We start from the raw sequence: 88,508 nt of genomic DNA on the forward strand, positions 1-88,508 counted from the left end.
CGTTGCCCTCGCTTGGCTGCTGCTCATTACGGCCGGTGCGCTGATCATCCGTGAGATGAATGCTCAACGGCTTTCGCGGGCGCTCCTTACCAAGGTCGTCGTCGACCTACTTGTGTCGATTACGATTGCTGTCACGCTTACTCTCCATCCAAGCGTCACGGGGTACTTTGGAGCGTTCATGGGTTCCCAGGGGGCGACGTTGGCCGTCTCTGGATATTCACTCGGCTCGCGAAGTCTCGGGGTGTTAGGCGCCCTCGTGGTAGCGGCTTCAGTGCTGCTGGGCCTTTCGGGATGGTAGATGGCCGGGTTATTGCGCTTCAAGAATTGTCGAGCGCCTGCACGGAGTACAAGTGCATGAGGCGGGAAGGGTGACATGAAGAAGGTAGAGCCTTCACCGCTCCCTCGCCCGGCCTCATCTGCGTTCGAGCCTGTGTCGCCCATTCAGCACTTGGCCGCCTCGCCCCGCGTCCGCACTCAAACCTGGATCGGCTATTTTGTCCTATTGGCGGTAGTCGCGGTCCCTTATCCGATTGGTCAGTTACTCCCGCTACCCGTGGCGATAGCGCTGGCGACCTTCATCTACCTCATCGGTATCTCGTTCAGTGCTGTCGGAGGCGCCTTCTCGAGGCCTCTTCTGCTATCGCTCCTTGGAGGACCGGCGTTGTGGGCGGTCGCGTTGCTGATGCAGCAGGTCCTCGGACTGAGCGCCTTCGGGGGAGCTTTCCTATACTTCTTCGTGGTTCCCCTGGGCATACTTGCGGGAATCGAAACCGCTCGCAACGGCCTCGTTCCTTCATTTCTGTCGGCATTCCGAATTACAGCGGCGATTCTCGCTCTGCTCGCGACCATCGAATTCGCAATGAGACGAAGCGCCTTCGGTTACGAGACTTTCTTGCAGAACGACGTCATCAGGGCCACAGCCGGCCAATTCCACCCAATCATCTTGGGAGTCATCCTCACGGCCGCCATTGGCGCTTCCGCTGAACTCGTGTCCAGACGGCTTAAGGTTGCCCTGATTGCGCTGTTATTCATCGGGATTGTGACCACAGGGTCGCTAGGGCCGATCGTGGTCGGTGCTGTCATTGCCGTTTTCGCGATCTTCCCCGGCATTCGGAAGACCAGTCGGTGGACGACACTCGCTGTAGCGGCGTTCGCGCTCGCTGGAGGGTTCCTATCCACGACCGTCTGGTCGACCGACATCAGCGGAGGGACGGTCGATGAGTACAGCTCCGGTTATCGAACCGCGGTGTACGCGCTTCTTCCGAACATCTTGCGTTCAGCGCCGTTCGGGTACGGTCCGTCGGGACTGCCACCCGGCTCATGGCTGATTTACTCCCAGTACCTCGGCATTCGCGATGTAAGTGTCACGGTCGATGCTGAGCCCGTGCTCCTTGCCGCTGAATGGGGGTTTCTAGGGTTGATTGCGTTCTCGATCGTCCTATGGGTATCCGGTAGGGCGCTGTACCGAGGCTTTGCAGCGCTCAGCCTGACCCTCGTCGGTCTCACCCTGAATGGACTGACCGTTGCGCTTCACGCCTGGCTCAACCTTTCGATCTTCTGGATGATCCTGATTGGCATGGCGGTTTGGGCGGTCTTCCAGGCCCGCCATTCAGAGCCGGTTAGTGCTTCTCCTTCTACCGTTCTCGATCGGTCATAGATATGTATTCCATCCGCGTGGGGGCTCAATCGAAGGCCGAAGCGGCCCATCGAACCGCTTATTTCCGAGACGTCGTGCTCTGGTGAACGCCGCTCGCATCGTCAGGGGAGCTCTACAACTGGCTCGAGGATTTCTCCGTACCGGCGTTTGGGGCGTGCGTATCGAATGGGGGGCCCGCTTGACCGGTGGGGGGGAATATGACCTTCGCGCTGGATCGGTGATCCGCAACCGGAGCCGCATATACGTGCATGAGGGGGCCAAGTTCACCCTTATGCCAGGTGCCTCCGTCGGTAGTAGAACGGTTGTCAATGTCATGACCGGTCTGTATATCGGGGAGGGTACTCGGGTTTCGTGGCAGTGCCAGATACTCGACTCGGATTTCCACGCCATACGTCGCCCGAACGGCACGGTGCGGTCGATGACCGCCCCGGTCAGGATCGAGTCACGAGTGCTCGTCGGTACCGGCTCCATAATCCTGAAGGGGGTCTCAATCGGTGCTGACTCCGTAGTCGGCGCTGGTGCCGTGATCTCGCCATACTCTCGTTTTCCCGAGCGGAGCAGCGTCGGTGGCAATCCCGCCGTCTTCATCGCGGAGATCGGTGGTTGGATCCCTTAGTTTCCTGCGTGCGACTGCCCAGAGATCGAGTCGCCCACTGGCCGATCGTCCGCGACAGCCGGTGAATCGGGGACTCGATGAACTTGTAAAAAAGCCACGCCACACTGAAAGCAACGGGCACGGACACGCAAAGAGCAAGCCACGGGCTTGCTGATTGCATAAGCAACCGAACTCCAATGACGATCGGTTCGTGAACCAAGTAAAGGCTGAAGGAGATGGCGCCGAGCCAAAGAACCCCTCTGGTGCTGAGCGTGCGCCTGGCACCGTCCCAAAAGCATGCACTGACAACAAAACCGAGTGCGCCCGCGATGGCGACCCACCGGAAGGCACGCGCGACGTTCGCGTCTACACCGGCCGCAAGAAGTAGCCACCTCGTGCTCCCCAACAGCACTGACGACACGATGATCGGTATCCACAGGCGCAGGGCGTCTGAACGCGGCCGAAGGTAGGCGCTGAGCCAGTCCCAATTCGAGCTGATCAGCACTCCGAGACCGAAGGTGCACAGGTATACGACCGCTTCCATATCTAAGACGGCCGCGACGGCAAGTAGAAGGATCAGCAGCCAGACCTCAAGGTGAAAACGCATACGGATGCGCGCGAGCGTGATGTAGACAGGCAAGAGGATCGAGAACAAGATTTCCCAGCGCAATGTCCAGAGTGGGCTGATGACATCGGAATTGCCGAATACGAGCGAGACGTCAAGTAGCAGTCCATGGGCGTCGTACGACAGGGGTCGGGCGTTAATCCACGGGCCGAGACCCTGCGAATGAAATCGGGGGATGGCGAGGATTGTCAGACCTCCAAGAGCCACCGCGGCCCAGATCGGACCATACAGGCGCAAAAGCCTCCGTGGATAGTAAGAGATCCAATACGACATGTTTGGCGTCTTTACTGAACGCGTGAGTACCACCCCACTGAGGATGAAGAAGACGTAGACGGCAGTTCCTCCTTCCCAGAGGAGGTGCAGTGGCGTATACGCAGCAATAGTGGTGATGGGGCCTATCTGTCCGAGGGCAGCGGAAAAGTACACGCGAGCGAACGCGGGCACCGTCAGCAATGCGTGATGGAGCACGACAACGACGGAGGCGAGCCCCCGAAGCCCATCGAGACTAGGCAGCCTCGAGCCTTCTCTTGCGGCCTGCGCAATCACGGATGCTCCCTTGGCAGGTCGAACATTCCCTGAGCCTAACTGCAGAAGTGGTTTCGGCAATTACCTGCCCGATGCGATCCGAGTGAGGTGGCGCGTTCCTAAGAGGTCGACTCGCCAGGCGATCAGCTTTGCTCTGGTGTAATTGACGAATGGCCTCTCGCTCCGACACCGCTGGTGAGCGCGCGTCGCGACGACACCAACGGCGGCGAACGGCCAATCGCCGCCGCATCGTGCTCTATTCCGTGCTTGGCATTCTTGTCGTCGTGGTGGGTTTGGCTGCGTGGGTCGGCGTGCGAGGGTGGCTCGCGAAGGGTGAGCTCGAAGCGGCAGTGCCACTCGCGTCGCACATGAAAGCTGATGTGCTCGCGGGCAAGGGCAATGCTGCCGCTGCCGACGGTGCCGAGTTGCAGCAGCGCGCTGCCTGGGCGGCATCCCTCACGAGTGATCCCGTGTGGCTCGGGGCGGAATCGCTTCCTTTGGTCGGTCCCAACCTCACCGTGGTTCGGGAACTCGCGGCATCGGTCGACGGCGTAGCGAAGGGCGCGGTTCAGCCGCTGGGCGAACTTGCGGGAACCATCGCCCTGAGCGACTTCAAGCCGGTGAACGGCCGGGTGAACCTGCAGCCGCTGGTTGCTGCGCAGCCGAGTCTGGCGAAGGCCTCGGCCACGCTGACGGCAGCTCAGCAGCGACTGTCAGCCATTGACTCCCTGCCTGTCGTCGGGCCGCTGGCGGAAGCCCGCGCTACCTACGCCAAGCAACTCACCGACGCCACTGACGGCATCAGCGCGCTCAACCGGGCGGTGCAGCTGATTCCGCCGATGCTCGGTGCCGGCGGCCCGCGGAACTATCTCGTGCTGTTCCAGAACAATGCGGAACTGAGGTCGAACGGAGGCATCCCGGGTGCGCTGGCTCTTCTGCACGCCGATGATGGAACTTTCAACCTGACGCAGCAGGCCAGCTCAGCGGACTTTCCGAAGTTCGTCCCACCCGTGATGAAGCTGCCATTCGACACTCGCGCGTTGTGGGGCGACAATACGGCGTCGTACATGCAGGACATCACATTCACGCCCCAGTTCCCGCTGACCGGGCAGATCGCCCGCGAAATGTGGAGGCAGAAGTTCGGCGTCGAGGTTGATGGCGTGCTCTCGGCGGATCCGGTGGTGCTCAGCCATCTGCTTGTGGCGACTGGTCCCATCACGCTCCCGAGCGGTGATGTGCTGACCAGCGAAAACGCCGTGCAGCTGCTCCTGAGCGACGTCTACGCGCGCTACCCGAATCCGAAGCAGCAGGATGCGTTCTTCGCGAGCGCCGCCGCATCCGTGTTCTCAGCCGTCGCGTCGGGCAATGTCGATCCGATCAAGCTCATCGATGCGCTCGCGCAGAGCGGCGAAGAACGGCGGGTGTTCGTGTGGAGCGCGCATGCTGAAGACCAGAAGGTTCTGACGGGTACCACGCTGGCGGGGGACCTCCCGGCCACCCGGGGACCGAAAGAGACCTTCGGCATCTACCTCGACGACGAGACCGGCTCGAAGATGGACACCTACCTTGACGTCTCGGTCAAGGCGGCCCATCAAGTGTGTCGCAACGACCGGCTGCCCTACTACGAGATGTGGGTGACGCTGAAGAACACGGCGCCGGCGGATGCCGCGACGTCGCTGCCCGAATACGTCACCGGCGGCGGCGACAACAGCGACGTGCCGGTCGGCGGCATCCGTACGACTATCGCCGTCTACGGGCCCCCCGGCTCGTACAACCAGGGCGTCATGAAAGAGAGTCAGCCCACCGGCTACCACCCCACGGTCGAAAAGGGGTACACGCTGAGCAAGGTGTCGAGCCAACTGATGCCCGGCGAAAGCGCAACTTTCCAGTTCGGATTCATTGGTGGAGACCCCCAAAAGACGGGGATCGGCCTCGAAATCACGCCTTTATTGCGTGCGATGAGACCTTCCTCATTGGCGCTCACCTGCGAAAGTGCCCTATTCTGAAAAAGTCATGTATCGACGCGAGTGCGTTGGGAACGACAGCGACGCTTGAGGGGCACACACACTTATGAAGAAGAAGATCATTGCAATCGCGATCGCTGCAGCAGCGCTCGTCGGAATTCCGGCCGCTGGCGCCCTGGCCGCCACGTACGCCAGCCAGGGCCCGAGCGTCACGGTTAAGGCAGGCGAAGTCGGCACCCTGAACTTCATCAACCTCGACGCCAACGCATCCGTCACCATCACCGGAGGCGGCGCGGATGTCGCTGTCTTCAAGGCGGCTCCCTCGGTGACGAAGACGACCGATGCCAGCGGCGCGGTCAGCGTCGGCGCATCGTCGAACACTCCGGGCACCTTCACGATCACCGCGACCACGACCAACGTCGTCTCGGTCGGTACCCTCACGGTCACGCCGGCTGACACCACGGTCGGCAGCGGCAGCACCGGTGGAACCGGGACCGCCGGCGGAGCAGGTGGCACCGGAGCGGGCTCTTCCAACAGCTCCGGCTACGGACTCTCCAGCACGGGCTACAACGCCCCGATGCTGCTCATCTGGGGCGCCGGTGGGGCCGTCGTACTGGGCATCGCCCTGGTCGTCGTGCTGAGCATCGTGCGTCGCAACCGCGCACACGCGTAGTCGCTGATTCAAAGGCGGCCCCGGTTTCGGCCGGGGCCGCTCTTTCATGCCCGCGATCGATGCCCGTTACGGAATGTAGCCGCGGGCGGCCTTCGCGTCGTAGATCACGATCACGCCCGTCCAATCGCTGCGGCCGCCGAATTTCGTGGCGTTCGCCAGGCGAACGTACTCCTTTATCCGTTCCAAGCCGGCGCGAATGGACGACGCCGTGTTCGGCTTGATCTCGTAGATCTTCGTTCCGACCCGGTCGACGCGGGCGGTCACGCCAAGCTCCGCTTCGTGTGTCAGGCCATCGGGCAGCTTGTCGGCAGTGATGATCTCGCCCGACTGCAACTGCGGCTGAAACTCCTTCGGCACGGAATTCGTGTAGAGCTCCTTGCGCAGCACCTCGAGGTTCTCGTGCGCGAAGTTGCCGGATGCGGTCGAGGCCGGTTCCGAGCGCCCGGCGGTCGGGCGGTCGGAGAGGCCGGGTTCGAGTTCACCCCCGGCAAGCGGGCCTTCCTCCGCGATGGAGAGGTCGCGCTCGAGCGCCTCGAGCTTGCGGGCGGCATCCGGAGCGTCGAGGTCGACGCGCTGCAGCCGGTCCATGAGGCCTTCGTCTGAGATCGCCTCGATGCGCTGCTCGAGTTCGCCCGCCCGCTTGATGGCATCGGCGCGGGCGTTCACCCCCGACGAGACCTCGCCGCTCGTGCCCATCGCCATAGAGGTGCCCGCAGGTCCGAAGGGGCTCGGCGGTCCGATGGCGACACCCGTGACAGGGGTTGCGCCGCCTGTCGCCGCGCCGCCGCTCACGGCGAAGGCGGGCAGACCCATGGGCGGCAGCGACTCCGCGATGGTGAGCGCCTTGCCGTAGTTGCCCTTCACGCCAAGGTAGGCCAGCGCGGCCATCGCGATGCTCACGAGCATCTTGATGAACTCGCGACTGGCGGATGCGATCTGGTTCGCCTTTCCGTCGGCGGTCCACGCGAGCGTCAGCCACTGTTCCGCGTGCCCGAGAGCATCGACGACCGCTGTCACCATGCCGGCCGCGCCGAAGGCGGCCAGCCCGAGTTGAATGACGATGGCGGCGATCTGGCCGACGCCGGTGGGCGTTGCCGCGAGGAACGCCGAGAGGGCTTCCGCGGCGACGAAGGCCGCGACGATGCCGACGATCTCGACCATGTGGTCGCGGATGGCCTGGGCATATTCGCCGGCGACCTCGCCGAGGTGGCTCGGGGCATCCGTCACGCTGAGCATGATGTCTTCGATATGACCGGCGATGCGCTTCACTTCGCCATACAGGCCGTTCGTGAGCGATCCGCCGGGCACTGTGCCCTCGAGGGCGATCACGTGCGCGGCGCTCGGCAACCAGATGCGCTCGCCGGCCACGAGCTGCACGTTGTTCGCGCCGCCGCCGAAGATTCCGGGATCCTGATAGCTGCCGCGCACTCCGTTTCGGCCGAGACTGCTGTTGACATAGAGCAGCACGTTCTCGTAGTAGCGCAGGTCGTGGCCACCCGTGACCTCGCTCTTGAACATCCGCACAGCCAGGCGCTCGGCGGTGTCGCCCGGCTGGATGGCATAGAGCTGGGCGGTCGCGTTCGGAACGTCCACCGTGATGCGGCGGGCCTCGATGTACCCCCGCACCATGCCGCCTGGTGTGAACGCGGTGGCGTACCACCACGTCGCTGCCTGCGGTTCCATCGTCGAGGCGTTCACGGGGTAGGTGCCGCTGACGAAGACCCGGGTTGCCGGCGGGAGGGGATTGTCGGTGAGGGCCGCGCCTCCGGCGTCGATGGGACCGCTGCGGATGTTGGCTCCGTCACTCGTGTCGATGAATCCCACCTTATTGATGCCGGCATCCGGTTGCGGAATCTCGATGCTCATGGGCAGGGGAGTGGCCGGCTCGCGTTGGAGCGCCGTGCTCTCGCCGGTGCGCTGCGTTGCCGTCTGCGCGGCGGAGACCGCACGATTGCCGGCGGTGCGCTGCAGAAAGTGCAGATCGTCGGCGGCGGCTGCGGTGCCGGCGGTGCTGGCAGCGGTGCTCGACGGCGCGCGAAGGCCCGCCGCCGTCGGCCGCTCATTCTCGCGGGGACGGATGCGACCGAAGGCCGACTGCGGGCCGGCGTCTGATCGTGCGGCGGGCTGTCTGGCCGTCTCGTGCCGGGACTCTCGCGCGGACCGCAGCAGCTCCGCCCGCGATTCTCCTGGTCCTGGCGACGCCCGCCCCATTGTCACAGGGTGACAGTACGTCGGGTGCCGGCCGCGGGTTCAGCGGCGTGGCGCAGGTCGCAGGGCAGAAGGTGTTGCCCGATCGGGCGGGTTCGTGTGCAAACCGGCCGTCTCGACGCCAACGTTGCCCACCGGACGTTGGGAAGACCGCACGCTCGCCGCCGGTGCGTTTCCGAAAGTGCAGCTGGCCAGCACTGGTGGGGCGTACTTCTCCTCCACAGGCGTGGATGCGGTGGGCGCGCCTGTGGATAAGAAATTCCCTGATCAAAGTGGCTTCTCTGCCGTTTCAGTGTCGGTGGGGGGTGGGATTGTTGAGTTATGCAGAACCCGGCCCTGGATGCTCTCGCGGAGGAGCTCGCGACGCTCGACGCGATCTGGTCGGGTGCGCTGCCCGCTTTCGGTGCCGTTGCGCAGCTGGGTGCCGGGGAGCAGGTGGAGTGCATGAGCGATACCGGGTTGGTGGAGGTCACCGACGCGATCGCCAGCTTCGTGCGGCACGGGATGGCGCTGCTGACGGCTCCCGCCGCGGAGATCGCGAAACGCTCCGCCCGGGAACGCGGCACGCAGGGGCTGGCGAGGAAGCTGGGGTTCGCCAACGCGACCCAACTGATCGCCGCCTCCATGCGCGGCCGGGCAGCGGATGCGGCGAAGGTCCTCGCGGTGGGCAAAGCCTGCGCTGCCGGGCAAACCATCAGTGGGGAGTGGCTGCCGCCCACGCACCCGCATGTGGCCCGCAGCATCGCGTCCGGTGCGATCTCCCTGGATGCCGCCTCCGCGATCACCGGCATGCTGGACCGGGTGGGTGTGCGCGGCAACCCGGTCAAGGCTGAGAAGACCGAGCGGGTGCTGGCCACGCTGGCGCTCACCCTGCCCTATGACCTGCTGTTGAAGGCCATCGCCCGCGCCGAAGCCCGGCTCGACCCCGACGGGGTGCTGATCAACGAGGCCGAAGCCCGCGCCCGCCGGGCCTGCACGATCCGCAACGACAGCTACGGCATGACCCACCTGCGGGCGGTACTGGACCCCGAGTCCGCCGCCGCCGTGAAAGCCGCCATCGAAGGCATCGTCACCCACTGGATCCGCACCAACACCGCTGAATGCACCAACGCGGCCGATGCGCCGGAAGGCGGCGGCCCCGCCGTGGCCGGTACGGGGCCGGGTGTGATCGGTGATGGCCGGACGATTCCGCAGATGCAGGCCGATGCGCTGGCCCTGATCGCCCGGCACGCCCTGGGCTGCCGCCGGATGCCCGAAGCGCCGGCGATGAGCATCGTGGCCCGCGTCGAGATGCACACGCTGGTGGATGGACTCGGGGTGGCGACCATCGACGGGCTGGCCCAACCGGTCTCCGCCGGCACCATCCGGCGCATGGCCGCCACCGCCGAACTCATCCCCGCCGTCTTCGGCGGAGCAAGCCTCCCCCTGGACCTCGGCCGCGATAAACGCCTCTTCAGCCGCGCCCAACGCCTGGCTTTGGCCGAACGCGACGGCGGCTGCGCCTCCTGCGGGCTCGATGTCGCCTACTGCGAAGCGCACCACATCCTCTGGTCCAAACGCGACCACGGACGCACCGACCTCAGCAACGGGGTCATGCTCTGCCCACCCTGCCACACCCGCATCCACCACGACGGCTGGATCATCAAGATCATCAACTCCCAAGTCTGGTTCCAGCCACCACCCCACGTGGACCCGCAACAAACCTGGCGACTCGGCGGCCGCGCCCGATTCGACCCCGCCGCCGCGTGAATCGAAAGTGACCGATAGGCTGGCGGGTCGAAGCGGCGCGCTTCACTAGGGTGGAGCGGTGACCGACAGCGACCGAGCCGAGCAATGGGCTGCGGTCGAGGCGCGACCGTCGGCGAGCCGCATCCGTCGTCTGCTCACGTCGCCGTGGCTGCAGCTCGTTGCCGTGATCGTGCTGATCGGTCTGGTGCAGGCGTTGTGGGTGAAGGTCTATCAGGTGCCCTCCGCCTCCATGGAGCAGACGCTGCAGGAGGGCGACCGCGTGCTGGTGAATCGGCTCGCCTACGCCGGCGGTGCAGCTCGTGGCCCCGCCATCGGCGACGTCGTGGTCTTCAACGCTTCGGACGCCTGGGACGAGGCGCCAGTGCCGCGGAGTGTGCTGCGTACGATCGTCGGCTGGTTCGGCGACATCTTCGGCGTCGTTCCCGGCAATGCCCACACCCTCGTGAAGCGCGTGATCGCCGGGCCGGGCGACACCATCTCGTGCTGCGACTTCACCGGCCGGGTGCAGGTGAACGGTGAACCGCTGCACGAGCACTACCTGTACGAAGACCTGCTCTTCGAGCACGGTCAACTCGACTGCCAGACGCCGCAGATCTCACAGCGATGCTTCGGCACGTACACGGTGCCTGCCGACAGCTACGTCGTGCTGGGGGATCACCGTTCCGACTCGGATGACTCCGTCGCGCGTTGCCGAGGCACAACGCGCACAGAAGTGGGCTGCCTACGACTCGTGCGGCGAGCGGATGTCGTGGGCCAGGTCTTCCTCGTGTTGTGGCCACCGACTCGCTGGACCCAACCGCTCAGCGAAGATCCGCGCTGAGACTCAGGCTCCCTCGACGGCACCGGCCCGAACAGCTGCCCGACCTCGGGAGCGCATCCGGAGCACGACATAGGCGAGGGCCGCGCCGATCAGGCCGCCGAGGCTGTTGGCGAGCACATCGCGGTAGCTCGGAGTGCGTCCTTCAAGAAAGAGCGCCTGACCGAGCTCGATCACCCCGCTCGCCGCAATACCGATGAGCACAGCGAGCCACCACCGCCGTGCGCCGAGCAGTACGGTGAGCAGCACGCCGAACGGCACGAACAGCACTACATTCGCGCTCGCCTCGATGAGTCCGTAGGTCACCCAGCTCAGGCCCAGAAGGTGGAACCAGTGCAGGGCGCGGTCGATGGGTCCGGTCAGTCCCTGGTCGACGTGGGTGGGCCAGAACGCGATGAGAGCGAGGGTCACGAGATAGACCACGAAGGCCGCGAGCGCGATGAGGGTGGCGCGGGCCGGCAGCTTCATCGTTCGAGACTAGCGGCTCGGCATCCGCGCTCTTCACAGGTGGCGCGCGGTGGCAGCTGATTGCGCCGATGTCGCTTACAATTCATGTGGGGGAGCCTTCATTGCCCTCGTCCGTATGAGGCTCGAGGAGGAGTCGTGAACGTGCAGATCGTGCTGCTCGTCGGCGGCATCTGGCTGGCCGTGGCCGTCGTGCTCGGCCTCATCATCGGCGCGGTCATCAGCACGAGCATGCGGCGGGATGCCGCGGCGCGTCGTGCGACGCGCGTTCCGGTTCCCCAGCAGTTCGAGCACCACTGAGCCGAGCGGGCTGAGTCCGCGGGTCTGTCGCGACGCTTCGACAGGCTCAGCGAACAGCGGTGTGGGCCGCGCGTGAGGGTGCGGTCCCTGAGCTTGTCGCGACGCTTCGACAGGCTCAGCGAACAGCGGTGTGGGTCGCGCTTGAACGTGCGGTCCCTGAGTTTGCCGAAGGGCCGCGACCATGCGCGCGCTGCGGTTAAACGAAACCGGCCCCCGCTTGCGCGGAGGCCGGTTTCACGTGGTCGGGGTGGCGGGATTCGAACCCACGACCTCCTCGTCCCGAACGAGGCGCGCTACCAAGCTGCGCCACACCCCGAAGGTCTTGAGACCTGGCCCGAAGGCCTCAATAAGGATAGCCGATAAAAGCCGCCAGCCTTGACCAAGCCCAAGACGGCCAGCGGATGCCGGTCGGCCAACTCCGGGAAAGCGAACTCAGCGCTCGTCTTCGGGAACGAGCGTGAGCAACGTCGCCTCGGGCGGGCAGGCGAACCGCACCGGCGCGTAGATGGAGGTTCCCAGGCCGGCCGACACGTTGAGGTACGCGCTGCGCACCCCGTGCCACCACGTCGAGAGTCCCTTGACCTGCTTGCGCGGAATGTCGCAGTTGGTCACCAGTGCACCGAAGCCGGGCACGCACACCTGACCGCCATGCGTGTGACCGGCGAAGATCACCTGAGCTCCGTGCGTGACGAACGAGTTCAGCACGCGCTGGTAGGGCGCATGCGTCACGCCCACGGTCACGGTGGCGCGCGCATCCGTCGTCGTTGTCGACGCTGCCTTCTTCGACGTCGCCTTCTTCGGGCGGCCGTGGTCGGGCCAGGTCTCGTCGCCGAGCGGGTCGTTCGAGCGCAGCTCGTCGATGGCGCTCGTGATGAGCTCGGCACGGTCGAGATGCTTGTGCGGGTCGTCGACGCCGAAGAACTCGAAGTGCGTGCCACGGATGTCGAGGGTGCCGGCCGCGTTGTTCAGGTCGATCCAGCCGAGCTCGGCGAACTGGTCGAGCAACGCCTGGGTGTCGAGGCGAGCCGCGCGGTGCGAGTGCTTCGACGGACCGCCGAAGTAGCGCAGCGGGTTCTTCGCGGTCGGACCGTAGTAGTCGTTCGATCCGTTCACGAAGACGCCCGGGATGCCGCGGAAGCGCTCGAAGGCATACGCGACACCGCGTACCCCGTCTTCATGACCGAGGTTGTCGCCCGTGTCGACGATGAGGTCGGGGTTCAGGTCGGCGAGCGAGCGGATCCACTCCTGCTTGTCGCGCTGCCACGGCGCCATGTGCAGGTCGCTGAGATGCAGAACGCGGATGGGCGTGGATCCCACGGGGAGAACTGGCACCCGCACCTCGCGCAGCGTGAACATGGTGCGCTCGACGAGGGTTCCCCACACGAGGGCGGCAAGAGCCGCCGCGGCCGTCACGGTGACGGCCACGGCGGCTCCACTGGAAGTGCGGGGCTGCGGCACTATCCGCCGTTCCCGTTTCCGCCGCCCTTGCCGACCGTGACGGTGACGGCAGATCCGGGCTTGAGCCAGGTTCCCGCTGCCGGGTCGCTGCTGATCACCTTGCCGAACTTCGAGGGATCGGCGGTGTCGACGGGCGTGAAGTTGCCCTGCAGGCCGACCGCGCCGAGCTGCTGCTTGGCTTTGTTCGGGTCGGGATCGAGGGCGGGAACCTGCGACGTGAGGGCGCCGTTGGAGGTGTACACCGTCACGAGCGATCCGCGGGCCGCGTTACCGGAGGGGTTGGTACCCGACACCACGCCGGCGGGCAGCTCGGAGTCTTGCGCGCCGCCGTCGGCGTAACTGAAGCCGGCCGACTCGATGAGCTGCTGAGCCTCCTGCGGCGACTTGCCCCGCACATCCGGAATCGTGGCCGAGACGCTCTTGAGCGACGACGCATCGACCGTGGGGAAGGCGTCTCCGCCGTACTTGGCGTTCGCAACCGACATGATGCGCGGCCAGATCGCGTGACGCAGCACGGCCGCCTGGGTGCCCTTGAAGTAGGTCTTGCGCATGTCGACGTGGCCGCTGGCGTTGTAGACGCCGACGACGGTGGCGACCTTGGTGCTCGCGCCGCTCATCCAGGTGGCCTCGTTGTTGTCGGAGGTACCCGTCTTACCGATCATCGGCACCTTGGGGCTCGTGCGCGAGTACGACGAGGTGGCGGTACCCGCGGTCATCACGCGCTGCATGGCGTACGCCATTCCCGCGGTGATCTTCGGGTCGACCTGCTGGCCGCACTCGGCCGACGGGGGAGTGATCTCCGAGCCGTCCTGCTTCACGATCTTGTCGATCACGATGGGCTTGCAGACCATGCCGCTCGCGGCGATGCCGGCGAAGGCCTCCGCCATGGTGACGGGCGCGATCTCGTTGGTGCCGAGGATGGTCGCCGGGCTCTGCAGCAGCGTGGTTCCGTCGGCGCGGTGCACGTTGAACGTCTGCGCGGTCTGACGGATGCCGCACAGGTCGAGCTGCTTGGCCATGGCGATGAATCCGGTGTTCTCGGAGTTCTGGGTGTTGTAGAGCGCCGTCCACATGCCACCGTTGCCGCCCTCGTCGTTCTTGGGGCTCCAGGTGGGGTCGTGCTGCGGGCCGTTGCAGCTGTCGCGGAAGGTTCCCCAGTCAGCGCGACGGCGGGCATCCACCGTCTCGTTGAGCGAGTGGCCCTCTTTCAGCCACTCGGCGAGGGTGAACACCTTGTACGTCGAACCGGGCTGGAATCCGCTCGATCCGCCGTAGTCGAAGTCGGTGTTGTAGTTGACCGCGCTGTACTGCGGGCCCTGGTTCAGAACCTCGGGGTCGTTGCTGAAGTACTTGTTCTGCGCCATCGCGAGCACGCGGCCGGTGCCGGGCTGCACCGAGACGGCGCTGGAGCCCACGTCGACGCGGGGGTCGGTGTAGGGCACATTGTCGTCGATCGCCGACTGGGCCGCGTTCTGCAGGTCGAGGTCGATGGTCGTGTAGATGTCGAGGCCGCCGCGCTTCAGCGTGGTGAGGCGGTCATCCTCGTTGGCGCCGAAGGCGGGGTCGTTCACGATCGTCCAGTAGACGTAGTCGCAGAAGTACGCAGAGTTGCCTGCGGTGGAGCATCCGGTGCTCGGAGGCGTGATCACCGGCGCGACGGGAGCGGCCACGGCCGCATCGTGCTGCTCTTTGGTGATCTTCTTGTACTCGAGCATCTTGTCGAGGATGTAGTCGCGGCGTTCCTTGGTCTGCGCGTAGGGAACGGGCTGGCCCTTGACGACGGTGTTCGCGCCGTTCGCCTCGCTGTCTGGGCGGTCGAGGCGGAACTTCTCGGGGTTGTTCACGATCGCCATGAGCGATGCGGCCTGCTCGACGGTGAGGTCTTTGGCGTGCGCTCCACCGAAGTAGTACTGGCTCGCTGCCTCGATGCCGTAGACACGGCCGCCGAAGCCGGCGATGTTGAGGTAGCTCTGAAGGATCTGGTCCTTCGAGTACTCCTTCTCGAGGCCGATGGCCAGGCGCATCTCCTTGAGCTTGCGGTCGGCGCTCACCTCGGTGGCCTTGTCGTAGGCCTTCTGCAGCTCTGCCTCGGTCTTGGCGCTCATCTCCGCCTTCTGCACCAGCACGTTCTTCACGTACTGCTGCGTGATGGAGGAACCACCCTGCACGTCGCGGCCTGCCGCGTTGAAGACGAGGGCGCGCATGGTGCCCTGGAGGTCGACGCCGCCGTGCTCGTAGAAGCGGGGGTCTTCACCGGCGACCGCGGCATCCTTCGCGAACTGCGAGATGGCATCCCAGCCGACCTCTTCGCGGTCCTGGTCGAAGAACGAGGCCAGCAGCGCGGTGCTTCCGTCGGAGCGGGTGGCGTAGATGTTGGTCTTCTCGGCGAGCGCGTCGATCTTGAGGTAGCTCGGCAGGTTCTCGAACATGTTGATACCGCTCGTGGCGGCCATGCCGCTGACGGCGATCGCAGGGGTCACGGCTGCCGTGACGAGCACTCCAGCGACCGCGCTCATGCCGAGGAGGGCGAGGAAGCCTCCGAGCACACCGCTGGTCGTACGTTTTTGGGCAGACATATAGTGGAGCCTAAAGGAACAAACTGATAAACCGCTTGGGCGGTGCGCTTGTCGCGCCTTTCTCATCTTTTCACAGCTGTTGCAGGGCGGGTCGCGCTCCTGCGGCCTCGTTCAAGGAGCACGCAATGCCCGCCTGGGAGTACGTCACCACCCCGCTCATGGTGCACAGCACCGCCGCCATCCTCAACAACTGGGGAGCCGACGGCTGGGAGCTCGTGCAGGTCGTCACCGGGCCCGAGGGCGGGCTCGTCGCCTACCTGAAGCGCCCGGTGGGCGCCGAGGAGTCGCACGCAGCATCCGCCGGTGCCCGCGCGGCGGCATCCGCAGCCACTGCCTTCGAGGGCGGCTACTGATGGGTGCGGTGAGCGATCGTCTGGCCGAACTCGGCATCACCCTGCCCGCCGTTGCGACGCCCGCCGGCGCCTACGTGCCCGCGGTCGTGAGCGGCAACTTCGTCTACACGGCGGGGCAGCTGCCGTACGTGGACGGCGCGCTGCCGGCTTTGGGGAAGGTGGGCGACGGCGACGGGCTCGTTCCGGCATCGGATGCGAAGGGCTACGCGCGTCAGTCGGTGCTCAATGCGCTCGCCGCGGTCGAGGATGCGATCGGGTCGCTCGATCGTGTGACGCAGGTCGTGAAGGTGACGGGGTTCGTCGCATCCGACCCCTCGTTCAGCGGTCAGCCGGGCGTGATCAACGGAGCCTCGGAGGTGCTCGGCGAGATCTTCGGCGACGCCGGCCGCCACGCGCGTTCGGCCGTGGGTGTCGCGGTGCTGCCGCTCGACGCACCGGTCGAGGTGGAGCTCATCGTCGCGTTCGCGTAGGGGGGCGCGGCCCCCGCCGCCCGGCCTTCGCTTCGCAGGAGATCGGCGGGTGTGCAGGATGCTGCGCGGCGAGTCGGTCCTGCAAAGCGCACGATCTCCTCTCCTCCAGAAGGCCGCAAACGTCGCGTCCTATCCACAGGGCACCATGAGGCGACCGAAGGGTCGAGCGGCTGAGGGACGATCATGCCCATGGATGCTGCGCTGGTCGTGACCTCTCTCGGCAAGATCGCACACCGCACTCGCCTCTGGGAGGCAGGTCTCACCAGCTACCAGGTCAAGAAGGCGGTCTCGGAGGGGCGCCTCCGGCGCGTGCGCCGTGACTGGTTCTCGGTTCCCGAGTGCCCGCCCGCGCTCATCCGGGCAGTCCTCGCCGGTGGTCGCCTGACCTGCCTAAGTGCAGCACGACACTGGGAACTGTGGATGATCGATGACGGCCACTTCCACGTTGCGGTTCCGCCGACGGCGGGGCGCACGCGGCAGGGCGAGACTGACGGCACGATGACGTTGCACTGGGCCAGACCGATCGTCGCCACGACTGCTCGGGTGGCGATCGACTCCATCGAGACGGTGCTCATCCGGGTCTCGGAATGCCAGCCTCACGAGAACGCGGTTGCGGTCGTGGATTCGGCTCTGAACAAGAAGCTCGTGCGACGCGGGCAGCTGCTGCAGTTGGCGTCGGTCGTCGGCGGCCGGTTCGCCGAGGTGGTGGCCGACAGTGACGGCCGGGCGGATAGTGGCCTCGAGACGCTACCGCGGGTACGGCTCCGTCGCCGAGGCATCGAGATGGTGCCGCAAGTACGCATCGACGGTCACGATGTCGATGGCCTGATCGGCGAGTGCTTGGCGCTCCAGTTCGACGGCGACGCGTTCCACTCCACCCCGGCCCAGCGTCACCGGGATCGCGAGGAGGACGCACGACTCGAGCTGCAGGGCTACCACGTTCTGCGCTACGGCACCCGTGACGTACTCGATCGCTGGCCGAGGGCCGAGGCGCAGATTTTGTCGGCTATGGCGCAGCGGCTACACCTGTGGCCGGCCGATCGACCGGCACCATTGCGGCCCGCTTTGCAGGAGATCGTGCGGATCACAGGACGTCATAGGCAGAGCTGATCCTCCGCATCCGTCGATCTCCTGCAAAGCGGGGCCTCGCTGCGGCCGCGGCCGCGGCCCCAGCCCCCTACCGCACCTGCTCCATGATCGAGGTCATCACCGAGGTCTCGGCCAGGGTCGTCGTGTCGCCCACCTCGCGTCCCTCGGCGAGGTCGCGAAGCAGGCGCCGCATGATCTTGCCAGACCGGGTCTTCGGCAGCTCGTTCACGATGAACACCTGGCGGGGCCGCGCGATCGCGCCGATCTGCTGCGCCACGTGCAGTCGCAGCACCTCGGATGCCTCTGCCGGGGTCAGATCGCGGGCGTGACGCTCCTTGAGGATCACGAACGCCACCACGGCCTGCCCGGTCGTCTCGTCGGAGGCTCCGACCACGGCGGCCTCGGCCGTCATGTCGTGCGCCACGAGCGAGGACTCGATCTCGGCCGTCGAGAGGCGGTGACCCGACACGTTCATCACGTCGTCGACGCGGCCGAGCAGCCAGATGTCGCCGTCCGCATCCCGTCGAGCGCCGTCGCCGGCGAAGTACTTGTCGCCGAACTTCTCCCAGTAGGTCTCCTTGAACCGCTCCGGGTCGCCCCAGATGCCGCGCAGCATCGAGGGCCACGGCTCGGTGATCACGAGCAGGCCGCCATCCGTTCCCTCGACGGGCGTGCCATCATCCGAGAGGATGTCGATCGAGATTCCGGGAATCGCCACCTGCGCCGAGCCCGGCTTCAGGTCGGTCACGCCGGGCAGCGCCGAGATCATGATGGCGCCGGTCTCGGTCTGCCACCAGGTGTCGACCACTGGAATGGAGCCGCCGCCGATCACGTGGCGGTACCAGATCCATGCCTCGGGGTTGATGGGCTCGCCGACCGAACCGAGCAGGCGCAGGCTGCGCAGGCTGAACCGCTGCGGAATGTGCCGCCCTTGCTTCATGAACGAACGGATGGCGGTGGGCGCCGAGTAGAAGATCGACACCTGGTACTTGTCGATGATCTCCCACCACCGGCCGGGGTAGGGCGTCTCGGGCGTTCCCTCGTAGATCACCTGCGTGGCGCCGTTGGCGAGGGGACCGTAGACCACATAGCTGTGGCCGGTGACCCAACCCACGTCTGCGGTGCACCAGTAGACATCCGTCTCGGGGTGCAGGTCGAAGACGACCTTGTGGGTGAAGGCGGTCTGCGTGAGGTAGCCGCCGCTCGTGTGCAGGATGCCCTTGGGCTTGCCGGTCGTTCCGCTCGTGTAGAGGATGAACAGCGGGTTCTCTGCGGGGAAGGGCTTCGCCTCGTGGTCGGCGTCGACCTGGGCGAGCTCGTCGCTCCACCAGAGGTCTCGGCCCCCGGTCCAAGCCACGTCCTGGCCGGTGCGCTTCACGACGAGCACGTTCTCGACGGTCGTCTCGCTCTTCTCGAGCGCGGCATCCACCGCCTCTTTCAGGGCGAACGGACGGCCCTTGCGGTAGCCGCCGTCGGCCGTGATCACGAGCTTCGCCTCGGCGTCGAGGATGCGCGAGTGCAGGCTGTCGGGGCTGAATCCGCCGAAGACGACCGAGTGGATGGCGCCGATGCGGGCCACGGCGAGCATCGACACGACCGCCTCGGGAATCATCGGCAGGTAGATCGCGACCCGGTCGCCCTGCCGGATGCCGAGGCTCGTCAGCAGGTTCGCCGCCTTCTTCACCTCCGCGGTCAGTTCGGCGTAGCTGATCGAGCGGCTGTCGCCGGGCTCGCCCTCCCAATGCAGCGCGATGCGGTCGCCGTTGCCGGCGAGCACGTGCCGGTCGAGGCAGTTGTAGGCCACGTTCAGTTCGCCGTCGTCGAACCAGGTCGCGAACGGCGGGTTCGACCAGTCCAGCGACCGGGTGAACGGGGTGTGCCAGTGGAGCAGCTCACGGGCCTGACGCGACCAGAACTCCAGTCGATCCGTCTTCGCCTCCTCGTAGAGTTCGGCCCCCGCCACGGCGTTCGCCGCGAACTCCGGGCTCGGCCGGAACCGACGGATTTCCTCGAGGTTGTGATCGATCTGCACGTTCATGCTCTCGTAGCGCTCCCTTGCGTCTGGCTGTGGGCGATGCACGCGCCCGAATGCGACGATACCTCTTTCATAGCAACGTGCTCTCGCGTTGCGACGAGCGATGTCATATCGTCGGAGGGCGGGGATGCGGATGCGTCGTCGCGCCGAGCGCGCAGGATTCGTGCGTGTCCACAAAAATGAGGACATTGAGGGTTGCGCTGCGACGATCGTGTCGTAAACTTCTGATGCGCCTGAATGAACTTCGGGCAAGTGGCGTGATGTGATTCCCCCCAATCCTCACGACACCGAGGCGGCACCTGTTCCCCCCAATAGGTGCCGCCCCTTCTATTTCCGGGGTCGTTTGCGACAATTCCGCTCGGTTCGTCGCATCGTTCGGCTAGGGCTGGCTTGGCGTGCGACTCCTTCCCCGGCGGAAGAACCGGTGCCCTCTCTGCACAGCTTCGCCGTGTACCCCGATCAGCTGCTTCAGAGCTCCTAGCGTTGTCGCCATGACGGATGCCGAGGGTCGATTCGTGGCGCAGCCCGTGCTCGGTTGGGCTCGAGCGCGGCAGCAGGAGGCCAGCCCGATGGAGGATGCGCGTCTGCCGGCCTCCGAGGAATCGGCTTCGATGCCCGCACCGATGGCATTGCCGCGAGCGGAAGTCGCCCCGGCTGATCGTGGTGCGCCCGGTGTCACGGATGCGCCGGTTGCCGCGGATGCGCCCGGTGCCGCGGATGCTCCGGGTGCCGCGGGAGCGCCGGGTGCAGCGGGAGCGCCGGGTGCCACAGGAGTGCCGGGTGCCCCGGGTGCGCTCGGTGCGGCGCACGCTGCGGCTGCCGCTCATCCCGAGGCGTCCGCGGATACGGCGGATGCGCCGCACGGCGCCGGCCGACACCGGCTGCCCGCGCGCGATCGAGCGTCGCCGCCCCGCGCCGCGCCCGTCGACGTGGCCGCGCTTGGGGCGCTCGCCGCCTTCGCCATCCCGGGAACGACCGACCTGCTCGTCAACGGCTCCGACGGACTGTGGATCGACACGGGCGGCGGCCTGCAGCGCGCCGTCGGGTGGAACGCCGATGCTGACGAGGTGCGCGCGCTCGCCACGGGGCTCGTCGCGAGTGGCGGTCGCCACGTCGATGAGGCGCATCCGTGCGTGGATGTGCGGCTCGGCAGTGGCATCCGGGTCCACGTGGTGTTGAGCCCCATCTCGACGGCCGGCACGCTGATCTCCGTGCGCATCCCGAGTGCAGATGCCGCGCGCCTCGCCTCGCTGCGCGAGTGCGGCATGCTCACGTCGTCGCAGGTGCAGCTGCTCAGCGATGCGGTGTCGCGACGGTCCAACCTGCTCATCACCGGAGCGGCAGGATGCGGCAAGACGACCCTGCTCGCCGCTCTGCTCGCCGAGGCGCCACCACATGAGCGCATCGTGACGGTCGAAGACGTCGCCGAACTGCGCATCGATCACCCGCACGTCGTGGGCCTCGAGACCCGACAGGCGAACCTCGAGGGCGCGGGAAGCATCGGCCTCGACGTGCTCGTTCGGGAGGCACTGCGCATGCGGCCGGATCGGCTCGTCGTGGGGGAGTGCCGCGGTGCGGAACTGCGCGAGCTTCTGACGGCCCTCAACACCGGACACGACGGGGGAGCGGGCACTCTGCACGCGAACTCGCTCGGCGGTGTTCCGGCGCGGCTGGATGCGCTCGGCGCGCTCGCCGGAATGACCGAGAGCGCCGTGGCGCGCCAGACGGTGAGCGCGATCGGGCTCGTGCTGCACCTGGAGCGGGTGGATGGGGTGCGGCGTCTCGCGCAGCTGGGCCGGTTCCGGCTGGATGACGCCGGTCGATTGGGAATCGAGGCGCTATGACCCGAGCGAGGGCATCACGCCAGGGTGGGATGCGACGGCGGGTGCAGAGGTGGCGTGCGGGAGCGCCCCCACCGGTGGTCGAGGAGGTGGCGGCGATCGCCCAGCGACTGGCGGTTCTGCTGGGGGCGGGCGTGCCACCGCCGTCGGCGTGGGGATACGTCGCCGACGGCAGCCGGAATCCCGTGGTCCTGGCAGCAGCGCGAGCAGCCAAGCTGGGTGGCGACGTCGGCGGAGCCATGATCGACGCGGTTTCGGGCGGGGAGGCGGCATCCGCGTGGACGGCGCTCGCCGCAGCATGGAGGGTGGCGTCGCAGGTCGGGGCTCCGCTCGCCGGGACCTTACGGAGTCTCGCGGCGTCGTTGCGTGCCGTCGGCCGGCTGCAGCGCGAGCTCCGGGTGGCGCTGGCCGGCCCGCGGGCGACGGCTCGCATGGTGGGGTTTCTTCCTGCGGTCGCCGTCATCTTCGGCGCCGTGCTCGGATTCGACACGCTGCACGCGCTCTTCGCAACAACGCCCGGCCTGGTCTGCCTCATCGCCGGCGTGGGAATCATGGTGCTCGGCCACCGCTGGAGCTCCCGCCTCGTGCGTCGAGCAGGGGAGCAACCGGCGATGCCCGGCCTGGAACTCGAGCTCGCGGCCGTCGCACTCTCGGGCGGAGTCTCACTCGAACGGGCGGTGGCCATCGGGGAGGCGGCGATGCCTGCACCGCCGACGGTGCGGGCGCGCATCTCGGGGGTGCTCGGGCTCGCGAGCCGCGCCGGTGTGCCCGCCGCGGAGTTGCTGCGGGCCGAGGCCGAGCAGATGCGCCTCGAGGCCCAGTCTGCCGGCCAGGAGCGCGCGGCGCGGCTCGGGGTCACCCTCATGATCCCGCTCGGCGTGTGCGTGCTTCCTGCGTTCCTGCTTCTCGGCGTGGCCCCGCTGATCATCGCGCTGATCTCCTCCACAGGGCTCGGTTTCACCTGAGCCGTGTACCGATCTGCGGCGCCCGCTCGGAGGCGGTCGCAGACGGCGCATCGTGGAGAGAGTTCCGGCGCACCGCGTTGGACCGGGGGCAGTGGGTCGGGAACGGGATCTGCGCTCGACGGGAACGAGCTCGAGAGAGCAAAAAGAAAGGAGACAACTTCATGAGGCGAATCACGGCCTTCCTGCACGACAGTCTCGGCGGGGTGCGTGCGGAGCGTGGATCGGTGACCGCTGAGTACGCGGTCGCTACCATGGCGGCAGTCGGCTTCGCCGGACTGCTGGTGGTCATCCTGAGAGGCGATGAGGTGCGCGGCATCCTCACCGACCTCGTGCGGCATGCGCTCACGGTGGGCTGAGAGCCGAGGCAGCGTGACCGCAGAGCTCGCGGTCGCGCTGCCCACGGTCGTGCTCGTGCTCGCGGCGTGCCTCGCAGCCGTGCAGATCGTCTCGGTTCAGGTGCGGGTGACGGATGCTGCGGCCCAGGTCGCTCGGGCGTTGTCGCGCGGAGACGCGGCGGCAGCGGCTTCCGCCCTCGCTGCCGGAGCCGTCGCCGGCGCGACGGTAACGGTCGACCACGGCGGCGGTCTCGTCTGTGCGCGCGTGCAGGCTCCCGCGGCGCGGGGCTCACCGCTCGCCGGCGTGCAGGTGGCCGCACGGTCGTGTGCCCTCGACGGCGGACGCTGAAACCCCGGCGAGGCACGAGGAACTCGGAGTTGGGCAAATGGCGCAGAGACAGAGCAGAGAGGAGAAGACAGTGAGAGTACTCGCAGACGAGCGTGGTGCCGGCACGGTGCTGGCGGTGGCGGTCATCGGCACCGTCGCCACGGTTGCGATCTCGATGGCTGCCGTGCTCGGCGTCTTCGTGGTGCGTCAGCGGGTCGCCGGGGCTGCGGATGCGGCGGCGCTCGCGGCCGCCGACGTGGCATCTGGAGCCCTGCCCGGGGCGTCGGTCTGCGAAGCCGCCGCGCAGGTGCTGGCGGCCAACGGCGCGAGTCTCGCGGAGTGCGATGTGGAGGGGGAGACCGTCAGCGTCGGTGCTGCGATCCCGTGGACGACGTTTCTGGTCGCGGCGCGATCGCGAGCCGGGCCACCGGCCGGGCCGCCGAGCGACCCATCAACCGATACCGCGCCCGATCAGCCGACGAGCGACTCCAGGTAGCGGTAGTCCACGGCACTCGGACGGTCCTCGCCCTCGGTCGAGAACTCGCGACCCGCCGTGCGTACGTAGAGGTAGCGCTTCTGGCCGGTGCCCGCGGGAATCTCCAGGCGAGGCTGGGGATCGCCCGAGTCCAGGAAGTCGGTCGTGATCGTGCGTCCTTCGAGGGGCCCGTCGGTGAGCTTCGCGGTATAGGTGCTCATGAGGCCATTGTCCTCCCGCGCCGCACAGATTCAAGGGCATTGCGGCCCGTTCCGGATGCCGCTCGCGGCACGTCCCCTAGACCATTCATCGGCATACATCAAGCAATCAGTGTCTGCATATGTGTATGGTGTGCCGTTGAGGGTGCGGGGGGCAGAAGCATCCATTCCCCCACGAAAGTGCGCTGATCGAGCGTGCATCCAGAGATAAGGAGTCTCGTGCCTGGCAAGAAGCTGGTAATCGTCGAGTCGCCGACAAAGATGAAGTCCATCGCCGGCTACCTCGGCGACGGATATGAAGTGCTCTCGAGCGTCGGGCACATCCGCGACCTCATCGAGCCCAAGAACCTGCCTCCGGAGTTGAAGAAGGGCTCTATCGGCAAGTTCTCCGTCGACGTCGACAACGGCTTCGAGCCCTATTACACGGTCTCCGCGTCGAAGAAGAAGACCGTGGCCGACCTGAAGCGCGCCCTCAAAGACGCCGACGAGCTCCTGCTCGCCACTGATGAGGACCGCGAGGGCGAGGCCATCGCGTGGCACCTGCTGCAGGAGCTGAAGCCCAAGGTTCCGGTGCGGCGCATGGTCTTCCACGAGATCACCAAAGACGCCATCCTGGCCGCCAAGGAGAACACCCGCGAACTCGACACCGCCCTCGTCGACGCGCAGGAGACGCGACGCATCCTCGACCGCCTCTATGGCTACGAGGTCTCGCCGGTGCTGTGGCGCAAGGTGGGCCCGGGCCTCTCGGCCGGCCGGGTGCAGTCCGCGGCGACGCGACTGGTCGTCGACCGCGAGCGCGAGCGCCTCGCCTTCGTTCCGGCCTCCTACTGGGACCTCGCAGCGCACCTCTCGACCGCCCTCGGGACGGATGCTTCCGCCGCCGACTCCTTCGAAGCCCGGCTCGTCCGCGTGGCCGGCCAGCGCATCGCCTCTGGCCGTGATTTCGATGACCGCGGAAACCTGACCTCGAAGGCGACCGTGCTCGACACCGCCGCCGCGACGGCTCTGGCCGACGCGCTGCGCGCCGGCGTGGACATCACCGTGTCGAAGGTCGAGTCGCGCCCCTACTCCCGTCGCCCGGCCGCGCCGTTCACCACGTCGACGCTGCAGCAGGAGGCCGCCCGCAAGCTGCGGTTCTCGGCCCGGCAGACGATGAGCGTCGCCCAGTCGCTCTACGAGAACGGCTACATCACCTATATGCGCACCGACTCGGTGTCGCTCTCGCAGCAGGCCATCACCGCCGCACGCAAGCAGGCCGCGAGCCTCTACGGTGCCGACAGCATCCCCGAGAAGCCCCGCGTCTACACCGGCAAGTCCAAGAACGCGCAGGAGGCGCACGAGGCCATCCGTCCCTCGGGCGACACCTTCCGCACTCCGGCACAGGTCTCCTCGTCGCTGCACGGCAACGACCTGAAGCTCTACGAGCTCATCTGGAAGCGCACCGTCGCCTCGCAGATGGCCGACGCGAAGGGTGTCACCGCATCCGTCACCATCACAGCCGGACCCACCGGCCAGGCCGCGCACGAGCTCGCCTCCAACACGACCGCAGAATTCGCAGCGAGCGGTACGGTCATCACCTTCCGCGGCTTCCTGAACGCCTACGAGGAGAGCCGCGACGAGGAGCGGCACGCGCCGAGCGAGCCCTCGGAGAGCAAGCTGCCGCCGCTCGAAGAGGGCCAGAAGCTCGCCCTGGTCGACGTGGAGCCCACCGGTCACGAGACCAGCCCGCCCCCGCGCTACACCGAGGCGAGCCTCGTCAAGGAGCTCGAGGCGAAGGGCATCGGCCGGCCCTCGACGTTCGCGTCGATCATCGACACCATCTCGAACCGCGGCTACGTCGAGCACCGCGGGCAGGCTCTCGTTCCCGGATGGATCGCCTTCCCGGTCGTGCAGCTGCTCGAGGAGCACTTCGGCGACCTCGTCGAGTACGACTTCACCGCCGAGATGGAGAACGACCTCGACGAGATCGCCAACGGCCAGGCCGATCGCGTCGGCTGGCTCACGCAGTTCTACTTCGGCGACGAGCGCCACAAGGGCCTGCGCCAGGTCATCGACAACCTCGGCGAGATCGACGCCCGCGGGGTGAACAGCCGTCCCATCAGCGATGGAATCACGCTGCGGTTCGGCAAGTACGGTCCCTACCTCGAGGTCACCGACCCCGATGCGCCGGCCGACGCCAAGCCGCGCATCGTCAACATCCCGCCGCAACTCGCCCCCGACGAGCTCACGCCCGACAAGGCGCGCGAACTCATCGACGCACCCGTCGTCACCGACCGCGTCATCGGCGTCAACCCCGCGAACGGCAAGCAGGTGCTCGCGAAAGACGGCCGGTTCGGCCCGTACATCACCGAGGCCGACCCGCCCGCCGAGCCCGAGACCTCCGTCGACACCGCCACGGGCGAGGTGACGGATGCGCCGGCGCCCGCGAAGCGCACCAAGAAGGCGCCCGTCGAGAAGCCGCGCACGGCGTCGCTGTTCAAGACCATGGACCTCGCCACGATCGACCTCGACACCGCCCTGCGGCTGCTCGACCTGCCGCGCGTCGTGGGCGCCGACCCCGAGAGCGGCGCCGAGATCACGGCGCAGAACGGCAAGTTCGGCCCGTACCTGAAGAAGGGCACCGACTCGCGCTCGCTCACCAGCGAGGACGAGATCTTCACGGTCGACCTGCCGGCCGCGCTCGAGCTGTTCGCACAGCCGAAGTACGGCGCCCGGCGCGCCTCGAGTGCTCTCAAGGAGTTCGAGGCCGACCCGGTGAGTGGCAAGCCGATCAAGCTCAAGGACGGCCGCTTTGGTCCCTACGTCACCGACGGCGAGACCAACGCGACCATTCCGCGCGGCGAGTCCGTCGACGACATCGAGTTCGAGCGTGCCGTGCAGTTGCTGGCCGACAAGCGTGCCAAGGCTCCGGCTCCCAAGCGCGCACCGGCCCGTAAGCCCGCCGCGCGCAAGACGCCCGCCAAGAAGAAGTGAGCGACAGCGCGCCTCCGTCGAGCATGACCGCTCGGGGACTCTTCATCACCCTCGAGGGCGGTGACGGCTCGGGCAAGTCCACCCAGGCCGCCCTGCTCGAAGGCTGGCTGTCGGATGCGGGGCGCACCGTCGTGCGCACCCGCGAGCCCGGCGGAACAGACGTGGGACACGAGATCCGCGAGATCGTGCTGCACCACACCGGCGACATCGCGCCCCGTGCCGAGGCGCTGCTCTACGCGGCCGATCGCGCCCACCACATCGCGACGAAGGTGCGGCCGGCGCTCGAGCGCGGCGAGATCGTCATCCAGGACCGCTACATCGACTCCTCGGTCGCCTACCAGGGTGCCGGCCGGGTTCTCGGCGGCGACGAGGTGCGCGAGCTCTCCCTCTGGGCGACGGACTCCCTGCTGCCGGACGTCACCGTGCTGCTCGACCTCGACGAGGGCGTTGCGCGCGGGCGGCTGGATGCCACGCGCACGCGCTACGACCGCCTCGAGGCGGAGAAGGGCGAGTTCCACGCACGCGTACGCGCCGCCTACCTCGAGCTCGCGGCCGCGGAACCGGAGCGCTTCCTCGTGGTCGACGCGACCCTGCCGGTGGAGCGCATCGCCGCCCTCATCCGCGACCGCGTCGCCCCGCTGCTTGGCTGAGCCGCTGACGCGAAACCCGGTGCCGCCCGCGACCGTGTGCAGAGGGGCGAAGAGGGGCCCCGACCGGCCTGCGGAGTCGGCGGCCGAAGGTAGCCTTGAGCCATGAGCGTGTGGGACGAGCTGACCGGCCAGGCTGAGGCCATCGCGCTCTTCCGCGCGGCGGCGACCGCTGCATCCGCTCCCCGCAGCACCCCGGCGACGGATGCGCCCGCCGGCGAGCTCGCGCCCTCCCAGGCGGGCGACTCCGCCATGTCGCACGCCTGGCTCATCACCGGTCCGCCCGGCTCCGGACGCTCCAATCTGGCCTATGCCTTCGCGACGGCGCTCATCTCGGGCGACCCCGACGGCGACGCGGTCACGGCGAAGCAGGTCGAGGCCCGCAGCCATCCCGATCTCACGGTGCTCTCGACGGAGGGCGTCTCGATCAAGGTCGACGACGTGCGCTCCATCGTGCGTTCCTCCTCGTACTCCCCGTCGGTCGGACGACACCGGGTGATGGTGATCGAAGACGCCGACCGCATGCCCGAGCGCACCTCGAACGTGCTGCTGAAGGCCCTGGAGGAACCGCCGGAGCGCACCGTGTGGATTCTCTGCGCTCCGAGTGAGGCCGATCTCATCCCCACCATCCGTTCCCGCGTGCGCAGTGTGCGCCTGCGGGTGCCGAACGTCGACGACGTCGCCGATCTGCTGGTGCGCCGAGAGGGAGTCGACGCCGACGTGGCCGAGCGTGCAGCGCGCCACGCGCAGAGCCACATCGGCATGGCGCGACGGCTCGCCACGAGCGCGGAGGCCCGAGAACGCCGCAACGAGACCCTGGTCGCGGCCCTCGGCATCCGTTCGGTGCGCCAAGCCGTCGCCGCCGCCGCGCGCATGATGGAGATCGCCGGCGACGACGCCAAGGCCATCACCGCGGAGCGCGACGCCGAGGAACGCGAGAAGACCCTGCACTCCCTCGGCATCGAGGCCGGCCAGGCGGTCCCGGCGGGCCTGCGCGGTCAGGTGAAGGCGCTCGAAGACGACCAGAAGCGCCGCGCGACGCGCAGCCTCCGCGATGGGCTGGACCGCATCCTCGTGGATCTCTCGACGCTGTACCGCGACCTGCTCATGCTGCAGCTAGGTCGCACGGACTCGCTCATCAACCTCGAGCTCGAGGAGTCGCTGCGGCGGGCGGCCACTGCCAGCACCCCCGCTCAGACACTGGCGTCGCTCGACGCCATCACGATCGCCCGCCAGCGCATCGACGGCAACGTGGCACCCCTGCTGTGCCTCGAGGCCATGCTCATTTCGTTCCGACGCACGGAGGCGATCGCCGCATGAGAACCACCCCTCGCCGTCGAGTCGGCCTGGCGGCCGCCGTCGCGGCACTCGTCGCCCTCTCCCTCAGCGGATGCTTCGGCACGGCCAAGGCGCCGGTCTCCAACACCTCCACGCCCACGGGGGAGGCCACGAGCGCCGAACTCGCCCCGTTCTACACGCAGAAGCTCGTCTGGACCGACTGCGAGGACGACATGCAGTGCACGACGGCGAAGGCGCCCCTCGACTACCGCGACCCCGCGGCGGCCGACGTCGAGCTGGCCCTCATCCGGCATCCGGCGACAGGGCAGAAGATCGGCTCCCTGCTGGTCAATCCGGGCGGTCCCGGCGGATCGGGCTATGACTTCGTGCGCGACTCCCTCGACTACGCGGTCGACAAGAAGCTGCAGGAGCACTTCGACGTCGTCGGCTTCGACCCTCGTGGCGTGAACAAGTCGACGCCCGTCGCGTGCTACCAGCCGGCTCAGATGGACCAGTACCTGTACTCGATCGCCCCCGGAGACATCGGCAGCGACCCATGGATCGCGGCGCAGCAGGCCTCAGCGCAGTCGTTCGCCCAGGCCTGCAACGCGAACACCGGCGTTCTGCTCGACAACATCGACACGGTCAGCGCCGCCCGCGACATGGACCTGCTGCGGGCCGTGCTCGGCGACAAGAAGCTGAGCTACCTGGGCTACTCCTACGGCACCGCGCTCGGCGCGAACTACGCCGGGCTGTTCCCCGAGAAGGTGGGCCGCATGGTGCTCGACGGTGCGCTGGACCCCACCTCCGACAACTTCGAGGTCACCAAGGAGCAGGCCAAGGGCTTCGAGAGCGCTCTGCGCGCCTATCTCACCGACTGCCTCGGCGACAGCAAGACCTGCCCGTTCACGGGATCCGTCGACGATTCCATGGGCACCGTTCGTGCGCTGCTCGACTCGGTGCAGGCCCAGCCCATCAGGGCGACAGACGGCCGCGAGCTCGGTAGCTCGGCGCTGCTGACGGCCATCATCTACCCCCTGTACTCCCAGGAGGGCTGGCCGGCGCTCAGCCAGATGTTCGACTCCGTGATGGCGGGCGAGGCCGACACCGCGTTCTACTTCGCGGACGAGTACAACGGGCGTAACAAGGACGGCAGCTACCGCGACAACTCGACCGAGGCGTTCCTCGGGGTCAACTGCATGGACTACAGCTACAACGCCGATCCGGCCACCATGCGGGCGCAGGCCGACGAACTCGAGAAGGCCGCTCCCACGATCGGCCTGTACATGTCGTACGGCGACATCACCTGCGCCAACTGGCCGTACACGACCCGGGCAGACCGCGAACCGATCCACGCGAAGGGATCTCCGCCTATCGTCGTCGTCGGTACCACGAACGACCCCGCGACCCCGTACGTGTGGGCGAAGGCACTTGCCGACCAGCTCGACAAGGGCGTTCTCGTGACCTATCACGGCGAGGGTCACACGGCCTACAACAAGTCCAACTCGTGCGTGAACGACGCGGTCGACACCTACCTGCTCACCGGAAAGGCGCCGTCCTCCGACCCGAAGTGCTGAGCTCGCGCCTGCGGGCATGGCGCTAAGTCCGAGCCTGTCGGGGCCGAGATGCGGACCCTGCCGCCGCGTTCGAGGCAGCGCCTCAGACACGGTATGCTTTCTTACCGTGCCCATGGGCACCGCCTCATCCGGCGAACGGATGCCGCCTTAGCTCAGTCGGCAGAGCGATTCACTCGTAATGAATAGGTCGTGGGTTCGATTCCCACAGGCGGCCCCATACCTGTCATCGGTCGCGGCTTCTCCGCCCGATCACTCCTCGCGATTCTCCCGCTCCGTCCGTGCACCCGGGTGCCGGCCCGGGCATCCCACTGGCGCGCCGGCGTGCGGCGGCGAGGCATCCTCGAGACAGCCGGGGCCCAGGGAGTGCTCCCGGTCGCGACCGGCGCATCCGTTGCGTCGTGCGAACATCGAGCGAAGGAGTCACCGAATGTCCATCCAGGAGAGCGTCACCGGAATCACGACGAACCACGTCGACGTCGAGGGCGACCGCATCGTCTTCGACGTGCGTGGGGAGGGCGAACCCCTCGTCCTTCTGCCCGGAACGCCGGGCGACGCGAGCGCCTACGGCCTCGTGGCCGACCCGATGGCCCAGGACCACACCGTCATCACCTACGACCCGCGCGGCTTCGGCCGCAGCAGCGGCAACGAGCCGCGGAGGTACGAGATCGGGCAGCAGGCCCGCGACGTCGTCGCGGTGCTGCAGGCCGCGGGCATCGAGCGGGCGCTCGTGGTCGGCAGCAGCGCCGGCGCCGAGGTCGGGCTCGAGCTGGCGAAGAACCACCCCGAGGTGGTCGCCGGTCTCGTCGCCCACGAGCCGCCGGTCGTGCGCGTGCTGCCCGATGCGGACGACATCCAGGCCCGGATCGCCGAGATCTACCGCGCCGCGTGGACCGATGGCGCGAAGGCCGCCTTCTTCGACTTCCTCCTGCTGACCCAGCTGCCCTTCAATGACGGCAAGCCGTTCACGACGGAAGAGGTCGCGGCGATCCGTCCCGGCGCCGACCAGGTGCCCGGCCTGGACTTCGCCGAGTTCTACGTGAAGCACCAGATGCTGCCCCTCACCGACTACAAGCCCGACCTCGACGCCATCCGCCGGAACGGCGTGAGCGTCGTCGCCGGAGCCGGCCGCCTCAGCCTCGACCTGCCGTTCGGCCGCACGGCTCGACGGGTCGCCGATGGACTGGATGCGCCCTTCGTCGTCTTCCCCGGCCACCACGGTTCGCTTTCCGACCCGTCTGTCGCCGACGCCTGGATCGCGACGCTCCGCGAGGCGCTGGCCGCACTGTGACGGATGCGGCGAGCGGCCCGGTCAGTCGCGCCGCTCGCCGCCCCGCCTGATGCGCCCCGCAGCATCGAGTTCGATGACGGTGTCGATGCCCAGGCGGTCCAGGAACGACTGGTCGTGGCTTACGACGAGCAGGGCGCCCCGATAGGCCTCGAGGGCTTCGGCGAGGTGCTCGACGCTCTCGACGTCGAGGTTGTTCGTCGGCTCATCGAGGATGAGCAGTTGCGCCGGCGGATCGACGAGCAGCAGCCTGGCGAGCGCCACCCGAAAGCGTTCCCCGCCCGACAGGGTCGAGACCGGCCGGTCGACGCTGTCCCCGCGCAGCAGCAGCCGCGCGAGCTGGTTGCGGAGAAGGCCGGGGGTAAGGGTCGGCGCGACGTTCTCCACGTTCTCGAGCGCGCTCGCGGCATCGTCGAGGGTGTCGAGGCGTTGCGGCAGAACGGCCACGCGCTCGGTGAGCAGCCGCCCGTGCGGTCGGCCGTCGGGCGTCTCGCTGCCGGCGAGCAGCCGTCGGATCAGTGTGGACTTGCCGCTGCCGTTGGGTCCGACGAGCGCGACCCGTTCCGGACCCTGGATCGCGATCGTGCGCTCTCCGTCGTGGATCTCGGCGATGCGGCGGCTGCGCGGCACACCCGGGTCGGGCAGGGTGAGGTGGATGTGCTCGTCATTCCGCACCCGGGCGTCGGCAGCGTCGAGAGCGGCTTGCGCCGCCTGCACCTTGTCGTCGAGGGTGCTGCGCAGCGAGCCGGCGGATGCCTGGGCCTTGCTCGCGCGGGCGCCCGCCAGGATCTTCGGGATGCCGCCGTCCTTCTGCGTCTTCTTGGCGGTGCGCTCGCGTCGAGCCAGCTTCGTCTCGGCCTCGACGCGCTGCCGCTTTTCGACCTTCAATGCCTGCTGGGCGGCTCGGGCGGCCTGGGTCGCCGCTGACTGCTCCTGCTCACGGTGCTCTCGCCAGGCGCTGTAGGGGCCGCCGAACACGTCCAGACGGCTCGCGTGCAGTTCGGCGGTGTCGTCCATGTGCTCGAGCAGCTCGAGGTCGTGGCTCACGACGACGAGCGTGCCCGGCCAGGCGTCGATGATTCCCGCGAGCGTCTGCCGGGTTTCCCGGTCGAGGTTGTTGGTGGGCTCGTCGAGCAGGGTGATGGCTGTGCGCCGCAGGCGCAGGCCGGTGATCGCGATGAGCATGGCCTCGCCGCCGGAGAGTTCCTCGACCCGTCGGTCGAGGTCGGCGGCGGTGAAGCCGATCTCGGCGAGCGCCTCACCGGCGCGGGACTCGATGTCCCAGTCCTCCCCGACGGCGTCGAAGTGCCGCTCATCGACATCCCCCGACTCGATGGCGCGGAGGGCGCTGAGCGTGCCGGAGATGCCGAGCAGCTCGGCGATGCTCGTCGTCGTGGTCAGCGTGAGCGTCTGCGGCAGGTAGCCGACGTCGCCGACGGTGTCGATCCGGCCCGACGTCGGGTGCAGCTCGCCCGCGATGAGCCGCAGCAGGGTGGACTTGCCGGCGCCGTTGCGGCCGACCAAGCCGGTACGACCCGACGAGAAGGTGCCATCGACGTGGTCGAGAGCGGACGTTCCATCGGGCCACTCGAATGAGAGGTCGCGCAGGGTGATGGCGGATTTCAGAGGCATGTCTTGTCATTCTTTCTGCCGGCCTGGGCGACCGGCTCTGGATTGCCGGTACTGGGCTACCGGCTCTGGATTGCGGGTACTGGGCTATCGGCCGTCGGCAGGAGCCGAGCGGTGAGGAGTTGTCGATGCTGCGGTGGTGATGGCGGCGGTGACGGCGAGTGCCGTGACGAGCAAGAGCGTCACCAGTGAGGGGACCGCGGCGGCGACGGTTCCGAGTACCAGCGCGGCAACGCCCGCGATGATCGGTGGACGACTCCACCGGCCGATCAAGATGCGCGCGAACAGGCCGAGCCCGAGCAGGTAGCACGCGAGGCCGCCGCTGAGCGCCACCACGGTGATCCCGCGTGCCGGGGAAGCCGGGTCGGCGACGACGTCTTCGAGCATGAGCCGGATGCCGAGCGCGACGTAGACCACCCCCGCGACGAGCGGAAGGTGACCCAGCGTGTAGCCGTCCCGGGCGAGGGCCGGGCGCCGTCTCGGTGTCGCCTGCACGAGAACCTGCTGTGCGTCTGCAGAAGGGCCGCGGAAGTACGTCCACCACAGCCCGACCACGACGACGAACGCCAGCACGGCCACGAGGATGGACAGCCCGTCCACGGTGACTCCTGGCGTCGAGGATTCCAGCCCGGCCCCCGACGAGAACACCGTCTCGCCGAGAGCGATGATGAGCACGAGGCCGTGCCGCTCGACGAAGTGCGCGGGACTGGCCACACGCCAGCCGCTGTACCGGGAGAAGAGCCAGCCGACGCCGAAGTCGAGCCCGAAGGCCACCGCCCAGCATGCCGCCTGCAGGTCGCCGCCGAGAACGGCGCCGACCACGAGGAGGGCGCTGGAGACCGTCTGCGGAATCGCATCGATCAGCACCTGCCTGCGCAGACGCGCGTCGCCGCGCGAGCTCCACAGGAAGGTCGAGACGTAGCTCGAGCGCACCACGGCGAACGCGAGGGCGAGAACGAGGGGCGGGCTCAGCCAGCCCGAGTGGGCCGACCAGGCGTAGGGGATCACGAGGGCAGCGACGAACAGGGCGCCCATCGCCACGAGGATCGCGACGACGACGAGCCCGCGGTCCAGGCGTACCCGGTTGCCCAGCCAGATGAAGGCACACCATGCCCACCACAGCAGCAGGAGCAGAAGCAGTCCGCGACCGAGGCCGACGGATGTCGCCTGCGCGTCCATCAGCTCGATCACGCGCATGAGGGCGAACACGAAGACGAGGTCGAAGAAGATCTCGAACATGCTCACGCGGTCGCCGTCGCGGCGGACCGGTGCCGCCGAGCCGGCGGTCCGGATCAGCCAGCTCGGCGCGTCGGCTCCGCTCTGCGGCCCCGCGATGTCGTCGCGGTTCCCGCTCACGGCACCGCAGCCCCCCTGTCCGGGACAGCGCCGGCCGCCACGTCGGTGGAGTCGATGTCGGGGGAGGCGATGTCGGGGGAGTCGGAGGCGGCGAAGTCGGCGGACCGGCCGACGTGCGCCCACGCCTTCGCCTCGTCGAGCCGGGCCTGGTCACCGCTCAGCACGCGCGTGACCGCGTCGCTCCCCAGTGGCAACCGAAGCGGCAGGCCCTCTCCCGCCCCCGGAAGGTCGCCGTGGGCGAGCGCCACGAGCACCCGAGCGCCACGCACCGGATCACCCGGCTGCGTGCCGTCGCTCTCGCGACGCATCGCGTGGATCGCGCCGACCGTCGGCTCGTAGTCGGTGCCGACCCGATGCATCCTCATCGAGTCGCCCTGCCAGTCGGTGCGGAAGGCACCCGGCTCGACGATGACGACCCGAACGCCGAAGGGCGCGGTCTCCGCCGCCAGAACCTCCGAGAAACCCTCGACCGCGAACTTCGCGGCCTGGTATGCGCTGAGGCCGGGCGTGCCACCGATGCGGCCGCCCACCGACGAGAACCGCAGGAAGAGCCCCGAGCGCTGGGCGCGGAAGACGGGCAGTGCTGCTCGCGTGACGTTGACCACGCCGAAGAAGTTCGTCTCGACCTGCGCCCGGAAGTCATCCTCGGGCAACTCCTCGATCGGCCCGCTGTTCGCGTAGCCGGCGTTGTCGACCACCACGTCCAGGCGTCCGAACCGGTCGACGGCCCGGCTCACGACGCGCTTCGCCGCCTCCGGGTCCGTGACGTCGAGGTCGGCGACGAGCAGGCGATCCGGACCGTACCGCTCTGCGAGGTCGTCGAGTGCCGACCCTCTGCGCGCCGTCGCCACGACGCGGTCGCCGTGTTCGAGCGCCGCCTCGACGATCCGCCTTCCGAAGCCGCGGGAGCTTCCCGTGATCATCCAGATCAAGTCCTCGCCCGGTGCTCTGCGTTGCTCGTTCATGAGAACGTCCCTCCTGCCGGATGCGCCCGGCTCTTCGTCTCTTCACTGTGCCTCGCCGCCGGTGGGCAGGGCGCCCGTGCAACCACCCGGAACGGACACGGGTGTGCAGGACACGGGTGTCCGGGCAGCTCGGGAACCCGCTCGGGGTTCGGGGAACGTCGGGCCGACTGGCCATGGATCGTTGCCCGCCCGGGGATCGACCCGTGGCCGACACGGGCGCAGCGAGAACCCTCTGCGCGGGAACGTGGGGTGTGCCGATGCACCGGTACGACCGGAAGCAGGTCGCACCACGAAGGGAACCACCATGCCGACCGTCAGATTTCACCTCACCTCCACGCTGAGCGCGCCCGAACTGATGGCGGTGCTCACCGACTTCAGTCCGGCCCGCCCTGAGCTCTGGCCCACGATCGACGCCGACCACTTCCAGGTGCATGCGATCGGCGAGAACTGGGCCGATGTCACCGAGGGAACCGCCGCTGCGTGGGAGCACGCCCGCTACGACTGGGACGAGGACGCCAACCGGGTGAACATCACCACGCTCGACTCGAAGGTCTTCGGCCCGGGAGGCGGCTGGGTGTTCCAGCTCACGCCCGGACCCGACCACACCCGCGTCGACGTCGAGCTGACCCGGCATCCCGGCACGTTCACGCGCAAGCTGCTCGCAGCACTGCTGCCCCTCGTTGCTCCGAGCTCGCTGCGCAAGTCGTTCAGCGGTCCCCTGCACGCGCAGCCCGTCGCGGCCGAATAGCCTCGACGCGCAGCCCGTCGCGGCCGAGTAGCCGCAGAGATCCGATTCAGAGCCTCCGAGTGAAAGGAAGTGGTGTCGCCATGGACACCGAGATGACGCAGGTGAGCAGCACCGTTACGGATGCCGCGCCGCGGCAGGAAGGCCCCGAGTTCGCGCTCGAGGTGGTCGTCATACCCGTGTCCGACGTCGATCGCGCCAAGGCGTTCTACGCGGGCCTGGGCTGGCGCCTCGACGTCGACCTCGCCATCGCGTCCGACTATCGGGTCGTCGAATTCACCCCGCCCGGTTCGCCGACGTCGATCATCTTCGGCTCCGGCGTCACGGAGGCGGAGCCGGGCTCTGTACGGGGCCTGCAGCTCGTGACCTCGGATATCGAGGCAGCGCGACGCGACCTCGAGGCGAACGGAGCGCAGGTCGGCGAGGTCTGGCATGACGCCAGCGGCGTCTTCCGCCATGGTGGTGCCCGCGAACGCGTGCCCGGACCCGCGGCCGAACGCCGCTCCTACGGCTCCTGGATCGCCTTCGAAGATCCCGACGGCAACGAATGGCTCGTGCAGGAGATCACCGAGCGCATCCCGGGGAGGATCGTGCGGACGCGATACGGCTCGGCTGCCGAGCTTGCGAGGGCGCTGCGTGCTGCCGCGCAGGCGCATGGGGCGCACGAGGCGAGGATCGGCCACGAAGACGCCGGCTGGCCGGAGTGGTACGCCGAGTACATGGTGAGAGCGGCGACGGGCCAGGAGTTGCCTGAGTGAGTGAGGCATCCGCAGAGCTGCACCGGCTGCTCGTCTTCGAGGAGCTCCGTTCCCTCCAAGGAAGGCTCTGTCGTTCCCTGGGCGAGAGCGCCTGGGATGAATTCGAACGCTGCTTCACCCACGACGCGCAGTTACGGGTCTACGAGCCGGATGGCTCGCTCGCCTGGTTCGCGCTCAGCCCGCACATCGGAGCGACGATCGAGCTCGAAGTCGCCGGAAGCGTGCTCGTCGTGCACGCGTTCGGTGCCGAGCTCACCCTGCGATCGCAGACGAGTGCGGAGGGCGTGTGGGCCGCCGAATACGTGATCGGCGGTGACGGACATGCCCTACGGGGTCACTGCCGGCTGCATCAGGGGTACCGACACGACGGCGAGCGATGGGCCATCCGCTCGATCGATCTCATCCGGGGACTGCAGGACTGACAGGGGCGGTGCGAAGACCTCGGCGATGACAATAGGATCGGCGATCATGGAGCACACGACGGCCGGCCGAGGGCTGCTCGGCCGCCGGCGCGAGTGCGAGGCGATCGACCGCGTCATCGCCAGCCTCGGCGGAGGTCAGAGTCGGGCGCTCGTCCTGCGGGCGGATGCCGGGGTCGGCAAGTCCGCGTTGATCGAGTACGCCGCCGAACGGGCGACGGCCTTCCGCGTGCTGCGCGCGACGGGCGTCGAGTCCGAGATGGAACTGGCCTACGCCGGCCTGCACCAGTTGTGCTCGCCGTTGCTCGACGGGCTCGACGCCCTGCCCGCCCCGCAGGCGGCCGCCCTCGGCGTCGCCTTCGGGCTGCGGGGCGGCGATGCCCCGGATCGGTTTCTCGTGAGCCTCGCGGTGCTCGGCCTGCTCGCGGCGGCGGCCGCAGAGCGACCGGTGCTCTGCCTGGTCGATGACGCCCAGTGGCTGGACCGCGGCTCTGCGCAGGTGCTCACCTTCGTCGCACGACGGCTCCTCGTCGAGTCGGTGGGCATCCTGTTCGCCGTGCGCGAGCCCGTGGGCGAGGTCTTCGCCGGCATCGAGGACCTCGTCGTCGAGGGGCTCGAGCCCGCGGATGCCCGGCTGCTGCTGGAGTCGGTGATCTCGGGGCCGCTCGATCCCGACGTGAGGGATCGGCTCGTCGCCGAGACGCACGGCAATCCGCTCGCCCTGATCGAACTCTCACGCGGGAGGAAGACGGTCGAGATCGCGGGCGGGTACGGCATGACCGCCCCGCCGAGCCTGACAGGTCGCATCGAGGACAGCTTCATCGACCGCATCCGGTCGCTGCCGGCGGCGACGCGGTCGGCGCTGCTCGTCGCGGCAGTGGAACCCGTCGGCGATCCCGTGCTGATCCAGCACGGGATCGAGGCCCTCGGCATCGACCCGGAGGCGTTGATCGCCGCCGACGAGGAGGGCCTGATCGAGTTCGGCGCCCGGGTGAGGTTCCGGCATCCGCTCGTGCGATCTGCGGTCGTGCGGGCGAGCCCGGTCGGGGCGCGCCGGGCAGCGCACCGCGCGCTCGCCGGGGCGACCGACCCGTCGTCGGACCCCGATCGGCGCGCCTGGCACCTCGCGGAGGCGGCGATCGGGTTCGACGAAGACGTCGCCGCCGAGCTCGTACGATCCGCCCGGCGGGCACAGGCCCGTGGCGGCATGGCCGCTGGCGCGATGTTCCACGCACGCGGTGCGGAACTGACCCCCGACCCGACGATGCGTTCACGCCGCGCGCTCATGGCGGCCGAGGACATGTACCGGGCGGGTGCGATGGACGATGCGCTCAGGCTGCTCGAGCTCATCGACCCGACGTTGCTCGATGAGCACCAGCGTGCCCGCATCGAGCTCGTGCGCGCACACGTGGCCTCGAGCACCACCCGCGGCCGAGACGCCGCCGCGCGGCTGGTGACGGCGGCTCGCCAGCTCGAGCGGTACGACGGCGAGACCGCGCTGGCCACGTACGCCGACGCGATCATCGCGGCGCTCTCGGCCGGCACCTCTGCCCAGGGCGTCGGCCTTCCCGAGGTGGCGGCCGCCGTGCTCGCCGCCGAACCGGCGCCGCCGCTGAGCGAGCCCGCGGTCGCCGCCCTCGGCGGCATTCGCGGGCTCGCTTCGCTCATCACCGACGGATACCCCGCGGCGGCACCCGTGCTCCGCGAGGCGCTCGACCGGCTCGTGGGCTTCGCGGCATCCGCCGATGCTGCCGCCCCGGTCGCCGAGCCCGATCCGCGCCGCGGACTGGGCGAGGATGCCGCGCCGCCGGGCGGACTCTTGCAGTGGCTCCCCATCGCGTGCACCATCGCCCGTGCCCTGCTCGACGACGCCGCCTACGAGGTGCTCACGACGCGTGCGGTGCGCATCAGCCGGAGCCAAGGAGCGTTCTCCCAGCTGCCGCTCGTCATGGCGGAGCGCACGTCGTTGCTGCTGCTGAGCGGCCGGACCGCGGAGGCCCTGTCGATCGCGGAGGAACTGCAGCCGGTCATCGATGCCACGGGAATGCCCACGTCGATGACCCGTGCGGGCTGGCTCGCCACCTTCCGCGGCGACGAGGAGACCCAGCACGCGGTCACCGAACGGCTGCGGCCCGAGATCATCGAGCGCGGCGAGGGCCAGTGGTTCATCACCATGGCCTGGCAGGACGCCCTGCTGTACAACTCGCTCGGTCGCTACCCTGAGGCGCTCGCGGTGGCGGAGTCGGCATCCGGCCACCCGTACGACATCGGGCTCGCGGGCTGGATGCTGCCCGAGCGCGTCGAGGCGGCCGTGCGCGCCGGCAGCGCAGACGGGGAGGCGCTCGCCCGGCTCGAGGAACTCGCGGCGGCGGCGGGCACGGACTGGGCCGGCGGCCTCGCGGCCCGCGCAGCGGCCCTCGTCGCCGATGACGACAGGGCAGAATCCCTCTACCTCGAGGCGATCGAGCGCCTCGGCCGCACTCGCATCCGCACTGCCCTAGCGCGCGCCCACCTGCTCTACGGCGAGTGGCTGCGCCGCCAGAACCGGCGGGTGGACTCCCGTGAGCACCTGCGCCGGGCGCACGAGATCTTCGTGGACACCGGTGCCGACAGCTTCGCCGAGCGTGCGCGGCGGGAGCTCGCCGCCACCGGGGAGGTGGTGCACAAGCCCGCAGCAGGCCCGGTCGATGACCTCACCGCCCAGGAACGCCAGATCGCCGTGCTCGCCGCGACAGGAAGCACCAACCCTGAGATCGGCGAGCAGCTCTTCCTGAGTCCGCGCACCGTGGAGTGGCACCTGCGCAAGGTCTTCGTGAAGCTCGGCGTCTCGTCCCGGCGCCAGCTCGCCCGTGCACTGCGCATCTCGCCGCGGCCTGCACCGGTGTAGCCCGGGCGGCCGGTAGACGCACCGGGGTGTTCGCCCGTGGTCGGCACGGGTGCCTCCCGTGCCGTGGCACCGCCACGGTGGAGCGATGAAGATCACACATCCTGAAGTCGCTCGCACCACGGCCCGCGCCGTCGATGCGCAGCGCATCGTCCTCACGATCGCGGCGTTGACCGCAGCGATTCTCGTGCTCGTCGCCTGCTGGGCGTCGGTCATTCCGGCACGTGCCGACACCCTGGCATCGCAGGTCACGATCACCGCCGGCGAACCGTCCGCAAACCCGGTCGTGCAGACGTCGGACGGAGCCGTCCACGGCCTCGCGACGCCGGCGGGCGTCCAGTTCCGCGGCATCCCGTACGCCGCCCCGCCGACCGGCGCCCTGCGCTGGACCCCGCCCCAGCCGGTCGCGGCCTGGTCGGGAACGCGGGAGGCGACCGTCTTCCCGCCGGTGTGCCCGCAGGGGCCCCAGAGCCCGTGGGGACAGAGCGAGGACTGCCTCTACCTGAATGTCACCGCCCCGGCGACGGATGCCGCGCAGCGCTCGAAGCTCCCCGTCATCGTCTACATCCACGGCGGCGGATTCTCGTACGGCGAAGGCGCGGACTACGACCCCACGAAGCTCGCGAGCAACGGTGCCGTCGTGGTCACCTTCAACTACCGCCTCGGCCTGCTCGGCTTCCTGGCGCATCCGGCCCTCGCCAGCGGCTCCGACGGCGCCACCGGCAACTTCGGCTACCAGGACCAGCAGGCGGCGCTGCGATGGGTGCAGCGCAACATCGGCCAGTTCGGCGGTGACCCGCGGAACGTCACGATCGACGGACACTCGGCCGGTGGCCTCTCGGTGCTCGCCCAGCTCGCCTCGCCAGGCGCCAAGGGCCTGTTCCAGCGTGCGATCATCCAGGCCGGCGACTTCGCCCTGCAGCAGCAGTCTCTCGACCAGGCGGAGCAGGCCGGAAAGGCCAGTGCCATCGCGCTCGGCTGCGCCGACCAGTCCGCCGAGTGCCTGCGGAACGTGCCGGTGCAGGCGCTGGTCGCCAACCCGCAGCCCTCGTTCACACCGGGCTACGTCGACGGTGCGGTTCTGCGCGAGTCGGTCGGAACGGCGATCGCGAGCGGTCGGTTCAACCGCGTACCGATCATCAACGGCACGAACACCCAGGAGGAGCGCATCTTCACCACGATCGGGCTGAGCGTGACGAAGGGGGCCACCGTACCGCTGTCCGGGCCCGTGACGGCGTCGAACTACGTGTCGACCATCGCGACGAACTTCGGCATCAGCCGCACGAAGGCGGCACTCATCGCGGCGGCCTATCCGCTGTCGAAGTACGCCTCGCCGGCGCACGCGTTCAGCACGCTGAACTCGGACGCGAACTTCTCGTGCCCGGCGTATGCGGTCGACATCGCGGCATCCCGCTACGTGCCCACGTTCGCCTACGAGTTCAACGACGCCCTGGCACCCCAGCGTGACGTGCCCGATGCGCTCGGCCCGCCCTTCGCCGCCACGCACCAATCCGAACTGCAGTACCTGTTCGACCTTCCGAACTCCGCCCTTCCGGGCGGGCTCTCGGCGCAGCAGGAGCAGCTCGCCGCGAACATGCGCGCCTCATGGGTGCAGTTCGCGTCGACCGGGTCCCCATCGACGGATGCGGTCGCCTGGCCGGCGTTCAAGGCGCTCGATCCCCGCATCCTCTCGCTCAACACGCCGGCTTCGACGGTGGAGAAGGACTTCGCCGCCAGCCACAAGTGCGCCGTCTGGGCGGCCGTCGCCCTCTTCGGCAGCCACTGATCACCCGCGTGCCGGGGATGCCGACGGCATCCCCGGCACGTTCGTGCGCTCGCTCAGCGCGTGACGAGGGGCAGGAAGACCTCGTCGACGATCGCGCGGATGCCCTCGGGTGTGAGCGGCCGCAGTGTCATGAGGGCGTCGTGCCGGAAGAGGTCGACCGCGACGGCGGCGACGCGCGGGGTGACTCGAGCGAGGTCGATCTCGCCACGAGCACCGGCCCGCTTCAGGATCTGCTCCATCGCGTCGACCCGCTCGCCGATGATCGCGGCGCGGATGTCGGCGAAGGTAGAGCCGGTCTCGGCGTAGTAGGCGCCGATGAGAACGCTGACGAGGGGGATGATCGCCGCCCGCGACTCGTTGGCCTTCGTGAGCAGCGCGATCACGTCGTCACGCAGGTTGCCCGTGTCCGGCGTCTCGATCGATTCGGAACCGAGGCCGTGTACGAGGGCGGCCAGGGCGAGGGCGGCCCGGTCCGGCCAGCGACGGTAGATGACCGGCCGGCTCGTCTGCGCCCGCTCGGCGACCGCCTCGATGGTGAAGTCGCCGTAGCCGCGCTCGATCAACTGCGCCCACGCGGCATCCAGCAGGGCGTCTTCGAGTTCCTGCCCGCGGCGTCGCTGGGGAGCGCCTTCAAGATCCATTTGCGTATCTTATCGCAGAGGCATATCGTGGCATTTAGATACATTAACGTATCTAACAAGGAGGATGTGATGGCCCAGAAGCCCGAGAAGCTCGACCGGGGCGTGCTCACGATCGCCCTGGTGCTCGTGACCGGAGGACTCGCGGTCATCTTCGACACCACGATCGTGAGCGTGGCGCTGCACACCCTCGCCGTCGACCTGCACGCCTCCGTCGGCGTCATCCAGTGGGTGAGCACGGGGTACCTGCTCGCGCTCGGCGTCACCATCCCCGTCGTCGGCTGGGCGCAGGCCCGCTTCGGCGGCAAGCGCGTGTGGATGTTCGCCCTCGCGGTGTTCCTCGTCGCCTCCATCGCCGCGAGCCTCGCCTGGGATGCGCAGAGCCTCATCGCCTTCCGCGTGCTCCAGGGCATCGGCGGCGGCCTCATGATGCCGCTCATGGCGACCCTGGTCATGCAGGCCGCCGGGGGCAAGTCGCTCGGCAGGCTCATGGCCGTGGTCAGCCTTCCGGCGGCGCTCGGACCGATCCTGGCTCCTGCACTCGGCGGCATCATCCTGAACTGGCTGGACTGGCGGTGGCTGTTCTGGGTGAACGTTCCCTTCTGCCTCGTGGGGCTGGTGCTCGCCTGGCGCTTCCTTCCGGCCGACGGGCCGCGCACGCGCGCACGGCTCGACGTGCTCGGCCTCGTGCTGCTCTCCCCGGCTCTGGTCGGCATCCTCTACGGTCTCTCGAACGTCGGCAAGGACGGCGGCTTCACCCGCGCGGACGTTCTGGTACCGGCTCTCGCGGGAGTGGTGCTGCTCGCCGTCTTCCTGGTGCGTGCCGGCCGGCGCCCCGCCGACGCTCTCGTCGACGTGGCCCTGCTGCGCCGCCGTGCCGTCGGCTCGTCGTCGCTCGTGCTGTTCCTCTCGGGCGCATCGCTCTACGGCTCGATGCTGCTGCTGCCCCTCTACTTCCAGAACGTGCGCGGAACGGATGCGCTCGCCGCCGGTCTTCTGCTGGTACCGCAGGGCATCGGCACGCTGCTCAGCCGCACCCTGGCCGGTCGCCTGACCGACAGCATCGGCGCGCGGTGGGTCACCATCGCGGGTTTCGCGGTGACCGGCCTGGCGACCATCCCCTTCGCCCTCGCCGATGCCCACACCGGCATCTGGTGGCTGATGGCGGTGATGCTCGTGCGTGGCGTGGGCCTCGGAGCCGTGATGATCCCCGTGATGAGTGTGGCGTTCGTCGGGCTCGACCGTTCGGAGATGCCGCACGCGAGCATCATCACCCGGCTCGCACAGCAGCTGGGCGGCTCGTTCGGCACGGCGATCCTCGCCGTCATCCTCGAGACCGCGGTCGCCGGCGCATCCGGTCCGGCCGCCGTGGCGTTCGCGTTCGACCAAGCCTTCTGGTGGGCGATCGGCTTCACGGTCGTGGCGATCGCGGTCTCGTTCGCCCTTCCCGCCCGGGCCGCGCAGCCGCCCGCGCCGGCACCCGCTGCGCCGACGGAGCGGGTCGAGGCGTAGCCGCGGTTCTGCGTGCCATACGCTCGAAGCATGACGAATCTGCGCTGGGGCATTCTTGCGACGGGCGGCATCTCGCACGCCTTCACCAACGATCTGGTGCTGAACGGGCACACCGTCCAGGCCGTCGGATCGCGGAGCCAGGGCGGTGCAGACGCCTTCGCCGCCGAGTTCGACATCCCGAAGGCCTACGCCAGCTACGAGGAGCTCGTGGCCGACCCGGACGTTGACATCGTCTATGTCGGCACGCCGCATCCGTTCCACGCCGACAACGCCGCCCTCGTGCTCGATGCCGGCAAGCACGTGCTCGTCGAGAAGCCGTTCACCCTCAACGCAGGCGAGGCCCGGCGTGTGGTGGAGTTGGCGCGCGAGAAGAACCTGCTCGTGCTCGAGGCCATGTGGACCAGGTGGCTTCCGCACATGGTGCGCATTCGCGAGGTCGTCGCGTCGGGCGTGCTCGGCGACGTGCACACCCTGATCGCCGACCACACCCAGTCGTTGCCGACCGATCCAACGCACCGCATCAACGCCCTCGAGCTGGGTGGCGGCGCCCTGCTCGACCTCGGCATCTACCCGATCTCGTTCTCGTTCGACCTCTTCGGCCCGCCCACGTCGATCCAGGCATCGGCGACCTTCAAGCCGACGGGGGCGGATGCGCAGGTCGCCACGATCTTCCGCTACGCCGGCGACCAGCTCGCCTCGACCCTCTCGGCGAGCGACACGCGTGGCCCCAACGTCGCGACCGTCCTGGGGACGAAGGGCCGCATCGACATCGACGGCGTCTGGTACACCCCGTCGTCGTTCCGCGTGATCGACGCCGACGGCGAGGTCATCGAGACCTTCGAGAGCGAGGTGATCGGCCGCGGCATGCAGTACCAGGCGGCCGAGGCCGAGCGACTGGTCGCCGCCGGCAAGATCTCGAGCGACATCCTCTCCACCGACGAGAGCGTCGCCATCATGCAGACCCTCGACGCCATCCGCGAGCAGATCGGCCTGCGCTACCCCGGCGAGGCATGAGCCTCCCTCACCGCTCTCCCAGCCGGGCCGCCGTAGGCTACCGCGGATGACCGAGAAGGATGCCCCTGCCTCCGCCGTGCGAGCGCGCCTCGGCGCGCTGCTCTCGCGGCACCCGCGCGGGTGGGCGATCGCTGCCGGTTCCCTCGTCGTGGCGCTGCTCGCCGGCGGAGCGCTGACGGCGGGAGCCGCATCCGCCCGCCCGGAGGCGACGCACGCCGCGGTGCGCGCAGCAGCCACCCCGACTCCCACGGCGACCGCCCGACCGACGCCGGCCGCTGCGCCGGCCGCCAGCAAGGTGCGCACGTGCCTGGTCGGAGACCGGGCAACCGACCCCAGACTCGCCCAGATGCAGGCGCAGGTGCGCAACGCGACGACGGGAGAGGTGCTCTTCGACCGCGGCGGCGGCACGCCGAACCGGGCGGCGAGCGTCATGAAGGTGCTCACCTCGGCCGCGGCGCTGAAGGTGCTCGGCCCCGACTACCGCGCCACGACCACCGTCGTCAAGGGCGCCGAACCCGGCTCTGTCGTGCTCGTCGGCGGCGGCGACCTCACGCTCTCGCGCCTTCCGACGGGACAGGATTCCGCGTACGACGGCGTCGCCCATCTCGATGACCTCGCCCGCCAGGTGCGCACGGCGTGGGATGCCGACCCCTCGAACCCGCCCCTCACGACGCTCATCCTCGATTCGTCGTACTTCGGAGGCCCGGAGTGGCAGCCGAGCTGGAACACCAAGGAGCAGGGCGACGGCTACATGCCGCACATCGCCGCCCTCGAGGTGGACGGCGACCGTGACAGTCCCGCCCGCAGCACGTCGCCACGCAGCGACGACCCCGTCGGCCGCGCCGGTGACGCGTTCGCCGACGCGCTCGGCGGCATCCAGAGCATTTCACGCGGCACCGCTCCCAGCGGGGCGAGCCAGCTGGCCTCGGTGCAGTCGCCGACGGTCTCCTCGCTCATCCAGCAGGCGCTCATCGTCTCCGACAACACGATCGCCGAGATGCTCGCGCGCCTCACCGCGATCAAGGCCGGAACGGGCAACAGCTTCGACGCCATCCAGCCCGCCGTGCTCGACGCGCTGAAGTCCTACGGCATCGACACGAGCGGCATCCGAGTGGTCGACGGCTCGGGTCTCTCCGACGACAACGCCATTCCGCCCTCGTACCTCACGAGCCTGTTCGTGAAGATCAATGCCAAGGAGGGCGACCTCGGCGTCATCTTCGACGGCCTGCCCGTATCGGGCAAGTCCGGTTCCCTCGGCTACAGCGACCGCTTCACGGGCGACGCCGACGTGGCGATCGGGTCGGTGTTCGCCAAGACCGGATGGATCGACACCGGCTACACCCTCTCGGGCATCATCCACTCGGCGGACGGCACGCCGCTGACCTTCGCGATCTACGCGCTCGGCGACGTGGACGAGGACGCCAAGCAGGCCATCGACCTGCTCGCGGCCGCCTTCTACAGCTGCGGGGACAACCTCTCCAACGGCTGAGCCACCCCGCCGCCCCGGCCGCTCCCGCTGCCCCGCATCCGCCGCCCCACATCCGTCGTTGAACCATTTCGTCGCCGTTGGTCCGGGCGTAGCGGATCAACGGCGAGCAAATGGTTCAACGGCGAAGGGAGAGCCCGGATTCTCGAGCGGGAGTGGCGATAATGAAGGCATGACGCGAGCGCTCTTCATCGTCGACGTGCAGAACGACTTCACTGAGGGCGGTGCCCTCGGCGTGAACGGGGGAGCGGCGGTGGCCGCCGGTGTCAGCGAGCTGCTCGCGCAGCATCCGCAGGCCTACGACTACGTCTTCGCCTCCCGCGACTGGCACGACGGCGACAACACCAACGGCGGCCACTTCGCCGAGGGCGCCGCACCCGACTTCGTCGACACGTGGCCGCAACACTGCGTCTCGGGAACCACGGGTGCCGAGTACCACCCCGCCCTGAACACGGATGCGGTCGACGTGCACATCCTCAAGGGGCAGGGCAAGCCTGCGTACTCGATCTTCGAGGGCACGGATGAGGCCGGGCACTCCGTGCAGGAGCTGCTCGCCGAGAAGGGCATCACCGATGTCGACGTCGTCGGCATCGCGACCGACTACTGCGTGCGGGCGAGCGCCCTCAACGCGCTCGAGCACGGCCAGCACGTGCGAGTGCTCACCGACCTCGTGGCCGGAGTCGCTCCGGAGTCCAGCGATGCGGCACTCGCTGAGATCGCGCACGCCGGCGGGCAGCTCGCCACCTCGGACGCGGTGGCCTGACCGCCCGCCACCAACATTTCCGGCCGGAACCTAGCTGCGAGCGGCCTTCAGCACCCGGTACCCCTTGCCCACTCCCTCGCGGGTGACGGCGAGGTCGGGGAACTGCTCCTTGAGCCAGGCGTGCAGCGAATCGGCGCCGAGGTTCTTCTGGATGACGATCCAGGCATCCGACCCGGGCTGCAGGCGAGGCAGCCACGCCTGCATGATGGCGTGCAGCTCGGCCTTGCCCACGCGGATGGGCGGATTGGTCCAGATGGCGGCGAAGCGCACGTCGGCGGGAACATCCTCGGGCCGCACGGCGTTGACATTGGTGACGCCGACAGCGGCCGCGTTGCGCCGAACCAGTTCGAGGGCGCGGTCGTTCACGTCCACCGCCCACACCGTGGCCTCGGGTGATTCGAGTGCCAGGGTGAGAGCGATGGGCCCCCACCCGCAGCCGATGTCGAGCAGATCTCCCGAGGCAGGGGGAGCGGGAACCTTCTCGAGCAGCACTTCCGTGCCGTCGTCGACATGCTCGGGGCTGAACACCCCGTTCGCCGTGGTGAGCGTGTAATCCCGACCCGAGAGCCGCACGTCGATGCGTCGGGGCTTCATCTCCGACCCGGGGGTGTTGGTGAAGTAGTGCTCTGAAGCCATGCAAGGAACGTACCTGAGAGTAAGGAACTAGGGTTAACCCAATGACTGAAGCCACAACGCAGAATGACGACGTGGTCGCCCGCGTACTGGCCAATGCAGACTCCCGAGCCGGCGTCGCCATCTTCGGCGGCCAGGCGCAGGCGCTGCAGACCGAGAATGCGTACGGCTCGTCCGACGGCGCGCCGGGCGGCAACTCCGACGGCGAGCAGTTCGAGCGCGAAGACCGCGCGGCACTGCGCCGCGTCGCCGGTCTCTCCACCGAGCTCGAAGACGTCACCGAGGTCGAGTATCGGCAGCTGCGCCTCGAGAACGTCGTGCTCATCGGCGTGTACTCGCAGGGCTCCCTCACGGATGCCGAGAACTCCATGCGTGAGCTCGCCGCGCTCGCCGAGACGGCCGGTGCGACCGTGCTCGATGGACTGCTGCAGCGTCGGCCGAATCCCGACCCCTCGACCTACCTCGGCAAGGGCAAGGCGCAGGAGCTCGCCGGCATCGTCGCCTCCCTCGGTGCGGACACCGTCGTCGCCGACACGGAGCTCGCCCCCAGCCAGCGGCGTGCCCTCGAAGACGTCGTCAAGGTGAAGGTGATCGACCGCACGGCGGTCATCCTCGACATCTTCAGCCAGCACGCCAAGAGCCGCGAGGGCAAGGCGCAGGTGGAACTCGCCCAGCTCGAGTACCTTCTTCCGCGCCTGCGCGGCTGGGGTGAGTCGATGAGCCGCCAGGCCGGTGGCCAGGTGGGCGGCACGGGCGCCGGAATGGGCTCGCGTGGTCCCGGTGAGACGAAGATCGAACTGGACCGCCGTCGCATCCACACCCGCATGTCGCGCCTGCGCAAGCAGATCACCGCCATGAAGCCCGCCCGCGAGGCCAAGCGCGCCAACCGGCGCCGCAACTCGGTGCCCTCCGTCGCCATCGCCGGGTACACGAACGCGGGCAAGTCGAGCCTTCTCAACCGCCTCACCAAGGCCGGCGTGCTGGTCGAGAACGCCCTGTTCGCGACCCTGGATGCGACGGTGCGCAAGAACGAGACCCCCGACGGCCGCGTCTACACGCTCGCCGACACGGTCGGGTTCGTGCGCAACCTGCCGCACCAGCTCGTGGAGGCGTTCCGGTCCACGCTCGAGGAGGTCGCCGACTCCGATCTCATCGTGCACGTGGTGGACGCCTCGCATCCCGACCCGGCGAGCCAGATCCAGACCGTGCGCGACGTGATCGGCGAAGTCGGTGCACGCGACATCCCCGAGCTCGTGGTGTTCAACAAGGCCGACCTCGTCAGCGACGATGATCGCCTCGTGCTGCGCGGCCTCGAGCCGCGCGCCGTGTTCGTCTCGGCGCGCACCGGTGAGGGCATCCCCGAGCTGCTCGATGAGATCGCGCGGCAACTGCCCGACCCGAGCGTCGAGGTCAACGTGCTCGTTCCCTACACGCGTGGTGACCTCGTCTCCGCGCTGCACGAGCGCGGGCGCGTGCTCGCCTCGGAGCACGAGGAGCAGGGCACCCGCGTACGCGCGCTCGTGACGCCGGAATTCGCCGCGCAGCTCGAGAAGCTCTGAGCGCCACCGGCTCCGGATGCGGGGCCCGCGTCACGCGAAGTCACACATTCCCCTCGGCAGCGGTGTCGGGTTAGGCTCGCCTGAACGACGGCCTCGCTGCCGTCAGGAGCGACAGCCGAGCCCGGCACCCGCCCACGAATGAGCCGGCGACCCGCCGGCATCCGTTGACACTTCGTGAGGCAGAGCATGGTTTCGGTTCAGGCGTCCCCGGGCGATCCCGCCTGTACGCTGCCCGTCTCGTTCGAGCTCTATCCGCCTCGTTCGGATGCGGCAGCCATCGCGCTCGGCCGTTCCATCGACCGTCTCGCCGAGGCCGACCCGGCGTTCATCTCGGTCACCTTCGGCGCCGGCGGCTCGACCCGCGACCGCTCGCTGACGGTGCTCAGCTACATCCTCGAGAACACCCGGGTGCAGCCCATGGCGCACCTGACCTGCATCGGGTCGTCGGCCGAGGAGGCGAACCAGCTCGTGCGCCGCTTCCTGGACGCCGGCATCACGAGCTTCCTCGCGCTGCGCGGCGATCCGCCGACCGACGGAACACGCGAGCACGACGGCGACCTCAAGAGCGCCGCCGAGCTGGTGCAGCTCATCCACCGCGTGCAGCAGGAGCGCGAGCCGTTCCGGCAGCAGCCGCTCCCCGGGGCAAACGGCGCCGCGGCCCGTCTGCGCGCCCGGCCGCGCCCCGAGCGCGTGGCCGTCGCCGCCTTCCCGACCGGGCATCCGCGTGCGCGCTCCGCGCAGCAGGAGATCGACAGCCTTCTCGCCAAGCAGGCCGCCGGCGCCAATCTCGCGATCACGCAGTTGTTCTACCGGGCCGACGAGTACCTCGGCTTCGTCGAGCGGGCCCGCGCCGGCGGCGTGAGCATCGACATCCTGCCCGGCATCATGCCGGCAACGAGCGCGGCCCGCCTGCGCCGCATCGCCGAGCTCACCGGCGAGCATGCCCCCGACGACCTGCTCATCGCACTCGAGATCGAGCCCACCGACGAGGGCCGGGCCAAGATCGCCACGGAGTTCTTCGCGAACCTGGCCGCCGAGGTCATCGCCGGGGCCGCGCCGGGCCTGCACCTGTACACCCTCAACAAACACGAGGCAGTGCTCGCCGTACTGGCGCGCCTCGGCCGCTTACCCGCCACCGCATCCGCCATCAAGGAGAACGCATGACCACGACCGCCTTCCCCGTCGGAACGATCCTGGGCTACCCCCGTATCGGCCGTCACCGCGAGCTCAAGAAGGCCGTCGAGGCGTTCTGGGCGGGTCGCATCGACGACCAGCAGCTCCAGCAGGCCGCGGCCGGCGTGCGCCGCGCCACGCGGGAGCGGCTCGCCTCGCTCGGCCTCGGGCGTGCCGATTCGGCCATTCCCGAGAGCTTCTCGTTCTACGACCAGGTGCTGGACGCTGCCGTGACCGTCGGGGCCATCCCGGCGCGGTTCGCCGACCTCGTCGATGCCGACGGCCAGGTGGATGCCGCCGGCTACTTCACCATCGCCCGCGGTGAGGGCGATCGCGCGCCGCTCGAGATGACCAAGTGGTTCGACTCGAACTACCACTACCTGGTGCCCGAGATCGGGCCCGACACCGTCTTCTCCCTCGCCAGCGATCGGCTCGTACGCGAGTTCGCCGAGGCCGCGGCCGACGGGTTCCTCACGCGGCCCGTCATCGTCGGTCCCGTGACCCTGCTGTTGCTCTCCAAGCCGGCGACGGATGCGCCGGCCGGGTTCGAGCCGCTCAGCCGGCTGGGCGACCTGCTGCCCGTCTACGAGCAGCTTCTGGCTCGGCTCGCGGATGCCGGAGCGGAGTGGGTGCAGCTGGACGAGCCCGCGCTGGTGAACGAGTCCATCGTCGTGGACCGTTCGGCGCAACTCGATGCCCTCGCTGCCGCCTATGGCGCGTTGGCGGGATCCCCGAACCGGCCCGCGATCTTCGTCGCCGCACCCTACGGAAGCCTCGACGACGCGCTTCCCGTGCTCGCCGCATCCTTCGTCGAGGCGATCGGGCTCGACCTCGTGCGCGGCGCGCTGCCGACGGATCTCGATGAGCAGACCCTCGCTGCGCTGCGGGCGAAGACGATCGTCGCCGGCGTGATCGACGGCCACAACATCTGGCGCGGCGACCTCGCGGCCGCATTCGAGAAGGCCGTCGACGCCCGCGAACTCTCGCCATCCGTCGCGGTCTCGACCTCGACGTCGCTGCTGCACGTTCCGCACACCCTCGACGACGAGTCGCGGCTGGGCGCCCTGAAGAACTGGCTCGCCTTCGCCGACGAGAAGGTCGCGCAGGTCGCGGTGCTCGCCCGCGGACTCGCGGAGGGCGAGCGTGCGATCGCGGCCGACCTCGACGCGGCCGGCCGTGCGCTCGCCGAGCGGCTGGCGGCACCGGGAGTACGGGATGGCGCCGTGCGCGCTCGTGCGGCCGCGCTGACCGATGCCGACTTCTCGCGCGGTGACTACGCCGAGCGTCTCAGTGTGCAGGGCGATGAACTCGGCCTGCCGCCGCTGCCGACGACGACGATCGGCTCCTTCCCGCAGACCGGCGACATCCGTCGCGCCCGGGCTGCCCTCGGACGCGGCGAGCTCAGCGAACAGGCCTACGTCGAGGCCATGCAGGCCGAGATCCGGCGCGTGGTCGACCTGCAGGAGGAGATCGGGCTCGACGTTCTCGTGCACGGCGAGCCCGAGCGGAACGACATGGTGCAGTACTTCGCCGAGAACCTCGATGGCTTCGCGGTCACCGAGAACGGCTGGGTGCAGTCCTACGGCTCGCGCTGCACGCGCCCTTCGATCCTGTGGGGTGATGTCTCCCGCCCGGCGCCGATGACGGTCGAGTGGTCGCGCTACACGCAGTCGCTGACCCAGAAGCCCGTCAAGGGGATGCTCACCGGACCGGTCACGATCCTCGCGTGGTCGTTCGTGCGCGACGACCAGCCGCTCGGGGAGACGGCGCGTCAGGTGGCGCTCGCCCTGCGCGACGAGATCTCCGATCTCGAGGCCGCAGGCATCCGCGTCGTGCAGGTGGACGAGCCGGCGCTGCGCGAGCTGCTGCCGTTGAAGAACGCGGACCACGCCGACTACCTGGACTGGTCGGTGGGATCGTTCCGGCTCGCCACCGGTGGCGCGGCCACGGCAACGCAGGTGCACACGCACCTCTGCTACTCGGAGTTCGGCGTCATCATCGACGCCATCCGGGCGCTGGATGCCGATGTCACCTCGATCGAGGCGGCGCGCAGCCGCATGGAGGTCGTCGACGACATCGCCGCGAGCGGCTTCGACCACGGCATCGGGCCGGGCGTCTACGACATCCATTCGCCGCGCGTTCCGAGCGTCGCCGAGGTGACGGAGCTCATCGAGAAGGCGCTCTCGGGCGTGCCAGAGCGCCAGCTCTGGATCAACCCCGACTGCGGACTGAAGACGCGCGGCTACGACGAGACGGTGGCTTCGCTGCGCAACATCCTCGAGGCGACCCGCGGCGTGCGGGCGCGGGTGGGCGTCGGCGCGTAGGGGGCGGGTTTCCTGCGCCGAGTACGCAGAAGTTGCGGGTGCGGGTGATCCCGTGCACCGAGAACGCAGATAGTGCGGGTGTGGGGTGGTCTCCTGCGCCGAGAACGCAGATAGTGCGGGTGTGGAAGCATCCACACCCGCACTATTTGCGGGATGGCCGGGGTAGCACCCTCGATACGTGCGGTCTCGGTGGTAGCTCTGGGGGTCGTGCCTCGGTGACGCGATGTCGATGCGAGGCTGGTTCCAGCGCGCGGACTCCAGTGCGCTTTGGACGGAGGCGGGCGGCTCCCCGCATCCGTTGCGATTTGCACTCGCCTCAATCATCGAGAACGCAGAATTCGCGGGTGCGCCTGATCCCCGTGCGTCGAGAACGCAGAACTCGTGGTTGCACCTGATCCTGGTGCCTCGAGAACGCAGATATTGCGGGTGCTTGGGTCCGCGGACCCGCGATTTGTGCGGGATGGATGGGCTGGGACCCGCATTTTGTGCGGGGTGGATGGGGTCGCATCCGTTGCGGTCGCGAATGGCTGCGATCGCCGAGAACGCAGGATTTGCGTATGCGGGCGAGTATTCGGCCTCGAGAACGCAGAAATTGCGGGTGTGGATGCTTCCACACCCGCAATATCAGCGGTTTCGGTGAGCTGGGCTGGGCCGGCGCGCGCTCAGACCGAGCGCAGTACCGCCACGACCTTGCCGAGAACGTCGGCCGCGTCGCCGAGGATCGGCTCGTAGGAGCTGTTGCGCGGCAGCAGCCAGGTGTGGCCGTCACGCTGGCGGAACACCTTGACGGTGGCCTCGCTGTCGAGCATGGCCGCGACGATCTCGCCGTTCTCGGCGGTGTTCTGCCGGCGCACGACCACCCAGTCGCCGTCGCAGATGGCGGCGTCGATCATGGAGTCGCCCGCGACCTTGAGCATGAAGAGTTCACCGTTGCCCACGAGTTGCCGGGGGAGCGGGAAGACTTCCTCCACCTGCTGCTCGGCGGTGATGGGGATGCCGGCGGCGATGCGTCCGACGAGGGGAACCATCGCGGCATCGGCGACCGAGGGTCCCATGGAGAAGGAGTCGGAGTCGGGAGCGGGCGTCGCATCCGACTGGGAGGGCACCTCGATGAGCACTTCGAGGGCGCGCGGGCGGTTGGGATCGCGGCGCAGGTAGCCCGAGAGCTCCAGCTGGTTGAGCTGGTGGGTGACGCTCGAGAGCGAGGCGAGGCCCACGGCGTCGCCGATCTCGCGCATGCTCGGCGGATAACCCCGCTGGCTCACTGACCGCTGGATCACGTCGAGGATCGACAGCTGCTTCGCGCTCAGGCTCTTGCGCCGACGGGTGCGCTCCCGCGGTGCCTCGGTCTCGTTGGTCACTTCTCTCACCTTCCGGATGCCCGCTGGAGCGCCGCCCACGACGAGTGTCAGTGGTGCCTGTTTCTATGTGTCCAGGCACTCGAAACTCTATCCGGGCGAGGGTGCCGCAACAAACATTCATTCGAGTGTGTCGTGGAACAAATTCCATGAACATCCGAAGAGGTTGGTTGACTCTTCGAATAATCGAAGATACATTCGGAACACAGCTTCGCATCCGGCCCTCCCGGCCGAGGGCCGGATGCGAGAACCCCGAATGCCAGAAACGCCAATGCCAGAGACCTGCTGGCTGAAGAACCTGGAGGAGCAATGAGCACCGTTGCGTTCGGCACCACCTTCCCGACGAGGGCCCGCCGCATGTCGAGCTCGACACCCGTGGCTCGGGCGACCGGCTCGTCGCCCGAGGCGCGGACCCGTCTGCACCTGACCCGTCGCGGACGTGTCGTTCTGACGGGCCTCGCCGCCCTGCCGCTCGTGGCCGGTGCCTTCCTGCTCTCGCTCAACGCGGGCATGGCCGAGGCGGGCGGCGCCGGGGCGGGGCAGAGCTTCGAGTACGTGACCGTTCAGTCGGGCCAGTCGCTCTGGCAGCTCGCCGAACAGCTCGCCCCCTCCGCGGACCCGCGCGACGTGATCGCCGACATCGTGAGCCTCAACCAGCTCGCCTCGACCGACATCGAGCCCGGCCAGCGTCTGGCCATCCCCGCCCAGTACTGAGCCCCGGCCCGCGCTGGGCACACCGGCGGCGTAACGCGGAAGCACCGCCGGTACGATGGGGTGAGTGACGAGTCTCGACGACCTGCCCATTCGCGACGACCTGCGCGGACGTTCGCCGTACGGCGCTCCGCAGAAGGTCGTTCCCGTCGCGCTGAACGTGAACGAGAACACGCATCCCCTTCCCGGTGACGTGGTCGACGACATTCTCGCCCGCATCGCGACAGCCCTGCCCGGGGTGAACCGGTATCCCGACCGCGACTTCACCGAATTGCGCGAGGCGCTCGCCCGCTACCTCGGCAACGGCATCACCGCAGACCAGATCTGGGCGGCGAACGGATCGAACGAGGTGCTGCAGCACATCCTCCAGGCCTTCGGAGGCCCCGGGCGCACCCTGCTCGGCTTCGCGCCGACCTACTCGATGTACCCGCTGCTGGCCTCCGGCACCGGAACCGCGTGGATCGGCGCCGAGCGGGATGCGGACTTCGAGCTCTCGCCCGAAACCGCGGCCGCGGCCATCCGCACGCACCGACCCGACGTGGTCTTCCTCTGCGCCCCGAACAATCCGACGGGAACGCCGCTCTCTCTCGAGACCATCGCCGCCGTGTACGACGAGGCGCCCGGGATCGTGGTCGTCGACGAGGCCTACGCCGAGTTCGCGCTCGACGGCCAGCCGAGCGCGCTCACTCTGCTCGAGGGCCGTCCCCGGCTCATCGTCTCGCGCACCATGAGCAAGGCGTTCGCGTTCGCCGGCGTGCGCCTGGGCTACGTGGCCGCCGATCCGGCGATCACGGATGCGCTGCGGCTCGTGCGACTGCCGTACCACCTCTCCGCGATCACGCAGGCCGCGGCGACCGGGGCACTCGCGCACGCCGACGAGATGCTCGCGATGGTCGACGAGATCCGGTCCCAGCGCGACCGCATCGTGACAAGGCTCGGCGCGCTCGGCTTCACGGTCTACCGCAGCGGCAGCAACTTCGTGCTCTTCGGCGGCGTGGACGACCCGCACGCCGTGTTCGAGGCGCTGCTGGAGCAGGGCATCCTCATCCGCGACATCGGCATTCCGCACACCCTGCGCGTCTCGGCCGGCACGGAGTCGGAGACGGGCGCGTTCCTCGAGGCCATCGCCGCGTTCGCGCCGGCGAGCGCCAATAGGATCGACGCATGAACGCACCCCGCACCGCCCGCATCGAGCGCGCCACGAGCGAGTCCCGCATCGAGCTGAGCATCGACCTGGATGGCAGCGGCGTCGCCGACATCCAGACCACGGTGCCGTTCTTCGACCACATGCTGAACGCGTTCGCGAAGCACTCCCTCACCGACCTGACCGTGCGGGCATCGGGCGACACCGCCATCGACGTGCACCACACGGTCGAAGACACCGGTATCGTGCTCGGCCAGGCCATCCGCGAGGCCCTCGGCGACAAGAGCGGCATCAGCCGGTACGGCGACGCCCTCGTGCCGCTCGACGAGGCACTGGCCCAGGCTGTCGTCGACATCTCGGGGCGACCCTTCCTCGTGCACGAGGGCGAGCCGGCCGGATTCGAATACCACCTCATCGGAGGGCACTTCACGGGGTCGATGGTGCGGCACTTCTTCGAGGCCGTCACCTTCGCCGCCGGCCTCACGGTTCACCTCACGCTCGTTCGTGGCCGTGACCCGCACCACATCGCCGAGGCCGAGTTCAAGGCCTTCGCCCGCGCCTTCCGCGCCGCCAAGGCGCGCGACGCCGAGGTCCTGGGGGTCCCCTCCACGAAGGGTGCACTGTGAGTTCTCCCCGCGTGGTGGTGCTCGATTACGGATCGGGCAACGTGCACTCGGCCGCCAAGGCGCTCGAGCTCGCGGGGGCCGATGTGCGCCTGACCCGTGAGCGCTCGGCGGTCATGGATGCGGACGGCCTGCTCGTTCCCGGTGTCGGCGCCTTCGGCGCCGTCATGGACGCACTCGAGGCGGTGCGCGGCCATGAGCTCATCGATCGGCGGCTGGCCGGCGGACGCAAGGTGCTCGGCATCTGCGTGGGCATGCAGGTGCTCTTCGAGAACGGCGTCGAGCGGGGATGCGACCGCGAGGGGCTCGGTGAGTGGCCGGGCACCGTCGCCGAGCTCGACGCGCCCGTGCTGCCGCACATCGGGTGGAACACCGTCGAGGCCCCCGAGGACTCGGTGCTCTTCGACGGCATCCGCGATGAGCGGTTCTACTTCGTGCACTCCTATGCCGCGACGGACTGGACGCTCGACGTGCAGCCGCCCTATCCGCAACCTCGGGTGACGTGGGCGGAGCACGGCCAGCGATTCCTGGCGGCCGTCGAGAACGGCCCGCTTTCCGCCACCCAGTTCCACCCCGAGAAGTCGGGCCCGGCGGGCATCCGACTGCTGTCGAACTGGATCGCGACCCTGCGCGCGTAGGCGCGAGAAGCCGGCCGCGACGGCGGCTCGGCATAGGATCGATAGCTTGTGCGGGGCCCTTCCGCCATGAACCGAGGATGAAATGAGCGAGTTCAACGAGACCCCCGACCTCATACTGCTGCCGGCGGTGGATGTGGCCGACGGCAAGGCCGTGCGGCTCACGCAGGGCGAGGCCGGCACCGAGACCAACTACGGCGATCCCGTCGAGGCGGCCGAGGACTGGGCCGCTCAGGGGGCCCAGTGGATCCACCTCGTCGACCTCGATGCCGCGTTCGGCCGTGGCGAGAACCGCGACGTGCTGAAGCGCGTGCTGCACCAGGTGCGGGGCGTCAACGTCGAGGTCTCCGGAGGCATCCGTGACGACGAGTCGCTGGATGCCGCCATCGACCTGGGCGCCAAGCGCGTGAACCTCGGCACCGCCGCCCTCGAGAACCCCGAGTGGGCGGCGAGCGTCATCGCGAAGTACGGCGAGGCGATCGCGGTGGGCATGGACGTGCGCGGCACGACTCTTGCGGCTCGCGGCTGGACCCGCGACGGCGGTGACCTCTGGGAGGTGCTGCAGCGACTGGAGGACGCCGGCTGCGCCCGCTACGTCGTGACCGACGTCACCAAGGACGGCACCATGCGCGGCCCGAACATCGAACTGCTGAAGCAGATCATGGAGCGCACCGAGCGTCCCGTCGTCGCATCCGGGGGAATCTCGAGCCTCGATGACATCGCCGCGTTGCGCGACCTCGTTCCGCTCGGTCTGGAGGGGGCGATCGTGGGCAAGGCGCTCTACGCCGGTGCCTTCACCCTCTCCGAGGCGCTGGATGTCGCATCCCGCTGACGGCGACGGCCCTGCCTCCGACCGGCACGCTCCCCGCACCGACTCCGCCGGGCAGCCCTGGGCCGGTAGGGCGTTCGAAGCCAACACGCACACGAGCGATGACGGGCGCGCCCCGGCCCGACTGATCGAGGCGCTGCGCCGATTCCGTACGCGTGAGGTCGGTCAAACCGAGGTGGTGGACGCCCTGCGGGAGTCGCGGCTGCTCATTCCCCTCGTCGCGCAACTCGGCGGCGGGGGAGAGGGCGTCGATGCCCATACCGGCCTGCGCACCGACAAGACGCAGGAACTCGCGATCGTGACGGTCGCCGGGCCCGACGGACGCAACGTGCTGCCCGTGTTCAGCTCGGTCGAGGCGATGTCGGCCTGGAACCCGAAGGCGCGGCCAGTGCCCGCCGACGGGGTGCGCGTCGCTCTCGCCGCTGCGAGCGAGCAGACCGACCTCGTCGTGCTCGACCCGACGAGCGCCACCGAGTTCGCGGTGCGTCGACCGGCGCTCTGGGCGATCGCGCAGTCGCTGCCGTGGCAGCCGAGCTTCGAATCGGCGGCGATCCTCCAGGCCTTCGAGCGCTCCATCGCCACGGAGCTCGCGGCCCTCGACGTGCGCCTCGTGCCGGGCGATCCCGACGCCCGGCTCAGCGGCCCCGAGCTCGTCGTCGAACTCGAACTCGTCGCCGGCCTCGATCGGGGAGAGCTCGACGCGGTGCTCGCCCGACTGGCGCAGCGCTGGGCGGCCGACGACGACATCGCCACGGGCGTCGACAGCCTGAAGGTGCGACTCGTCGCGTCCGTCTGACGGACTGCGGCTGCGGCCGCTCGGGCAGGGGCGGCCGCGGCGGCACCGGTTGGGGGATATCCCTGTTGCCGCGGGATGCGGCTGCGAGAAGAATCCACCCCGAGAGGTGGTAGGCGCATGCAGGATGCAGGTTCATTCTCTGAGGAGTACCGCGGTCCGCTCGCGGTCGCGGCGCAGTACGCCGAGCGGTGGTTCGAGGGTGTCGCCGATCGACCGATCCCGCCCTCGGCCGACATCGACGCCGTCAAGGACGCCCTGGGACGCGAGCTGCCCGAGCAGTCGACGGATGCGACGGAGGTGACCGAGGCGCTCATCGCCGCCGTGGAACCGGGCATCATGGCGATGCAGTCGCCCCGCTTCTTCGGGTGGGTGATCGGCGGCACCTACCCAGCGGCGATCGCGGCCGACTGGCTCGTGAGCACGTGGGACCAGAACGCCGGCATGCGCGTTGTCGCCCCTGGCGTGAGCGCGGCGGAGGAGATCGCCGGCGATTGGCTGCTAGAGCTGCTCGGCCTGCCGGCATCCGGTGCCGTCGGCTTCGCGACCGGCGCGACCACGGCGAACTTCGCCGGACTCGCGGCCGCACGCTCCGACGTGCTGCGTCGGGTCGGGTGGGACCTGGCCACGGACGGGCTGCAGGGGGCGCCGATCGTCCGGGTCTTCGCGGGAGCGGAACGGCACATCTCCGTCGACCTGGCGCTGCGCTACCTGGGCCTCGGTCTGCCCGAGCTCGTCGGCGTCGATGACGAGGGCCGCATCTGGGTCGACCAGCTCGCGGACGCCCTCGCCGACCACGACGGACCGGCGATCGTGTGCCTGCAGGCGGGCAACATCCACTCCGGCGCCTACGACGACTTCGCCCGCGCCATCGACGTCGCGCACGACGCGGGCGCATGGGTGCACATCGACGGCGCCTTCGGACTCTGGGCGGCCGCCTCTCCGCGCTCCCGCGGGCTGATGGCGGGGTTCGAGAGGGCCGACTCGTGGGCGACCGACGCGCACAAGACCCTCAACGTTCCCTACGACTGCGGCATCGTGGCCGTCGCCCGCCCCGAGACGCTCGTGAGCGCGCTGAGCTCCCACGCCGCCTACCTGCCGGGGGCGGGCGACGGCATCGACCCGTACGAGCTCGTGCCCGAGATGTCACGGCGCGCCCGCGGCGTTCCGGTGTACGCCGCACTGCGTGCCCTCGGTCGCAGCGGAGTCGTGCGACTCGTCGACGGGCTGGCGGATGCCGCGGCGGCGCTCGCCGAGAAGCTCGCCGCGCTGCCCGGCGTGAGGGTGCTGAACGACGTCGTGTTCACGCAGGTCTGCATCGCCTTCGACGGTGCGGTGACCGCCGCCGAGGTCGCGGCCCGGCTCAACCGGGAGGGCCTCGTTCTGGCCTTCCCGTCACGCTGGCACGACCGCGATGTGCTGCGGTTCTCGGTGAGCGACTGGGCCACGGATGAGGCCGCCATCGACGCGACGGTCGACGCCGTCGGCCGAGCGCTCGCCGGCTGAGGGCGCTCGCCGACTGATAGCGCTCGGCTGACAGGGCTCGGCGGCCGAGCGCAAGGCCTCCTGATGTGTCGGTGGTGCAGGGCAGGATAGAGCCATGGCATCCGCCCTCGACGGCTTCTCGCCGGCCACGCGCACGTGGTTCGACGAGGCCTTCAGCGCGCCGACCTCCGCGCAAGCGGGGGCGTGGGCGACGATCGGACGCGGATCCCACGCCCTCGTCATCGCGCCGACCGGCTCGGGCAAGACCCTCGCGGCCTTCCTCTCGGCGCTCGACCGGCTGCACCGCGAGCCGCGGTCGACCGGCGAGGGGGCGCAGACGGGCACGCGCGTGCTCTACATCTCGCCCTTAAAGGCGCTCGGCGTGGACGTCGAACGCAACCTGCGGGCTCCCCTCACCGGCATCGCCCGCGTCGCCGAGCGGCTGGGCGTCGAACCGCCGCACATCTCCGTCGGGGTGAGGTCAGGCGACACTCCCGCGAACGACCGGCGGGCGCTGCTGAAGACTCCGCCCGACATCCTCATCACCACCCCGGAGTCGCTGTTTCTCATGCTCACGTCGCAGGCGCGCGAGACGCTTGCCGGGGTCGAGACGGTGATCATCGACGAGATCCACGCGGTGGCCGCCACCAAGCGCGGAGCGCACCTCGCCGTGAGTCTTGAGCGTCTCGACGCCCTGCTTCCCAAGCCGGCGCAGCGCATCGGCCTCTCGGCGACGGTGCGCCCGGCCGAGGAGGTGGCGCGCTTCCTGTGTGCGAGCGCCCCCGTCGAGATCGTCGCGCCGGCCATCGAGAAACGCTTCGACCTGCGTGTGGTGGTGCCCGTCGAAGACATGGCGCAACTGCCCGCCAGCGACGACGCCACCGGTTCGATCTGGCCGCACGTCGAAGAGGCGATCGTCGACCAGGTTCTCGCGAACCGCTCGTCGATCGTGTTCGCCAATTCCCGTCGCCTCGCCGAGCGCCTCACCGCCCGCCTCAACGAGATCTACGTCGAGCGCCTCGAGGCTCCGGATGCGGCGCTCGCCGTGGTCGGGGCGCCCGGCCTGGTCGCAGCGTCCGGTTCGGCACCGGCGACCGCATCCGGAACCCCCGCCGCGATGATGGGCCAGTCGGGGCAGACCGCGGGCGCCGAGCCGTTGCTCGCGCGCGCCCACCACGGCTCCGTGAGCAAGGAGCAGCGCGCCCAGATCGAGGACGACCTGAAGAGCGGCCGCTTGCGCTGTGTCGTGGCCACCTCGAGCCTCGAACTCGGCATCGACATGGGCGCCGTCGACCTCGTCGTGCAGGTGGAGTCACCGCCGTCGGTCGCGAGCGGACTGCAGCGGCTGGGGCGCGCCGGTCACCAGGTGGGCGAGACCAGCCGCGGGGTCATGTTCCCCAAGCACCGCGCCGACCTCGTGCACACCGCCGTGGCGGCCGAGCGGATGCTCGCGGGCAAGATCGAGACGCTCAAGGTGCCGGCCAATCCGCTCGACATCCTCGCCCAGCAGACCATCGCCGCCGCCGCGGTCGACACCCTGCACGTCGAGGAATGGTTCACGACGGTGCGCCGCAGCGCCCCCTTCTCCACGCTGCCGCACTCGGCCTACGAGGCGACCCTCGACCTGCTCGCCGGCCGCTTTCCGAGCGATCGATTCGCCGAGCTGCGTCCGCGCCTGCTCTGGGATCGCGAGGCGGGTACGCTCACGGGCCGGCCCGGCGCCCAGCGGCTGGCGGTCACGAGCGGTGGAACGATTCCCGATCGCGGCATGTTCGGCGTCTTCCTCGTCGGCGGCGACGAGAACACCGGGCGCCGCGTCGGCGAGCTCGACGAGGAGATGGTCTACGAATCCCGCGTCGGCGACGTGTTCGCGCTCGGCGCGACCAGCTGGCGCATTCAGGAGATCACCTTCGACCGGGTGAACGTCGTTCCCGCCTTCGGGCAGCCGGGCCGTGTGCCGTTCTGGAAGGGCGACGCTCTGGGCCGCCCCGCCGAACTGGGTCGCGCGCTCGGCGGATTCATGCGCGAGATCTCGACGGCCGCGGATGCCGACGCTCGCGCGCGCATCACGGCGGGCGGTCTGGACGAGAGTGCCGCGAACAATCTCATCGCCTTCCTCCGCGACCAGCTGAAGGCGACGGGGGCGCTGCCGACCGATCGCACCCTCGTCGTCGAGCGCACCCGCGACGAGCTCGGCGACTGGCGCATCATCCTGCATTCCCCGTTCGGCATGCCCGTGCACCAGCCGTGGGCCCTCGCCGTCGGCGCGCGCGTGCGCGAGCGGCACGGCATCGACGGAGCCTGCGTCGCGAGCGATGACGGCATCATCGTTCGCATCCCCGACACCGACGCGGAGCCGCCGGGCGGCGACCTGTTCGTGTTCGATGCCGAGGAGCTCGAGCCGCTCATCACCGACGAGGTCGGCGGTTCGGCGCTGTTCGCGAGCCGGTTCCGCGAGTCCGCGGCACGGGCGCTGCTGCTGCCCCATTACAACCCGGGCAAGCGATCGCCCCTCTGGCAGCAGCGTCAGAAGGCCGCGCAACTGCTCGAGGTCGCCAGCGAATACCCGACCTTCCCGATCATCCTCGAGACAGTGCGCGAGGTGCTGCAAGACGTCTACGACGTTCCGGCGCTGCTCGAGGTCGTGAAAGAGATCACCGCCCGCAGCATCCGTATCGTCGAGACGACGACGGATGCCCCGAGCCCGTTCGCGTCGGCCCTGCTGTTCGGCTACGTGGGCGCGTTCATGTACGAGGGCGACTCGCCGCTCGCCGAGCGCCGTGCCGCGGCGCTCGCGATCGACGCGAGCCTGCTCGGTGAGCTGCTCGGGCGGGTCGAACTGCGCGAACTGCTCGACCCCGGCGTCATCGAGGAGACCGAGCGGGAGTTGCAGCGGCTCGCTCCCGACCGGAAGGCGCGCGACCTGGAGGGCGTCGCCGACCTGTTACGCGTGCTCGGCCCTCTCGACGAGGCCGAGATCGCGGCGCGCTTCCGTCCGCGGGAGGCCGGCGATGCCGAGGCCGCAGTAGCGGAGGTCGCGGACAGCCAGGCTCACGACTCCGCGGTCGGCGAGGCCGCCTCGGCTTCCGGACCCGCTCCCGCCTCCGACTCGGCCGTGACTCCCGCCGTTACATCGGCGATCGAGGAACTCATCGCCGCGCGACGGGCGGTGCGGCTGAGCTTCGCCGGGCGTGCCTGGGTGGCCGCCGTCGAAGACGTGGGCCGGTTGCGGGACGCGCTCGGCGTACCGGTGCCTCCGGGAGTGGCCGTCGCCTTCGCCGAGACCGTCGCCGATCCGCTCGGCGACCTGGTCAGCCGCTACGCGCGCACTCACGGACCGTTCACCACGGAGGATGTCGCCGACCGGCTCGGCGTCGGCGTCGCCGTCGCCCGCGCGGCGCTGCGGCGCCTGGCGGATGACCGCCGCGTTCTCGAGGGCGAGTTCCGCCCGCACGGCACGTCGGCGGAGTGGTGCGACGCCGAGGTGCTGCGCAAGCTGCGCCGCCGCTCCCTCGCCGCGCTCCGGCACGAGATCGAGCCGGTGCCGCCCATCGTGCTCTCCCGCTTCCTGCCCGCGTGGCAGCATGTCGGCCGCACGTTGCGCGGCGTCGACGGGGTCGCATCCGTCATCGAGCAGCTCGAGGGCGTGCGCCTGCCCGCCTCGGCCTGGGAGTCGCTCGTGCTGCCCGCGCGCGTGAGCGACTACAGCCCGTCGATGCTCGACGAGCTCATGGCCACGGGCGAGGTTCTCTGGGCGGGTTCCGGCGCCCTGGCGGGAGACGACGGCTGGATCAGCCTGCACCTCGCCGACTCGGCAGCCCTCACCCTGCCCGTCGGCGACGCTCTCGAGGCCGACGCCCTGCAGCGCGAGGTGCTCGTCACGCTCGGCACCGGCGGGGCGTACTTCTTCCGCCAGCTCGCGGATGCCGTCGGCTCGCAGGATGACGCCGCTCTCGTCGACGCGCTGTGGGAGCTCGCCTGGGCCGGCCTCGTGACCAACGACACCTTCGCGCCCATCCGCGCGCTGCTCGGCGGCGGCCGCAGCGCGCACAAGGCTCCGCGGGCAGCGCCACGCGCCCGGATGATGCGCGGTCGCGCTCTGCCGCGTCCGAGCGTGCCGTCGAGGGGTGGTCCGCCGACGGTGGCCGGCCGCTGGTCGGTGCTTCCCGCCTCCGAACTCGTCGAGGCCACCGGCGAGGGTGCGACCCGGCGCGCCCACGCCCTCGGGGAGATGCTGCTCGAGCGCTACGGGGTCGTCACCCGCGGGGCCGTCATGGCCGAGGGTGTCGTGGGCGGATTCGCCCTGGCCTACAAGACCCTCCGGGGCTTCGAGGATTCCGGTCGAGCGCGACGCGGATACTTCGTCGAGACGCTCGGCGCGGCCCAGTTCGCCGCGCCCGGCGCCGTCGATCGGTTACGTGGCTACGCCGATCGGGACGAGCCGGTCGCCGATGCGCCGACGGTGCTCACCCTGGCGGCCACCGATCCCGCCAATGCCTACGGAGCCGCACTGCCCTGGCCCGAACCGCCGGAGGGCCATCGCCCCGGCCGCAAGGCAGGCGCCCTCGTGGTGCTCGTCGACGGAGCGCTCGTGCTCTACGTGGAGCGCGGCGGCAAGACGGTGCTGGCCTTCACCGACGAGGCCGCGACCCTTGAGGCCGCGGCCCGCTCGCTCGCCTCGGTCGTCGGGCTCGGGCGCATCCGGCGTCTGGCAATCGAACAGGTCAACGGCCTGTTCGTGCTCGGAACGCCGCTCGGCGTGGCGCTGCGCACGGCGGGCTTCAGCGAGACGCCGCGAGGGCTGAGGCTCAGTGCCCGAGGGTGACACCGTCTACCAGGCGGCGAACCGCCTGCGCGCCGCCCTGGCCGGCGAGGTGCTGACGCGCACCGACATCCGTGTGCCGCGGTACGCGACGCTCGACCTCGCGGGCGAGACCGTCGATTCCGTGGCGAGTCGGGGCAAGCACCTGCTCATTCGCGTCGGGGAGTTCACCCTGCACTCCCACCTCAAGATGGAGGGCGCGTGGCGGGTGTTCGCGCCGGGCGAGCGCTGGAACCGGCCCGCGTTCCAGGCGCGCGCCGTGCTCACGACCGCGGATGCCGTGGCTGTCGGCTTCGAACTGGGGTTGTTCGAGGTTCTCGCGCGCTCCGCGGAGGAGGATGCCGTCGGCTACCTCGGACCCGACCTTCTCGGTACGGACTGGGATGCGGCCGAGGCGGAGCGCCGCATCCGGAACGGCCCCGAGGTGCCGATCGACGTCGCCCTGCTCGACCAGCGCAACCTCGCCGGCCTCGGGAACGTCTACGCGAACGAGCTGTGCTTCCTGAGGGGCGTGCGGCCGCAGCGCCCCGTCGCCGAGGTTCCCGACCTGCCCAAGGTCATCGACCTCGGGCACCGGCTCATCACGGCCAATCGCGACCGCATCGCGCGGGTCACGACGGGGGTGGATCGCCGCGGTCAGCGCCTGTGGGTCTACGGCCGTGGCGGCGAGCCCTGCCGGCGGTGCGGCACGCGCATCGAGCAGGGCGAGCTCGGCCGGGTCGAGGGGCAGGAGCGCGTCACCTACTGGTGTCCGCGCTGCCAGACCTGAGCGCCACTGCCGCCCGCCCGCCCCCCCGCCCGCTCGACGCTCGACCCCACTTGCCGTTGCGCCACTTCGACGGCCGTTGCGCCACAACAACGGGCGCAAGCGCCGCCGAAGTGGCGCAAAGCGGATGCCGGCGCGGGCGCGGCGGCTCGCTCAGGTGACCGGGCCGGTCCACTTCTCGCCCGGGCCCTGGCCGATGGCGTCGGGGATGGGGGAAGCCTCGCGGAACGCGAGCTGCAGCGAGCGCAGGCCGTCGCGCAGGCTGCGGGCGTGCATGTCGCTGATCTCAGGAGAGCCGGCCGTGATGAGTCCGGCCAACGCGGTGATGAGCTTGCGGGCCTCGTCGAGGTCGGTCTGCGAGTCGGGGTCGTCGGCGAGCCCGACCTTCACGGCCGCCGCACTCATGAGGTGCACCGCGGCGGTCGTGATGACCTCGACGGCGGGCACCTCGGCGATGTCGCGCGCCGCCTGGGCGGCATCCGCCTTCTCGCCGGCGGCGTCGAACTCATCGTCGAGGCCGCCCTCAGACGTGGCGATCGCTTCGTCGAACGCGCTGTCGCGGGCGTCCTGCGGCGCATCGAAGGGGCGGTCGGCGGCTGAACTGTGACTCACGATAAACCTCTGGTAGACTCATGCGGGCTCTGAGGCGTATGCCTCAGTACGAAAGTGGAGATTCTCCCACCCGCGCTTGACCGCTTCATTAGGTTACCGGGTCGATTGCACTCCGCCTGCCACGTGAAAACCGTGGAGGTAGACAGGGTGCCGCATGAGTCGCGTGCGTGAAAACGGATGCGCGATGCGTGGATTTCCTCTCTCGTCGCCCGGCGGCATCCGTCACCGGGCAGAGCGAAGCAATGAGTAGAGGAGACTCGCATCACCGATCCCCGTACAAACGACCGCATCCGTGTTCCCGAGGTGCGCCTCGTCGGACCCGCTGGTGAACAGGTCGGCATCGTCAAGATCGAGGTCGCCCTGCGCCTGGCGCAGGAAGCCGACCTCGACCTCGTGGAGGTTGCACCCAACTCCAAGCCGCCCGTCGCCAAGATCATGGACTACGGCAAGTTCAAGTACGAAGCGGCGCAGAAGGCCAAGGAGGCCCGGCGCAACCAGGCGAACACGATCCTCAAAGAGGTTCGCTTCCGCCTGAAGATCGACAAGCACGACTACGAAACCAAGCGCAAGCGCGCCGAGGGCTTCCTCAAGGCCGGCGACAAGGTCAAGGCAATGATCCTGTTCCGCGGCCGTGAGCAGTCCCGTCCCGACCAGGGCGTGCGCTTGCTCCAGAGATTTGCCGAAGATGTCGCCGAGTTCGGCTCCGTGGAGTCCAGCCCGACCATCGACGGTCGAAACATGGTCATGGTCATCGGCCCGCTCAAGAACAAGAGCGAGGTCAAGGGCGAGGCCAACGCACATCGTGCCGCCAACAAGGCGGCAGCCAAGCAGGAGGAAAACAATGCCTAAGCAGAAGACCCACTCCGGGTCCAAGAAGCGCTTCAAGATCACCGGCAGCGGAAAGATCAAGAAGCAGCAGGCCGGGATGCGTCACAACCTCGAGGGCAAGTCCTCCGTGCGCACCCGCCGCCTCAACCAGGACCAGGTGCTGTCGAAGGCAGACACCAAGGTCGTCAAGAAGCTTCTCGGCCGCTGAGCCGCAAGACCCGTTAGGAAGATAGAGAAATGGCAAGAGTAAAGAGGGCGGTCAACGCCCACAAGAAGCGCCGGGTCATCCTCGAGCGCGCCGAGGGCTACCGCGGTCAGCGTTCGCGCCTCTACCGCAAGGCCAAGGAGCAGGTCACCCACTCGCTGGTCTACTCCTACGCCGACCGTCGCGCTCGCAAGGGTGACTTCCGTCGCCTGTGGATCCAGCGCATCAACGCCGCTGCCCGCGCGAACGGCCTCACCTACAACCGCCTCATCCAGGGCCTGAACCTGGCCGGCATCGAGGTCGACCGCCGCATCCTCGCCGAGCTCGCCGTCTCCGAGCCCGCGACCTTCGCCGCGATCGTCGCGAGCGCCAAGGCTGCGCTTCCCGAAGACACTTCGGCTCCCCGTACCGCCGCGTAAGTACGTCGCGTATGGTGCGCTCAGTGCGGCGCACTTCGGCTCCCCGTACCGCAGCGTAGTCACGTCGCGGCTCGCGGGCTCAGTGCGGCGCACTTCGGCTCCCCGACCGTCGCGTAATCCACAGCACCGCGAATGGCCCGGTCACTTCGGTGACCGGGCCTTTCGTCATCCCCGGCTCGATAGGCTGATGGCATGCTGGAGAATCCGCGCTCGCCGCGAGTGCGTGCCGTCGCCAAGCTCGCCAAGAAGCACTCCCGCGTCGAGAGCGGGCTCTTCCTCCTCGAGGGCCCGCAGGCCGTCTCCGAGGCCCTCGCCTATCGCCCGCAGCTTCTCGTCGAGCTCTACGCCACCCCGAGCGCCTGGGAGCGCTACCCCGAGATCGCCCAGGCGGCCGGCCGCGCTGGTGTCGACGTCGAATACGTGACCGAGCACGTGCTCGAGGCCATGTCCGACACGGTCACCCCGCAGGGCTTCGTCGCCGTCTGCCACCAGTTCCCGACCTCGATCAAAGACATCTTCTCGGCCGGACCGCGTCTCATCGCCGTGCTCGAGGAGGTGCGCGATCCGGGAAACCTCGGCACCATCGTGCGGGCTGCGGATGCCGCGGGCGCCGATGCGGTCATCCTCACCGGCCGCAGCGTCGACCTCTACAACCCCAAGGTGGTGCGCTCCTCGACGGGCTCGATCTTCCACCTCCCCATCGCCGTCGACGTCGAGCTCACCGACGTGAGGGAGCGTGCCCGGGGCATCGGCATGCAGTTACTGGCCGCCGACATCAAGGGCGACGACCTGCTCGAGGTGCGCGGCGAGGGGCTGCTGGCGGCGCCCACCGCATGGATCTTCGGCAACGAGGCGCGCGGACTGCCCGATGACAAGCTCTCGCTTGCCGACCGGGCTGTGAGCGTTCCCATCTACGGCAGCGCCGAGTCGATGAACCTGGCGACAGCGGCATCCGTGTGCCTCTACGAATCGGCTTTCGCGCAGCGCGCCTGACGGGCACAGAAGCGCCGCGTGCGTGCCGGAGCGGCTCCCGAGACGCGGAACGGCGCCCGGTCACGATCCCGTAACCGTCACGGCTCGTCGGCTGCGCCCTCGACGGCATGCCCCCTATTGTGGGCACATGCCGGAGAACCAAGCGTCGCCGCGCACGTCGAACATCACGGTGGGGCGCGGGGAACCCCTCGTGGTCGTCGATCACGTGAACAAGCACTTCGGCGAGCTGCATGTTCTGAAGGACATCACCACCACCGTCAATCGCGGCGAGGTCGTCGTCGTCATCGGACCGAGCGGGTCGGGCAAGTCCACGCTGTGCCGGGCGATCAACCGTCTCGAGACCATCGACAGCGGCTCGATCACGATCGACGGGGAGCGGCTGCCCGAGGAGGGCGCAGCGCTCGCGAAGCTGCGCGCCGACGTCGGCATGGTCTTTCAGTCCTTCAACCTGTTCGCCCACAAGTCCGTGCTCGAGAACCTCACCCTGGCGCCCATGCGGGTCAAGCGCATTCCGAAGAAGCAGGCCGTGGAGCGGGCCATGGAGCTGCTCGACCGGGTCGGCGTCGCCGACCAGGCGGGCAAGATGCCCGCCCAGCTCTCCGGCGGCCAGCAGCAGCGCGTCGCCATTGCGCGCTCCCTCGCCATGTCACCCAAGCTCATCCTCATGGACGAGCCGACCAGCGCCCTGGACCCCGAGATGATCAACGAGGTGCTGGATGTGATGGTCGGGCTCGCCAAAGACGGCATGACGATGATCGTCGTCACCCACGAGATGGGCTTCGCCCGCAAGGCGGCCGACCGGGTGCTCTTCATGGCCGAGGGCGAGATCGTCGAGGCGGCGAGCCCCCAGCAGTTCTTCACGAGCCCCGAATCCCCGCGCGCACAGGACTTCCTCTCGAAAATCCTCGAGCACTGATCCCGTCCCTCCGCCGAAGCGAACCCGACCCTCCCTGACCCCTGATACGAACCATCCAGGAACCACTGAGAAGAGGATGACCATGAGAACGAGACGAACACTGGGCCTGGCCGCACTGGCTGCCGCCGCCGCCATCGCACTGGCCGGATGCTCCTCCGGCGATTCCGGGGGGAGCAGCGTCACCCCCGAGGCGAAGCCGACCTTCGAAGCAGGCACGACGATGGCCAAACTCGCGGATGCGGGAGCCATCACCATCGGCACCAAGTTCGACCAGCCGTTGTTCGGTCTCGTCGGACCGGATGGCACCCCAGAGGGCTTCGACGTGGAGATCGGCAAGATCATCGCCGCCAAGCTCGGCATCGCCGCCGACAAGATCAAGTGGACCGAGACGGTCAGCGCCAACCGGGAGCCCTTCATCCAGAACGGCCAGGTCGACATCGTCGTCGCGACCTACACGATCAACGACAAGCGCAAGGAGGTCATCTCCTTCGCAGGGCCGTACTACCTCGCCGGACAGTCGATCCTCGTGCTCGCCGACAACAAGGACATCAAGAGCGAAGACGACCTGAAGGGCCAGCCGGTGTGCTCGGTCACGGGCTCCACGCCCGCCGCGAAGCTCGCGGAGATCGGCGCTCAGCCGGTGCTGACCGACACCTACACCAACTGCCTCGAGCCGCTGCGCTCGGGAGCCGTGGTCGCGGTCTCGACCGACAACGTCATCCTCGCCGGGCTCGCCGCCCAGAACGAGGGCGAGTTCAAGATCGTCGGCAAGCCGTTCACCGAGGAGCCCTACGGCATCGGCCTGGCCAAGGACGACACGGAGTTCCGCAACTTCATCAACGACACCCTCGAGGAGTCCTACGACGACGGCAGCTACAAGAAGGCGTGGGAGGCGACGGCAGGCAAGGTGCTGCCCTTCGTCGATCCGCCCGCGGTCGACCGGTACTGACTGAACCCGCTGGGCGGCCCGGTTCGCCGCGCCGCCCAGCGCATCCGTTGAGAGGAAGGAGGAGTCCGTGGACGTCGTTCTCGAGAACCTGCCGCGCTATCTCGACGGCTTCCGTCTGACCCTCCTGCTGCTCGTGGTCTCGGCGATCTTCGCCACCATCATCGGCACGATCATCGCCGCCATGCGCATCTCGCCCGTCACGTCGCTGCGCGGCTTCGCCACCGTCTACACCGAGCTCGTGCGCAACACGCCGCTCACCCTCGTGCTGTTCTTCTGCGCGATCATCCTGCCCTACCTCGGCGTCGACCTGTCCTACCTCGTCTTCGCCATGATCGGGCTGAGCGTCTACACCTCCCCGTTCGTGGCCGAGGCGCTGCGCTCCGGCATCAACGGCGTGCCGATCGGCCAGGCGGAGGCGGCTCGCAGTCTCGGACTCGGGTTCGGCCAGAGCGTGGGTTACGTCATCCTTCCCCAGGCGTTCCGGATGAGCATCCCGCCGCTCATCAACGTCTTCATCGCCCTCACGAAGAACACCTCGGTGGCCGGCGGCTTCTTCGTGGCCGAACTGTTCACCATCGGCAAGGAGCTCGCCAACGCGAACGGCAACGCGGTGATCGCCGTGCTGCTCGGCGTGGCCACCTTCTACCTCGTCATCACCATTCCGCTCGGCCTGCTGGCCGCACGGGTGGAGAAGCGCGTGGCGGTGACGCGATGAGCGGTTCGAACGTCCTCTTCGACGCGCAGGGTCCGCGCGGGCGCCGCATCTCGCTGATCTTCTCGATTCTCGGCGCACTCGTCGTGCTCGCCGGGCTCGCGTGGATTCTCGCCATCCTCGCCGCCCCGCGCACGGCCGGGGGAGGGCTCACCCTGCCGGGCATGTTCGACCCGAGCCGGTGGGACATCTACGCCGATCCGCAGGTCTGGGGCGCGATCGGGCGTGGCGCCCTGGCCACGTTGCGCGCCGCCGGCATCGCGGCGGTCGGGGCCGTCGCGCTCGGCGTGGTGTTCGCCCTGCTGCGCAGCGCCGCGACGGCCTGGATCCGCATCCCGACGGCCATCGTGCTCGAGTTCTTCCGCGGCATGCCCGTGCTGCTGATGATGCTGTTCATCCTGCTCGTCGCCTCGACCGGCGCCTTCTGGGCCGTCGTGATCGCCCTCGTCATCTACAACGGCGCGCTCATCGGCGAGGCGCTGCGCGCCGGACTCGCCGCCCTGCCGCGCGGCCAGCGCGAGGCGGGACTCAGCCTGGGGTTGCGACCCCTGCAATCTCGGATGCTGATCGAGTTTCCGCAGGCGTTCCGGCAGATGCTGCCGGTGATCGTCGCACAGCTCGTCGTGCTGCTGAAGGACACCTCGCTCGGCTACATCGTCGGCTACCCCGAGCTCATCCGCACGACGATGAACAACCTGGCGAGCTTCTACGGCAATCGCTACCTGTTCTCGCTCTTCGTCGTGACGCTCGTGGTGTACCTCGTCATGAACCTCAGCCTCTCGTGGTTCGCGCGCTGGCTCTCGCGGCGCACGGCGAGCGGCGGTAGCCGGCGTTCCCGCAGCGCGGGGCCGCCCGTCGACCCCGACCAGGCCATCCTGCTCGCACAGGCGTCCAGCCCATCGGAGGCGCCGGCGCGTTGAGCGCCGAGCATCCGGTTCGAGCCGGCATCGGCCATCGCTAAACTTGGGGCTTGTGTCTGAACCCACCGAGATCTCCGAGGCCAGCGTCGGCGCTGCCGTCGATGCCGCGCTCGCGGCCATCGCGACCGCCGACGACTCCGCTGCCCTGAAGGCCGTGCGCGCCGAGCACGCCGGCGAGGCATCGCCCCTGGCGAAGCTCAACGCGCAACTGCGCAACGTCGCCCCCGAGAACAAGGCCGCGTTCGGCAAGCTCGTCGGGCGGGCGCGTGGGCGCGTCAACCAGGCGCTGGCGGCTCGTGAGCAGGAGGTGCTCGTCGCCGAGGCGGCCGCGCGACTGGAGGCCGAGCGCGTGGACGTGACCGCCGCCGCGGTTCGCGCCCCGATCGGCGCCCGGCATCCGCTCACGCTGCTGCAGGAGCAGGTGAGCGACGTCTTCGTCGGCATGGGCTGGGAGATCGCAGAGGGGCCGGAGCTGGAGAGCGAGTGGTTCAACTTCGACGCCCTCAACTTCGACGCCGACCACCCCGCGCGTGCCATGCAGGACACCTTCTTCATCGATCCGCCCGAGGCGCACCTCGTGCTGCGCACGCACACGAGTCCGGTGCAGATCCGGGCGATGCTCGAGCGCGAGCTGCCGCTCTACGTGCTCGCTCCCGGGCGCGTCTTCCGCACCGATGAGCTGGATGCGACGCACACTCCCGTGTTCACCCAGTTCGAGGGCATCGCCATCGACAAGGGCCTCACCATGGCGCACCTGCGCGGAACCCTCGAGCACTTCGCGAAGGTGATGTTCGGCGACGAGGTGAAGATCCGCCTGCGCCCCAGCTACTTCCCGTTCACCGAGCCCAGCGCCGAACCCGACATCTGGCATCCCACGTTCGTCGGCGGTGCCCGCTGGATCGAGTGGGGCGGATGCGGCATGGTGCACCCGAACGTGCTGCGCGCAGCCGGCATCGACCCCGAGGTGTACTCGGGCTTCGCGTTCGGCATGGGTGTGGAGCGCACCCTCATGTTCCGCGACGACGTGAAAGACATGCGCGACATGGTCGAGGGCGATATCCGGTTCAGCCAGCAGTTCGGAATGGTGGTCTAGAGCATGCGCATCCCCCTGAGCTGGCTCGGCGAATACGTCGACCTCGTTCCCGGAACCACGCCGGAAGAGGTGCACGCGCAACTCGTGAAGGTCGGGCTCGAAGAGGAGGACGTTCACCGCTTCGAGCTCACCGGCCCCATCGTGGTCGGCGAGGTTCTCGAGTTCACGGCGGAGCCGCAGTCCAACGGCAAGACCATCCGGTGGTGCCAGGTGCGCGTCGCCCCGGATGGCGCGTCCGCGGCGGACGGCGGCGAGGCCGTGCGCGGCATCGTCTGCGGAGCCGGCAACTTCTTCCCCGGCGACAAGGTCGTCGTGACCCTGCCCGGCGCGGTGCTTCCCGGCCCGTTCCCGATCGCGGCGCGCAAGACCTACGGCCACGTCTCCGACGGCATGATCGCCTCCGCGCGCGAACTCGGCCTCGGCGAGGAGCACGACGGCATCCTGCGCCTGACCGAGCTGGGGCTCGACCCCGAGGTCGGCACGGATGCGATCGGCCTGCTGCACCTGGACGACGCGGCAATCGAGATCAACGTCACGCCCGATCGCGGTTATGCGTTCTCGATCCGGGGCGTCGCGCGCGAGTACGCCCACGCCACCGGTGGCGCCTTCCGCGACCCGGTCGCACAGGTACAGGCCACCGGCGTGGCGGAGCAGGGCTACCCGGTCGCGATCGATGACCGCGCGCCGCTTCGCGGCAAGGTCGGCTCGACCGCGTTCTCGACCCAGATCGTCCGCGGCGTCGACCCCTCCCGACGCACACCCGCCTGGATGGTCACGCGGCTGAAGCTCGCCGGCATCCGTTCGGTCTCCGTTCTCGTCGACATCACGAACTACGTCATGCTCGAGCTCGGCCAGCCGCTGCACGGCTACGACCTCGACCAGCTGCGCGGCGGCATCGTCGTGCGCCGCGCGGCGCCGGGCGAGAAGTTCACGACCCTCGACGGCAAGGAGCGCAGCCTCAGTGGGGAAGACCTCGTCGTGACGGATGACCGCGGCCCCATCGGCCTGGCCGGCGTCATGGGCGGTGCCGAGACCGAGATGGGCCCGTCGACGACGAACGTGCTTCTCGAGGCCGCCCTGTGGGATCCGGTGTCGGTGGCTCGCACCGCACGGCGGCACAAGCTGCCGAGCGAGGCCGCGAAGCGCTACGAGCGCGGTGTCGATCCCACCATCGGCCCGGCCGCCGTGGCACGCGCGGCCCAGCTCATGGTCGATCTCGCCGGCGGTACTGCTGACGCGGGCGGCTCGCAGGTGCGCACGACACCCGATCGCGCCGCGATCCTGCTGCCCGACGGCTTCGTCTCCGGACTCGTCGGCGTCGCGTACACCGACGAGGAGATCCACTCGACGCTCGTCGAGATCGGCGCCCATGTGGAACCGGCCGAGGGCGGGCTCTCCGTGACCCCGCCGTCATGGCGGCCCGACATCACCGGCAAGGCCGACCTCGCCGAGGAGATCGCGCGCATCACGGGCTACGACCGCATTCCCGCGGTGCTCCCGGTCGCTCCTCCCGGACGCGGGCTCACCCGATCGCAGCGCCTGCGCCGGGTCGCCGCCGACGTGCTCGCCGGCAGCGGGCTCACCGAGGTGGTCGCCTATCCGTTCGTGGGAGTCGCGGATGCCGCGGCATACGGGAGCCTGGAGGGTGTGGTCGAGGCGCCCGTGCGCGTGGCCAACCCGCTCGACGGCGAGAAGCCGCTTCTGCGCACCTCGCTGCTGCCCGGCCTGGCGGAGGTCGCCCACCGCAACCTCTCCCGCGGCCTGACCGACCTGGCCATCTTCGAGAACGGTCTTGTCTTCCTTCCGAGCGCATCGGGCTCGCTCGGTTCGCCCGAGCTCCCGATCGGCGACGAGCGACCGAGCGACGAGGTGCTCGCAGCGCTGGCTGCCGGCATCCCGCACCAGCCGCGGAACCTCGCCGGCCTGCTCATCGGCAACGCGGTCGCCAAGCAGCCCGGTCAGGCGGCCATCGCGTGGGACTGGGAAGATGCCGTGGCGGCCGTGCTGCGACTTGCGCGCTCGCTCGACGTCGACCTGAGCATCGAGCAGGGCGAGCACGTCGCCTTCCATCCGGGCCGCACGGCGCGCATCGTCGCGGTGGGGGAGACCGTCGGCTATGCCGGTGAACTGCTGCCGGCACTCGCCGAGTCCGCCGACCTGCCGCGCGTCGTGGGCGCCTTCGAGGTCGACCTCGACGCGCTCATCCGGCTGGCCCGCACCGAGGTGCTCGCGCAGCCGGTGCGCACCATGCCCGCCGCCACCCAGGACCTCTCGCTCGTGGTCGCCGCCGACGTGCCCGCCGCATCCGTGCGCAGCGCCGTCGTCGACGGCGCGGGCGACCTGCTCGAAGAGGCCCGGCTCGTCGACGACTACCGCGGCAACGGCATTCCCGAGGGCACGAAGAGCCTCACGTTCGCGCTGCGCTTCCGCGCACCCGACCGCACGTTGACGGCGGCAGAAGCCTCGGAGGCGAAGCTCGCCGGCGCCGCCCGCGCCGCCGACCTGACGGGTGCCCACATCCGCGAGTGACCCCCGCCCTGTCTCGCCGTTGAACCATTTCGTGCCCGTTGATCCGCTCCTGGCGGCTCAACGGCCGCCAAATGGTTCAACGGCGAGGGTGGCAGCGGATGCCGGGTCGGCCACCGCGGAACGTGACGCGGGAATGTTGCGTGGTTTGCAAAGATCGCGCGGAAGCCGATAGGGTCGAGCCATGTTCGCCGGTCAGCCCACCATCTCGCGTGTCGCGCGCGTGGGCTCCGTGCTGCCCCGACGCCGAGTCGAGCGCCGAAGCTAGGCGATGTTCCGCCGACGGCTGATGCCGTCCGTCGTGGGCATCGCCGGATCAGCCTCGAAGCTACGACTCTAAGGTGGAAACATGACGTTCTCGGTCGCCGTCAGCGGCGCATCCGGCTATGCGGGTGGCGAGCTGCTGCGCCTGCTCGCCGGCCATCCCGACCTCGAGGTGCGCACGGTCACCGCGCACCAGAACGCCGGGCAGCCGCTCGTCGCGGTGCAGCCGCACCTGCGCTCCTACGCGGGGCTCGTGCTGCAGCCGACGACGGCGGAGGTGCTCGCTGGCCACGATGTCGTCTTCCTGGCGCTGCCACACGGCGCTTCGGGCGAGATGAGCGCGCAGCTCGACGAGGCCGCGCTCGTGATCGACTGCGGTGCCGACCATCGCCTCGAGAGCGCGGCGGACTGGGCGGCCTTCTACGGCGGCGATCACCACGCAGCCTGGGCCTACGGCGTTCCCGAACTTCCGCTCGCTACTGGCAGCCAGCGCGACGTGCTCGCCTCCGCGCGTCGCATCGCGGCCCCCGGATGCAACGCCAGCACGGTCGCCCTCTCGCTGGCCCCCGGCATCCGGGCCGGCGTGATCGAGGAGCGCGACCTGGTGAGCGTGCTCGCGGTCGGTCCCAGCGGAGCCGGGAAGAGCCTGAAGACGCACCTGCTAGCAAGCGAGGTGCTCGGCAGCGCCAACCCGTACGCGGTCGGGGGCACGCACCGGCATCTCCCCGAGATCCAGCAGTCGCTGCGCGCGGCCGGCGCGCACGACCCCACACTCTCGTTCACGCCCGTGATCGTGCCGATGGCGCGGGGCATCCTCGCCACGAGCACCGCCCGCATCGTTCCGGGAACGGATGCGGCCGCCGTGCGCCGTGCCTGGGAGGAGGCCTACGCGGGCGAACCGTTCGTGCAGCTGCTTCCGGAGGGCGAGGTGCCGCGCACGGCCGACGTGCTCGGCGCGAACACGGCTCTGCTCGGCCTTGCCGTCGATGAGGCGGTGGGCCGCGTCGTCGTGATCGCGGCCGTCGACAACCTCGTCAAGGGCACCGCCGGCGCCGCCATCCAGTCCGCGAACCTCGCCCTCGGCCTCGACGAGAGAACCGGACTTCCCCTGAACGGAGTCGCACCGTGAGCATCACCGCACCGCTCGGATTCGAAGCAGCCGGCATCGCCGCGGGCATCAAGGCGTCGGGCAGCGCCGACCTCGCCCTCGTCGTGAACCGCGGACCGTCGCAGCAGGCCGCCGCGGTCTTCACGAGCAACCGGGCTAAGGCGAACCCCGTTCTCTGGTCGCAGCGGGTGATCGTTGACGGCGTCGTGAGCGCCATCGTGCTCAACTCCGGCGGCGCCAACTGCTTCACCGGGCCCGAGGGGTTCCAGGTGACGCACCGCACGGCCGAGGCGGTGGCGACGGCGCTCGACGTCTCGGCCGGCGACGTGCTCGTCTGTTCGACCGGCCTCATCGGCGACCAGCTCGACGGCGATGCGCTCGAAGCCGGCGTGCACGCGGCGGCGGCGGTGCTCTCCACCGACGGCGGCGAGGCCGCTGCCCGCGCCATCATGACCACCGACACGCATCCGAAGATCGCCCTGGAGCGCGGCGACGGCTGGAGCATCGGGGGAATGGCGAAGGGCGCAGGCATGCTCGCCCCCGGTCTTGCGACCATGCTCGTCGTGCTGACGACGGATGCCGACCTCGACTCCGCCGCGCTCGATGCGGCCCTGCGCTCCGCCACGCGCGTGAGTTTCGACCGGCTCGACTCCGACGGCTGCATGTCGACGAACGACCAGGTGAGCCTGCTCGCCTCGGGCGCCAGCGGCATCCGGCCCGACACCGCCGAGTTCACCGCAGCCCTGACGAGGATCTGCGCCGATCTCGCCCGAGCGCTGCAGGGGGACGCGGAAGGTGCCAGCCACGACATCACCATCGAGGTCGTCGGAGCCGCGAGCGAACTCGAGGCCGTCGAGGTGGGACGCTCGGTGGCGCGCAACAACCTCTTCAAGGCCGCGGTCTTCGGCAACGATCCCAACTGGGGCCGGGTGCTCGCCGCCATCGGCACCACGAGCGCGACCTTCGACCCCTACGACGTCGACGTCTCGATGAACGGGGTGCGGGTGTGCAGCGGCGGACGGCCCGACCGTCCTCGCGACGAGGTCGACCTCACTCCCCGCGCGGTGCACGTGCTCATCGACCTGCGCGTGGGCGAGGCCGAGGCCTCCATCCTGACCAACGACCTCACGCACGACTACGTGCATGAGAACAGCGCGTACGCGAGCTGATGATGGCGGAAGAGACATCGATTCCCGAGCCCACCGCACAGGTGAAGGCGCAGACCCTCATCGACTCGCTGCCGTGGCTGAAGCGCTTCCACGACGCGATCATCGTCGTGAAGTACGGCGGCAACGCCATGGTGAGCCCCGAGCTGCAGCGCGCCTTCGCTGAAGACATGGTCTACCTGCGCTACGCCGGCATCCGCCCGGTCGTCGTGCACGGTGGCGGTCCGCAGATCTCGGCGATGCTCGAGCGCCTCGGCATCGAGAGCGAGTTCCGCGGCGGCTACCGGGTGACCACGCCCGAGGCCATGGACGTCGTGCGCATGGTGCTCACCGGCTCGGTGAACCGGGAGCTCGTCAGCGCCATCAACCGTCACGGGCCGCTCGCCTCCGGCATCTCCGGTGAAGATGCCGGCCTGTTCGAGGGCCGCCGCCGCGGCGCGGTCATCGACGGCGTCGAGGTCGACCTCGGCCTCGTCGGCGACGTGGTCGCCGTGGACCCTGCCGCGGTCATCGCCCAGCTCGATGCCGGGCGCATCCCGGTGGTCTCCTCGATCGCACCCGACGCGGATGCCGAGGGCCAGTCGCTCAACGTCAACGCCGACTCCGCGGCTGCGGCGCTCGCCGTTGCGCTCGGCGCCGACAAGCTCGTCATCCTGACGGATGTGGCGGGTCTGTACCGGGACTGGCCCGACCGCGACTCGCTCATCTCGAACATCACCGCACCCGAGCTGCGGGAGCTGCTTCCCCGGCTGGAGTCCGGCATGATCCCGAAGATGGCGGCGTGCCTCGAGGCCGTCGACGGCGGCGTCGCCAAGGCGGCCATCATCGACGGGCGCGAACCGCACTCGATCCTGCTCGAGGTCTTCACGACCTCGGGCATCGGAACGGAGGTGGTTCCCGCGTGAACGCCCGGCAGAACTGGCAGGAGCGTTTCCACGACGCGATGATGGGCTCCATCGCCACGCCGTTCGCCATGCTCGATCACGGCGAGGGTGCCTGGGTGTGGGACGTCGAGGGCAACCGCTACCTCGACTTCCTCGCCGGCATCGCCGTGAACGCGCTGGGACACGCGCATCCGGTGTTCGTCGACGCGGTCTCGCAGCAGGCCGGGCGGATGGCGCACATCTCGAACTACTTCGCGAGCGAGCCGCAGGTCGCCTTCGCCGAGCGCCTCAAGCGCCTCACCGGTGCGGGCAGTCGGGGCCGCGTCTACTTCGGCAACTCCGGGGCGGAGGCGAACGAGGCCGCCTTCAAGCTCGCCCGGCTGCACCGCCACGGCGGACGCACCCGCATCATCACCCTCACCAACTCCTTCCACGGGCGCACGATGGGGGCGCTCGCGCTGAGCGGGAAACCGGCGATGCGGCTCGAATTCGAGCCCGTGCCCGGGGGAGTCGAGCACATCGACGCCACAGTGGAGGCCCTCGAGACGGCCATCGACGGCACCGTGGCCGCGCTCTTCCTCGAGCCCATCCTCGGGGAGGCCGGCGTGCTCGACCTGCCGGCCGGGTTCCTGAAGCGCGCCCGGGAACTCACGGCCGAGCACGGAGCCCTGCTGATCCTCGATGAGATCCAGACGGGCGCCGGGCGCACCGGGCGCTGGTTCGCCTTCCAGCGCGAGGGCATCGTGCCCGACGCCATCACGCTCGCGAAGGGCATCGGCGGAGGCATCCCCATCGGCGCGCTCGTGACCTTCGGAGGCGCCTCGGCGCTCTTCGGCCCTGGACAGCACGGCTCGACCTTCGGCGGGAACCCGCTCGCGACTGCGGCCGGCAACGCGGTGCTCGGCGAGATCGAACGCGCCGGACTCGTTGAGAACGCCGATCGACGCGGGCGGCAGCTGCGCGAGATCATCCGTGGCATGCGTTCCCCGCTCGTCACAGACCTGCGCGGCCAAGGCCTGCTCATCGGCATCGGCCTGGCCGAACCGGTGGCCGCCCGCATCGTGGCCGCCGCCCAGCGGGAAGGGCTCATCGTGAATGCGTCGAACCCCTCCAGCATCCGCCTCGCACCGCCGCTCATCATCGGCGACTCCGAGGTCACCGAGTTCTCCGAACGCTTCGAGAAGGCGCTCGCCACCACCATGAAAGAGATCACCGTATGACCAGGCACTTCCTGCGCGACGACGACATCACACCCGAGGAGCAGGCCGCGATCCTCGACCTCGCCGTGGGCATCAAGGCCGACCGCTGGGGGAGCAGGCCTCTCGCGGGGCCGCAGACGGTGGCGGTGATCTTCGACAAGTCCTCCACCCGCACGCGCGTCTCGTTCGCGGTGGGCATCGCGGACCTCGGCGGCTCTCCGCTCATCATCTCGACCGCGAACTCGCAGCTGGGCGGCAAGGAGACACCGAGCGACACGGCGCGCGTGCTCGAGCGCATGGTCAGCGCCATCGTGTGGCGCACCTATGCGCAGTCCGGCCTCGACGAGATGGCGTCGGAGACCACCGTGCCCGTCGTCAACGCGCTCTCCGACGAGTTCCACCCCTGCCAGCTGCTCGCCGACCTGCTCACGCTGCGGGAGCACAAGGGCGAGCTCGCCGGCCTCACCGTCACCTTCCTCGGCGACGGCGCCAGCAACATGGCGCAGTCCTACCTGCTCGCGGGCGCGACGGCGGGAATGCACGTGCGCATCGCCTCGCCGGCCGGGTTCAGCCCGACGGATGCGGTCGTCGCCGACGCCCAGGCGATCGCCGCGCGTACCGGAGGATCCATCGAGGTGGGCACGGATGCGCGTGCCCTCGTCGCCGGTGTCGACGTCGTGGTCACCGACACCTGGGTCTCGATGGGCAAGGAGGACGAGAAGGCGGCGCGGCTGGCCGCCTTCGGCGACTACCAGGTCGATGCCGAACTCATGGCGCTCGCGGCCTCCGACGCCGTGTTCCTGCACTGCCTGCCCGCCGACCGCGGCTTCGAGGTCGCAGCCGACGTGATCGACGGGCCGCAGTCGATCATCTGGGACGAGGCCGAGAACCGGCTCCACGCGCAGAAGGCGCTGCTCGTGTGGCTGCTCGAGCAGAACGGCGTGCGCTGATGGCCGAGAACTCGACGAATGAAGGCTCGCTCTGGGGCGCCCGCTTCGCCTCGGGCCCATCGCCGGAGCTGCAGGCGCTCAGCCGGTCCACCCACTTCGACTGGCGGCTGGCGGCATACGACCTCGCCGGCTCGGTCGCCCACGCCCGCGCACTCGCGGCCGCCGGGTACCTGGGCGACGAGGAGCTGCAGCGCATGATCGCGGGGCTGCAGTCGCTGGCCGATCAGGTCGCCAGCGGCGAGCTGCGCCCGGCCGACACGGATGAAGACGTGCACGGCGCGCTGGAGAGCGCGCTGATCTCGGTGGTGGGTCCCGACCTCGGCGGCAAGCTGCGTGCCGGCCGCAGCCGCAACGACCAGATCGCCACGCTCGGCCTGCTGTTCCTGCGCGATGCCGCCGTGCGCATCCGGTCCCTCATCATCGACCTCCTCGACGCGCTCGCGGCCCAGGCAGCGGCGAACGACGGCGTGATCATGCCCGGACGCACGCACATGCAGCACGGGCAGCCCATCCTGCTCGCGCATCACCTGCTCGCGTACTGCTGGCCGCTCGTGCGCGACCTGGAGCGCATCGCGGACTGGCAGCGACGCGCCGATGCCTCGCCCTACGGCTCGGGTGCCCTCGCCGGCAACACCCTTGGGCTCGACGCCGAGCTGGTGGCCCGTGAACTGGGCTTCGGCCGGGTGGTCGAGAACTCGCTCGACGGCACGGCCGCCCGCGACGTGGTCGCGGAATTCGCCTACATCAGTGCGCAGATCGGCATCGACCTCTCCCGGCTGGCCGAAGACATCATCATCTGGAACACCCGCGAATTCGGCTTCGTCACCCTCGACGACGGCTACTCGACCGGCTCGTCGATCATGCCGCAGAAGAAGAACCCCGACATCGCCGAGCTCACGCGGGGCAAGTCCGGACGCCTCGTGGGCAATCTGGCCGGCCTGCTGACCACGCTGAAGGGCCTTCCGCTGGCGTACAACCGCGACCTGCAGGAAGACAAGGAGCCCGTCTTCGACTCCGTCGACACGCTCGAGGTGCTCCTCCCGGCATTCACCGGCATGGTCGCGACGCTGCGCTTCCACCCGGAACGCATGGCCGAGCTGGCACCGCAGGGGTTCTCGCTCGCGACGGATGTCGCCGACTGGCTCGTCAAGCAGCACCTGCCGTTCCGCGACGCCCACGAGATCTCGGGCGCCATGGTGCGGTACGCCGAGGAGCACGGGCTCGATCTGCACGAGATCCCCGACGAGGCCCTCGCCGAGATCTCCCCGCACCTGAATCCCCAGGTGCGCTCGGTGCTGAGCGTGGAAGGCTCGGTCGCGAGCCGCGACAACACCCCCGGCACGGCGCCCGTGCGCGTTGCCGAGCAACTCGCCGCGCTGACCGAACGCATCCGGGTGCTCGCCGAACGCACGTGAGGGCGATCGAGCGCGAGTTCCTGGCACGGGATGCGGTCGAGGTCGCGCCCGCGCTGCTCGGCGCCTACCTTCGCTACAGCACCGACGACGGCACGGTCACCGTGCGCCTGACCGAGGTGGAGGCCTACCGCGGGAATGGAGAGGATCCGGGCTCGCACGCCTACCGGGGCCGCACCGCGCGCAATGCGGTGATGTTCGAGGAGCCCGGCCATCTCTACGCCTACTTCACCTACGGCATGCACACCTGCGTGAACGTGGTCTGCTCGCCGGTCGGCTCGGCCTCGGCCGTGCTGCTGCGGGCCGGCGAGATCGTCGAAGGCATCGAGCTCGCTCGCGTGCGGCGCCCCGCGGCGAGCGCCGACCGAGACCTCGCGCGCGGCCCCGCCCGGCTGACGAACGCCCTCGGAATCCGCTTGGCCGAGAACGGATCCGACCTGTTCGCGCCGCCGTTCGAGCTGTTGCCGGCCGACGAGCCGGTGCCGGTCGAGCAGGGACCGCGCGTCGGAGTGTCGGGCGCCGGTGGTGGCGCCGCCTTCCCGTGGCGGTTCTTCATCCCCGGTGAGCCGAGCGTGTCGGTGTTCCGGCGGCATCCGAAGTCGCATCCCTGAACGGATGCGTGCGGGCGTCGGTTCAGGCGATGACGAGTCGCACGACGGCACCGCACACGCAGGCCCAGATGAGGCTGGCGAAGGTTCCGATGATGAAGCGTTCTCGGGCTTCGGAGGACTCGAGCTCGGTGAAGCGGCCGACGCCCTTCACCGCCACGATCACGGCGAGAGCCTCCGGCAACCCGGCGATCACCGAGGCGACGGTGGCGAATCGCTCCAGTACGCCGATCGTCGTTCCACCGCGCAGTACCTCCCGATCAGTGCGATAGAGAACACCCTGCGCGTCGCGCGCGTCCTGCGGCACGACGATGCCGCCGTGGATGCCTTCACGCACGCTGCCCTTCGTCGCCAGGTCGAGGGCGAGCCGGGCGGCGGGGCCGCCGCCGAGAACGGCGAGGCCGGTGGCGACGACCGCCACGACGAGGTCGACGACCGCGGGCACGTCGGGCCGCGCGAGCCAGGCGAACAGCAGCGCCACCAGCAGCGCTCCCGCCGCGAGCCAGGTGAGCAGGTGGTTGGGCCGCAGGAAGGAGAGCACCGCCACCGTCGTCCCTGCCCCCAGGGTGAGCAGAAGCAGCAGCCAGATGATGAGGTCGAGAGGGGTGATCATGCCGACGGTTCCGTTCCTTTCGCGCTGTTCGCGGCCGAGACGGTCGCGTCCAGTTCCCTCAACAGTGTGACAAGGGCGGGCTGGGCCTCCTCGTCCAGCCGCCAGAGCCCGGCGCGAAGGCGTTGGCTCACCGCGGCCGGCGTTATGCCGAGTATGCCAGCAGCCTCCTTCTGCGTGTGCCCCGAGCGCATCAGATCCGAGACCTCCCAGCCCTGGTCCGAGCGACGACGGCGCGCCACCAGGAGCATGCGCAGGAGGGGCTCGACGAGCTCGGCGGTCACGATCGTCTCCGGTGTGCGGCGGGTGCGCAGCGCGAAGCGGGACTCGTCGCGCTTGGCGGCGTCCACGGCATCGCGAGCCGCGATGAAGGCGTCTCCCGTCGCCTTGCGGGCCGCATCCGGCAGGGGAGTGCGCACCGATCCGACGCCGAGTCCCACGCTCCAGCGACCCGACCGGGTCAGGTCGAGAACGCTGGCCAGCGCGGTTTCGGCCTCGGCGGTCACGAGCTGCACCTCATCGCCGGCCGTCTGGTCGACGGGGAGGGCGAGAGCACCGCGGTGGGCCGACTCGAGCCGCTCCACGACGGCGGCGGCGCGGTCGACGTCGTGACGGCTGTCCACCTGATCGGCGGTGACCACGAACATGCCGTCCTCCCTCGTTAAGGCTGTGGGCTTGTCTGCCTCGAGTATAGCCATAAACCTTAATCAGCGCCGCTGAAGCCTGCAGGCCTTATCGGGCGGCCGCGCGCCGCTGGTAGCCTTGCAGCGTGTCCGACCCCGCCATCCTCGCCGAGCAGGCCAACGATTCCAGCTTCGACGACGTGTGGGACGAACTCGTCTGGCGCGGCCTCGTGCACGTCTCCACCAACGAGGTGGAGCTGAAACAGGCACTCGCCGCCGGTCCGCTGACCTTCTACTGCGGTTTCGATCCGACTGCGCCGAGCCTGCACCTGGGCAATCTCGTTCAGCTGCTCACGATGCGCCGACTCCAGCTCGCCGGCCACCGGCCGCTCGGCCTCGTCGGCGGCTCGACGGGCCTCATCGGCGACCCGCGACCGACGGCCGAACGCGTGCTCAACGCCCGGGAGACCGTCGGAGAGTGGGTCGACGCCCTGCGCGCGCAGGTCTCGCGCTTCCTCAGTTCCGAGGACCCGAACCCGGTGACCCTCGTCAACAACCTGGACTGGACGGCGCCCCTCTCGGCCATCGACTTCCTGCGCGAGATCGGCAAGCACTACCGCGTCGGCACGATGCTCAAGAAGGATGCCGTCGCCGCTCGCCTGAATTCCGACGCCGGCATCAGCTACACGGAGTTCAGCTACCAGATCTTGCAGGGATTCGACTACCTCGAGCTGTTCCGGCAGTACGACTGCGTGCTGCAGACCGGCGGAAGCGACCAGTGGGGCAACCTCACGAGCGGCATCGACCTCATCCACCGCGTCGAGGGCGCGAGCGTGCACGCGATCGGCACCCCGCTGATCACCAACAGCGACGGCACGAAATTCGGCAAGAGCGAGGGGAATGCGATCTGGCTCGACTCCGCGCTGGTCAGCCCGTACGCGTTCTTCCAGTTCTGGCTGAACACCGACGACGCCGATGTCATCGAACGCCTGAAGGTGTTCACCTTCCTCTCGCGGTCCGAGATCGAGCGCCTCGAGCAGGCGGTGCTCGACGCTCCGTTCCGTCGCGAGGCGCAGCGCACGCTCGCGCATGCGGTGACCGCCATCGTGCACGGAGAGGATGCGACGCAGAAGGTCATCGCCGCATCGGATGCGCTGTTCGGCCAGGGCGACCTCGCCGCCCTCGATGCCGACACGCTCGAGACGGCGTTGCGGGAACTGCCGAACACGACGACGTCGCCCGACGCACCCGTCGCCCAGCTGCTCGCCGACACGGGCCTCGTCGGCAGCCTCAGCGAAGCGCGCCGGGCCATCCGCCAGGGCGGAGTGTCGGTCAACAATGCGAAGATCTCGGACGAGTCCGCGACCATCGCCGACTGGACGCTGCCCGCAGGCATGGCCGTACTCCGACGCGGCAAGAAGACCCTCGCGGGAATCTTCGTCGAGTAGCGCTCGGCCTACCGCGGCAACCAGGCGGGCGCATCCGTTCCCCACGCATGCGGCGCGTCGGCGAACGTGTCGGGCATGCCCGCGAGCCGGGCGGCCGGCCGGACGACGCGTACGGTTCCCGCATCCGTTTCGTAGGTGACGGCCTGATCCGAGAGGTCGGGGTCGGCCGCGGCGCGCTGCTCCGCGGGCAGCGTCAGCAGCTCGGCGGCGATGCGGCGCAGCGAGGTCTGCACGAGATGCGTTCCGCCCTCGGCGCGCTGCCGGGCGAGCGCGGAAATGACGGCGGCCGCCAGCAGGTAGCCCGCCGAGTGGTCCAAGGCCTGGGCGGGCAACGCCCCCGGCGTCTGGCCATCGGAGGACTCCCGCCAGGCGATGCCGGATGCGGCCTGCACGATGCTGTCGAATCCGCGCCGATCTGCGTCCGCTTGCTCGAATCCCCACGCCGACAGGCGGGCGATCACGAGGCCGGGGTGGCTGTCGGCCAAGGCGTCGGGGTCCAGCCCTAGGCCGCCGAGGCCGCTGGGGCGATAGCCGAGCACCACGACGTCGGCGGATGCGAGCAGCCGGTGGAAGGTCGCCCTGTCTGCTGCTGCAGCGAGATCGAGCAGTGCCGATCGCTTTCCCGCGCCGGTGTCGAGGTGCTGCCAGGGTAACTCGGGCAGCACGGGGGAGTCGATCCGCAGCACGTCGGCGCCGAAGTGCGCCAGTGTGCGGGTCGACACGGGGCCGGCGATCACGCGCGTGAGGTCCAGTACGCGGATGCCGGCGAGGGGAAGCGTGGAATCGCCGATCCACTTGCGCGGCTGTGCCCGCCACGAGCGACGCTCGATGAGGGGCGCTGATGCGCGGCGTTCCTCCTCGAGCGGATCGACCTGCGCCGCGACGGCGGCGACCCCGCCGAGTCGCACGACCCGTTCGACGAGCGCAACCGCATCGGTGCGGGCGATCCGCTCCCGCACCTCCTCACGGGTCGCCTCGGGCGAGACCTCGAGGGCGATCCGCAGCGCCCGCGCGTGATGCGGGTAGTTGCCGTGTGTACGCACCCAGCCCTCTCGTGTCGACCAGAAACCCGAGAGGGGCGCCCAGACCGCCGGCACCTCGCCGTCGACCAGCAGTGTCCGCTCACTCGAGTAGGCGGCGGCCGTACGGCGGCCATCCGTCTCCGGGCGAACGCGTACGCCGGTGCGTTCCTCCACGACGTGGGCGGCGAGAAGGGCGGCCGCGTCCACGCTGTCGCGGGCGAGCGTCGGGACAGGGAGCGCAGAGCTGAGCGGTACGGCTGCGTCGGCGGCCGGGGCCCGCTCGGCGATGCGGGCATCGAGGCCGAGATCCGCGAGCAGGCGGGCCAGGACGGGACGTGCGACGGAGCTCTGCATGGCTCCAGTCTGGCGCGACACGCCCGGGCCGTGGGCCCGATTTGCCGAGCCCCGGGGAGGCACGTAAATTACTTACTTGTCACCCCAAAGGTGCGGCGGAGCGGCAAGGTTCACAGAATCTGCGCTCGCCGGCCTCAAGCGGGGACCAATCCCGGTTCAGAACGCATCACTCGCTTGCGAGCAGGTGTGTGGCGGCCTAAGATTGTAAATCCCTAAGACATGAAGCTTCGAGCTTCTCCCGTGTCTTCACCTCGTCTGAAAGAGGTGGTCCCATGCGGGGAAATCATAGGGTAAGGTAGACAAGTTGCCTCGGCGGCGGTCCTGAGAAGGTTCGCGCCGGGTGCGTCTGGTCCTTGAGAACTCAACAGCGTGCACATTGTCAAATGCCAAATACCC

At 69.2% G+C, this 88,508-nt stretch carries 77 protein-coding genes and 2 tRNA genes (1 of these 79 only partly in view); 61 read left to right on the forward strand and 18 right to left on the reverse strand.

The window, feature by feature from the left end; translation table 11 throughout:
• The 3 genes from WDJ51_RS09085 to WDJ51_RS15510 all read left to right on the forward strand — a co-directional run.
• Nucleotides 1-298: the end of a hypothetical protein gene (locus tag WDJ51_RS09085; RefSeq protein WP_337852133.1), read on the forward strand. The gene continues 914 nt to the left of window position 1, outside the view; the window shows 298 of its 1,212 coding nt (coding positions 915-1,212); its start codon lies beyond the left edge, outside the window; its stop codon occupies nt 296-298.
• Between the two features lie 75 nt (nt 299-373).
• Entirely contained in the window at nt 374-1,657 is a 1,284-nt protein-coding gene (locus WDJ51_RS09090; protein ID WP_337852134.1) for an O-antigen ligase family protein, read from the forward strand.
• Nucleotides 1,658-2,075: 418 nt separating this feature from the next.
• Nucleotides 2,076-2,273, forward strand: a complete 198-nt coding sequence (locus WDJ51_RS15510; RefSeq protein WP_443218477.1) for a DapH/DapD/GlmU-related protein — start codon at nt 2,076-2,078, stop codon at nt 2,271-2,273.
• Here WDJ51_RS15510 and WDJ51_RS09095 read toward each other — a convergent pair.
• Complete coding sequence (locus WDJ51_RS09095; RefSeq protein ID WP_337852135.1) at nt 2,242-3,423, reverse strand: acyltransferase family protein; 1,182 nt, start codon at nt 3,421-3,423, stop codon at nt 2,242-2,244. The two genes, WDJ51_RS15510 and WDJ51_RS09095, sit on opposite strands and share 32 nt — an antisense overlap.
• A gap of 149 nt (nt 3,424-3,572) precedes the next feature.
• Here WDJ51_RS09095 and WDJ51_RS09100 point away from each other — a divergent pair, with 149 nt between their 5' ends.
• Nucleotides 3,573-5,408: a DUF4012 domain-containing protein gene (locus WDJ51_RS09100; protein ID WP_337852136.1), complete on the forward strand. Its 1,836-nt coding sequence runs from the start codon at nt 3,573-3,575 to the stop codon at nt 5,406-5,408.
• A 64-nt stretch (nt 5,409-5,472) separates the two neighbouring features.
• A complete protein-coding gene (locus WDJ51_RS09105) occupies nt 5,473-6,039 on the forward strand; it encodes a hypothetical protein (RefSeq protein WP_337852137.1) in 567 nt (188 codons plus the stop codon).
• A 66-nt stretch (nt 6,040-6,105) separates the two neighbouring features.
• Here WDJ51_RS09105 and WDJ51_RS09110 read toward each other — a convergent pair whose 3' ends face one another.
• On the reverse strand, nt 6,106-8,256 hold the full coding sequence (locus WDJ51_RS09110) for a hypothetical protein (RefSeq protein ID WP_337852138.1): 2,151 nt from the start codon (nt 8,254-8,256) through the stop codon (nt 6,106-6,108).
• 312 nt (nt 8,257-8,568) lie between these two features.
• Here WDJ51_RS09110 and WDJ51_RS09115 point away from each other — a divergent pair, with 312 nt between their 5' ends.
• A complete protein-coding gene (locus tag WDJ51_RS09115) occupies nt 8,569-9,996 on the forward strand; it encodes an HNH endonuclease signature motif containing protein (protein WP_337852139.1) in 1,428 nt (475 codons plus the stop codon).
• Nucleotides 9,997-10,054: 58 nt separating this feature from the next.
• Entirely contained in the window at nt 10,055-10,816 is a 762-nt protein-coding gene (lepB, locus tag WDJ51_RS09120; protein ID WP_337852140.1) for a signal peptidase I, read from the forward strand.
• A 3-nt stretch (nt 10,817-10,819) separates the two neighbouring features.
• Here the strand turns inward: lepB and WDJ51_RS09125 are convergent, their stop codons facing one another.
• Nucleotides 10,820-11,281 carry a VanZ family protein gene (locus WDJ51_RS09125; protein ID WP_337852141.1) on the reverse strand — a complete coding sequence of 154 codons (462 nt, stop codon included), beginning with the start codon at nt 11,279-11,281 and terminating at the stop codon, nt 10,820-10,822.
• 135 nt (nt 11,282-11,416) lie between these two features.
• On the opposite strand from WDJ51_RS09125, the gene WDJ51_RS09130 reads away from it, so the two are divergent.
• Nucleotides 11,417-11,578, forward strand: a complete 162-nt coding sequence (locus WDJ51_RS09130) for a hypothetical protein (protein WP_337852142.1) — start codon at nt 11,417-11,419, stop codon at nt 11,576-11,578.
• Between the two features lie 239 nt (nt 11,579-11,817).
• Here WDJ51_RS09130 and WDJ51_RS09135 read toward each other — a convergent pair.
• The 3 genes from WDJ51_RS09135 to WDJ51_RS09145 form a co-directional block, all read right to left on the reverse strand.
• Nucleotides 11,818-11,894, reverse strand: a tRNA-Pro gene (locus WDJ51_RS09135).
• Nucleotides 11,895-12,010: 116 nt separating this feature from the next.
• On the reverse strand, nt 12,011-13,003 hold the full coding sequence (locus WDJ51_RS09140) for a metallophosphoesterase (protein WP_443218474.1): 993 nt from the start codon (nt 13,001-13,003) through the stop codon (nt 12,011-12,013).
• Nucleotides 13,004-13,035: 32 nt separating this feature from the next.
• Nucleotides 13,036-15,612: a transglycosylase domain-containing protein gene (locus tag WDJ51_RS09145; RefSeq protein WP_337852143.1), complete on the reverse strand. Its 2,577-nt coding sequence runs from the start codon at nt 15,610-15,612 to the stop codon at nt 13,036-13,038.
• Nucleotides 15,613-15,737: 125 nt separating this feature from the next.
• Here WDJ51_RS09145 and WDJ51_RS09150 point away from each other — a divergent pair, with 125 nt between their 5' ends.
• From WDJ51_RS09150 to WDJ51_RS09160, 3 genes are all read left to right on the forward strand, one after another.
• A complete protein-coding gene (locus WDJ51_RS09150) occupies nt 15,738-15,965 on the forward strand; it encodes a hypothetical protein (RefSeq protein ID WP_337852144.1) in 228 nt (75 codons plus the stop codon).
• On the forward strand, nt 15,965-16,435 hold the full coding sequence (locus WDJ51_RS09155) for a RidA family protein (RefSeq protein ID WP_337852145.1): 471 nt from the start codon (nt 15,965-15,967) through the stop codon (nt 16,433-16,435). Before WDJ51_RS09150 ends, WDJ51_RS09155 begins: the two co-directional genes overlap by 1 nt.
• 183 nt (nt 16,436-16,618) lie before the next feature.
• Nucleotides 16,619-17,545: an endonuclease domain-containing protein gene (locus WDJ51_RS09160; RefSeq protein WP_337852146.1), complete on the forward strand. Its 927-nt coding sequence runs from the start codon at nt 16,619-16,621 to the stop codon at nt 17,543-17,545.
• Between the two features lie 67 nt (nt 17,546-17,612).
• On the opposite strand, the gene acs is transcribed toward WDJ51_RS09160, so the two are convergent.
• Nucleotides 17,613-19,562: an acetate--CoA ligase gene (gene acs, locus WDJ51_RS09165; protein ID WP_337852147.1), complete on the reverse strand. Its 1,950-nt coding sequence runs from the start codon at nt 19,560-19,562 to the stop codon at nt 17,613-17,615.
• A 488-nt stretch (nt 19,563-20,050) separates the two neighbouring features.
• Here acs and WDJ51_RS09170 point away from each other — a divergent pair, with 488 nt between their 5' ends.
• From WDJ51_RS09170 to WDJ51_RS09190, 5 genes are all read left to right on the forward strand, one after another.
• Complete coding sequence (locus tag WDJ51_RS09170) at nt 20,051-21,403, forward strand: TadA family conjugal transfer-associated ATPase (RefSeq protein WP_337852148.1); 1,353 nt, start codon at nt 20,051-20,053, stop codon at nt 21,401-21,403.
• 41 nt (nt 21,404-21,444) lie between these two features.
• Entirely contained in the window at nt 21,445-22,365 is a 921-nt protein-coding gene (locus tag WDJ51_RS09175) for a type II secretion system F family protein (RefSeq protein ID WP_337852149.1), read from the forward strand.
• A gap of 161 nt (nt 22,366-22,526) precedes the next feature.
• Complete coding sequence (locus WDJ51_RS09180) at nt 22,527-22,721, forward strand: DUF4244 domain-containing protein (protein ID WP_337852150.1); 195 nt, start codon at nt 22,527-22,529, stop codon at nt 22,719-22,721.
• A 13-nt stretch (nt 22,722-22,734) separates the two neighbouring features.
• Nucleotides 22,735-23,049: a TadE family type IV pilus minor pilin gene (locus tag WDJ51_RS09185; RefSeq protein ID WP_337852151.1), complete on the forward strand. Its 315-nt coding sequence runs from the start codon at nt 22,735-22,737 to the stop codon at nt 23,047-23,049.
• Nucleotides 23,050-23,119: 70 nt separating this feature from the next.
• Nucleotides 23,120-23,524, forward strand: a complete 405-nt coding sequence (locus WDJ51_RS09190) for an Rv3654c family TadE-like protein (RefSeq protein ID WP_337852152.1) — start codon at nt 23,120-23,122, stop codon at nt 23,522-23,524.
• Here WDJ51_RS09190 and WDJ51_RS09195 read toward each other — a convergent pair.
• The gene (locus tag WDJ51_RS09195) at nt 23,500-23,724 is read right to left on the reverse strand and encodes a hypothetical protein (protein ID WP_337852153.1); all 225 of its coding nucleotides are present in this window, start codon (nt 23,722-23,724) and stop codon (nt 23,500-23,502) included. The genes WDJ51_RS09190 and WDJ51_RS09195 overlap by 25 nt on opposite strands.
• A gap of 216 nt (nt 23,725-23,940) precedes the next feature.
• Here WDJ51_RS09195 and topA point away from each other — a divergent pair, with 216 nt between their 5' ends.
• The 6 genes from topA to WDJ51_RS09225 all read left to right on the forward strand — a co-directional run bounded on the left by topA (nt 23,941) and on the right by WDJ51_RS09225 (nt 31,484).
• Nucleotides 23,941-26,694 (forward strand): type I DNA topoisomerase, encoded by a 2,754-nt coding sequence (topA, locus tag WDJ51_RS09200; protein ID WP_337852154.1) that lies wholly within the window; start codon nt 23,941-23,943, stop codon nt 26,692-26,694.
• A gap of 23 nt (nt 26,695-26,717) precedes the next feature.
• A complete protein-coding gene (gene tmk, locus WDJ51_RS09205) occupies nt 26,718-27,344 on the forward strand; it encodes a dTMP kinase (protein ID WP_337852206.1) in 627 nt (208 codons plus the stop codon).
• 102 nt (nt 27,345-27,446) lie between these two features.
• Entirely contained in the window at nt 27,447-28,661 is a 1,215-nt protein-coding gene (locus WDJ51_RS09210) for a DNA polymerase III subunit delta' (RefSeq protein ID WP_337852155.1), read from the forward strand.
• Nucleotides 28,658-30,196 (forward strand): alpha/beta hydrolase, encoded by a 1,539-nt coding sequence (locus WDJ51_RS09215; protein ID WP_337852156.1) that lies wholly within the window; start codon nt 28,658-28,660, stop codon nt 30,194-30,196. The genes WDJ51_RS09210 and WDJ51_RS09215 overlap by 4 nt, the downstream gene beginning before the upstream one ends.
• A gap of 141 nt (nt 30,197-30,337) precedes the next feature.
• Nucleotides 30,338-30,413 (forward strand) — tRNA-Thr (locus WDJ51_RS09220).
• A 210-nt stretch (nt 30,414-30,623) separates the two neighbouring features.
• Nucleotides 30,624-31,484: an alpha/beta fold hydrolase gene (locus tag WDJ51_RS09225; RefSeq protein WP_337852157.1), complete on the forward strand. Its 861-nt coding sequence runs from the start codon at nt 30,624-30,626 to the stop codon at nt 31,482-31,484.
• 21 nt (nt 31,485-31,505) lie between these two features.
• Here WDJ51_RS09225 and WDJ51_RS09230 read toward each other — a convergent pair whose 3' ends face one another.
• The 3 genes from WDJ51_RS09230 to WDJ51_RS09240 all read right to left on the reverse strand — a co-directional run bounded on the left by WDJ51_RS09230 (nt 31,506) and on the right by WDJ51_RS09240 (nt 35,431).
• The gene (locus WDJ51_RS09230) at nt 31,506-33,113 is read right to left on the reverse strand and encodes an ABC-F family ATP-binding cassette domain-containing protein (RefSeq protein WP_337852158.1); all 1,608 of its coding nucleotides are present in this window, start codon (nt 33,111-33,113) and stop codon (nt 31,506-31,508) included.
• Nucleotides 33,114-33,197: 84 nt separating this feature from the next.
• The gene (locus tag WDJ51_RS09235; RefSeq protein ID WP_337852159.1) at nt 33,198-34,466 is read right to left on the reverse strand and encodes a low temperature requirement protein A; all 1,269 of its coding nucleotides are present in this window, start codon (nt 34,464-34,466) and stop codon (nt 33,198-33,200) included.
• Nucleotides 34,463-35,431, reverse strand: coding sequence for an SDR family NAD(P)-dependent oxidoreductase (locus WDJ51_RS09240; protein WP_337852160.1), 969 nt, complete (start codon nt 35,429-35,431; stop codon nt 34,463-34,465). The genes WDJ51_RS09235 and WDJ51_RS09240 overlap by 4 nt, the downstream gene beginning before the upstream one ends.
• 304 nt (nt 35,432-35,735) lie before the next feature.
• Here WDJ51_RS09240 and WDJ51_RS09245 point away from each other — a divergent pair, with 304 nt between their 5' ends.
• From WDJ51_RS09245 to WDJ51_RS09265, 5 genes are all read left to right on the forward strand, one after another.
• Nucleotides 35,736-36,179: a hypothetical protein gene (locus WDJ51_RS09245; RefSeq protein ID WP_337852161.1), complete on the forward strand. Its 444-nt coding sequence runs from the start codon at nt 35,736-35,738 to the stop codon at nt 36,177-36,179.
• A gap of 101 nt (nt 36,180-36,280) precedes the next feature.
• Nucleotides 36,281-36,934 (forward strand): VOC family protein, encoded by a 654-nt coding sequence (locus WDJ51_RS09250; RefSeq protein ID WP_337852162.1) that lies wholly within the window; start codon nt 36,281-36,283, stop codon nt 36,932-36,934.
• Nucleotides 36,931-37,356, forward strand: a complete 426-nt coding sequence (locus WDJ51_RS09255; RefSeq protein ID WP_337852163.1) for a nuclear transport factor 2 family protein — start codon at nt 36,931-36,933, stop codon at nt 37,354-37,356. Before WDJ51_RS09250 ends, WDJ51_RS09255 begins: the two co-directional genes overlap by 4 nt.
• Nucleotides 37,357-37,402: 46 nt before the next feature.
• Nucleotides 37,403-40,240, forward strand: a complete 2,838-nt coding sequence (locus tag WDJ51_RS09260) for a helix-turn-helix transcriptional regulator (RefSeq protein WP_337852164.1) — start codon at nt 37,403-37,405, stop codon at nt 40,238-40,240.
• A gap of 85 nt (nt 40,241-40,325) precedes the next feature.
• Entirely contained in the window at nt 40,326-42,023 is a 1,698-nt protein-coding gene (locus WDJ51_RS09265; RefSeq protein ID WP_337852165.1) for a carboxylesterase/lipase family protein, read from the forward strand.
• A gap of 53 nt (nt 42,024-42,076) precedes the next feature.
• Here WDJ51_RS09265 and WDJ51_RS09270 read toward each other — a convergent pair whose 3' ends face one another.
• Complete coding sequence (locus tag WDJ51_RS09270; RefSeq protein WP_337852166.1) at nt 42,077-42,664, reverse strand: TetR/AcrR family transcriptional regulator; 588 nt, start codon at nt 42,662-42,664, stop codon at nt 42,077-42,079.
• 69 nt (nt 42,665-42,733) lie between these two features.
• Between WDJ51_RS09270 and WDJ51_RS09275 the strand changes: the two genes are divergently transcribed.
• The 4 genes from WDJ51_RS09275 (at nt 42,734) to WDJ51_RS09290 (ending at nt 47,436) form a co-directional block, all read left to right on the forward strand.
• On the forward strand, nt 42,734-44,173 hold the full coding sequence (locus WDJ51_RS09275; RefSeq protein WP_337852167.1) for an MDR family MFS transporter: 1,440 nt from the start codon (nt 42,734-42,736) through the stop codon (nt 44,171-44,173).
• A 30-nt stretch (nt 44,174-44,203) separates the two neighbouring features.
• Nucleotides 44,204-45,187, forward strand: coding sequence for a Gfo/Idh/MocA family protein (locus WDJ51_RS09280; protein ID WP_337852168.1), 984 nt, complete (start codon nt 44,204-44,206; stop codon nt 45,185-45,187).
• A gap of 46 nt (nt 45,188-45,233) precedes the next feature.
• A complete protein-coding gene (locus tag WDJ51_RS09285; RefSeq protein WP_337852169.1) occupies nt 45,234-46,676 on the forward strand; it encodes a D-alanyl-D-alanine carboxypeptidase/D-alanyl-D-alanine-endopeptidase in 1,443 nt (480 codons plus the stop codon).
• Between the two features lie 169 nt (nt 46,677-46,845).
• Entirely contained in the window at nt 46,846-47,436 is a 591-nt protein-coding gene (locus WDJ51_RS09290; protein ID WP_337852170.1) for an isochorismatase family protein, read from the forward strand.
• A 30-nt stretch (nt 47,437-47,466) separates the two neighbouring features.
• Here the strand turns inward: WDJ51_RS09290 and WDJ51_RS09295 are convergent, their stop codons facing one another.
• Nucleotides 47,467-48,072: a class I SAM-dependent methyltransferase gene (locus WDJ51_RS09295; protein WP_337852171.1), complete on the reverse strand. Its 606-nt coding sequence runs from the start codon at nt 48,070-48,072 to the stop codon at nt 47,467-47,469.
• 41 nt (nt 48,073-48,113) lie between these two features.
• Here WDJ51_RS09295 and hflX point away from each other — a divergent pair, with 41 nt between their 5' ends.
• The 3 genes from hflX to metE all read left to right on the forward strand — a co-directional run bounded on the left by hflX (nt 48,114) and on the right by metE (nt 53,125).
• A complete protein-coding gene (gene hflX / locus WDJ51_RS09300; RefSeq protein ID WP_337852172.1) occupies nt 48,114-49,628 on the forward strand; it encodes a GTPase HflX in 1,515 nt (504 codons plus the stop codon).
• A 186-nt stretch (nt 49,629-49,814) separates the two neighbouring features.
• A complete protein-coding gene (locus WDJ51_RS09305) occupies nt 49,815-50,792 on the forward strand; it encodes a methylenetetrahydrofolate reductase (RefSeq protein WP_337852173.1) in 978 nt (325 codons plus the stop codon).
• The gene (metE, locus tag WDJ51_RS09310) at nt 50,789-53,125 is read left to right on the forward strand and encodes a 5-methyltetrahydropteroyltriglutamate--homocysteine S-methyltransferase (RefSeq protein WP_337852174.1); all 2,337 of its coding nucleotides are present in this window, start codon (nt 50,789-50,791) and stop codon (nt 53,123-53,125) included. The genes WDJ51_RS09305 and metE overlap by 4 nt, the downstream gene beginning before the upstream one ends.
• 662 nt (nt 53,126-53,787) lie before the next feature.
• On the opposite strand, the gene lexA is transcribed toward metE, so the two are convergent.
• On the reverse strand, nt 53,788-54,486 hold the full coding sequence (gene lexA, locus WDJ51_RS09315; protein WP_337852175.1) for a transcriptional repressor LexA: 699 nt from the start codon (nt 54,484-54,486) through the stop codon (nt 53,788-53,790).
• A 306-nt stretch (nt 54,487-54,792) separates the two neighbouring features.
• Between lexA and WDJ51_RS09320 the strand changes: the two genes are divergently transcribed.
• The 9 genes from WDJ51_RS09320 to WDJ51_RS09360 all read left to right on the forward strand — a co-directional run bounded on the left by WDJ51_RS09320 (nt 54,793) and on the right by WDJ51_RS09360 (nt 66,294).
• Entirely contained in the window at nt 54,793-55,197 is a 405-nt protein-coding gene (locus WDJ51_RS09320) for a LysM peptidoglycan-binding domain-containing protein (protein WP_337852176.1), read from the forward strand.
• 64 nt (nt 55,198-55,261) lie between these two features.
• The gene (locus WDJ51_RS09325; protein ID WP_337852177.1) at nt 55,262-56,362 is read left to right on the forward strand and encodes a histidinol-phosphate transaminase; all 1,101 of its coding nucleotides are present in this window, start codon (nt 55,262-55,264) and stop codon (nt 56,360-56,362) included.
• Nucleotides 56,359-56,964 (forward strand): imidazoleglycerol-phosphate dehydratase HisB, encoded by a 606-nt coding sequence (gene hisB, locus WDJ51_RS09330; RefSeq protein WP_337852178.1) that lies wholly within the window; start codon nt 56,359-56,361, stop codon nt 56,962-56,964. Before WDJ51_RS09325 ends, hisB begins: the two co-directional genes overlap by 4 nt.
• Nucleotides 56,961-57,599 (forward strand): imidazole glycerol phosphate synthase subunit HisH, encoded by a 639-nt coding sequence (gene hisH / locus WDJ51_RS09335; RefSeq protein WP_337852179.1) that lies wholly within the window; start codon nt 56,961-56,963, stop codon nt 57,597-57,599. The genes hisB and hisH overlap by 4 nt, the downstream gene beginning before the upstream one ends.
• 82 nt (nt 57,600-57,681) lie before the next feature.
• Complete coding sequence (gene priA / locus WDJ51_RS09340) at nt 57,682-58,428, forward strand: bifunctional 1-(5-phosphoribosyl)-5-((5-phosphoribosylamino)methylideneamino)imidazole-4-carboxamide isomerase/phosphoribosylanthranilate isomerase PriA (protein ID WP_337852180.1); 747 nt, start codon at nt 57,682-57,684, stop codon at nt 58,426-58,428.
• Nucleotides 58,412-59,221 (forward strand): SseB family protein, encoded by an 810-nt coding sequence (locus WDJ51_RS09345; protein ID WP_337852181.1) that lies wholly within the window; start codon nt 58,412-58,414, stop codon nt 59,219-59,221. Before priA ends, WDJ51_RS09345 begins: the two co-directional genes overlap by 17 nt.
• Nucleotides 59,222-59,338: 117 nt before the next feature.
• A complete protein-coding gene (locus tag WDJ51_RS09350) occupies nt 59,339-60,724 on the forward strand; it encodes a pyridoxal phosphate-dependent decarboxylase family protein (protein ID WP_337852182.1) in 1,386 nt (461 codons plus the stop codon).
• Between the two features lie 94 nt (nt 60,725-60,818).
• Nucleotides 60,819-65,528, forward strand: coding sequence for an Lhr family ATP-dependent helicase (locus WDJ51_RS09355; protein ID WP_337852183.1), 4,710 nt, complete (start codon nt 60,819-60,821; stop codon nt 65,526-65,528).
• Nucleotides 65,515-66,294, forward strand: a complete 780-nt coding sequence (locus WDJ51_RS09360) for a DNA-formamidopyrimidine glycosylase family protein (protein ID WP_337852184.1) — start codon at nt 65,515-65,517, stop codon at nt 66,292-66,294. Before WDJ51_RS09355 ends, WDJ51_RS09360 begins: the two co-directional genes overlap by 14 nt.
• Before the next feature lie 150 nt (nt 66,295-66,444).
• Here WDJ51_RS09360 and WDJ51_RS09365 read toward each other — a convergent pair whose 3' ends face one another.
• Nucleotides 66,445-66,828 (reverse strand): DUF1844 domain-containing protein, encoded by a 384-nt coding sequence (locus WDJ51_RS09365; protein ID WP_337852207.1) that lies wholly within the window; start codon nt 66,826-66,828, stop codon nt 66,445-66,447.
• 378 nt (nt 66,829-67,206) lie between these two features.
• Here WDJ51_RS09365 and infC point away from each other — a divergent pair, with 378 nt between their 5' ends.
• The 17 genes from infC (at nt 67,207) to WDJ51_RS09450 (ending at nt 84,058) form a co-directional block, all read left to right on the forward strand.
• Nucleotides 67,207-67,752: a translation initiation factor IF-3 gene (gene infC / locus WDJ51_RS09370; protein ID WP_443218475.1), complete on the forward strand. Its 546-nt coding sequence runs from the start codon at nt 67,207-67,209 to the stop codon at nt 67,750-67,752.
• Entirely contained in the window at nt 67,745-67,939 is a 195-nt protein-coding gene (gene rpmI, locus WDJ51_RS09375) for a 50S ribosomal protein L35 (protein WP_337852185.1), read from the forward strand. The genes infC and rpmI overlap by 8 nt, the downstream gene beginning before the upstream one ends.
• 29 nt (nt 67,940-67,968) lie before the next feature.
• Entirely contained in the window at nt 67,969-68,355 is a 387-nt protein-coding gene (rplT, locus tag WDJ51_RS09380; protein ID WP_337852186.1) for a 50S ribosomal protein L20, read from the forward strand.
• 192 nt (nt 68,356-68,547) lie between these two features.
• Complete coding sequence (locus tag WDJ51_RS09385; protein WP_337852187.1) at nt 68,548-69,348, forward strand: TrmH family RNA methyltransferase; 801 nt, start codon at nt 68,548-68,550, stop codon at nt 69,346-69,348.
• A 127-nt stretch (nt 69,349-69,475) separates the two neighbouring features.
• Nucleotides 69,476-70,264, forward strand: a complete 789-nt coding sequence (locus tag WDJ51_RS09390) for an amino acid ABC transporter ATP-binding protein (protein ID WP_337852188.1) — start codon at nt 69,476-69,478, stop codon at nt 70,262-70,264.
• 82 nt (nt 70,265-70,346) lie between these two features.
• Nucleotides 70,347-71,213, forward strand: coding sequence for a glutamate ABC transporter substrate-binding protein (locus WDJ51_RS09395; protein WP_337852189.1), 867 nt, complete (start codon nt 70,347-70,349; stop codon nt 71,211-71,213).
• A 67-nt stretch (nt 71,214-71,280) separates the two neighbouring features.
• Nucleotides 71,281-71,928, forward strand: a complete 648-nt coding sequence (locus tag WDJ51_RS09400) for an amino acid ABC transporter permease (protein WP_337852190.1) — start codon at nt 71,281-71,283, stop codon at nt 71,926-71,928.
• Nucleotides 71,925-72,845, forward strand: a complete 921-nt coding sequence (locus WDJ51_RS09405; protein ID WP_337852191.1) for an amino acid ABC transporter permease — start codon at nt 71,925-71,927, stop codon at nt 72,843-72,845. The genes WDJ51_RS09400 and WDJ51_RS09405 overlap by 4 nt, the downstream gene beginning before the upstream one ends.
• A 52-nt stretch (nt 72,846-72,897) precedes the next feature.
• On the forward strand, nt 72,898-73,938 hold the full coding sequence (pheS, locus tag WDJ51_RS09410; protein ID WP_337852192.1) for a phenylalanine--tRNA ligase subunit alpha: 1,041 nt from the start codon (nt 72,898-72,900) through the stop codon (nt 73,936-73,938).
• Between the two features lie 3 nt (nt 73,939-73,941).
• Nucleotides 73,942-76,467 carry a phenylalanine--tRNA ligase subunit beta gene (gene pheT / locus WDJ51_RS09415; RefSeq protein WP_337852193.1) on the forward strand — a complete coding sequence of 842 codons (2,526 nt, stop codon included), beginning with the start codon at nt 73,942-73,944 and terminating at the stop codon, nt 76,465-76,467.
• A 346-nt stretch (nt 76,468-76,813) separates the two neighbouring features.
• Complete coding sequence (gene argC, locus WDJ51_RS09420) at nt 76,814-77,857, forward strand: N-acetyl-gamma-glutamyl-phosphate reductase (protein WP_337852194.1); 1,044 nt, start codon at nt 76,814-76,816, stop codon at nt 77,855-77,857.
• Nucleotides 77,854-79,005, forward strand: a complete 1,152-nt coding sequence (gene argJ / locus WDJ51_RS09425) for a bifunctional glutamate N-acetyltransferase/amino-acid acetyltransferase ArgJ (protein WP_337852195.1) — start codon at nt 77,854-77,856, stop codon at nt 79,003-79,005. Before argC ends, argJ begins: the two co-directional genes overlap by 4 nt.
• Before the next feature lie 2 nt (nt 79,006-79,007).
• A complete protein-coding gene (gene argB / locus WDJ51_RS09430; RefSeq protein WP_443218476.1) occupies nt 79,008-79,907 on the forward strand; it encodes an acetylglutamate kinase in 900 nt (299 codons plus the stop codon).
• Complete coding sequence (locus WDJ51_RS09435) at nt 79,904-81,106, forward strand: acetylornithine transaminase (RefSeq protein WP_337852197.1); 1,203 nt, start codon at nt 79,904-79,906, stop codon at nt 81,104-81,106. Before argB ends, WDJ51_RS09435 begins: the two co-directional genes overlap by 4 nt.
• Nucleotides 81,103-82,035 carry an ornithine carbamoyltransferase gene (gene argF, locus WDJ51_RS09440; protein WP_337852198.1) on the forward strand — a complete coding sequence of 311 codons (933 nt, stop codon included), beginning with the start codon at nt 81,103-81,105 and terminating at the stop codon, nt 82,033-82,035. Before WDJ51_RS09435 ends, argF begins: the two co-directional genes overlap by 4 nt.
• Nucleotides 82,035-83,450 carry an argininosuccinate lyase gene (gene argH, locus WDJ51_RS09445; protein WP_337852199.1) on the forward strand — a complete coding sequence of 472 codons (1,416 nt, stop codon included), beginning with the start codon at nt 82,035-82,037 and terminating at the stop codon, nt 83,448-83,450. The genes argF and argH overlap by 1 nt, the downstream gene beginning before the upstream one ends.
• Nucleotides 83,447-84,058 (forward strand): DNA-3-methyladenine glycosylase, encoded by a 612-nt coding sequence (locus tag WDJ51_RS09450; RefSeq protein WP_337852200.1) that lies wholly within the window; start codon nt 83,447-83,449, stop codon nt 84,056-84,058. Before argH ends, WDJ51_RS09450 begins: the two co-directional genes overlap by 4 nt.
• A gap of 22 nt (nt 84,059-84,080) precedes the next feature.
• Here the strand turns inward: WDJ51_RS09450 and WDJ51_RS09455 are convergent, their stop codons facing one another.
• Both WDJ51_RS09455 and WDJ51_RS09460 read right to left on the reverse strand, forming a co-directional pair.
• Complete coding sequence (locus WDJ51_RS09455) at nt 84,081-84,668, reverse strand: hypothetical protein (protein ID WP_337852201.1); 588 nt, start codon at nt 84,666-84,668, stop codon at nt 84,081-84,083.
• The gene (locus WDJ51_RS09460; protein WP_337852202.1) at nt 84,665-85,312 is read right to left on the reverse strand and encodes a DNA-binding protein; all 648 of its coding nucleotides are present in this window, start codon (nt 85,310-85,312) and stop codon (nt 84,665-84,667) included. The genes WDJ51_RS09455 and WDJ51_RS09460 overlap by 4 nt, the downstream gene beginning before the upstream one ends.
• A 122-nt stretch (nt 85,313-85,434) precedes the next feature.
• Between WDJ51_RS09460 and tyrS the strand changes: the two genes are divergently transcribed.
• Nucleotides 85,435-86,736: a tyrosine--tRNA ligase gene (tyrS, locus tag WDJ51_RS09465; RefSeq protein ID WP_337852203.1), complete on the forward strand. Its 1,302-nt coding sequence runs from the start codon at nt 85,435-85,437 to the stop codon at nt 86,734-86,736.
• A gap of 8 nt (nt 86,737-86,744) precedes the next feature.
• On the opposite strand, the gene WDJ51_RS09470 is transcribed toward tyrS, so the two are convergent.
• Entirely contained in the window at nt 86,745-88,112 is a 1,368-nt protein-coding gene (locus tag WDJ51_RS09470; protein WP_337852204.1) for a CoA transferase, read from the reverse strand.
• Nucleotides 88,113-88,508 lie beyond the last annotated feature (396 nt).

Origin of the sequence: Rathayibacter sp. YIM 133350 (assembly GCF_037404875.1) — a bacterium.
Taxonomy (GTDB): domain Bacteria; phylum Actinomycetota; class Actinomycetes; order Actinomycetales; family Microbacteriaceae; genus Orlajensenia.

Coding starts and splice junctions, on each gene's coding strand:
- argB (WP_443218476.1), top strand. CDS start 79,008: ATGGCGGAAGAGACATCGATTCCCGAGCCCACCGCACAGGTGAAGGCG.
- WDJ51_RS09355 (WP_337852183.1), top strand. CDS start 60,819: ATGGCATCCGCCCTCGACGGCTTCTCGCCGGCCACGCGCACGTGGTTC.
- tmk (WP_337852206.1), top strand. CDS start 26,718: ATGACCGCTCGGGGACTCTTCATCACCCTCGAGGGCGGTGACGGCTCG.
- WDJ51_RS09225 (WP_337852157.1), top strand. CDS start 30,624: ATGTCCATCCAGGAGAGCGTCACCGGAATCACGACGAACCACGTCGAC.
- WDJ51_RS09100 (WP_337852136.1), top strand. CDS start 3,573: ATGGCCTCTCGCTCCGACACCGCTGGTGAGCGCGCGTCGCGACGACAC.
- WDJ51_RS09170 (WP_337852148.1), top strand. CDS start 20,051: ATGACGGATGCCGAGGGTCGATTCGTGGCGCAGCCCGTGCTCGGTTGG.
- WDJ51_RS09290 (WP_337852170.1), top strand. CDS start 46,846: ATGACGCGAGCGCTCTTCATCGTCGACGTGCAGAACGACTTCACTGAG.
- WDJ51_RS09180 (WP_337852150.1), top strand. CDS start 22,527: ATGAGGCGAATCACGGCCTTCCTGCACGACAGTCTCGGCGGGGTGCGT.
- pheT (WP_337852193.1), top strand. CDS start 73,942: ATGCGCATCCCCCTGAGCTGGCTCGGCGAATACGTCGACCTCGTTCCC.
- WDJ51_RS09270 (WP_337852166.1), bottom strand. CDS start 42,664: ATGGATCTTGAAGGCGCTCCCCAGCGACGCCGCGGGCAGGAACTCGAA.
- WDJ51_RS09155 (WP_337852145.1), top strand. CDS start 15,965: ATGGGTGCGGTGAGCGATCGTCTGGCCGAACTCGGCATCACCCTGCCC.
- WDJ51_RS09350 (WP_337852182.1), top strand. CDS start 59,339: ATGCAGGATGCAGGTTCATTCTCTGAGGAGTACCGCGGTCCGCTCGCG.
- WDJ51_RS09160 (WP_337852146.1), top strand. CDS start 16,619: ATGCCCATGGATGCTGCGCTGGTCGTGACCTCTCTCGGCAAGATCGCA.
- argC (WP_337852194.1), top strand. CDS start 76,814: ATGACGTTCTCGGTCGCCGTCAGCGGCGCATCCGGCTATGCGGGTGGC.
- WDJ51_RS09245 (WP_337852161.1), top strand. CDS start 35,736: ATGCCGACCGTCAGATTTCACCTCACCTCCACGCTGAGCGCGCCCGAA.
- rpmI (WP_337852185.1), top strand. CDS start 67,745: ATGCCTAAGCAGAAGACCCACTCCGGGTCCAAGAAGCGCTTCAAGATC.
- WDJ51_RS09215 (WP_337852156.1), top strand. CDS start 28,658: ATGAGAACCACCCCTCGCCGTCGAGTCGGCCTGGCGGCCGCCGTCGCG.
- WDJ51_RS09090 (WP_337852134.1), top strand. CDS start 374: ATGAAGAAGGTAGAGCCTTCACCGCTCCCTCGCCCGGCCTCATCTGCG.
- WDJ51_RS09285 (WP_337852169.1), top strand. CDS start 45,234: ATGACCGAGAAGGATGCCCCTGCCTCCGCCGTGCGAGCGCGCCTCGGC.
- WDJ51_RS09390 (WP_337852188.1), top strand. CDS start 69,476: ATGCCGGAGAACCAAGCGTCGCCGCGCACGTCGAACATCACGGTGGGG.
- priA (WP_337852180.1), top strand. CDS start 57,682: ATGAGCGAGTTCAACGAGACCCCCGACCTCATACTGCTGCCGGCGGTG.
- WDJ51_RS09295 (WP_337852171.1), bottom strand. CDS start 48,072: ATGGCTTCAGAGCACTACTTCACCAACACCCCCGGGTCGGAGATGAAG.
- WDJ51_RS09395 (WP_337852189.1), top strand. CDS start 70,347: ATGAGAACGAGACGAACACTGGGCCTGGCCGCACTGGCTGCCGCCGCC.
- WDJ51_RS09345 (WP_337852181.1), top strand. CDS start 58,412: ATGTCGCATCCCGCTGACGGCGACGGCCCTGCCTCCGACCGGCACGCT.
- WDJ51_RS09265 (WP_337852165.1), top strand. CDS start 40,326: ATGAAGATCACACATCCTGAAGTCGCTCGCACCACGGCCCGCGCCGTC.
- WDJ51_RS09150 (WP_337852144.1), top strand. CDS start 15,738: ATGCCCGCCTGGGAGTACGTCACCACCCCGCTCATGGTGCACAGCACC.
- WDJ51_RS09455 (WP_337852201.1), bottom strand. CDS start 84,668: ATGATCACCCCTCTCGACCTCATCATCTGGCTGCTGCTTCTGCTCACC.
- metE (WP_337852174.1), top strand. CDS start 50,789: ATGACCACGACCGCCTTCCCCGTCGGAACGATCCTGGGCTACCCCCGT.
- WDJ51_RS09210 (WP_337852155.1), top strand. CDS start 27,447: ATGAGCGTGTGGGACGAGCTGACCGGCCAGGCTGAGGCCATCGCGCTC.
- hflX (WP_337852172.1), top strand. CDS start 48,114: ATGACTGAAGCCACAACGCAGAATGACGACGTGGTCGCCCGCGTACTG.
- acs (WP_337852147.1), bottom strand. CDS start 19,562: ATGAACGTGCAGATCGATCACAACCTCGAGGAAATCCGTCGGTTCCGG.
- WDJ51_RS09195 (WP_337852153.1), bottom strand. CDS start 23,724: ATGAGCACCTATACCGCGAAGCTCACCGACGGGCCCCTCGAAGGACGC.
- WDJ51_RS09320 (WP_337852176.1), top strand. CDS start 54,793: ATGAGCACCGTTGCGTTCGGCACCACCTTCCCGACGAGGGCCCGCCGC.
- WDJ51_RS09470 (WP_337852204.1), bottom strand. CDS start 88,112: ATGCAGAGCTCCGTCGCACGTCCCGTCCTGGCCCGCCTGCTCGCGGAT.
- rplT (WP_337852186.1), top strand. CDS start 67,969: ATGGCAAGAGTAAAGAGGGCGGTCAACGCCCACAAGAAGCGCCGGGTC.
- argH (WP_337852199.1), top strand. CDS start 82,035: ATGGCCGAGAACTCGACGAATGAAGGCTCGCTCTGGGGCGCCCGCTTC.
- WDJ51_RS09405 (WP_337852191.1), top strand. CDS start 71,925: ATGAGCGGTTCGAACGTCCTCTTCGACGCGCAGGGTCCGCGCGGGCGC.
- WDJ51_RS09230 (WP_337852158.1), bottom strand. CDS start 33,113: ATGCCTCTGAAATCCGCCATCACCCTGCGCGACCTCTCATTCGAGTGG.
- WDJ51_RS09260 (WP_337852164.1), top strand. CDS start 37,403: ATGGAGCACACGACGGCCGGCCGAGGGCTGCTCGGCCGCCGGCGCGAG.
- WDJ51_RS09275 (WP_337852167.1), top strand. CDS start 42,734: ATGGCCCAGAAGCCCGAGAAGCTCGACCGGGGCGTGCTCACGATCGCC.
- WDJ51_RS09385 (WP_337852187.1), top strand. CDS start 68,548: ATGCTGGAGAATCCGCGCTCGCCGCGAGTGCGTGCCGTCGCCAAGCTC.
- hisB (WP_337852178.1), top strand. CDS start 56,359: ATGAACGCACCCCGCACCGCCCGCATCGAGCGCGCCACGAGCGAGTCC.
- WDJ51_RS09280 (WP_337852168.1), top strand. CDS start 44,204: ATGACGAATCTGCGCTGGGGCATTCTTGCGACGGGCGGCATCTCGCAC.
- WDJ51_RS15510 (WP_443218477.1), top strand. CDS start 2,076: ATGACCGCCCCGGTCAGGATCGAGTCACGAGTGCTCGTCGGTACCGGC.
- WDJ51_RS09105 (WP_337852137.1), top strand. CDS start 5,473: ATGAAGAAGAAGATCATTGCAATCGCGATCGCTGCAGCAGCGCTCGTC.
- argF (WP_337852198.1), top strand. CDS start 81,103: ATGACCAGGCACTTCCTGCGCGACGACGACATCACACCCGAGGAGCAG.
- WDJ51_RS09460 (WP_337852202.1), bottom strand. CDS start 85,312: ATGTTCGTGGTCACCGCCGATCAGGTGGACAGCCGTCACGACGTCGAC.
- WDJ51_RS09240 (WP_337852160.1), bottom strand. CDS start 35,431: ATGAACGAGCAACGCAGAGCACCGGGCGAGGACTTGATCTGGATGATC.
- WDJ51_RS09125 (WP_337852141.1), bottom strand. CDS start 11,281: ATGAAGCTGCCGGCCCGCGCCACCCTCATCGCGCTCGCGGCCTTCGTG.
- WDJ51_RS09115 (WP_337852139.1), top strand. CDS start 8,569: ATGCAGAACCCGGCCCTGGATGCTCTCGCGGAGGAGCTCGCGACGCTC.
- WDJ51_RS09305 (WP_337852173.1), top strand. CDS start 49,815: ATGGTTTCGGTTCAGGCGTCCCCGGGCGATCCCGCCTGTACGCTGCCC.
- WDJ51_RS09145 (WP_337852143.1), bottom strand. CDS start 15,612: ATGTCTGCCCAAAAACGTACGACCAGCGGTGTGCTCGGAGGCTTCCTC.